Genomic DNA, 115,343 nt, shown 5'->3' with positions numbered 1-115,343 from the left:
CTCAGCCCCAATCCCCTCTAATTCGGGATCAAGCGATTCACTAAACTGTTTGGCTGTTTCTTTATCCATATACGTGGAATAAGGGTCCTTCAGCGTAGACAGCATACCTTGTATTGCACCTTCAACTAACTTTTCATCTTTCACGTCTTCCACATAACGTGAATCAATTAGTGCATACGCCTCATTAATTTTTGCCAAATTCCCTTGCGCAGTGCTAGCATTCCCACTCGAAATTGTTTGCGTTACTTCTGATGGGTTAACCCCAAATACAGACATGCCTGCAAACATTCCGCCAGCACCAATTAAAAATGCAACAACCATTCCAATAATTGCAACTCTCCGTTTCAATGCGGAATTCCCCTTTCCAAAACACACAGGTGGTGTAGCAAAAGGCATCACACAGTGTGTGATGCCTTTACCTATTTCTACTATATGATAAGCTTGTACGAATTATGTTTGCAACTTTTTATACTTTTAAGAAGCGACGAATTGACATTACACTTCCCCACATACCGATTAAAGCACCGATTAACACTAGTAAACCAGCTAATTGGAATACGAACGGACTGTATGGTAGAAGCTCGAAAATTGTTCCGCCAAGTTTTTCATTAAACACACCTTGCAACGAATTATACGTAATTAGAATTAGGCCAATTGGAATAATTGATCCTAATACTCCTAAGAATAATCCCTCTAGCAAGAATGGCCAACGAATAAACCAGTTTGTTGCACCAACAAGTTTCATAATTTCAATTTCTGTACTACGAGCATAAATTGTAATTTTAATTGTATTAGAGATTAAGAACATCGCTGTGAATAAAAGACCAGCAATTAACGCAATCCCAATGTTACGACCAGTTTTTACAGTATCAAATAATCGTTCAACTTGCCCTTTTCCGTACTGAACATTACTAACAAACTGCATTTTTTCAACCTTCTTCGCGATTGTCGCTGTATCGGTTGGTTCTTTTGCTTTTACAACGAATACGTTTTTAAGTGGGTTATCTTGTTCAAATAACTCAAACGTTTTTCCACTATCACCTAAGCTTTTAATTAAACGTTTTAACTCTTCTTCTTTAGAAGAATATTTAATAGAATCTACTTTTGCAATCTTACTCATATCTTCTTCTAATTTCTTTTGATCCGCTTCTTTTGCAGCTGGATCAATGTGTACACGAATCTCTACATCTTGCTCTACTTTAGTCGCAAAATGGTTCATATTCATAATCGCTGTTAAAAAGACACCTACAAGTAATAATGTAACTGTTACTGCACTAACAGAAGCAAATGTCATCCATCCGTTACGTGATAGATTCTTTACACCTTCTCGCAAATGTCGACTAAGGGTCTTAGCCTTCATATCCGTATCCTCCCTCAATCTCATCTCGAACAATTTTTCCGCCTTCAATCGCGATTACACGATGACGGATTGTATTTACGATATCTGCATTATGCGTCGCCATAACGATCGTTGTGCCGCGCTCATTAATGCGAGTAAAAATATTCATAATATCAAGAGCTGTTTCAATATCTAAGTTACCTGTTGGCTCATCGGCAATTACAACCTTTGGTCTATTTACAATTGCTCTTGCAATAGCCACACGTTGTTGCTCCCCGCCCGAAAGCTCACTTGGAAGTGCGTCTGCACGATCTTCAAGGCCTACAAGACCTAACACTTCTGTTACACGCTCACGAATTGCATCTGGTTCTTCTTCAATTACTTCTAAAGCAAACGAAACATTCTCATATACCGTTAATTTAGGTAGCAATTTGAAATCTTGGAAAATTACGCCTAATTGGCGACGGAAATACGGAACGTCTCTTTCTGCCAATGTTTCGATAGTAAGTCCATTTACATTAATAGATCCTGTAGATGGTTTCTCTTCACGATACATCATTTTAATAAATGTAGATTTCCCGGCTCCACTCGGTCCAACTACGTATACGAATTCACCTTGTTTAATGTTAACTGTAAGACCAGCAATGGCTTTCATACCATTCGGGTACTCCTTATAAACATTCGTCATTTTTATCATTATTTATCACCCAATACTTAATGATTTTTTTCGAAATACTTTTCTGTACATCTGAAAATAAAAGACATCCTTCATTTTCATTTAGTCATCCTTGTTGAAGGTAGTTTACTTATGCTTTCTCATAAGCAATACCACTCTATGTAATATATTTCAGCAAAATTCTACAAACCCCATTGTAACATCAAACGGTTTCCAATTTGGATACATTTTTGTTACAGTTATGTTACATACCAGAAAAAAGGAAAACGAGCTGACTATATTATCAACTCGCCCATTTCACCTTTTTATTTATGTTCAGCTAACCATTCAGATACTTTTTTCGCATCTTCACCTTGAATAAGTCCTGGTGACATTGAACCACGGCCTTTTTTAATAATCTCTTCGATATCTGCAGCGTCGTACTTACCGCCTACTTTTCTTAAATCAGGTCCAGTTGCCCCTGATAAATCTGTTGCGTGACATCCCGCACAACTTCTTTGGAAAATTTGTTCTGCGCTGTCTGTGCTTGCAGACTGTTTCGAAGACTTACTCTCTTCTTTATTTCCGCATGCTCCTAAAGCAAAAACAACCGATGTCCCTAGCGCAATAGCCAACAATTTCTTTTTCACTTCTATCGCTCCCCATTGTTGATATTCTTTTTATTCCTAACACACTCATTTTCATTATAAGCATTATCTTTATATAGAAAAACTAAGGTGTATTTCATATTCCTCAAAAATACAGTGAGAACCTTGATAAAATAAAGCTTTCATAAGTTGTTTCAATTCTGTGAACAACTTAAAAAACTTCTATAAAGTATCCTTTTTAAAAGGAAAATTAGAAAAGTTCTATATAAATCTTTACCCTATTACCGCCTATTTTACTATTCTCTACTTTTTACAAAACAATATACAGCATTGTAATCTACATATAATCCCATCAAAAAGAGAAGTTGTCGTTTCCAACTTCTCTTCCTCTTTACTTCATCTATAAAAATAGAATCAAATTCTTTATATCCTCTATTGTCCTCAGCATGCGCCAACAATTTCGTTGGCTTTTTTTCGCTTATTAGATGCGAGAACGTAAGTAAGCATCAATAAATGGATCAATCTCTCCATCCATAACAGCTTGTACGTTACCAACCTCCGTATTTGTACGATGGTCTTTTACAAGAGAATACGGGTGGAATACGTAAGAACGGATTTGGCTACCCCATCCGATTTCTTTTTGCTCTCCGCGAATTTCATCTAATTCTGCTTGTTGCTCTTCTAGTTTCTTTTGATATAATTTCGCTTTTAACATTTTCATCGCATGCTCACGGTTTTTAATTTGAGAACGCTCCGACTGACATGTTACAACCGTATTTGTCGGTGTATGTGTAATACGAACTGCTGAATCTGTCGTATTTACGTGCTGCCCACCAGCTCCACTTGCTCGGTACGTATCAATTTTTAAGTCTTCTGTACGTACTTCGATTTCAACTTCATCATTGAACTCTGGTACAACTTCACAAGATACGAACGATGTATGACGGCGCCCTGAAGAATCGAATGGTGAAATACGTACAAGACGATGTACACCTTTCTCTGCTTTTAAGTAACCGTAAGCGTTATGACCTTTAATTAATAAAGTTACACTCTTAATACCAGCTTCATCACCTGGTAAATAATCAACCGTTTCTACTTTGAATCCGCGTTTTTCAGCCCAGCGTGTGTACATACGTAATAACATAGAACCCCAGTCTTGTGACTCAGTTCCACCTGCACCTGGATGTAATTCTAAAATCGCATTATTTTTATCATAAGGATCACTTAATAGTAACTGAAGCTCATACTCATTCATTTCTTGAATTAAGCCTTTTACTTCTGATTCTAATTCCTCATGTAAATCTTCATCATACTCTTCTTTTAAAAGCTCATGCGTGATTTCTAAATTTTCGAACGTCTCATCTAACTGACGGAACTTTCCAACCATATCTTTTAACGCATTCGCTTCATTAATTACAGCTTGTGCGCCTTGTTGGTCATCCCAAAATCCTGCGCCCATCATTTTCTCTTCTAATTCTGCAATTTGTTTCTCCTTAGTAGGGAGGTCAAAGAGACCCCCTAAAAGCCGCTAATCGCTTAGCCATTTTCTCTAATTCCTGTCTAATTTCTACTAATTCCATTTCCTTCACCTCTATGTAATTGCTGTTACTTTCGTATGAAAACAAGGGAAACTCTCTCCACTTATTACGGAGAGAGTTTAATCCTTCTTAATTATACATTTTTGATATAAAAGTTTGCAAAACAGCCAAAGCTACCGTCCTATATTACTGAACGATACCACAGCAGTTTTTATATTTTTTACCGCTACCACATTTACATAAATCGTTGCGGCCCACTTGGTCACCTTTTACAACTGGCTTTTTCTTTGCTTCTTCGCCATCGCTAGAAGGATGAACAGCTTCACCTTGAACAACTTCTTGACGTTCTAAGTTTTGTTCAATTTCAGCTTTCATAATGTAACGAGAAATTTCCTCTTCAATAGAAGCAACCATTGACTCGAACATCGCGAACCCTTCCATTTGGTACTCACGAAGTGGATCGATTTGACCGTAAGCACGTAAATGAATACCTTCACGAAGGTGATCCATCGCATCAATATGCTCTGTCCATTTCGTATCTACAACGCGGAATACAACAACTTTCTCAAACTCACGCATTTGCTCTTCTGGCATAAGCTTTTCTTTGTCATTGTAACGCTCTATTAATTTCGCCATAATCGGTTCGCTCATTTCCTCAGGAGCAAGGCGACGTAATTCTTCTTCTTTTACATCTCCGTCTTGAAGAAGGTTTGTATTTAAGTAGTCAACAAGACCTTTAATGTTCCAATCTTCTTCAATTTCCTCTTGTGTATGAAGCGCAACAGCACGTTCTACTGTAGATTTCATCATACCTTCAATAATACCACGTAAGTTTTCCGATTCCATAACCTCTTGACGTTGCTTATAAATAACTTCACGTTGCTGACGAAGTACATCATCGTATTGTAATAACTGCTTACGTGCATCATAGTTATTTCCTTCAACACGTTTTTGTGCAGATTCTACCGCACGAGAAACCATTTTACTTTCAATCGGCTGTGAATCATCCATACCAAGGCGGTCCATCATTGCTTTCATATTATCTGAACCAAATCTGCGCATTAATTCATCTTCCATTGATAAGTAGAACTGCGTCACACCAGGGTCCCCTTGACGACCGGCACGACCACGTAACTGATTATCAATACGACGGCTTTCATGTCGTTCTGTACCGATAACTGCTAGACCGAAGATTTTTACATCATCTCCAAGCTTAATATCTGTACCACGACCAGCCATATTCGTTGCAATCGTTACAGCACCTTTCATACCTGCTTCCGCAATAATATCAGCTTCACGTGCATGGTTTTTCGCATTTAAGATGTTATGACGTACACCTTTACGCGTTAACATTTTTGAAATAAGCTCTGAAGTTTCAATTGCAACTGTACCTACAAGAACAGGTTGCCCTTGTTTATGACGATTTACAATATCCTCAACAACAGCATTGAATTTACCTTCCATTGATTTAAAGATTAAATCGGCACGATCATCACGAATAATCGGTTTGTTTGTCGGAATTACAATAACGTTCATATTGTAAATGTTACGGAATTCCTCTTCCTCTGTTTTCGCTGTACCAGTCATACCAGATAATTTTTCATACATACGGAAGTAGTTCTGGAATGTAATTGTTGCAAGCGTCATGCTTTCATTTTGAATTTCTACACCTTCTTTTGCTTCAATCGCTTGGTGTAATCCTTCGCTATAACGACGACCTTTCATAAGACGACCAGTGAATTGGTCTACAATTACGATTTCGCCTTCTTGTACAACATAATCTGTATCACGATGCATAACAACGTGTGCACGAAGCCCCTGATTAATATGGTGAAGAAGTGCTACATGTTTTAAATCGAATAAGTTTTCAATATGGAAAGCTTTCTCTGCTTTCGTAATACCATCTTCTGTTAGCATTACATTTTTCGTTTTCACATCAAATGAATAATCTTTTTCATTTTCTAACGTACGAACAAATGCATTTGCAAACATGTATAGCTCTGTTGATTTTTGAGCTTGTCCTGAAATAATAAGCGGCGTACGTGCTTCATCGACTAAAATAGAATCGACTTCATCGATAATAGCAAAGTGAAGTGGACGTTGAACGCACTGCTCTTTATATAAAACCATGTTATCACGTAAGTAATCGAATCCAAGCTCATTATTTGTGCTATACGTAATATCAGCAGCATAAGCCTCTTGTTTCTCTTCGCGTGACATACTATTTAAGTTAATTCCTACTGTTAAGCCTAGGAACTCATGAAGTTGTCCCATTTCATTCGCATCACGTTGTGCTAAGTATTCATTGACTGTAACAACGTGAACACCTTTTCCTGTTAAAGCATTTAAATATACAGGTAATGTAGACGTTAACGTTTTACCTTCACCCGTTTTCATCTCAGAAATATTCCCTTCATGTAAGGCAATACCACCCATTAACTGTACGCCATATGGACGCATTCCAAGAACACGAGTTGCCGCTTCGCGAACAACCGCGAAAGCTTCAGGTAGTAGATCATCTACTGTTTCACCTTTTGTTAGACGTTCTTTAAATTCAAGCGTCTTTCCTTTTAATTGTTCATCAGTTAGTGGCTTAATAGATGACTCTAATGCATCAATTTGCTCAACTGTTTTCTGCATACGTTTAATTTGGCGTTGATTTACATCAAACACCTTTTTTAAAATACCGATCATAGGAAATACGCTCCTCTTTTTATTAAAATAAAACTTCCGATTGTTTTCTTTTTCTCTATTACAATCAGTCGTTATAACAATCAAATGTATGTTATGCCAATTTTTCTCCTAATTAAAAAAACTAAAATGTATATACCTAATGATAATTGTAACACTTGTCTTATAACTATGACAACAATCGGCCGAATGTCTCGTTCTAAATTAAGAAAAGTTTTTTAAAAATCTATTTTCAGCAAAAAAAGCGCAGCCATTTCGGCTGCGCTTTCGAATTATTATTTAGTTTCGATTAAACCGTATTTCCCATCTTTACGGCCATATACAACATTAGTTTCGTTTGTATCAGCATTTGTGAAGACGAAGAAATTATGTCCTAGCATATCCATTTGTAGGATTGCCTCTTCAACGTCCATCGGTTTTAAATCGAATCGTTTTGTACGTACAAGTTCTAATTCATCTTCTTCTACCTCATCCAAAACAGCTACTGCTTCTGGAAGGATAAAGTTCGTTTTTATAGAACCTTTCTCACGTAACTTACGATTTACTTTTGTTTTATGTTTACGAATTTGTCGCTCAATTTTATCAACTACTAAATCGATAGCAGCGTACATATCGCTATTAGTTTCTTCTGCACGAAGTAATAAATCAGTAAATGGGATTGTTACCTCGACACGTTGCTTGTCAGAGTATACTTTTAAATTAACTTTAATCTCTGGGAATGTATCAAAATAACGCTCTAACTTACTTAGTTTTTTCTCTACATATTCCTTTAATGCTGGAGTTACTTCAATATTTTCACCACGAATGTTGAATTTCATAGATGAATTCCTCCTTTCAAGCCTATGTACTATAATTTCGACATTGGCTTAAAAACTCCTTCTAACTTTTTTAAAAAAATTAGTGGAATTGCGATTTTTTTATCGTTTTTTGTTGAAATGAAAAGATGCATCGTTTCTATCTTTATTTTATCCTATTAACATCGTGAATAACGAATATTTCTGTGGACAATTCGTTACAGAAAAGAAACAACTTTTTGACAACTTACCCTATAACAAAAACCCCTTGCGAAAAACAAGAGGTTCTACTACATATATATAACGTTGCCACACGCAGCTTTCTCTTCCAAAAACAATATCCCCTACAGTTTCACAACATTAGCTGCTTGTGGTCCACGTGCTCCATCTACAATGTCAAACTCTACTTGTTGCCCTTCTTCTAATGACTTAAACCCATCTTGTTGAATAGCAGAAAAATGGACAAATACATCGTCACCATCTTCACGCTCAATAAACCCAAATCCCTTTTCTGCATTGAACCATTTCACTCTTCCTTGCATGTTCATTCCATTCCCTTCACTCTAAAAATCAGGGCATTCGCCCCATATTTTGACTATAACGAATGACAACATATGAAGTCAAAGAAGACTTATCGCCTTTTTATTATCCCTTTCGACACTGCCATATTAACTTCTACAAAGTGTCAAACTAGATACTTCCCTTGCCCCTCTCTCATATAACAAACTTCCGATTTGCCTAACTGTAATTCCTGTCGTATACACGTCATCAACGAGTAAAATATGTTGTCCAGAAAACATCTCTTCTCCCTGAAAATAAAAAGGATTGCTTCCTGACACCCTTTCTTTACGTGTCTTCTTACTTTGCTTTTCTGTTTCCCTTCTTCTTAATGATGGATAAGAAATTTTGACAGGCAAACAAGTTGCTAATAACTCAGCTTGATTAAAACCACGTTCAACTTCCCTTTCCTTACTAAGCGGAACAGCTATAACGGTTGAAACATTGGCAAAATAATTTTGAAATAAATTTCGAAACGGGCGATAAAAAATGCGAACTAACTCTGCATCCCCCCGAAACTTAAACTGCGCTACTATTTCTTTCATCCCATCATCATACATGTATAACGAACGGTTTTTAAAAGAACGATACTTCTCCTCTTTCATCCACCTTATACAATCTATACAAATACCGTCTTCTTGAAATGAGGTAGAAACAAATTCTAAAGGTCGCCCACATTCCATGCAAATTTCTCCTATAATATAGGAAAGTTTCTGTTCACATCTATCACATATATATTTTCTATGACACTTTACAAAAAAATTGTACCAACTAACCTTTTCTACAAAACACTCATCACAAAGTAAACAATGCATTAATCAATCAATCCTTGTTCTTCCGCATTTTTATTCATACCTTGAATATGTTTTTTCGCGCGCACCATCGCTTCTGTCTTACCATAGTGAAAATAAATAACCTCTCCATACGGCGCTTCAGAGCTCCGCCCTGCTCGACCCGCAATTTGTACGAGTGCACTTTCTGAGAATATTTCTTCTTCCGCCCCTAAAACTGCGACTTGCAAATTTTTCACCGTTACGCCTCGCTCTAAAATTGTCGTTGTAACTAATAATGGGATTTCTCCGTTTCTGAAAGCCGCTATTTTTTCTTTTCTCCCCGGATCTTCTGCATGTACACCTTCAATTCGATTGTTTAATGGTTTTAACAACAAGCTTATTTCTTCTATATATCGCACATGGGGGACGAATAAAAAAATAGGGAATTTTTTATTTAAGTATGTTTGTAACCACTGTAGTAAAACTCGAGGAATTCTTTTATGAATGAGGTTTTTTTTCCAATTCCCGCACCAACAAAATAAAGGAACTGGCAAGGGATGACGGTGATATCGTCCAGAAACAATAACACCTTTTTGTTTACCTTTTCTAAGTTTTCGCTTCCACGTTTCATCTGGAGTCGCAGTTAAATAAATACGCGCCGCTCTTTCTTTCATCGCTTGTTTTACCGCGTACTGTAACATTTGATCTACACAATATGGAAAAGCATCTATTTCATCTACAACCATGACATGGAATGCCCTATAATAACGTAATAACTGATGCGTAGTCGCAACCACTAGTACTGCATCTTTTTCTTTATCCACACTCCCTCCATATAAAGCCGCTACCTTTATATATGGAAATACTTCTTGCAATCTCGGTGCTAATTCTAGAACAACATCCGTTCTCGGCGTTGCGATACAAACTCTTTCCCCTTTTTGAAGCGCTTCGTTAATTCCGTAAAACAACATCTCTGTTTTCCCAGCCCCGCATACAGCCCAAATAAAGAAAGATTCTTTCTGCTTAATAGCTTCTATAACACCTTGCGCCACCAACTCCTGACCGGTAGACAAAACCCCTTTCCACTGCAACTGATTTAACTCTCTTTCTTCCTTTCTTTCCTGAATCCCACGAACGAGTACAGTACATTCACTAACTCTCCCCATCGTGATGCACTTCCGGCAATACGTGCATCTTTTACTGCACCTTTTACATAAAAATGATGCAAATAATCGCTGCTCTATATTTCCGCAGCGCTGACATATATATTTAGAAGCCTTCTTTGTTATGCCTTGTACACATGCGACTTCTCCCTTCTTTTTCAAATCACTTAATTCTTTCCGTAAATCTGAAGAGAGTTCTTCTAATAGCAACTGTTTTCCAGCAAGCATTCATACCACCTCCAGCACTACTATAAACCTTTCTCATCATCTCGTAAAAACTCAAAAAAGCCGATAACCTACTTATAGAATAGTAAGCTATCGACTTTATACACATGTTTTATTCTTTTATAAATCCTAGAATCGACCGTATCCTAAGAAATGTTTTTTGTTATACGAACTGTTAATATCACCGTACGCAATTCCTTTATCGCTAGCATGGATCATTTGGCCATTACCAACGTAAATACCGATGTGAGATGGGCCTGCTTTGTAAGTACCTTGGAAGAATACTAAGTCTCCTGGTTGTGGGCTACTTACTTTAGAAACTGAGTTCCAGTAACCATTAACGTCTTGACGACCTACACCAAAAATGTAAGAAATGAATCCACTACAGTCAAAACCACCGTTTGATGGAGATGCACTACCCCAAACATATGGTAAACCTAAGTAGCTTTGCGCTTTACCAATTACGCCACCCACATTTGAAGCTGGCTTTTTCTCTTCTTGTTTAGGTGCTTCTTTCTTAGGCTCTTCTTTTTTTGGTTCCTCTTTTTTAGGCTCTTCTTTTTTAGCTTGTCCACCATTGTTTGCTGGTGCAGCTTGCTCTGCAGGTGCTTGTGCTGGCTGAGCTTGCGCAGCTTTAGCAGCTTGCTCTGCTTGTTTTTGAGCAGCAGCTTCTTGTGCAGCTTTTGCTTGTGCTTCTTCTTCTGCAATGCGTTGTAATTGTAACGCTTGTTTCTCAAGCTCTTTCAATTGACCTTCCGTACTTGTCATTGAAGTTACAACTGTATCCATTTTACTGCTTAAATCGTTTACCGCTGTTGCTTTTTTCTCTTTTTCAGCGTCAAGTTCTTTCTTAGCAGTTTCAATTTGAGCTTGTGCTTCTTTTAATTCTTTTTGTTTCTCTTTTACCGTTGCAACATCTTTTTTCACACTAGCTTGATCTTCTTGTTGTGTTTTCATGATATCTTCATCAGACTCAAGAATTTTAGAAACAGAAGTTAAACGATCAACTAAATCTGCAACGTTTTTAGAGTTTACAAGAACTTCTGTTACAACGTTCGTATTTGGTTGTTCTTGAAGTGCAACTAAACGCTTTCTTAATAGCTCTTCACGTTTTGCAATCTTTGTTTGTAATTCTGCAATATCTTTATTTTTCTTTTCAATTAATTGCTCAGTATCAGAAACTTTTTTCGTTGTTTCATCAAGCTTTGCAGCATTCTCTTGAACAGATTTATCTAAACCTTGAATTGTTTTGTTTAAGTCATTCATTTGTTTTTGTAATTCATCACGTTCTTGTTGTTGTTTATGTAAAGTGTCATTTTGTGTATTAATTTGTGATTTCACGTCAGAAATTTTATCTTCTGCAAATACATTTGGTGTTAGCCCTGAAAACATTAACCCTGCAACTAATGCGCAAGATGTCATTTTTAGCTTTTTCATTTTATTTTTTACACCGCTTTCTTTTTTCTTTTTCCGTATATAACCTATAAAATTTATACCATAATTCGGGATTTTTTTTGCTAATGTTACGTTTTTGTAAAACAAATGTAATATTATATGTGACTATAGTGCAAAATTCGTATATTTTTGTATGTGTGTGTAGAAATTTATATACTTTTCTTACTTCTATAAACAAAGAAAAAACGTAAGGAATCCCTTACGTTTTATTAAATATACGAATAGAAATGAAATGCTACTTCATCCATTTCTCAGCCCAATTTTGGACCTCATCCATAACACTTTCTAACGCTTTTCCCTTGTCAGTTAAGCCATACTCGATTCGAACTGGTACTTCTGGATAGACATTACGAACTACAATGCCCTCGCTTTCCAATTCCTTCAAACGCTCTGACAACATACGATCGCTCATATTTGGGATAATATCTGCGATTTCTCTAAAACGTTTCGACTCTTCAAGCAAAGATTTAATAATTAAGCCAGTCCACTTCTTACTAAGCAGAGTAAAAGCTGACTCAAACTTTGGACATAAACAAGAATTATGCTCCATATGTTTCACCTCTCTTCCATTATAATATAGTTTCTTGTAAAAAGTAAGTTATAAAACTTTCCTCATTATTTTATTTTACGTACATTTTACCATTTCCAAATATTAACTTGTCAACTAAACGTAACATACCCGTAAAAAAACCCTCTTAAAAAGAGAGCTTTTTATATCTTTATTACTTCGTATACCATCCAAGACCTAATGCACCTTCACCTAAGTGCGTACCAATTACAGCTCCAAAATAACCTGTACGAATTGTGACGTGAGGATATTTTGCTTCTAATTCTTTCTTCCATTCATTCGCTTCTTCTTCACGTTGTGCATGAATGATAACTGCTTCCATAGGTACACCTTTACTTGCTTGCTCATCAAAAATTTCAATGATACGTTTTAATGCTTTTTTACGTGTACGAATCTTTTCAAACGGAATAATGATTTTATCTCTAAAATATAAAACTGGCTTCACTTGTAACAGACTGCCGATGAAAGCTTGTGCGCTATTCAATCGACCACCACGCTGTAAATGATGTAAATCATCAACTACAAAATAGGCGTCCATTGTTTTCTTCATTTCATCAAAACGAGCGATAATCTCTTTTGGATTCTTTCCTTCACTTGCTAACTTTGCACCTTCACGCACATAAAATCCTTGTACTTCACAACTAATTTCAGAGTCATACGTGTACACATCAATACCCTCTACCATCTGTCCAGCTGTCGTTGATGTTTGATATGTACCACTAATTCCACTTGATAGGTGAATACTAATAACTGCATCATAATCTTTAGCTAGTTCTTCATATAGCTCAACAAACTTTCCGATTGCTGGTTGAGAAGTTTTTGGAAGTTCCTCTTGTTCACGTACTTTCACATAAAAATCATCTGCTGAAATTTCAGCTTCTTCTTGATAAGATTCTGTTCCAAACACAACGTTTAATGGAATCATATATATATTGAGTTCATCACGAATTTGCTTCGGTATATATGCCGTACTATCAGTAACAATAGCTATTTTCATTTTCGTACCTGCCTTATAAAAAGTTTTATTTCCTAATTTTACACGAAAACTACAAATGGTGCATCCATACATGAAAATGCCGGTTGAAATTATACCTACCATCTCGACAAATTACAACAAAAAGATAAAATACTCACCAAAAACTTCAGCATATTTAGAAAAAATGTTTGAATATAAAAAGGCTCGCTTTTAAAATGGAAAGTACTAGTCATTTTGATAGATAGGGGCGTACACAAGTGCTATTACAATATTTTACAATCAAAGACTACGGCGAACACGAAATCGTCATTCAAAAATCAAGATTTATTTGTTATATTAGCCGAGCAACGACTGAGGAAGAGGCTCAAGCATTTATACAAAAAATAAAAAAACAACATTGGAATGCAACACACAATTGTTCCGCTTATTTAATTGGCGAACAAGACCATATTCAAAAAGCAAATGATGACGGCGAGCCTAGCGGTACAGCTGGCGTACCAATGTTAGAGGTACTTAAAAAACGTGGACTAAAAGATACCGTTGTTGTCGTAACACGCTATTTTGGTGGCATTAAACTTGGCGCAGGTGGATTAATTCGTGCATATGGAAAGTGTACAAGCGAGGGCATTAATCATGTCGGTGTTGTCCAGCGAAAACTAATGCGTGTGATGCAAACCGAGATTGATTACACATTACTTGGCAAAGTGGAAAATGAATTACGTAATTCAAAATATGCCATTAAAGATATACATTATCTAGAAAATGTCACATTTGATACGTATGTAGAAGAAGACGGCAAACAAGCATTTACAGATTGGATGATTGAATTAACAAACGGGAAATGTACAATTATAGAAGGAGATATGCTGTACTTAGAACAAGATGTTATCTAAGCATAACCTATTTATCACATTCAAAGATTAATGTAGTGAATTACTTCCCTACAAATGAACTAACGAACTAAGGAGATTATATATGGAAGAACGTTATTATCATCTCCAAAATAGCAGAATAAAAAAGAAGCGAAGAAGGAAACTTTTCTTCTTCCTTATTTTCGCATTTTTATTTGGCAGTATAGGAGTTTATGTGTTAAATTCTTACTCTTCTCTTATGGGGATGTATAGTGGTTTTACTCGTGAAAAATCGGATTTAAGAAATAAAGATGTAGAAATTACAAAGGAACCTTTTACAATTCTCATTATGGGTATAGAAGATTATGCGACAGACGGTCAAAATGGTCGTACAGACTCATTAATGTTTGCAACAGTCAATCCAAAAACACAAAAGATTTCACTTATGAGTATTCCTCGTGATTCTCGAGTTAAAATTGTTGGCAAAAATAAAGAAGACAAAATTAACGCTGCCCATGCTTACGGCGGAGAAGAAATGGCAATCAAAACTGTCGAAGGCTTTCTAAAAGTTCCTGTAGACCATTATCTTAAAATTGATTTCCAAGGCTTTAAAGGTATCGTTGATGCTGTTGGCGGCGTTACCGTTGACGTACCCTTCGATTTCTGGGAGCGATCTGACGTCGATTACTACAAAAAAATCCAATTTAAGCAAGGACAGCAAAACTTAAACGGTGAAGAAGCACTTGCTTATGTACGTATGCGAAAGCAAGATCCAAATGGCGATTATGGTCGAGCTGCTAGACAAAGACAATTACTAGCCGCTGTTGCTCATAAACTAAACTCCACTTCTACTGTATTTAAAATTAAAGATTTAACAGCTGTCGTTGGAAAATATATAAAAACCGACATTCCTATTTCAGACGGACTTGCTCTTTACAATAAACTTTCTGGATTTGATCCTTCTACAATGCAAACGTTAAAGCTTGAAGGTGAAGACAAAAAAATAGGCGGTATTTATTACTTCCTTCCAGATCCAATCAGTATAGAAACGGTGCGTAACGAAATTGAAAAAGAATTAGGAGAAAAAGCAAAAAATCCAACTACAAAAAACAACTCAAATCCTGATTCAAATTCAAGTTCAAGTTCAAATTCTAACGAACAAACAAAAAAAGAAACAAACCAAAATAAAACACCAACTGATCCGCCACCTTCTACAAATGCTCATGCGGAGTGGATTATGCGCAATCAGCCGTAGCAAAAAGGCCCAATCTATCCGATTGGGCCTTTTTTATTTACTTATTAAAGTGTTGTAAAATTGCTTCTACAATACGCTCTGATGCACGACCATCACCGTAAGGGTTAGATGCTTTCGCCATCTTATCATGAGCTTCTTTATCTGATAACAACTCATCAGCAAGACCAAAGATTGTCTCTTCGTCTGTTCCTGCTAATTTCAGCGTACCTGCTTCAATACCTTCAGGGCGCTCTGTTGTATCACGAAGAACAAGAACTGGTACACCAAGTGATGGAGCTTCTTCTTGTACACCACCAGAATCCGTTAACATTAAGTATGAACGAGCTGCAACATTGTGGAAATCAATTACATCTAGCGGCTCAATTAAATGAATACGGTTATGTTCACCTAAAATTTCATTTGCTATTTCACGAACGACAGGGTTCATATGAACAGGGTATACAACTTGTACATCTTCATGCTTATCAACAAGACGCTTAATTGCACGGAACATGTTACGCATCGGTTCACCTAAGTTTTCACGACGATGAGCTGTCATAAGTACAAGACGATCATTTCCAAGTTTCTCTAGTACAGGATGACTATATGTTTCTTTTACAGTCGTTTGCAGCGCATCAATCGCTGTATTTCCTGTGATGAAAATACGTGATTCATCTTTATTTTCCTTCTGTAAGTTCGTTGCTGATTTTGCTGTCGGTGAGAAATGAAGATCCGCCATTACACCTGTTAATTGACGATTCATCTCTTCTGGGTATGGAGAATACTTATCCCACGTACGAAGGCCCGCCTCAACATGACCTACTGGAATTTGATTATAAAAAGCAGCTAAGCTTGCAATAAATGTTGTTGTTGTATCACCATGTACAAGTACAATATCCGGCTTCGCTTCTTTCATTACTTTATCCAAACCTTCTAAGCCACGCGTTGTAACATCAATTAAAGTTTGGCGATCTTTCATGATATTTAAATCGAAATCTGGCGTAATTCCAAAGATACTTAATACTTGGTCTAACATTTGGCGATGTTGTGCTGTTACAGTCACAATCGATTCAATTTTTTCTGGGTGTTTTTGCAACTCTAATACAAGAGGTGCCATTTTAATTGCTTCTGGACGTGTCCCGAAAATTGTCATTACTTTTAAACGTTCAGTCATGTGATTGCCTCTTTTCTTTCACTAATTACAGCTTCTATTATGACATATAAAAATAGGCATGAGTATATCCCTTTTTAACGTATAACAGAAACTTTTCTATTACAAATACTTTTTCTTCCCACCGAGTAATAATCTATCTTTTGTTTCTTAACATCTTCATCAGTATAACAATTTCTCCCATCAAATAAAATAGGCTCCCTCATAAGTTGTACGTACTTTTCTAACGGATAAGTTTGAATATCTTCCCATTCTGTTACGATAAAAACCGCACTCGCATCTCTAATCGATTCATCTATACAATTGCTATATTGTATAGCATCTCCAAATATATTTTTCACATATTGAATTGCTTTTGGGTCGTAAAGAACAATATCTGCACCTATATTAATTAGTGCTTCTATTATAATAAGAGATGGTGCCTCTCTAATATCATCCGTATTTGGTTTAAAGGATGCGCCAAGAACTGCAATCCGCTTTTTATTCATGTTCATGACTTTTTTCGCTTTTTCAATCAATAGCAGTTGTTGCTTATTATTTACTTCAATAACCGCTTTTAACAAACGAAAATCATGAGCAACATTTCCCGCAATTTGCACCAGCGCTTTCGTATCTTTTGGAAAACATGATCCCCCGTATCCAATACCCGCATTTAAAAAAGATGCACCAATTCTCTTATCCATTCCCATCCCTTTAGCAACATCCAGTACATTTGCGCCTACCTTCTCACATATATTTGAAATTTCATTAATGAAACTAATCTTTGTAGCTAAAAAGGCATTCGACGCGTATTTAATCATCTCTGCACTTTTAATATCTGTAACATACGTTTCTAAGCGTAATTCGCTATACAAACTCTCTACTCTTCTTGCTACTTCCTCACTATCTGCTCCAATTACAATACGATCTCCATGAAAGAAATCATAAATACCTGAACCTTCACGCAAAAACTCTGGATTCGATACGATATGTAATGTATATCTCCCCTTTAACTCCTCCTCAATCCATCCTTTCATTACATCATTTGTACCTACTGGAACTGTACTTTTCGTAACAACAATAATATCGTTCGTCGCATATACTCCAATATCATTACAAGCACTCTGAATATACGTTAAATCCGCCGTCCCATCTAATAAAGGTGGTGTTCCAACTGCAATAAATATAAACTCTACATCCTCAAACGCCTCTTCTTTATTTGATGTGAAAGTTAAAGCATTATTCTCATATGCATGATTTATTAATTCATGTAATCTAACCTCATAAATAGGTAAATCCCCTTGTTTTATCCGTTCAATTTTCTCATCATCTATATCAAAACATGTAACTGAATGCCCCAACTTTGCCAATCCTACTCCTGTAATCAATCCAACATATCCAGTACCTACTATCGTAATTTTCATTTCCTTTTCGCACAGGAATATACAATAGAAAAGATATGAAATATAGAATTCTCCCTGTGCTTCCCCCTCTCACATTAAAAATGAGAAAACTCTTTTCCTTTTTCATTATATGAATTACTTCCCTCATTCTTTTTAAAGTTTTTGTAAAATTAAATGCACTATAATATAAAGTGCAACTTAATCATTGGGAAGCCAGCTACCAGCTCACTCCAGATAAATTCCCACATTTTAACACGAGACTTACTCATTTCTACGTGTAACACTTATAATACTGAAATAAAAGTATTCACTATTGAAGAAAAAGAGGAAATGTCATATTCCAAAGTCCAGTACGATTAACCTTCTTATATGATTCAACATTCTATATACAATTGTCATATATTCTATCCGCTTCCATTAAGCGTAAAAAGAAAAAAAGATTGAATTCTAATCTTTTTGTGATACCATATGTTATGAGCCTGTAAATAAACATCATAATTTTCAGATAAATATATTTTCAAAAAAAAAAATTACGTTAGACTATAAAGGGTGGGGTATTAATGGACTCACAAGTGATTTATGCCATTTTGGCATCTTTCATCACTGTACTCGTCGTTACTCCTTTAGTTATTAAATTAGCTTTTAAAATAGGAGCGACAGATAAGCCAAACGCACGTAAAGTGCACCAAAAGATTATGCCTCGTCTTGGCGGGTTAGCAATCTTTATCGGTGTAGCTGTAGGATTTGTTGTTGGCGGCTTATATGAGCAAAGAATGTTATCGATAACGCTAGGTGCGATTATCATTGTAATCATCGGAATTTTAGATGATATGTACGAGTTATCTGCGAGAGTAAAATTCGGTGGACAACTGTTAGTTGCCATTATGATTGTAAAAAGTGGATTATTAGTGCAAGTATTATATATCCCATTCCTTGGGGATACTGAACTTGGATGGCTTGCTTATCCAATTACAGTATTTTGGCTTGTAGGTATTACGAATGCAATCAACTTAATTGACGGCTTAGATGGATTATCTGCGGGGATTTCATCTATCGTACTTGCAACGCTAGCATATATGGCCTTCACTAGTCCATGGGGTACTGGAACAGCTATTATATTGCCACTTGCATTAATTATATTAGCAAGTACAATTGGATTTTTATTCTACAACTTCCATCCAGCAAAAATTTTCATGGGAGATACAGGAGCACTATTTTTAGGATACTGTATTTCTGTTATATCGTTACTTGGATTATACAAAAGTGTAACGTTATTCAGTTTTATCGTTCCAATTATCATTTTAGGTGTACCTATATTTGATACGATATTTGCAATCATCCGTCGTATCGTAAATAAAAAACCTATTTCAGCACCAGATAAATCGCATTTACATCACCGCTTACTTGCAATGGGATTCTCTCATCGCAAAACGGTACTAATTATATACGCATTCGGTATTTTCTTTAGTGTAAATGCCATTATTTTCACTAGTGCAACATTATGGTTATCCATTATTCTTCTTTTCGCTTTGATTTTCTTCACAGAAATCATTGCTGAAATAATCGGGCTTGTACATGAACGCTACAAACCAATTATTTCCTTTTATAAAAAAGTGAAAAAACGCGAAGACTAATTGTAGTATAGCCTTTACCATTATGAAATATTCAAATAGCATCCTCTTTCTTATAAGAGGATGCTATTTTTTATTCCTTATTTTATATTTCCAAAATATAGATTGTTTGAGAGTTCCTCTATTGGAGAAAGATATACATAATAAGAAACGTATCAAGTTTTCTTTTTACATCTTGATTGTCAAACTGAGGGTGAATGTTATGATCAAGCGAGTATTGCAATGTATTATTTTATTTTTGACCATTACTATGTACGCATCATCTAATACTGAAGCAACAACTGTTATTCCTGCTGAATATCATCCAAATACTGAAACGACCTCTCCTACACAAAAAATTGCGTACTTAACATTTGATGACGGGCCAAACAAATATACTACACAAATTTTAAACATCTTAAAAGAAAAGAACGGAAAAGCAACTTTCTTTGTTATTGGCGGAAAAGTGCCACATTACACAAAAACGATGCAAAGATTAATTAAAGAAGGACATTATATCGGTCTCCACAGCATGTCACATGATGTAAAACGCCTTTACACTGGTGACCCTTCCACTTTAATTGCAGAAATGGAGCAAACACAAAGCATTGTCCAGCAAGTTACGAAATTAAATACACATCTCGTTCGCGTTCCATATGGTAGTATGCCTTACTTAAAAAAGAATTACCGTGACGCACTTGTATCGGCCCAGTATAAAATGTGGGATTGGACAATCGATACATACGACTGGAAAAGCTATGACAATCCTTCTGCCATACTCGAAAGAGTACGTAATCAAAGTGATGAACAAGTAGAAGTCATTTTAATGCATGATTCGAGTGTAACCGTACAAATACTGCCAAAAGTAATTGATTATTTACAGTCACAAGGATACAAACTTCTTCCCTATAATCCTTCTTCTCATCTCAAGGTAAATTTTTGGAAAGACACAAGATTGTAACAGCTTTAGTGCCTATGTGCTAAAGCTGTTTTATTTTTCTCTTCCCACCCTTCCCGTTTTTGTGTAAAATTTTAAATAGTGATGAAGTTTCGAGGTGAATAGAAATGAAACGAATAGATCTCATTTTTAACGCAATACAAAAAGGCAATTATACAGAAGGTGTAACCGCATCAGAACTCGCTACCTTTCTGCAACTAGATCGCGCCAATGTAAGTAGCGACTTAAACAAACTTGTAAAAGATAAACGTTTATTAAAAACAAATACGCGTCCCGTTCGTTTTTATATAGAAACGAACGCTTTGTTGGAAACGCATTCAAAAGAAGTGACTTCATTAGATACATTTGCAATTGAAAATACAAGCCTTAAAATCGCAATTGAAAAAGCGAAAGCTTCTATGCTCTATCCTCCAAACGGTATGCATACTTTACTGCTCGGAGAAACAGGAGTCGGAAAGTCTATGTTTGCTTCTTTAATGCACGAATATGCAATTGAAGTTGAACAACTTCCTAAAAATGCACCATTTATCGTCTTTAACTGCGCTGATTATGCAAATAATCCACAGCTACTACTTGGACAGTTATTTGGAATTAAAAAAGGAGCTTACACAGGTGCAAGTGATCAAAAAGGGTTAATTGAAAAAGCTCATGAAGGGATTCTCTTCTTAGATGAAGTACATCGCCTGCCTCCAGAAGGCCAAGAAATGCTTTTCACCTTTATTGACCGCGGAGTATATCGCCGCCTTGGAGAAACAGAAAACGAGCGTAAAGCACAAGTATTAATCATTACTGCAACAACAGAAGAACCAAATTCATTTTTATTAAAAACATTTACAAGACGTATACCGATGACTATCACGCTGCCACCACTTCGTGAGCGTACACATAAAGAGCGCTTTGCTTTACTACAACTATTTTTTACAAATGAAGCAATTCGTCTGCGAAAAGAAATTCACGTTAGTCCGAATGCAATGCGTGCTTTCGTCTTTTACAATTGTCCCAATAACATCGGTCAATTAAAAACGGATGTACAGATCGCCTGTGCGAAAGCCTATTCTGAATTCGTAACAAAGAAACGTGATTCTGTCTATGTTTCAAGTACAGACTTACCTTGGTATATGAAAGAGGGGCTGTTCATCGAAAGAAAGAGCCGTCACTTATACCAAATACCAAATGAAACGTTTGTATTTACAGGTGATGAAGGTTGGAGTAATCATAAAACAGAAGATGAAAAACGCTCTTCTATTTACGATTATATTGATTATAAATACGAAGAACTTCAAGCACGCGGTATTGAAGAGGAAGAATTAGAATTACTAATAGAAAATGATGTTCAAAGCTTTTTCGTACAATATTTTAACCAAATATCAAAAAAAACAAGCCATGAAAATGTTTTTAAAATTGTGGATCGTAATATCGTTTCCGTATGTGAAAAAATAGCGGAACTTGCGGAAAAGCACTTATCTAAGACGTTTGATGAAAAAGTATTTCTCGCTTTAAGTTTACATGTACAGACAACTCTACAACGTTTACAAAGCGGCAAACAAATACATCACCCACAATTAAATCAAATTCGTACGAAATATAAAAAAGCCTTTTCCGTAGCTATGCAAGGCATTCAACTACTGGAAGAAGAGTTACAAATAACAATGCCTATTGATGAAGCTGGCTTTTTAACAATGTTCTTCGTTGTTGATCCAATTCCTGCCTCACAAACAGAAGTAAAAGTATTAATATTAGCACACGGTAATGGCATCGCAACTGAAATGGCAAACGTTGCAAACGAACTTCTCGGCATTGAGGAAGTAACCGGTATTGATATGCCGTTACATGAATCACCGAAAGATTTCTTGGAACGTGTGAAAGTATATATGAAAACACTACAAAATGTAAATGGGCTTCTCTTACTTGTCGATATGGGGTCACTTGCTTATATCGGTGACATATTAGAAACGGAGTTCAAAATCCCTGTACGTGTTCTCTCGATGACGAGCACACCACATGCACTGGAAGCAGCTCGAAAAGCTCAGCTCGGTTATTCATTAGATGCGCTATATGAAACAGTAAAAAATTTAACACCGTTTTACTTAAACGTACAAGAAGAAAAGAAAAAACCTCTCTCTCCAATGAAATCTGTTATTTTAACAGCTTGTTTAACTGGTGAAGGAAGTGCTTTAGCTATTCAAAAAATGTTAGAGAATTATTTACGATTTGATAAAGACTTAATTGAAATTATTCCGATTAGTATCGTCCATGAAAAAGATTTAACGAAAATGATCGAGAACATAAAAAAAGAGCGTAACATCATTTGTATTGTCACGAATTTCGATGTGCAAGTGCCATGCTTAACATATCATTTCCAAGACATCGTAAACTACACAGCAATTCAGCCCATTCAAGAATTAATTACGTATGAAGAAACATATGCAAAAATGGCGGATATTCTTGAACAACAAATGCAGCGTAACGATGGAGCATTACTTATCAAAACAATTCGTTACGCATTAAATACAATTCAAGAATTAATTTCCTTACAGCTAACTCCTGATAGCTTAATGGGTGTTATTCTGCATATGAGCTGTATGGTTGACCGTCTTCAAAAAGGAGAAAACCTTCTTCCTCACCCTGATAAAGAGAAAAGAAGACAAGATGAATACTGGATGTATATGAAAGTAAAAAAAGCATTGCAACCAATTGAAAATACATTTGAAATACAAATACCTGATGACGAAGTGTTTTACGTTATGGACTTCTTTATTAAAAATCAGCCTGCGAAAAATTAATCGAGGCAGTTTTTAAAAATATCGACCGTAACGCGAGTTATATCAGCGATTTTCAAAATATATCGCTTTACCGACAATAATCACTAAAACTAGCACCTTATATTAAGAAGAAAAGGCTGTTCCAACATATGGACAGCCTTTTCCTCTATTTCTTTACTTTTCTAACTCGCCCTCTTATTTCTCCTCTTTTTTGTGATTTCGTATGAACATTAACATATACATTTGCTTGAATAATTTCTTGAAGTAAATGTACAAATGATTTCCCTTGTAAAGGTCCCTCAAAATCCTCCACATTCACTACACCAGTAATGCTTCCCTCGTTCAAGCTAATCCCTTGCTCTAGTGGACCATACAAATATAAAACAACAGGACCAATTTGAGTAGACTTCCCTAAATGAATTTGACACGATGTAACCTTTTCTATATTTTTTAGTATTACTCTGTAATGCAATTTCGTTAAATCATCACTAAAAATAAACTCTGCTACCCCAAAAGCTTCTGTATTTACAGGAGGCACTTCCCTCTTACCTGTTAACCTGGCAAAGAAATGTGTTGTCATAAGGCATTCTCCTTATATAAATTTCCCAGCACTACTTCTACTACTTTATGGTTTAGACATAATCATTTATGACTTTTTCAATTTTAATTACAAAGAAAAGATTCACAAAATCTTTACATTGTAATTGTTCCTGTAGATTGAAAGTCTCTTGTATAATGCACATAGAAAAACATTATAGGAGGTTCCATTGAAAACTAACAAATACACTTTTCATACATTATTAGAGATTTTTCTCGTCTCATTTAAATTAGGACTTACTTCATTCGGCGGTCCTGTCGCTCATCTCGGCTATTTCCACCACGAGTACGTGCAAAAAAGAAAATGGATGAATGAACGAAGCTATGGAGATTTAGTAGCACTATGTCAATTCCTTCCCGGTCCTGCCAGCAGTCAAGTCGGTATGGGGGTTGGATTATTACGGGGCGGGCTATTAGGAGCTATTATTTCATGGATTGGATTCACTTTACCGTCTGTGCTTGTTTTGGTTTTCTTCGCCTCATTCCTTAATCAGTTCGATCTTGGAAGTGCTGGCTGGATTCATGGACTAAAACTTGTAGCAGTCGCTATTGTCGCTCATGCCATATGGGGAATGGCGCGGAAGTTAACTCCAGATCGAAATCGTGCAACGATTGCGATTGTAACTGCCGCAATCGCCTTATTATGGCCAAGTAGTTGGACACAAGTCACCCTCATCATAATATGTGGCTTTATCGGCTGGTTGTTATATCGCAACCAACCAATTAGCCAATCTCAACATATAAAAGTACCTATTTCAAAAAAGATAGCAGTTTCTTGTCTCGTCTTATTCTTTGGACTATTACTACTGCTACCAATATTAAGACCGTTCTCTTATTACATCGCTTTATTTGATAGTTTCTATCGCTCTGGCGCACTTGTATTTGGAGGAGGACATGTCGTGCTGCCTCTTCTTGAAGGTGAGTTCGTACAAAACGGAATGATGACGAAAGAACAGTTCCTAGCTGGATACGGATTAACACAAGCAGTACCAGGACCACTGTTTACATTCGCCTCTTATATAGGAGCAGTGTTAAACGGGACGCTTGGGGCATTACTCGCAACAATTGCAATTTTCTTCCCTGCTTTCTTACTCGTTATTGGTGTTTTACCATTTTGGAACAGCGTGAGAAAAATATCATTCATACAAGGCGCACTACTTGGAGTCAATGCAGCTGTTGTCGGTATTTTACTAGCAGCTTTTTATGATCCTATTTGGACAAGCACAATTATGAACGCTGTAGATTTTGTTTTTGCATCTCTTCTATTTTGCTTGCTCGCTTTTTGGAAAACACCACCTTGGGTTATCGTTATACTCGGGGCATTTGGCGGATATGCTCTATCCATTTTATAAATAAAAAACGACGGCATGATGTAGCCGTCGTTTTTCTATTAAAACTTCACAAGCTCTATTCCTTCTGGTAATTCGCTCTCTGTTAAAATACGCAATTCCTTCACACGATCCATTACGTAAGAAGAACGCTTCACAAGCTCTGGATCAATATAAGCTGGATGAACCATAATTTCTACCGTTTGTTCACCTTGTACTCTTTCTTTTAACTTCACAAAGTAATCTTCCGTCACACCATCCGCATAAAAGTCACTGTAAAACACATCAGAAAATGGGCGCACCGCTCTATCTTCCTCACAACGACGAATCGGAACATTATATGTAGCCGCTAATCTCTCAAGAACATCATGTAAAATCGGTAAACCATGCACATGATGATGACTATCTAAATGAGTTGGTGTTAATCCGTAAGATAGGAATTTCTCAATTTGAGCAGTCCACTCTCTCTCAACTTCTTCTGGATTTATATTTCCTTCCCTTACGACACCTTGTTTATGAAACAATCCATCGCTACTTACAAGTGATGGTACGTCTCCAAGAAGTGGTTCTCCTGCCGTTAATACAAGATGTACTCCTACTCCTAGCGTTTCATACTCTTTGGCTAAGCGTACCGCATGCTCTGTTCCTGGCATATTCATCATCATCGTCGTTGAATTTACAAGTCCGTTTATATGCCCATCAATAATGCCGTAATTTGTACCTTCTGTAAGACCAAAATCATCTGCGTTTACAATTAACTTAATCATCGTAATACCTCCTAATAAAGTGAAACTTTAATCAGTGGGGGGTTTTCTCCCCCCCCACTGATTATTAGTTGAACCAATCGGACTTTTATGGGCAGTTGATCCCCCACCTAATTTCTTTGTTTTCGCTGGATTTTGAGGTAGTGGTCTTACTGCCCATTAAAGTGGGATAGAATAAAAAAAGCGGGCTAAATAGCGCCGCTTTTACTTCTCTACCTTTTTGAAGAACTGCGGAAGATATTCTTTATGTGCTTCCAACATTTCATCTAAAATTTGTTTTGCAACTGTATCTGATGGTACAAGTGGATTGATTGTCATAGCGAGCAGCGCTTTATGATAATCACCTGTAACAGCAGCTTCAATTGTTGTGCGCTCAAATGATTTAATTTGCTGTACTAAACCGCGAACTGGTACTGGAAGATCTCCGACCGCAATTGGTTTTGGACCTTCTTTCGTAATAATACAGTTCACTTCAACAGCAGAATCATCTGGTAAGCTTGCAATTGTTCCGTTGTTTCGTGTATTAACAGGCTGGATATCACCTTTATTGTTGTAAATAGACGTAATTAAGCTACATGCTGCGTCACTATAATAAGCGCCGCCACGTTTTTCTAATTGTGGTGGTTTAATATCTAATTTCGGGTCTTTATATAACTCAAATAAATCATTTTCTAATTGTTTTACTACTTCTGCACGTGTACCTTTTTCAACAGAAGCTTCTTTTTCTTCTTCTAACATTTCACGTGTTTTGTAGTAATAACGATGATATGGACATGGAATTGCACGAAGGCCGCGAATAAAGTCTGGTTCCCAGTTAAGCGCTGCGATATTTTCCATCGTAATTTGCTTTTCCGGATCTGTTACAAGCTCTAACACACGATCCATTACACTTACGCCATCTAAGTATACATCTAGTCCGTATACCATATGATTTAAACCTGCAAAATCAACGTGGACACGACTTGCATCTACTTCAAGTAATCTTGCAAGACCCATGCGGATTCCGATTGGAACGTTACATAGACCAACTACTCTTTGAATATTTGTATAACGAAGGACAGCTTCTGTTACCATACCAGCTGGGTTCGCAAAGTTAATTAGCCATGCATTCGGACAAAGCTCCTCCATATCTTTACAAATATCTAAAATAACAGGAATCGTTCTCAGTGCTTTGAATAAACCACCAGGACCATTCGTTTCCTGACCGATTACATCATATTTTAATGGGATTGCTTCATCTTTTGCACGTGCTTCTAATAAACCAACGCGAAGTTGTGTTGTTACGAAGTCTGCATCTTTTAATGCCTCACGGCGATCAAGTGTTAAATGTACCTCGATTGGTAAACCAGATTTTTTCACCATACGTTTCGCTAAGTTACCAACAATTTCTAACTTTTCTTTTCCTGCCTCAATATCTACTAACCAAATTTCACGAACAGGAAGCTCATCATAACGTTTAATAAATCCTTCAATTAACTCTGGTGTATAACTAGATCCACCGCCGATTGTAGCAATTTTAATTCCAGTCATGCTTTATTCCCCTTTCGCTTCAAGCTTTTTATAAAGATCGATAAACTCTGCTGCTAATTCTTTCACTGTAATCGCATTCATTAAATGATCTTGTGCGTGAATTAAAAGAACACTAACCTCTGTTTTTTCTCCTCTTGCTTCTGATTGTATGAGCTCTGTTTGGAAATGATGCGCTTCATTAATCGCTTCTTTCGCCTTTACCATCGCTTCATCTGCTTCTACCATTTTCCCCTGTTTGGCAAATTGAAGTGCCTCCATCGCAAAGCTTCGTGCGTTACCACTATTTAAAATCAATTGGAATGGAATTTGTTCTGCTGTAGTCATCATAATTACCGCCCTCTCTATAAGGTTCAACCGATTTAAATACCCCTTCAGTTTGAACATGTCTATTAAAGTATGAATTTGTTAATGATAGTTTAGTGTTCATATAGATGTTTTTCATCTTTTTGAACATGATATAAAGGTAATTGTTCTCACAGGTATCGTTGTCTATGAGAACAATTACTATGTTACATAGGTAAAGAATTACTATTACCTTGTGCTGCTTCTTTTTCAGTACGAACAACTGAACGGTCACATAATACAACGAATGGATAATAGATTACCATCGCAATTACAAAGTTGAATAACTGTAGAATTGCACCTGAAAGATGTCCACCTGTTATAAGATAACCACTAATAATTGGTGGTGTTGCCCATGGAATTATCCCAACTGTTTTTGGTACCCAGCCAATAGATATAGCTGTATAAGAAGTAATTACTAATACAATTGGTGTTATGATAAACGGTAAGAATAAAACTGGGTTTAAAATAATTGGTGTACCAAAGATTACTGGTTCGTTAATGTTAAATGCACCAGGACCAATTGATAAACGAGATACACCGCGTAATTGTGCACTTTTCGCTACAAGTAACACAACTACTAAGAACGCTAATGTTGCACCAGAACCACCAAGATATACGAAAGTATCAAAGAATGGTTTTGTAACAATGTTTGGAACATCAAATGCAGATGTACCACCTTTGAATAACTTCATGTTTTCCTCTAATGCCGGTAAGTATAATGGCTCAATAATACCACCAACGATATTTGGACCATGTAAACCGAGGAACCAAAGAAGATGAACAAGGATTACAATGATAATTGCACTTGGTAATGTCCCTGCTAAACTTTGTAGTGGTGATTGAATCGTATTAAAGATAAATTCATGAACACTTGTACCAGCTAATTTCACTGCTAATTGAATACCTGCAACTACTGTTAAGATAACAAATGCTGGAACTATAGCTGCGAAAGATCTTAAAACTGCTGGTGGTACTCCATCAGGCATTTTAAAAGTAATGTTTCTTTGTACAAAGAAACGGAATACTTCAGTAACAAGGAGTGCCACAATAATTGCTACGAATAGCCCTTGTGCGCCTGTCCAAGCTAAGTTCAATCCGCCTTCTTTCGGTGTTGTTGGCGTAAGAATAATTAACGCACCAAATGAAATAATACCTGCTGACAAACCATCAACGCCGTAAGATTTTGCTAAGTTATAACTTGTTGTAAATGCTATGATTAGTGCTAGAATCGCGAAAGAACCAGTCCACATTCCACCGCCAACTTGTTTCCACGTTTCACCAAACAAACCTTTCATGAAATCTTGGAAAGCTTCAGATGGAAAACCATTAATTAGTGATGCCAATGCACCAACTAAAATAAGTGGCATAACTGCAATAAATCCGTCACGGATCGCAGCTAAGTGACGTTGCGATCCGATTTTACCAGCGACAGGAACGATATATTTCTCCATGAATGCAATAAACTTTTGCATTTCGCTTCCCCCCTAATTATTTTTTTAGTGTTAATGCGTGATCTAAAACTGCTTCTCCATTCATCATGCCGTAGTGCATTGGATTAATAACGTCGATTCCAACATTTTTCTCGTCGGCAAGCGTTTTCATTGAAGAGAGCATGTAACGAACTTGTGGTCCTAGTAATAACACATCTGCTTGGTCGATATTGTTTTTTACTGCATCCCCAGATACAGCCCAAATCTTTCCTTCTAAACCGCGAGCTTTTGCAGCCGCTTCCATTTTTGTAACTAGTAAACTTGTAGACATCCCTGCTGAGCAACATAATAAAATATTCATTTGAAAATCCCCCTTGTGTAGTATAAAAAATTTATGTTTTATTTATTTTTCTTTACGCTATTTATTAATGCAATTAGCGTGCCAACTTTTTAAAAGCACTAAAATCAGTGCTTTTTCGAGCATTTTCTTTGTGTGTTAACGCTTTCAATTAGTGTGTCGTCTAAAAAACACACAGTGTGTTATAAAACAACACGCTTTTAACACATAACTGTATGAAAATAGATTAGTGTTTAGTTGTCTAGTTGTGTTTAAAACAAAAAAACACTAAAAAAATTTTTTTAGCGTGAAAATCTATTAAAAAAACTCCTCTATCTATTGTCCAAGCAAACTCTACTAAATTACATAGAATAGAATAAAATAACAGAATTCGAAAGGGGATTCCTATGCCAAAACATAGAAAACAAAGCAAAATAAAGATTTATAGAATAACAAGCTATAAAAAAGACAAGCGTTCTGAATTAGACTCTAACAAATTTGAACTAGAACAGCAGGAGGTAGAAAATAAGCAGGACAAACAAGATAATCAAGTACAATCGGAAAATGTAGTCATAGTACCCACAGATTCACACAACTTAGATATATGGGATGAAATTTCTCTAAAGGAAATACAAGCTGGTGAACATACAAATTTATTTGCGGAACAAAGTAATTATCAAAATATTAATTTGTTGCAAGTTAGCGATATCCGTTTATATTTGGACAAGCAACTACAATTCAGTTCCGTCGATGAGCAAATTTATCATGAAGCACTTGTGCATCCAATTATGTCAAAAGTAATTGATCCAAAACGTGTTCTCATATTAGGCGGTGGCGATGGTCTTGCCCTGCGAGAAGTTTTAAAATATGAAACTGTACTACATGTAGACCTTGTTGACTTAGATGGATCGATGATTGATATGGCTCGTAATGTTCCTGAATTAGTTTCTTTAAACAAAAGTGCATTTTTTGATAATCGTGTAAATACACACGTATGTGATGCAAAAGAATTTTTAAGCTCTCCTTCCTCTTTATACGATGTAATCATTATTGATTTCCCAGACCCAGCGACAGAGTTGTTAAGTACTTTATATACAAGCGAACTTTTTGCTCGTATAGCTACATTCTTAACAGAAGACGGCGCGTTCGTCTGCCAATCTAATTCACCCGCTGATGCACCACTAGTATATTGGAGTATTGGTAAAACAATTGAACATGCGGGATTAACTGTGAAAAGTTATCATACAATCGTTCCTTCTTTCGGAACTGACTGGGGATTTCATATTGCCGCTAATTCTGCCTATGTACTCGATCAAATTGAGCAATTATACGTAGTACCAACTCCTCGAACATTGCCTTCTCTTCTTTTTCCTTTATTTCAATTTAAAGAAGAACATCTAGAACAACGTAACCTCGCTCTTTTAAATTCAGAATCAAATCTTATCTTACACCAATGTTACAAAAAGGAAATGGAGTTTTGACGATATCACAGGAAGGAGTGCTACCTTATGGAATATTCTACTTTCGGTAAGCATATAATAGTAGATTTGTGGGGAGTGGATTTTTCCCTATTAGATGATATGTACTTTTTAGAACATCATTTAGTTAACGCTGCCGATCTCTCTGGTGCCCATGTTTTAAACGTAAGTACAAAAGAATTTGATCCGCATGGTGTTACTGTTTTAGTTTTACTATCAGAAAGCCACCTTTCTATTCACACTTATCCAGAAAAAAACTTTGCCGCGATTGATTGTTATACGTGCGGTACGACCGTTGAACCGCAAATAGCGATTGATTATATCGTAAGTATATTAAAACCAAATGAGATGCATATAAAAAAACTAATTCGTGGTATAGGAGAGATTGTAAATACTGATTAAATACCGCTCTTATTCATTTGTAAAAAGGAGGAGTGTAAATACCATCAGTGGAACGAACATTCCACTGATGGTACAGACACATACATAAAGTGAAACTTTAATTAGTGGGGGTTTTGTTCATCTCCCACTAATTATTAGTTGAACCAATCGGGCCTTTACGGACAGTTAAGCTCCCTCCTAACTTCCTTGCTCCAGCCACATTTTCAGGTGGGAGTTTTACTGCCCGTTAATGCGGGATAAAAAAACCTTGCATACGCAAGGTTCATTCAGTCACTGACATCTTCCTATATAATTCTACAAATTCACTCGCTAATTCCTTCACCGTAATCGCATTCATTAAATGATCTTGCGCATGCACCATCAGAAGGGTAACTTCCGTCTTTTCACCACCAGCTTCTTTCTGTATGAGCTCCGTTTGTACACGGTGCGCCTCTTTTAATTCCTCTAGTGCTTCTTGTAATTTAGCTTCAGCTTCTGTAAACTCCCCACGCTTCGCACAATCAATTGCTTCCATTGAACAACTTCTCGCGTTTCCCCCATGCAAGATTAAATGAAAAGCTTTCGTCTCTATCGTATCCATTGTAGTTCTTTACTCCCCCTTTTCTTCCGCCAGTTTTTGTTTATCCCATATTTTTAAGAACGGTAAATAAATGAAGAATGCTAGCGCAAAGTTAACAAGTTGTAAAATAACACCTGAAATTTTCCCGCCCGATCCTAAATATCCACTAAAAAGAATAGGTGTCGTCCAAGGTACAGCGGCCCCACTTGGACGTGCAACCCATCCCCATTCCATTGCAAAGTAAGAAACAATTGTTAACACAACTGGAACTAATATAAATGGAATTAGTAAAAGTGGGTTCATTACAATCGGCATACCAAAAGTTACCATCTCATTAATATTAAATATACCAGGTGCAATTGACAATCTCCCTAAACTTTTTAATTGTTGACTTCGTGCAAATAGTAACATTCCGACAACTAGAGCAAGCGTTGCACCAGAACCGCCCATATAAATCCATAAATCAAAAAACTGTGCCGTAATCGTATTTGGTACATCTTGCCCAGCTTGAAAAGCCACTCGGTTTTGATCCATTAACGATAACCAAACGGGGCTCATTACACCACCAACAATAGTAGCACCATGAATTCCACACGACCAAAGAACATGAACGAGAATAACTGCTATTATTGCGCCCCAAAGACTAGCACCAAGTACACTAAGTGGCTCCTGTAAAATTTGTCCTACAATATTATGGATACTGCCAAAAGAAGTATTTTCTATAATTAAGCGTAAAATCCAAATAACTGTTACAACAATAAATCCTGGAACAAGTGCCGCAAATGAACGCGTGACAGCTGGTGGAACTGTCTCTGGCATCTTTATAATTATCTTTTTTTGTACAATAAATCGATAAAGTTCAGTAGATATAAGTGCAATAATCATTGCTACAAATAACCCTTGGCTTCCCATTAATACAGCTGGGATAGCGCCTTCTACAAGTACACTCTCTTTTGTACTTGGTATAATATATGCAACTTGGAATGGAGTCGCAAGTAAAAACGTCACAAGCGACAATGCCCCGGATGCTAAAGCATCCACTTTATAATACTCTCCAAGCCTGTAAGCGATTCCAAAAACAGCTATTAAAGCCATTATATTAAAAGTTGCACTAACTGGATAGCCTAAAGCTCTCTGCCAATTCTCCCCAAACAAACCTGCCATAAACTCGTTATATCCCGGTATCGGTAGCGCACTAATAATAAGGAAAAATGATCCAATAATTAAGAACGGCATCGTTAAAATAATTCCATCTCGAATCGCTTGTAAATGCCTCTGCTCTGCAACCTTCCCCGCTATCGGCATCACATACTTCTCTAAAAACCGTATCATCTATCCCACTCTCCTCATGGTTTCATTGACAAAGCTGCTTGCAAGATAGCTTCTCCATTACAAAGTCCGTAATGAACGGATTGAATGACATCAACAGGTATCCCTTTATCCTTACATAATTCTTTCATCTTCGGTAATAAATAACGTACTTGTGGTCCAAGTAAAAGTACATCGGCTTTATCAATATGGCTATTTACTTCAGAACCTGATACAGCCCAAATCTTTACCTCTATTCCTCTTGCCTCTGCTGCTTTCTCCATCTTTGTAACAATCAAACTGGAAGACATTCCCGCTGCACAGCAAAGCAAAATATTCATTCCGCTTCCCTCCCCCTTTTATTAAGCCTAAGTTATGGTGCATCCCTTGCCACCACTAGTTTACAAATATATATGTCTAGATTTCCTGCTGTATGCCGAGCTTAAAAACAAAAATTTCTTGGTTTTCACGCTATTCCATTTATCCGTATTCTCCTAGTAAAGAGGACTCTAACTCGCTATAATGATTCAGTATGAATTTTTTTAATTGATAGGAGGATATATTTATGAAGGCATATCGCTTTCCACTTATTTTATTATCTTCTATCCTAATTGGTGGTTTCATTGGTTATTTCATGGGTGCCGATGCAGTTGCTTTAAAGCCGCTTGGTGATATTTTCTTAAACTTAATGTTTACGATTGTTGTACCTTTAGTGTTCTTTAGCATCGCATCGTCTATTGCTAATATGGATGGATTAAAACGTTTCGGTAAAATTATGTCTAGTATGGCTGGGACTTTCTTATTTACAAGTATTTTAGCTGCTATTTTTATGATTATTGTCGTGAAAGTATTCCCGCCAGCACAAGGTGTTGTACTAGAACTAACACAACCTGACAAAGCTGGTAAAGCTGTTAGTGTTGCAGATCAAATCGTCGGTATTTTAACAGTATCTGACTTCTCTAAGTTACTATCTCGTGAAAATATGTTAGCTCTTATTTTCTTCTCTATTTTAATGGGGATTGCAACTTCAGCAGTTGGCGAAAAAGGAAAGCCATTCGCTACATTCCTACAAGCTGGTGCAGAAATTTCAATGAAAGTTGTATCTTTCATTATGTATTACGCTCCAATCGGACTTGCTGCTTACTTCGCAGCATTAGTTGGTGAATTCGGACCACAACTTCTTGGAACTTACTTCCGAGCAGCAATGGTATACTATCCTGCTTCTCTAATTTATTTCTTTGTATTCTTCACATTCTATGCATACCTTGCAGGTCGCAAGCAAGGTGTACAAGTATTTTGGAAGAACATGGTCTCTCCTACAGTTACATCACTTGCAACTTGTAGTAGTGCCGCAAGTATTCCAGCAAACTTAGAAGCAACAAAGAAAATGGGTATTTCTTCAGACGTTCGTGAAACAGTTGTCCTTCTTGGTTCTACTCTTCATAAAGATGGCTCTGTTTTAGGCGGCGTATTAAAAATCGCTTTCTTATTCGGTATTTTCAACATGGAATTTGAAGGACCGAAAACATTAGCAATCGCACTTGTTGTTTCTTTATTAGTAGGAACAGTAATGGGTGCTATTCCAGGCGGCGGTATGATCGGTGAAATGTTAATCGTATCTCTATACGGTTTCCCGCCAGAAGCATTGCCAATTATTGCAGCAATTAGTACAATTATTGATCCTCCTGCAACGATGTTAAACGTAACAGCAGATAACGCTTGTGCGGTAATGACAGCTCGCCTTGTAGAAGGTAAGAATTGGATCAAAAACAAATTTGCTTAATAGATAGAAAGAGGATGCTCGTTTAGAGCATCCTCTTTTTGTCGTTATTTGTTAATAAGTTGATATCTCCTCTCGCCACAAATTTGTTACAATCTTCACAAATATTCCACATCCATTATCCATTCTCCGTACTATAATCATGTATGGAAAAGGAGATGGAAATAATGACTCAAAGCGCACCAGAATTTAAAGTTTTGCAAAGCATTGCATTTCTCGCTGTTGTTTTGCAAAGTTCCTTATTATATACAATGAATCAAGGAAATGTCTTACTTGAGCAATCTCTCATTATGGGCATGCTATTCAACCTTGCAAAATTCTCAGCACCAGCATTCATATTTATCGTTGGATTTCACTTAATTCGGCACTATACGAAGCAATTAGTATATAAAGAATATATTTCTGAAAAAGCGACACACTTACTCATTCCTTATTTCTTTTGGTCTATTCTTTACCTATTAACAACAAACGATCTTATTACGTTACAAAGTGGAATAAAAAGTTTATTACTCGGAACAGCCGCGCCCCATCTTTGGTACGTTATTATGATGTTCCAAATTCACTTATTGTTCCCTTTACTATGCACACTTTTTTATTGGTTTCAAAAACGAACAGAAAATAAAAAAGACATATATAAATATATGACCTTTTTCGCGTGCCTATATTTTCTATTAATGTGGTTCTCTTCTCACTATATTTTTAATGGAGAAAAATTAACAAGTTCAACAATTTTACATTATACAGATCGATCATTTCTATTCTACTCATTCTATTTCGTTATGGGTGGCATTGCCGCTGTAGCACTAAAAACTTGGCGTCTATTCGTCATGAAACATATCCCGCTTATAACAATATTATTTTTCATCTTATTTTTATTCATCAATTATGAGTTGTTTAGTTTTTACGGAGCAAACTCTATTCATTTAACTGTTTCTACCTATTTAAAACCATCTATGTTTTTATATATCGTATGCGAAATTATCATACTGTATGTGTTATCTATTATGATAGTACAGCGTCGTGGTTTCTTATATAAAACGTTACGTTTCATTGGAAATTACACGTATGGTGCTTATTTAGCTCACTTATTCTTCTTGCAACTATGCACAAAGTTTCTTTCTTTATTCACACTGCAAGAAAATACTATATTATATAGCCTATTACAATTTGTGTTAACGGCTATTATCTCTATTTCAACAATGGTCATTTGTAGCACAATACCATTTCATACTTGGATTACAGGTCCTTCTCCTACAACAAAGATGAAATGGACGAAGGTTGTATTCCGAAAAAATCATAAAAAACTATTCAAGCCATATATTTGATATAATGATACGCATATAAAAAGAAAGCGAGAGACACCTATGATTAATCAAGTTGGACAAATTATGCTATATGTAAATAACCAAGACGAAACAGTACAATTTTGGACAGAAAAAGTAGGGTTCCAAATCATTGCGGAAGAAAATAACGGAAACGGATTCCGCTGGATTGAAATTGCGCCGGCGAAAGAAGCAGGAACAAGCATCGTCCTTCACGATAAAGCGTTAATCGCGAAGATGCAACCTGAATTAAACTTAGGTACTCCTTCACTTATGTTCTTCTCAAATGACTTAGACCGTCTATATAAAGATCTTTCAGAGAAAAATGTCACAGTTGGACAGGTTGTAGATTTACCTACTGGTAGAGCATTCAACTTTGCTGATAATGAAAATAATTACTTTGCAGTAATGGAACGTAAATAAAAAATAAGCTATCCGAAAAAATCGGATAGCTTATTTCATTTTAAGAAACTTGTTCTGCATTCGTTTCTTTATGCTGTATATGGCTCGTGATCCAAGCAATTCCACCGGCAACAACGAGATAACATAACAATATTAAAATTTGCATTTGTAATTGCGACCAATCTCCTAAAGAGATAACATCTTGTAATCCTCTAAGAGAATGGGACATTGGGAGAAACTGTCCAATTTTGCTAAGCACAGCTATGTTTAATTCTCCTGGGAAAGTACCTCCACTCGTCGCTAATTGCAGGACAAGAAGCGTTACCGCTAAGAACTTTCCAACAAGACCAAATACTGTTACTAACATAAGAATAAATGTCATGAACGTAAAGGAAATAACAATACTTGATAAAACAAAAAGTGGCACACTGGCAACTTCTAGTTTCATAACACCTAGCACAACTACATCTACGAGTAGCGCTTGAATAAGTCCAATTAAATATACCAATCCTAATTTATTAATAAAATGTACCGTTCCGCTTACCTTCATATTTTGTCTGCGGCCAAGAGGTAAAATATTCGATGCCATAATTCCGCCAACATAAAATGCAAGTGATAAGAAATATGGTGCAATGCCTGAACCGTAGTTAGGAACGTCAGAAACTGTTGACTTCACTAACTGAACTGGCTCTGAGAACATCGTATTGCGTGCATCATCATTACGGACATCCGCTATCTTCTCTGCGCCCTCTCCCAATTTCGTAGAAAGTTCTTTCGCACCATCATCAAGTTTAACAAGTCCATTTGTTAATTTACTAGCACCGTTATTCAGCTCCGTTCCACCACTCGCAAGCTGATTTACACCTTCTTGTACTGTTGTAAATCCATTTCCCCACTTCGTAAATCCATCAGCTAAATTCGATGCACCATCTGCTACCTTTTTCGTTCCAGCAGTAGCTTCATTTAACTTAACTCCGAATGTATTCATGCCTTCTTCAATCTTATGTTGACCCTCAGTAAGCTTCTTCGCTCCTTGTGTCAATTGTTGTTGGCTATTATTTAAAGTACTTGTTGCTTTAGCTAGTCCATTAGACGTAGCAACAATTTTTTGAAAAGCGGGATCTTGCTGCACTTCTGGATGATTTTTCACGTACTCTTCTAATTGTTGTTTTACACTATTAGCTGCACCATCCGCTTTTACTTGGCCTTCAGCAAGCTTCTCACTTCCACTCACCCATTCATTTGTACCAGCACTTAATTCACTAACTCCTGATTGTAACGTTTTTTCACCTTGTGCTAATAACTCCATACCACTATGAAGTGATGTCACTCCTTGACTCAGCTCATTTGCCCCCCCGGTTAAAGCAGATTGACTGGATGCAAGCTTTTCACTTCCCTCTTTCAATTTCGATGTCCCATCACTTAAACGATCAATACCATCCGCAAGCTGATTCGCTCCATTTTTTGCATCGGTCGTTCCTTCATGTAACTTCTCAGCCCCATTACTTGCATCACTCAATCCTTGTGCCAAATCTTGAAACTTTGAAAAGACACCCTCTGTATAAGATTTCGTAATACTATTTGAGATTTTTGTTTTCATATTTTCAACAGCTGTCGTTCCAATTTGAGCTGCTACAAAGTTTTTACCTGGATTTACTTTGTACTGTAACTTTGCTGGCTCTGGTTTCTCATCCATAAGTGTACTTACCTTTTTAGAGAAATCTTCCGGAATCGTAACAACCATATAATATTTATCTTCTTTTAACCCTTCATCAGCATTTTTTTCTGATACGAAATGAAAAGCCAATTCCTTATTCTCTTTTAAATTTTTAACAAAATCGTCTCCTGCATGAATTGTTTTTTCATCCATCACAGCACCCTTATCTAAATTCACAACCGCAACAGGTAATTTATCTAATTTTCCATACGGATCCCAATATCCAGCCAAGAAGAATCCTGAATAAATTAACGGAACGATTAATAAAAAAATTAAAGCGATACGTCCATGTTTATGGTGCCACATCGCTTTCCAATCTTTAAATATAAGTTGAATTCCTTTCATGAAACATACTCCTTCTCCTAATTTCACACCATTACAATGGTTTAACAGATTTACTATACACGTCACTTTCCATACTGTATAATACATCTTTAATTATCAATTCATTCCTTTTGGTCTATAGAAAGGAGATTCGAAATGGAACTGCTCCAGTTAAAATACTTTCAGACAGTTGCACGACTAGAACATATGACAAAGGCAGCTGAAGAATTGCATATCGCGCAACCTTCACTCAGCAAAACAATCGCTAGACTCGAAAAGGATTTAGGCGTCCCTTTATTTGATCGCCAAGGCCGACAGATTACTTTAAATTCTTTCGGAAAAGTATTTTTAAAACGGGTAGAACGTATTTTTCATGAATTAAGTGAAGGGGAACGAGAAATTAAAGATTTAGCCGAATTACAACAAGGCTCTATTACAATGGCCGTTTCTATTCCAAGAATATTACCAGAACTACTAGGTTCTTTTTTACGAGAACATCCTAATGTTCGATTCCAGCAATTTCTTGCGTCTACTCCTTCTATGAAACGACAACTGGAAAATATGGAAATTGACTTTTGTCTTTCCTCTGTACCAGTTGAAGGAGAAGAAATTGTTTGGGAACCACTTATTACAGAAGAAATTTTCTTAGTCGTTCCTTCAGGCCATCGGTTATCAAACCGCGAAAGTATCCATCTGCATGAAGTAAAAGACGAACCGTTTATTAGTATGAATACTGGCTATGGATTTCGGCACTTAACGGATGAATTTTGTAAAGAAGCTGGTTTCACTCCGCATATTGCTTTTGAAGTAGATGAACCGACAGTGATTAGCGACCTCATTAAGCAAGGTCTCGGCATCGCTTTTGTTCCAAATTTAACTTTATTAAAAAACTCTACTTTAGCAGCAAACAAGTTGCGTATTATTGAACCCGCTTGTAAGCGAACCATCGGATTAAGTTGGTCAAAAAAGCGATACTTATCAAAAACAGCTCAGCAATTCCGTGAATTCGTGATTGACTACTTCTCTAATATTAGGACGCAAAATTATATCAACCAATAAAAGGTGCCACCCTCATATGGTGGCACCTTTTATTGGTCACTCTTTTTTAATTCCATTTCAGCTAAAAGTGGTAGTACATTATCAAAAATATGCGTATTATTATTTTCACCTGTTACATATCCACCATAATATCTACTAAATACGTTGTCATTTCGGAATGTGGACATATGATCATACAATTCCTTCGCAAACTTTGTATCACCTGTTTGTAGTACGTACAAAATCGTTAGTCCATACGCGGCTGGCGATTCATAATTCACAGTTTGTTTTCCCGTTTCTAAATTGTAACGACCGTATAGCTTTCCATCCTCCTGGAATCTCTTCTTTATAAATTCCAAATAAGCAGCTGATGAAAGACCACCTAAACTTCGATGATATGCAACGTATGATTGGTCAATAAGATTCACTTCTTTATCGTACTTAAATGTACCATCTTCTTTATATTCTTTTGGGAATGCCCAGCCATGCCTTGGATAATCCGCTAAAAATTGAACAATTTCCTGATATTGCTGAGCAGAAACTTTACCGTACTTCTTCATATAAGAGAATGCACGCGGATTTATGTATGATGTTGTTACAAAATTATTTTGTTTCCCTGCATCTGCATCATAATAATCAACATAATAATTATCTTTTTTATTATAACGAAGTACAGCATCACTTAATTGATCGGCAAGGTTTTTATAACGCTCTTCCTTATACATTTCATAAGCACGATATAATTGTTCTATAATACGAAGATCATCTATAAGTGCATTTGTAGCTGACTGCCTCTCTCCCTTTTCAGAGAGTTTCCATAAAACGATATGATTCTTATATACGAAATTATCTTGAATAACCTTTACTTGCTCATCAAATAACGCCTGGTCATCTTTATCAAGTGTATATTGTAACCATAATCCCGCCGATTCTGATAAAGCTTCACGTCCCTTCGCTTCACCCGTACCTGCCTTAGTATCTACTAAACGATACGTGGCAAGCGTTCCATTTTCATTCACCATATGTCTTAAAATAAAATTTTCTGTACGGTTTCCTTGTAAAGCTGACCAAAATACAATTCCACCTAAAGCGATTAAGAAGATAACTCCAATCCCTATATATAAACGTTTCCGCAATCTTTTCACCTCCCTAGTAAGGCTAACCTTAATTTTATCAGAACATACATAAATTTAAAAAAGACAATCTATTAGATTGTCTCCCCCATTTCTATCCCCCACAAACCTCTTTAGAAGGTTTATATAGCGATTGTACAAGTCGATCATATTCACGACGTGTAATTTCTTTATTATATAGCTTCAATAATAAATCTCTATGCTCTTTTGAAAATGCCATCTTTTTAATGACTTCAGGATACATAAAACACCCTCTCCATTTCACATAAACTTCTTTTCCGAAAAACAGAACTTATGTTCGCATAAAAGATTATAAAAGATTCCTGCGCAAAAAACAAACAAAATATAAGTAACTACTTATTTCTTTCTATTCAAAATATTACAACATTATATTATCATATTCACTTTTTAAATACATATATATTTTTGGTAGTTTTTTTGAATAAATCTTCCAATTCAATCAGAAAATAATGGCAAAAAAGAAGAGGAGTTTACATATGGATACGGTAACATTAGCAAGAGCATTTTTTGGTTCTTCATTAGCATTCCACATTATCTTTGCAACACTTGGCGTTGGACTTTCATTGATGATTTTTATAAGCGAAATACTCTATCACTGGAAGAAAGACTCCGACTATGCCATTATGGCGAAAAGATGGACAAAGGCGTTTGCTATTCTTCTCGGTGTAGCAATTCCAACTGGAACAATTGTCGGTGTGCAAATCTCACTTCTTTGGCCTGGTTTTGCCAAAATTGTTGGGCAAGTTATTTCTGTTCCCTTCCAAATTGAGATTTTTGCCTTCTTTTTGGAGGCTTTATTCATGTCAATTTACGTATATGCAGCCGATAAACTTCCTCCATTTATGAGATTAATCTCGCTATTTTTCGTCATGCTTGGTGCCACGGCATCCGCCGTTCTTATTACATCAGCAAATACATGGATGAATACACCAGCAGGATTTTCAATGAATCCAGATGGATCTGTTTTTAACGTTGATCCTTGGAAAGCTTTCTTTAATCCGAGTTTTGGCACAAGTGCATTCCATGTCGTTATTACGGCTTATGCAACTGGTGCGGCTGTCATTGCTTCTATCGCTGGATTTAAATTATTGAAGAAAAATTTAAGTACACGTGAAATTGCTTATCATAAAAAGGGGCTACTATTAGGGCTTGTCGTGACATTTATTACAGGCGCTACGATGTGGCTTTCAGGGCACGAATCGGCAATCGCCCTACATAAACACTCACCTGAAAAACTTGCATCTGCTGAAGCTTTATTTGAAACGACATCACACGCACCGCTATCCATTGGCGGGATTGTGGATCCTAATACGCTTGAACTAAACTATGCACTTGAAATTCCAAACATGCTTAGCTTATTAGTGGGACTAGACCCTAGCACTGTCGTAAAAGGTCTAAATGAATTCCCACAAGAAACATGGCCACCATTTTATACACATACACTGTTCAACTTAATGGTCGGCACTGCTGCGTTTACCTTTGCAGTTGCAGCAATTGCTCTCTTATATTGGTACTTCGTTTACCGAAAAAAGGGGACAGAACTACCGAAGTGGCTACTTTGGGGGGCTGCCGCATGCGGACCAATTATGATGCTCGGTATTGAATTCGGATGGATTTTCAGTTGTAGCGGTCGTCAGCCATGGACAATTTATGGTATGCAACGTACAGTCGATGCTTCTACTCGCGCTGATTTCGTCGGTCCTTTATTTGTTTTATTCATCATTTTATATATTGGACTCGCTATTTTAACAGTCTTTGTTCTACGGACATTCTTTAGAAGACATCCATTAAAGAATGATTTACAACACCAAGGAGGCGATTCTCGTGCATGAGGAAAGTATTGCAATCATCATCTTATGGGCCCTTATTTTCGTATACAGTATATTAGGATCCATCGATTTTGGAGCTGGTTTTTGGGGCATGGTATACGCAAAACATCCAACGCTCGCTGCCAAACTTGCCAATCGGTACTTATCACCAACTTGGGAAGTAACAAATACGTTTCTCGTTTTCGTCGTTGTCGCATTTCTCGGCTTCTTTCCGAAAGCGGCCTTTACTCTTGCAACCGTTATGTTCGTACCAGTTATGTTAATTTTAGTACTCGTTGCAGTACGTAGTACATTTATGGTATTTGCTTACTCCTTGCCAAAATATCAGTACCTTCTTCGGGTTATTTCAGGTATTACTGGTCTCTTAATTCCAGCACTATTAATTACCGTTTTACCCGTTACAGAGGGAGCGTATATTACAATGTCTGAAGGAAGAGAAGTACTCCTGTATGGAAAACTTCTTTCTAGCCCGGTTATCTATTGTTATATGCTCTTCGGACTAACGTCTGAACTATTTCTCTCCTCTCTCTTTCTTGCTGATTTTGCGAGAGAGCAAGGTTCAGAAGATGCATACAAACTTTATAGAAGGAATGCCATCATACTTGGCCCTGCAACACTTGTTACGGCGATTATCGCTCTCGTTGTAATGGATCCAGAAACACATTGGCTTATGCAAGGATTAATAAAGCAATTCCCATGGTTTACAGTTTCTATTGTTCTATTCGTTATCGGATACTCGTCCCTTTGGTGGACAAACAAGAAGTATAACACACTAGGATTCCCTCGCATTGCTGTTTTAGCTGTCGTCGCTCAATATGCATTTGCAAGCTATGCTTACGGGGTCGCGCATTTACCGTATATTATTTACCCTGACGTAACTGTATTTACAAGCTTTACAACGAAAGAAACGTTCTATGCACTGCTCATTCTATACGCAATTGGGATTGCAATTTTATTACCAGGATTTATTTTCTTCTGGAATTTATTCTTGAAGGATCGTACTTTTTTGAAGGAAAAATAATATAGCCTTGGAGTCTGTTCCAAAAGGTATTTTGGGATAGACTCCTCTTATTATATTTTGTCGTTAAGTCGATATATTTTAAAAATTTCCGATATAAATCTCATTTCCTACCTTACTGCCCAATCGATTTATAGGCTCCTATCACAATAGTTATTTCACTACTAGTGACACTTGTCCTTTAGCATGAAAAACACATATTCGCTTCATCTCGTTATACGTCTAGTTCTTCTTATTTTTTGCTGAATATACTACCAATATAAACTTGAGACAAGCTACATCTGTTTAAGGGAAAATAGAAAGGTAGGCAAAATATGAGCATTGAAATATGGATTACTATTATTGTATTCTTCTTAACAATGATTGTTATCTTTTGGCGGCCTCGAGGTTTAAATGAGGCGTGGCCAGCAGCGGTCGGCGCTGGTATTATCCTCTTTACAGGAATCGTATCAAAACCAGACGTCATAGATATTGTTAGTAAAATAGGAGGAGCTTCCATAACAATATTAGCGACCATTGTTATGGCAGTTATATTAGAAAGCTTCGGATTCTTCCATTGGTCCGCAGCGAAACTAGCAAATTTAGCAAAAGGGTCCGGTCACCGTTTATACTGGTATATTCAATTACTATGTTTTCTTATGACTCTTTCATTTAATAACGACGGCAGTATTTTAATTACAACTCCAATTTTAATTCTTCTTCTAAAAAACCTTCAATTAAAACCACATCAACAAATTCCTTATTTATTAAGTGGCGCTTTAATCGCTACTGCGTCTAGTGCACCAATTGGTGTAAGTAATATCGTAAACTTAATTGCATTAAATATCGTTAATATGACTCTTTATATGCATACTGCTATGATGTTTGTACCTGCAACATTAGGCTTATTATTTATGTCATGGCTCATGTATACAGTTTTGAAGAAAAAACTTCCGAAAAAATTACCTGTTTCTTCATATGATATTGAAGAAATTTTTTTCACGAAAAACTTCCATCCACTAAAAGGAAATAATTCTGTTGATACGAAACAAAAACGGACAAGATTCATGTTAAAAGTATTAGGTTTTGTCTTCCTTATGCGCTGTCTTCTATTCGTTGCATCCTTCTTATCCATACCAATTGAAATCGTTGCGGTACTCGGTTCACTCGTTCTTCTCATTTGGAGATGGTACTACTTACGAACAAATCCTGTCGACATTTTGAAAAAGACACCGTGGCACATTTTAATTTTCGCCTTCTCTATGTACGTCATTATTTACGGACTCCACAACGCAGGATTAACAGCTGCACTTGTACAATGGCTCGAGCCAGTTGTGAATCAGCATCTACTCTATGCTAGCTTTGCGATGGGCGGACTTGTATCCATCCTCTCTAACGTCTTCAATAACCATCCTGCCCTTATGATTGGTACGATCACATTAACAGAAATGGGACTAGATCCAGTCACATTAAAAACAATCTATCTCGCAAACATCATTGGTAGTGACATCGGTTCACTATTACTACCAATTGGTACGCTAGCTTCACTCATTTGGATGTATATTCTGAAACAAAACAAAATTAAAGTAAAATGGAAAGACTATTTAAGTGTATCCCTTATCGTTATCCCGCTCACAACAGTCGTCACACTATTCCTCTTATTCTACTGGGTACACCTCTTCTTTGCCTTATAAAGTGAAACTTTAATCAGTGGGGGTTTTGTTCATCCCCCACTGATTATTAGCCCTAACCAATCGGGCTTTTACGGGCAGCCCGACCCCCACCTAACTTCTTTGCTTCCGCTGAATTTTGAGGTGGGGGTCTTACTGCCCACAAATAGCGGGATAAACAACAGAATCCCCATTTGCTACCGTCTTAGCAAATGGGGATTCTTCTATAATAAAGTTAGGTACTACAGTGTGATCAATCAAGTAAAGAGGTGTAACGTGTTATTGATATAAATGACTACCAGCTTCTTTAAATTCTTCTGCTTTCTCTTTCATTCCTTTTTCAATTGCTTCTGTCGTTTCTAAATCATTTTCTTTTGCATATTCACGAATATCATGTGAAATTCTCATACTACAAAACTTCGGTCCACACATTGAACAGAAGTGAGCTGTCTTTGCCCCTTCTGCAGGCAACGTTTCATCGTGATATTCCATCGCACGTTCAGGATCTAAAGATAGATTAAATTGATCGCGCCAACGGAATTCGAAGCGTGCTTTTGAAAGTGCATCATCACGCTGATGAGCCGTTTTATGTCCTTTCGCAAGATCAGCCGCATGCGCTGCAATTTTGTACGTAATAACACCCGTGCGTACATCATCTTTATTCGGTAAACCTAAATGTTCTTTCGGCGTTACATAACAAAGCATCGCCGTTCCAAACCAACCGATCATCGCAGCTCCAATCGCCGATGTAATATGGTCATAACCTGGTGCAATATCTGTCGTTAGTGGCCCAAGTGTGTAAAACGGCGCGCCCTGACAAATATCAAGCTCTTTCTCCATATTCTCTTTAATTAAGTGCATCGGTACGTGTCCAGGTCCTTCGATCATAACTTGCACATCATGTTTCCAAGCAATTTTGGTTAATTCACCAAGTGTTTCAAGCTCAGAAAACTGTGCTTCATCATTTGCATCTGCAATAGACCCTGGACGTAATCCATCTCCAAGAGAGAACGAAACATCGTACTGTTTCATAATTTCACAAATCTCTTCAAAATGAGTATATAGGAAGTTTTCTTTATGATGGAATAAACACCACTGCGCCATAATCGAACCACCGCGTGAAACGATACCTGTCGTACGCTTTGCCGTGATTGGAATGTAACGAAGCAATACACCAGCGTGAATCGTAAAGTAATCAACGCCTTGCTCCGCCTGCTCAATTAACGTATCACGATATACTTCCCACGTTAAATCTTCTGCAATTCCGTTTACTTTTTCCAGCGCTTGATAGATCGGTACAGTCCCAACTGGTACAGGCGCGTTACGAATAATCCACTCACGCGTCGTATGAATGTTTTTACCTGTAGATAAATCCATAATCGTATCCGCACCCCAGCGCGTTGCCCACGTCATCTTCTCTACTTCTTCTGCAATAGAAGAAGATACAGCAGAGTTTCCGATATTTGCATTGACCTTCACGTGGAAGTTACGCCCAATAATCATCGGCTCTGCTTCCGGATGGTTAATATTCGCTGGTAAAATGGCACGGCCTTCCGCGATTTCCTTACGAACAAACTCCGGCTCTACACCTTCACGAATCGCAACATATTCCATCTCAGACGTAATAATGCCATTACGTGCATAGTGCATTTGCGTAACGTTTGCACCTTGCTTCGCTCTAAGCGGCTGGCGATCCATTTGCGGGAAAACAGATGTATGCTTCGAAGCCACTTTCACACCGTCATCCTCTGGTTTCACTTCGCGCCCTTCGTATGCTTCTACATCACCACGCCCCATAATCCAAGAGTGGCGCGGTGTTGGAATACCTTTTTCCAACTCGACCTTATACGCAGGATCTGTATAAGGACCGCTCGTATCATACACACGGATTGGCGGATTTGGAACGCCATTCGTTTCGCTTTGTTCAATCTCACGCATCGGCACTTTCATACCTTCTCGTGGTCCATTCACATATACTTTTTTACTCCCTGGTAAACTCGATTTCAATTCAATTTGCTCAGCTGAAACAGATTGTTTCATAAATTTTGTTGCCCCCCTGTTCGTGACAAGGACGAGATATGGCCAGCGCATGCCAAAATAAAAAGAGCCAGGTCCATAAAAAAATAAGGACCTGGCTCATAAAGACATCATTATGTAAAGCCGTTAACTTCCCTACGCTGGTACGAGCCAGATCAGGTCCAAAGGGTTAAGAAGTTCACGCGCTTCTCTCTCAGCCTACGCATACGTTAGGCACCCCTAGTTTATCACTGATTTAATTTTCAATACTTTCCCATCATACACTATAATCTGAAAAATTAAAAGTTTATTTCTTTTTCTCTTTATGGAATCATCCACGTTAAATAATATGCTTGAACATACGTCATAATACCAACAATAATTACGAAGAACACCCTATTGTAAAAATAGTTTATGACATAACATGGGAGTTTAAAAACATCTTCACCACAAAGAATGTTGAGAATCTCGACCATTGTATTAAGAAAATTAAGAATACTAATATACAAGAGTTTAAGAGCTTTACGAATGGATTAGCCCGGGATATTGAAGCTGTCAGAAATGCGGTAACTTATGAGAATAATAAAGGTCTTGCCGAAGGGAGCATAAACAAGTTAAAGCCTATTAAAAGAATCATGTATGGTCGATGCAAATTCTCCACATTGCGGACAAAGATTCTACTTTTGGAGAGAATGAGACTTTTCAACTAACTCCGGGAAGAACCATTTTTTACTTGCCAAATACATTCATCAGTCCCGTTTGACAAAGAGCCTTTGTCTCTGCTGCATTTTGCTATTTCATTTCGTTCGTTAACATACTTTGTTGTAGTCATTTATGAACTTTTCTTCTATAATCTAATTTTGAAAAATCTTGCGAAGGTAATTTTTTTGGAATTCTAAACGTGACAAATCATTTCATTTCAAGTTTCCTAATAAATGTTTCATTCTCTTCTAACCAATTATGAAAATTTTCTTCACTCAAGCCATTTTTTTCATCCCACTGAATCATGCTTTTTACTTTACCTTGTTGAAATAATAAAAATGCTGGCGTTTGATCAAAACCGTATCTTTTTTTGAACGCTAACCACCTATTTTTATCTTGATGTATATTACTTATATTTACTAAATAAAGTGAGTCTTTAAGAGGAAAAGTTTTAACTTCCTTCTCTAATATTTTTGAGAAAAAAGAACAATCGGAACACTGACTATTTCCGATATAAACAAAAATATCATCCCCGTTTTTAATTCTTTTTTCAAATGAATCTACTGTAATTGAATTGAGATAATCATAACTTCCAGTATTATCAATAACAATTTGTTTTTCTATTTCCAAAGTAGAATTATTTCTTTTTAACACTGTATTTTCTCTATAAAGAAAAAAAATACTTAACAAAAAAATAATAATAATTACTCCTAAAACTCCATATTTTTTCATATCAGAAGTCCACTTCCTTTATCGTTTGCTGAAATTCTGTGTCAGTAAAAGCAGTATTCATACGTTGAACTTCCTTTCCATTTCGATAAAATATTAATGTAGGGGTTCCCTCAATATGATATTTTTTTGATTGGCTGACATAATCTTTGTCTTTGTTTCCAATGATAGTGTATACTATCCCTTTATTTCTCTTTGCATAATCATTCACAATAGGGTCAACTAGTTTGCAAGGTGCGCAACCATCTTGCTTCACGAAAATAATCACTTTTTCATTTTCTTCTACTATATTCGGAATTTGATTAAACTTTGTATATTCATAATTAGTCTTTTCATAGGTCATTTTGTGATACATAAACATTCCAAAAAAACCTGCTAACACCAGAATTGAAATACTAATAATTATTTTTTTCATATTACCGCCTTCTTTATTATATTGTTATCTTTGACAATAAATTCTTCCAAGCATTTTTCTGTTACCTCTTTATCGTGTGTTATAAAAATTTTCAATCCTTCTAAGTTTAGCAAATAGTTAATAACAGATAATTTTACATCTTCATCTAAACCATTTGTAATTTCATCAAAAATATAAATCTTCTTTTTGATCAATGTAGAACGTAGTATTTTAACAATTTGCATTTGCCCTAAACTTAACTGTGTACCATCTACATTTTCAAAGTCTATATTTTGAAAAGCAGAATCAGCGTTGAGTTCATTTATAGTTTCTATGATATATTTGTCTTCAATATCCCGTCCTAACTTGATATTATCTAAAACATCAGACTCAAATAAACTCTCACGTCCATCTACATAAATAATATTATCTCTAATAGATTCTTCTGAAACATCTTGTAAGTTTTGTCCATTAACCTTAATACTCCCATTATCAGGAATATAAAGACGAGCGATCAATTTACCAAATGTTGACTTTCCTACCCCATTTAATCCACTAATAGCAAGATTATTACCCTTAATATCTATTGAAAGATTTCTAAATATTTTAGCTGTTGAATCATAATCAAAGGATACATTTTCAAAACTAACTTCTATATCTTCTGCGGGTATTTCAAGTACCTCATCTCCAAAAAATTTAATTCTTGATTCAATTATATTGTAGAGTTTAGCTTGTGCTACTTTTCCTTGTACCAGTGATGACTGTAAGTTAGCAAGATTAAGAATTGGATTTGTCACATAAGAAAGTAATGCATTAAATGTTAGCAGAACACCCGTTGATAATTGGTTATTAATAATTAGATACACTCCGCATGAAAATAGCAAAATGTTAAATGAAGATAAAATAAATGTTTTAAGTTGATTTTGCATAGAATCAAAATTAAACATTTTTGTTCTCGTACCAATATAGTCCGTAAGTTTATCTACTCCTCTGTTTCCAAATTCAGTTTCTAAACTAAGCTGTTTAATAATACTCATGTTGCTAAAAATATTGACTACTGTAGTATTAAATTCTTGGCCCGTTTTGACCAACGATTTACTCAATTTTTCATAACGTCCTTGTGATAAATAAAGTACAAGCAAAAGCGTAACAATTAATACAAGAACAAGACCGGATAATCTACTTTCAGATTTGAATAACAAATAAAAACTGAATCCCATAGTTATAACATTCACCGGAATCATTTGAAGATAAGTTAAAAATCTTTGTCGGATCATTAATACGTTTGAGAGGTTAGTAAGCAATTCTCCTACCTCATAAGATTCAATTGCCATATTTGGTTTAGCTAACAAGCCTTTAAAATATTTTTCAATAATTCTTTTGTCAATTTTTTTACTCATCCAGTTATACATAAAATTATTAGTAAAAGATAATACGAAATTTAAGATATTTATCACTAGATAAACACCCATTAATTCTAATACAAGTGCACTTAGCTTTTGTGGTATCAGAAAGTTGAAGTACAGAGAATAAATATTTGCAAGCACTACACCCAGGAGATAAATTACAATTGATAGGACAAATGATATAACAAGTTGCCATTTTACTAATTTCAAAATTTTCCAGATACTCACTTCTTTAGTATTTTGTTCTATTTCATACTGTATTTCAGAATTTTCTAAATCAATTTCTAATACATACGGTTGCCATATTTCTATGAACTTCTTTATTGTCATTACTTGTTGCTTATCTTTAGTAGAATCTCCAATAATTAAACTAGATTTTTTCTTTTCAAAAACTGTAACGAAATGTATTCCCTCTTCATTCTCAATTTGTGTAATAAACGGATAAGAAACTTCATCAAATACCTCTCTCTGCTTAGTTGCTTGTGAAACAGTTCCATTAATTCCTAAACGTTTTAGACCTTTTTTTAAATCAAAAAAGTTAGTCCCCAACGAAGTATTTTTAATTAATGGTCGAACTTCACAGATTGAGACTTTTTTGCAAAATAGTTCTTCATTATCATAGCCACACACGCTGCGCCACAGTCTTCCTTACCAATCTGAGGAATGACTTCATATTTCATAATTACTCTCCTTTTACTGAAAAATCAGTCATTTTTTAATGTTATTGAAAATTATATTAAGTGATTTTTTTGAATTTATTTATATATCTGATCAAGCTTTTTTAACATTTTTGAAAGATTAGAAGAAAAATTATTTAAATTGAGCTTATGAGCTATTTCATAAGCAGTTTTGTAATCTTCCAACTCAAAAAATAATAATCCTATTAAATCATCAAATGCATATCCATTTTCAAACAGTGATTCTTCTTGATTTAAAACATTGTCTCTAGTATAAATTAGCAACCTAAGTAATTCTTTTTGTTGGGATTTCAATTTTTGAATTTCTTTTATTCCTGTGAGATATATTGCTACAGAACGATCTTCCACAGTTCCCCTCTCGGCACTTTCAAAAAGCATAGTAATATACTTTTCTGCTTCATCATTTTTATTTTTACTTAAATAATAAAAGCCTAAATCCTTAGCAACCTGGTTACTATAAGAGTCATCAGGAAATTTTTTAAAAAAGTTAAGCATTCCTTGTTCATACTCTTGATCAGTCAACATCGGCTTAGCATCTCTATAGTAAAAATAATAGTACCTAGAATTATTGGGATTTTGCTTAAGAATTTTTTCTATTAAAGTTGTGTTCCTGAGTGCTTTATTCTTATTTTTTATCACGACATCTTCATACCCATCATGTTTTACCACTACTTTAGATATTTTTATAGACACTAGATTTAAGCTTTCCTCTATCACAATAGGGTATTCATGAATAACTCCTTCGAATTTAACGGTGTTATCGTTAGGCAGAATTCTACCAGCATTATAAAAAACAGAATCATCTGTATTTATTATTTTCGGTGCAAAAACAATTCTTTCTCTATTGTTAGCATGTTTCAACGTATTTTTAATAGCATCATCAAGATGATCAATACTACCTTTTACTAAAATTTCATCAGAATCTATAAAAAAGATCCAATCTTTACTGGATTTAGAAATTCCAAAATTTCTAGCTTCTGCAAAGTCATCGTTCCAATCGAAATGAAAGATTTTTATATTTTCCATTGTAGCTAAGATACTCAATGTATTATCTGTTGAACCAGTATCAACAACTATTATTTCATCATCTTCTCGTAAGTCCTCATGTATAGCTTCTATACATCTCTCTATTACTCTTTCTTCATTTTTACATATAATAACTATTGAAAATGATTGACTCATTTTATCCTCCTAAAATTAGAATAATCAGATAGTTAAATCACTTTTCTATTATTGTATTATCTTACTTTGAAAAATAGATTATTATTAACAGTATTTATGAAGATATTCTGTGTAATACTGCATTTCGCTACAACTGCTATTGTTACCCGCAATACAGCCTGCAATAGCGATAGTTAACAATTTACTATACAAGGAACAAAATTGACCTGCTCCTCCATATTATTGTATTATCTTACTTTGAAAAAATAATTATTATTAACAGTTATCATGAAGCCATTGTGTGTAATGCTGCATTTCGCTACAACTGCTACTGTTACCTGCCATACAACCTGCAATAGCGACAGGTAACAATTTACTATACAAGGAACAAATGTAACTTGCTCCTCCATTAGATAGCGACGTTTCCATTTCTTCATCTGCTAGTTTACGCAATAAATTAGTCATTACTTTCTCCTCCATTTAGTGATTTAACTATCTTTATTATTCAGAGCTAAAACTCAAAGAGAAAGCTCTTACATTTATTGTAACATTTTTTCCTTAATATGTTAATTATTTTTCCTTAATATGTTAATCTTTTTTTGTTGTCTTGTTAGTTAAAGGGGTACTTAGTACAAAAAATAACCGTAGATAGTAGCACGAACACCGTTCTTGTTATAATTAATTTTTTTCAGAACGTCTATAATCCTCTTTTAAAAAATATATGTAAATATAATAAAAAACGAATGATTAATAGAAATATTCTACACCACTCGTTTTTTATCGGACTTCTTTTTACTGTACTTTTATTTTCTTTATGAGTTATTAGAAAAATAATTGTCTATATAAGTCTTTATTTTTTCAAAATTCTTTTCCATAAATAAGATTGCTGGTACTTCAATTATTGGAAGATTATTTTCATTATCGAAAGCTGGACACGGTTTGGGAACTACCAAATAGTCAACTGAGTTTTTATCTCTAATATAATTAATTGAAACATCATAATACTTAGAAAAATATTCCTTCAAATCATCCTGATTCCTTAAAAATGGTAGAGAAAATATTGAACCATAATTTATACCAGCATCGACAATTAATACAAAGCATATTTTTTTCATGATACACCCTCCTCGTATAATAAGTTTTAAGTTAATAACTGTTCCTTGAAAATTAAATAGTTTTTATCTTCAAGAGCTACATCAAAAAAAATGATGTATGGGTAAAATTTAGTCTTGGATACCGGGGGATTTCCCCAGATAATGGAAGTACGGAAATGAACCCATCGGGAATATGCTTACTCCTCCTGTAGTTCGACCACGTTAAAAGACTGTGACCCAGACCAAAATGCACTGCATACGCACAAGCTGTATCGTTTTCCTTCACTTACCTCTCATAGTGGGGAGGGCAGCTTAGATGAAGGCAATCATTGAATACTCATACGCGAGGTTGTGGCTATGTTTTGGACTCTAGGGAGATCCCACAGTATCCAAGCTCATTCCAAATACTATTCAAAGAAAGGAGGTCCTTTCTTTGAGATTATTCGTAGCTATTGATGTAAGCTCTGAAAAACTTGATGTATGTTTTCTTGACAGTCATGACACTGTTTTGAAAGAAATTTGTCTTTCAAACGATGTGAATGGTGCCAACGCCATTAAGGAGGATGTTCTCCATTTTCATCAGTTGTACAACTATAAAAAAATTGTCATTGGTATGGAGTCTACTTCCGTCTATAGTTTCCATCCTTCCATGTTCCTAACGGAAGATAAGGATTTGAGGGCTTTAGACGTGGAAGTGGTCGTACAAAATCCAAAAGCCATCCATCGGTATAAAAAACTCTTTGAAGAAGATAAGACCGATAAAATAGATGCTTTCCGTATTGCCGATTTTTTACGAATCGGACGGTATAATAAGTTTCTTATCAAGGAGGAAAAATACGTTGCCCTTCAACGTTTAACACGATCTAGATATCAACTCGTTCACCAGCAAACAGAATGTAAGCAACACTTTCTGAAGAACCTTTACTACAAATGTAATATGTTATCGAAAGAGTTAAATACCTCTGTTTTTGGTGCGACGATGATGGAAATACTCTCAGATTCCCTTTCGTTGGATGAAATCGCAGAAATGGATCTAGAAGCACTCGCTACTCTTCTTCAGAAAAAGGGGAAAGGACGCTTTAGCGACCCGGAAGATTTAGCGAAAACCATCAAGAAAGCCATACGTGACTCCTACCGACTAGGTAAGGTCATTCAAGACTCTGTGGACGTTGTATTAGCCACTTATGCACGATTGATTCAAACATTGAAAAAACAAATCAAAGAGATAGAAAAAAGCATTACTGCTTTATTCTAAGCCATTCCAGAAGCGAGATATTTAACAAGTGTTCCAGGCATTGGAGTCGTATACGCCGCGGGAATCATTGCAGAAGTTGGACAAATTGAACGCTTTGAGAACGAAGCACAATTGGCCAAATACACCGGTCTTTACTAGAAAAAATCGCAATCTGGAAACTTTGAATCGGAACGAACACCCATGACACGAACGGGAAACCAGTATCTTCGTTATTACATGGTTGAAGCTGCCAACTCTGTACAACTTCGTGAAGCTACTTACCGTGCTTATTATTTAAAGAAATATGATGAAGTTCCGAAATACAAACATAAAAAAGCCCTTGTCTAAAGCCGTAACTAGATTCGCTAAATTGTTTTTCAAATATTGAACCAAGCACTTGACTGATTGCTTGTTGAACAACCCTATCCACTACTGTCGGTATTCCCAATTTGCGCATCTTCCATAAAAAGAGCCAGGTCCATAAAAAAATAAGGACCTGGCTCATAAAGACATCATTATGTAAAGCCGTTAACTTCCCTACGCTGGTACGAGCCAGATTAGGTCCAAAGGGGTTAAGAAGTTCACGCGCTTCTCTCTCAGCCTACGCATACGTTAGGCACCCCTAGTTTATCACTGATTTAATTTTCAATACTTTTCCATCATACACCATAATTTGGAAAATTAAAAGTTTATTTCTTTTGTTGTTTATGGAATCATCCACGTTAAATAATAAGCCTGAACATAAGTCATAATACCAACAATAATTACGAAGAACAAACTATGCTTCACTGTAAAACGGAACAAATCCGATTCTTTTCCAGCAAGTCCAACTGCTGCACAAGCAATTGCAATCGATTGCGGAGAAATCATTTTTCCTGTTACACCGCCCGTTGTATTTGCTGCAACGAGAAGCACTTCAGATACACCGACTTGCTGCGCTGTAATGGCTTGTAAATTCGAGAACAGTGCATTCGCAGACGTATCAGACCCTGTTAGGAATACGCCAATCCAGCCTAAGAATGGTGAGAAGAACGGGAATAGTCCGCCAGTTCCGGCTAATGCTAACGCTAACGTAGAAGATAGACCAGAATAGTTTGCGATAAATGCAAACCCTAGTACGAATCCGATAGATAGAATTGGCATTTTTAATTCGCTTAACGTTTCTTTAAATGTCACTACTGCATCTTTTACATTCATTTTCAAAATAAACATGGAAATGATACAAGCAATTAAAATCGCTGTTCCAGTTGCCGATAATACATCAAACTTTAGAATTGCCTCGTAAGGCGTTGGTTTATTTACAATGGGCTCTGCTTTCATTACTAAATTATGTAGACCTGGAATTTCAAACTTAAATACAAGACTTTCTAAAGCCCCTCCTGGAGCGAATAATGCCTTAAAGAAACTTTGGCTCCAAATGACTACCATAACCGTTAATACGATAAATGGAGACCATGCCTTCACCACTTTTCCAAACGTTAATTTCGGCATCGATGCTGCTGTCGTTGCTGCTACTTCACTATTTGCTTGCCCGGATTGATAAGTTTCTTTCGGCTGCCAAACTTTTAAGAACAGCGCTAAACTAATTAAACTTACAAGTGCCGATGTAATATCCGGAAGTTCCGGCCCTAAAAATGTCGCTGTAATGAACTGCGTAATCGCAAATGAACTACCCGCTACAAGTAACGCAGGCCACGTTTGTCTTATACCTTTAAATCCATCCATTAAAAATACGATAAAGAATGGAACAAATAATGATAGGAACGGTAATTGATGCCCAGCCATTTGTCCAATTTTATGTGGATCAATACCTGTTACTTGTCCAGCAACTGTAATCGGAATTCCCATCGCTCCGAACGCCACTGGTGCAGTATTTGCAATCAAACAAAGACCTGCTGCGTATAAAGGATTTAACCCAAGACCCGCAAGAAGCGCTGCTGTAATCGCTACTGGTGCCCCAAATCCTGCCGCTCCTTCTAAAAATGCTCCAAATGAAAATCCAATTAAAATAACGAGTAGACGATGATCGTTCGTAATCGATAATACCGATGCACGAATCACATCAAATTGACCTGTTTTTACAGAAATTTTATATAAAAATACGGACATAATGATAATCCAAGCAATTGGCCATAACCCGTACAAAAAACCGTACCCGGTTGCTGCCATTGCCATCTTGAACGGCATTTTATAAGCGAATAACGCTACTAAAACTGTAAGTACAACTGTAATAAATCCTGCTACATACCCCTTCATGCGGAAAACTGCTAAAGCTAAGAAAAAAAAGATAATCGGAATAAGTGCGACCGCTGCCGAAATCCAAATGTTTCCGAATGGATCATAAACTTGTGTCCATGTGTTCATTGTTCTCTCCCCCTAAAGAATCCCCTTTTAAATAGAATAACCTCATCAATAGACTATCAGGTCATCATACCTTTAAGCCTAAAATAAAAAAACGTTTAAGAAAACGTTTTCAACAACTTTCATTTATACTGTACCATAACAATTTCTATTAAAAAAGATTTTTTTGAAAATTTTATTATTTAATAGAAAATCTTACAAAATCGTCACGTTCTTGTAATGTTTATCGATAGGAAGTTTGCCAAAATTATTGCATAATAATAGTATAACAACAGAAATTATTCATGAGGTGATATATATGAACGGAAATAAAATATTAGCTGCGTTATCATACTTTAGTGTACTATTTGCCCCTATCTTATTCCCTATTATCGTTTGGATTGTGGGAGACGCTGAAACAAAACCACATGCAAAACGTGCTCTATGGACACACATCATTCCAAGTATCGCTACATTCATTGGCGTAACTATTTTAGGAATTATGGGTCTTGGATCTGATCAACCAGATGTAACACTTGGAATTGGATCAATGATTGTCTTAGCTATTTGCGGAATCATCAGCTTATACTACTTCATCTGGAACATTGTAAAAGGAATTAAAGTGCTGAAAGCTTAATTTTAAACAAATGTTTGTTTAAAAAGGGCCCCTTGCAAATTGCAAGGGGCCTTTTCCAAATTCGTTCACTTTATCTCCTGCGTTTCTTCTTTTTTCTCATCATTTTCTTTCGGCGCGTATTCACTTTATCCGCTATAATGTGGAGCGTACTTGCCACAACAATTCCCATTAAGAACGTTACAATTTCAACCTCATGTTTCTTCGCAATTTCTATTAAATTACCATCCAGTGCGATTACATTTAATAGAAATAAAAATGGAGAAAAGACGATTAACATGTACGCAATACGAATCACATCACCAAGTATAATCGTATGCGTAAAGAAAGATCGATGCGGCATTACTTTCTTATAAGGATACCAAAATATACGTAAGAAACCCCATTTGTTATAAGCATTACTGTACGTATCTAAATCTGGTGTTAAAAATGAAGTACCTACTAAAAAACCAATTGCAAAAGTTAATAAAAAATCAAAATTTGTTAATCCATACGAAAAGAGCAAAAACAAAACAACCGGAAGGGATATTAAGTTTATTTTCGTATGCGTTCTTCCTGATGGCATAATGCACTTCCTCGCTTACGTTCGTCCTGTCACCTTATGACAGGTTTCACCTATTGACCTAATTTCTGATCGATAAATGTTGTGTCTATATCCGAACCAAACCATTCTGCCAACTTCACTCGTGCCTTATTTTTCACATCTTCATTGACGTATAACGACACCTGTATTAGTGCGGCCGTTAACGCCCCCAAATCATCCGTATAGCCAATTCCAGCAATGAAATCTGGAATCGCATCAATCGGTGCAATAAAATAAGCAAGTGCTCCAATTACAATAATTTTCACTCGTTTTGGAACATCGGGTCTTTGTAAAACGTAAAACAGTAATAAACTTGCATAAATGACCGACTGCCCTGCTTGCTTTGCAACATGTTTTACTTTCTTCCAAAACGCTTCAACTGAAAATTTTTGTTTCATGTAAAAGCCTCCCTATTTTTAAAAAGAAATAAGCTAGAATATGTTATCAGTAAAAGTTCATGGAAATTACACAAAACCTATCAATGAACTTTCATTGTAACAAACAAACCAAAAAAGAACAAGTGTTCGTTAATTTTCACACGATTTCCTTCATATAATAGATTTCTAGATAACCCTTACCCATCTTCATTTCTTATTTCTCAACAAAGAAAATTTTCACTTCCACTTAACATTCTGCTCTACCTTTGTTATATTTTCTAGTTGACGGACATATAAACGAATGTTAAAGTTTTCTCTGGTAGTGACAAATCTTATACAAAAAATGTAAAATGTTATAGTGTTTCTCAGAAATGAATTTTGTTGTATAATACAGAAATGACGTTATGCTTATGAGCAACAAAAGAAACCAAAAGGGTATGCATAGTTATAGTCGTATATGGGTGAATATAGAACCTTTAATTATGGCCAAGAAAACTATGTATTTTTTATTTTAGCATTTTTCGCTCCAAAATCGACCAAGCCTGATAGAGAAAGGGTGGAAATGAATGAAAGAAACCTTGAAATCACAATTTCAAAATGTGCGTTTCACTGTATTCGTAGCTTTAGCCTTATGGCTGAAAACTTACCTTATTACACGCACAAGCTTTGATTTAAAACTTGAATCTTTCATGCAAGAATTCATTTTATTCCTTAGCCCATTAGCAGCATCATTACTGCTTGTTGGTCTTGCATTATTTGCAAAAGGGAAAAAACGTAACTATATAGCACTTGGAATTAATTTTGTCTTAACAATCGTTCTTGTTGGTAACGTAATGTTCTACGGATTCTACAATGACTTCGTTACTTTACCGGTGCTAGGACAAACATCTAACTTTGGAAGTTTAGGTTCTAGTGTAAAAGAATTATTTAACTACAAAATTATTCTTGCATTTGCAGACATTATCATATTCTTCGTTCTGTTGAAGAAAATGAAAAACTTTGCACCTACAGAGCGTGTAGCACGCCCGATGCGTTCCCTATACTTCGTATCAACAGTTGCTATTTTCTTCGCAAACTTAGGACTTGCAGAAGCTGAACGTCCAGAATTATTAACACGTTCATTCGACCGCGTTATGCTTGTTAAAAACTTAGGATTATATGTACACCAAGTATACGATCTTGGCTTACAAGCAAAATCAAGTTCACAAAAAGCATTCGCTGACGGTAGTAAATTACAAGAAACAGAAAACTACGTGAAAACAACACAAAGTAAACCAGATCCAAATATGTTCGGTACTGCAAAAGGGAAAAACGTAATTGTTGTCTCTCTTGAGTCATTACAAACATTCTTAATTGGCGCAACAGTTAACGGACAAGAAGTTACACCATTCTTAAACCAATTTACGAAAGAAAGTTATTACTTTGATAACTTCTTCCATCAAACTGGGCAAGGTAAAACATCTGATGCTGAATTCCTAGTAGATACTTCTTTATATCCACTAGACCGCGGTGCTGTATTCTTCACACACGGTAATAATGAATATACAGCAACTCCAGAAATTTTACGTCAGCAAGGGTATCACACGTCGGTATTCCACGCAAACAACGCAACATTCTGGAACCGTAACATTATGTATCCAGCACTTGGTTATGATCGTTACTACAACGAGCTTGACTACAAGATTACGCCAGAAACAAAATTAAACTGGGGATTAAAAGATATCGAATACTTCGATCAATCTATTGATATGTTAAAACAAGTGAAGCAACCATTCTATACTCGCTTCCTTACTTTAACGAATCATTACCCATTCACTTACGATGACAGTACAAAATTAATCGACGAATATAATTCTGGTGATGGAGTATTTGACCGTTACATGGTAACTGCTCGTTACTTAGACGAAGCAATGAAACACTTTATTGAGCGTCTAAAAGCAGAAGGTATTTACGACAACTCAGTAATCGTATTCTACGGTGACCACTACGGTATTTCTGAAAACCATAACCGTGCAATGGCACAGTTCTTAGGAAAAGAAGAAATCACTGCATTTGACCATATGAACTTACAAAAAACACCGATGTTTATTCACGTTCCAGGTCAAAAAGAAGGTAAAACAATTTCGAAACCAACTGGAGAAATTGATATTAAACCAACTATTCTAAACTTACTTGGTGTAGATTCTACAAATGACGTTCGATTCGGTCATGATGTATTCTCACCTGATAATAAAGGATTTGTTGTTCTTCGTGACGGTAGCTTCGTTACAGATAAATACATGTACACAAACAGTACATTCTACGATCGTGCTACTGGCGAAGTTGTACAATTACCGAAAGAAGAATCTCAACCACTAATTGATCGTGCCCAAAATGAATTGAACATGTCTGATAAAATCATTGAAGGTGACTTACTTCGCTTCTCTGAAAGTAATAAGATTAAAACTGGTGAAGTAAAAACAGTTATTAAAGAAGAAAAGAAGAGCGCTGAGTAATCTCAGCCTCTTTTTTTATTTTCTTCCATACAACTACTTATATTCATTAACTTTAAAATTACATAACCTTTACCAAATATTAACATAGCGTTAATGAAGAATCTCTATAATAAAATATGTAAACGAGGTTCTACATATTTCTTATCTTTCATCTTTCGTAAGATCCCTTAAAGAAATGTGTAAATCTTTTGTTTCTACTTTCTTATAATTGTCTTTCAACATGTTTTGTTTCCATACACAAAACATTCAACAAGACAATGTCCCTATGAAAGATAGCTACCCTCCTTGTGCAGCATTCCATAAGAATGTTGCTTTTTTTTATTTAAAAGCAGGATTCTCATTCTTATTTTCGAATTTGTATATACAAAATGCTGTAAAGTGAAACTTTAATCAGCCCTTACCAATCGGGCAGCTACGGGCAGTTATTCGCCCAATTCACTTCTTTGCTCCACCCTAATTTTTAAGTGGAAGTTTTACTGCCCGTTAATGCGGGGTAAATCATCCTTACTTCTCTATGATTTATAAATACATATACGGTCATATGTAGAGAATTGCTTACATAAAAATTACTATAGTAATTTTTATGTCGCATGAATGAAAGTTTCACATTACTTACGTACTTACGAAAGGATGGGACGGAAATTGGCATACGAAAAATTTGTACTTTGGAATGATGAAGTTATTGATACAACAAAACAACAAACGTACATAGAACTTGAAGAGAGAGGTTTGCAGTTCGGAGATGGTGTCTACGAGGTGATTCGCCTATATAAAGGGAACTTTCACTTATTAGATCCGCACATAACGAGATTATATCGCTCCATGGAAGAAATAGAATTATCGCTCCCTTTCTCAAAAGCTGAGCTCATCACTTTACTTTACAAATTAATTGAACGAAATCATTTCCATGAAGATGGCACAATTTATTTGCAAGTATCTCGTGGTGTACAAGCTCGCACACATATATTTTCATATGACAACCCTCCGACAATTTATGCCTATATTACAAAAAAAGAAAGACCAGCATTATGGATTGAATATGGTATACGTGCTATATCAGAACCCGATACTCGATGGCTACGCTGTGACATTAAATCATTAAATTTATTACCAAACGTACTAGCTGCTACGAAAGCTGAACGGAAAGGTTGTAAAGAGGCACTTCTCGTAAGGAATGGTATTGTAACGGAAGGAAGCCATTCCAACTTCTTTTTAATTAAAAACGGAACTCTTTACACACATCCAGCCAATCACCTTATTTTAAATGGCATTATTCGTCAATATGTCCTTTCTTTAGCTAATACTCTTCACATTCCTGTACAGGAAGAACTTTTCAGCGTTCGTGACGTTTATCAAGCAGATGAATGCTTTTTTACAGGCACAACGATTGAAATTTTACCAATGACCCACCTTGATGGGACCGCGATTCAAGATGGGCAAGTTGGGCCTATCACCAAAAAACTGCAAAAATCTTTTAATCAAATCTTGTTACAATCCAATATGACCTCTTCTTAAACACGAATAATTTCTGTCCTTTCATATTCAATATATGCATTTAAATGGAAATCAAGGTGTAATTTTATGCCTTGATTTTTTTCTTGTAATCTTTTTGTCATATTCAGATTCCTATATAAGTCTTGACAGTAATCGACATGCTCTTTAGAATTTTTAACAGTTGGTAAATATTTCTTCACTACATTACAGACAGAAAGGAATCGACAAATTATGAAAAAGTATCTTGCCGGTCTTGCGGCAGTGTCTGTAGCAGGAGGAGCAGCACCTACACTTGATAGTGTTCAAGCTGCACCTGAACAAAATACACAAAAAGCTGCTACAACTGTCCAAGCTTCTGCATCAAACAGCTCATCTTATAAGGTAAACGCGAGCGTATTACATGTTCGTGCAGGATCAAGCACTTCTCACGACATCATCTCACGCGTTTATAACGGTCAATCATTAAACGTGATTGGCGAAGAAAATGGTTGGTTCAAAATTAACATTAATGGACAAACAGGCTTTGTTAGTGGCGAATTTGTATCAAAAAGTGGAGCAGCAAACAACAATGTAAGTACAGGTGGAAACAATAAAGTTACCGCTGATGTATTACGTGTACGTACAGCTCCTAACACATCTAGTTCTGTTTCTGGACGTGTATATGAAGGACAAACATTAAACGTAATTGGACAAGAAAATGGTTGGGTGAAAATTAACCATAATGGACAAGTAGGTTATGTAAGTGGCGAATTCGTATCTGGCGTTTCTTCTAATGCGGGTTCTTCAAACAACAATACGAATAATAACAACCAAGAAGTAAAACCAGCAAGCGGAAACTATACAGTAAATGTATCTTCCCTTCGCGTTCGTACAGGTCCTAGCACTTCTCACACAACTGTAGGTTCTGTTACAAAAGGACAAGTAGTACAAGTTGTTGGAGAAGTTCAAGATTGGTTCAAAATCAATTACGCAGGACAAACTGCTTATGTAAGCAAAGACTATGTAACAAAAGGCGGTTCCAACGAAAACGTTACAGAAGGCAACAAACAAGAGCAAAACAATAATGGAACTATTCAAACTGGTGGTTCTTACGTGGTTAACGCTACATCTTTACGTGTTCGTACAGGCCCTGCCGCTTACCATAGTGTAATTGGTGGCGTTTTAAACGGTACAACATTAAACGTAGTTGGATCTGAAAACGGTTGGTTTAAAGTGAATTACCAAGGAAAAACAGGCTTTGTTAGTAGCGAATTTGTAAAATTCGTTAAAGGTGGCACTACTACTCCTGAGCAACCAAAACAACCTGAAAAACCTAACCAAGGTGCAATTGGCGACTACTACATTAATGCTTCTGCACTAAATGTACGTAGCGGCGAAGGTACAAATTATAGAATCATAGGCGCACTTCCACAAGGACAGAAGGTTCAAGTAATCTCTGAAAACTCTGGATGGAGCAAAATTAACTACAACGGTCAAACTGGTTATATCGGAACACGTTATCTGTCTAAAACACCAGTTGGAGGCGCAGTAGATAATAAGCCTAACAATAACCAAAATAACAATCAAAACAATAACAACAATAATAATACAGGCAACAATAGCGGCGACAGTTCTTCCGTACTTGCATACGCAAAATCAATGCAAGGTGTACCATACGTTTGGGGCGGAACTTCTGCTAACGGCGTAGACTGCAGTGGCTACATCTACCACGTATTTAAGAAATTTGGTCATAACATTAGCCGTCAAAGTGTTGCGGGATACTGGAGTAGCCTACCAAAAACTTCAAGTCCACAACCTGGTGACTTAATTTATTTCCAAAACACTTATAAATCTGGTCCTTCACACATGGGTATTTACCTTGGAGGCGGATCGTTTATCCAAGCTGGAGATAAAGGTGTTGCAATCGCTTCATTAAGTAACTCTTATTGGAAGAGCCACTTCTTAGGATACACGAAAGCACCTTAATTAATAGTTTCAAAGCCTTCTAATTTACTAGAAGGCTTTTTTGCTATGAGTTCAACATATTACTCCCTTTCTCCTACCTTCTCTCTACAAAAATAATGTATCCATTCTTCTATTTCATACACTTTATTCTGCAAAAACAATGCATAACGTTATCATAATGTATATATTTTCATAAAAAACATAACCTATTTCATGTCTATTTATTTTATATGTGTTTTTTTGAAGAATTTTCTTTTTATTTAAACTTTTCATTAGACGTTTGACCTCCGATGTCCATTATGATAAGTTACTAAAGATGTTATATTCGTAAACGTATAGACAACTGGTTTATACACTGTTTTTACTATGAGGAAGGAGCATACACTGCATGAATCTTTTATGGGGAATTGGCGGCGTGATTGGAGTATTAGCAATTGCTTTCTTACTATCTTCCAACCGCAAAGCTATTAATTGGCGCACAATTTTAATTGCGCTAGCATTACAAATGTCATTTTCATTTATCGTATTACGATGGGACGCTGGTAAAGCAGGTTTAAAACACGCTGCTGACGGTGTTCAAGGATTAATTAATTTTTCTTACGAGGGAATTAAGTTCGTTACTGGGGATTTAGTCAACGCAAAGGGACCTTGGGGATTTGTATTCTTTATTCAAGCACTACTTCCAATCGTATTTATTAGTTCATTAGTAGCAATCTTATATTATTTCGGTATTATGCAGAAATTTGTTAGCATCGTTGGTGGTGCATTAAGTAAACTTCTTGGAACTTCTAAAGCAGAAAGCCTAAACTCAGTAACGACTGTATTTTTAGGACAAACTGAAGCTCCAATCTTAATTAAACCTTACTTAGCACGCTTAACAAATAGTGAATTCTTCACTATTATGGTAAGCGGTATGACAGCTGTTGCTGGATCTGTTCTTGTCGGTTATGCAGCAATGGGTATTCCGTTAGAGCACTTATTAGCAGCTGCAATTATGGCGGCTCCATCGAGCTTATTAATTGCGAAACTAATCATGCCAGAGACAGAAAAAGTAGATAATAACGTTGAACTTTCTACAGAACGTGAAGACGCAAATGTTATTGATGCAGCTGCACGCGGCGCATCTGAAGGTATGCAACTTGTTATTAACGTAGCAGCAATGTTAATGGCTTTCATCGCATTAATCGCTTTATTAAATGGATTATTAGGATGGGTTGGTTCTCTGTTCGATATTAAACTTAGCCTTGATTTAATCTTTGGTTACTTATTATCACCATTCGCAATCTTAATCGGGGTTTCTCCTGGTGAAGCGATACAAGCAGCAAGCTTTATCGGTCAAAAACTTGCAATCAACGAATTCGTTGCATACGCAAACTTAGGACCACACATGGCAGAGTTCTCTGACAAAACAAATCTAATTTTAACATTCGCAATCTGTGGATTTGCAAACTTCTCTTCTATCGCAATTCAATTAGGTGTAACAGGAACACTAGCTCCTACTCGCCGTAAACAAATTGCACAATTAGGGATTAAAGCAGTTATCGCTGGTACATTAGCGAACTTCTTAAATGCAGCAGTTGCAGGTATGATGTTCCTATAAACTTATATAGAGTCTTCTCTTTCTACAAGAGGAGACTTTTTTCATGCAATCCAAACGTCTTTTATGTATCTATTAATCAATTTATCCTAAATATAAGTACATTATGATACAATAATGTTTAAGTCTTTTTATTTTTCTTATGAAAATAGAGATACTACTTGTTGTTGCCCTTCAAAAGAGTTTCACGGCATGGTCAATTTCTTAATAATTGCGCATACTACAAGTATCTATTGATGAAATAGCTTTAAGGAGGAAAGTTTTGTGAAAGATAAGTTCTATAAAATCCTCTCTATGTGGATTTTACAAATTGTATTTTATTTTACTACTGTATATGTGACGAAATATGAGCATGCGCTCATTTTTACAATAATATACGTAATCGTAAACGTACTATTCTTATTTTTAGCTGACAAAACAGCATTTGTTTTCTTCATACTAGGAACCATTATTTCCGTATTTTATTTGTTTTATCAAGCATGGCTTCATTTATGGAGTACATCAGATCAATGGCAATATATGATTATCCACTTCCTGATGGCAGCTAACTTCTTCATTGTATATATAACAACTCACCTATTGAAAAAAGTGATTCATGAAAATAAAACTTTAACTGAGCGTGTGAGAACATTGGAACAATATATTGGAGAATCCAAATTACTAACAAGACAAGAATTCGAGAGACGCCAAGCGTTATTAACGACTGCAATGAATCGTCGTAATGAAACAGGCTTTATCATTTACTTTGATTTCACTTCCTTTAGTAAATATACGAAGGAAAGTGTTATGGACCGTGTAGCTTCCTTATTAGTTGAAACGGTAAGGAATGATTTTGACCTTGCTGCTGAATATGATAATAATACGCTAGTTATTTTATTACAAAACACAAATGAAGCTGGTGCTGACATTGTAATGAACCGCCTAAAGCCAAAAATGGAGCAATGGCTTGCTGCTGAAGCAATCCGAGATATAAAAATTTCACGCGAGCAAATTGGAAACAAAGGACAGACCCTGTTATGATGACTCTCGTTATACTTCTTTTATTCCTTCTGTTTTGCGTACTCGTTTTTTGGATCAGTATCACATTTTCAATTAAATATGTACTTATTTTTACGGCTTTTCTATTCTCTGGCTTACTCGTTTACTACTCTTTCTTAACAATCGCGGGCCTAATTCACCGAAATAGTAAACGAAAAAATCGTACATTAGAACATTATCCGAGCGTCGATATTTTCATACCTGCCCATAATGAAGGCGTCGTTATTAAAGATACTTTAGAAGCAATGGCTAAGATTGAGTATCCTGGAAAGCTAACTATTTATTTATTAAATGATAACTCTCAAGACGAAACACCTGAAATCGGCGATGATTTTGACAAGGCTTATGCTCATATTCGCCACATTCGTGTTCCCCCTGGTGAACCGAAGGGTAAATCACGTGTACTAAACTATGGGCTTAGTATTTCAGATGGTGAATACTTCTGTGTGTACGATGCAGATAACCAACCTGAACCACACGCACTGCGAATGCTTGTAGAGCACGCTGAAACAACTGAAGATGCTGTTGGAGCTGTTGGACATGTTCGTACAGTAAACGAAAAGCGAAACTGGCTGACGCGAATGATTTCACTGGAATTTCAAATCTTCCAGCTCCTTATGCAATCTGGACGCTGGTTACTATTCCAAACAGGCTCACTGACAGGAACAAATATGCTTCTTCGTCGCTCCGCACTAGAAGAGCTTGGTGGCTATGATCCTTATGCAATTGCAGAAGATGCTGAATTAACATTACGAATTACACAAAAAGGTTATCTCTTACCAATCGTCCCAGAATCAGTTACTTGTGAACAAGAACCAGAGCATTTAAAAATTCTTATTAAACAACGTACACGTTGGCTCCAAGGGAATTTATATATTTTAGAAAAAATGTTCTCATCATTAAGTTTCTTTAAAGGAAAGCTGCTTGTTCATTCCTTACAACAAGTTCTAGTGTATGTTGTATTTTGGCTATTCCTAATCATTTCAAACGTTTGGTTTGTAATTGGGCTACTCGGGATATTCCAAATTCAATATAGCATTCCGCTACTATTTATGTGGTATGTCGCATATATTACATATGTTTCTCAATTATTTAGTGCCCAGAGTGTCGAACGAACCTTTACACCGACTAATATTTTTATTAGCGTTATTATGTACTTTACGTACGCACAGCTCTTTACGTACTTATTTATTCGTAGCTTAATCTTATACTTACGTGCAAAGAGCAAGAAACAAGTCATTGGCTGGGATAAGACAGTTCGATTTAAAAAAGATAAATAATAAAAATAAGCACAGAGCGCCGTATGCTCTGTGCTTATTTATTGCCGTATAAATTATATATCAGACAATACCCCTTAGCTGAAAGTAATTTCACGTCCATCCCCCAACGAACGATCGACCTTCATTTATATACGAAAAAGTGATTGCTATTTTTGTAGAACCAATTGCTTCTCTTGCTGTTCTTTGCGCGTTTCAGTCTTAGGTTCCGTGCTTTCTTGGACACTACGATGTGCCACACGTTTCAAACAAATATGCTTCCACTTTCTTTCGTAACGTTTCATTATTCTAGATGTCCCCCTTGAATGCGCTTTAAAACTATTTGAAATCGCTTACAGGAAATAATATAGCACATATATATAAAAGTGACAACACATTTCCGACAATTTTTTGTCAAAAATATGAATAGAATTTGAAAGATATCGAAAATTGTCGAAACTAATCGATTTCCCTTCGTATAAAAGGCATACTACTTATATGATAAAGTATTTTATTTCCCCTACCCGCATTTCAAATTCCTTCTATATAAAGTGAAACTTTAATTAGCCATCACCAATCGGGCTTTTACAAGTAGCTCGACTTATTTGCTTTTGCTGAATTTTGAGGTGGTGTTCTTACTGCTCGGCAAATAGAGGTATAAAAAAAGAGCTGATATGAAATCAGCTCTTTTCCTTCTATTATTAATGACGCTTCCTACGTCCTTCTTTTTGTAACTCTTTAAATAATGCTGCCATCATAAAGAAAATAACAAAGACGAACGGGAATGCTGCAATGATAGCTGCCGTTTGTAAGGCTTCTAATCCACCAACATATAATAAGATAGAAGCTAGCGCGGCTAGAACGATACCCCAAATCATTTTAATGCGATTTGGTGGGTTTAAACTACCATGTGTCGTTAACATCCCTAAAACGAATGTCGCAGAATCTGCAGATGTAATAAAGAATGTAGAAATAAGAAGAATCGCTAGAACAGATAAAGCTGATCCAAAGCTTCCCATCTGATCAAACATAGCAAACAATCCTACTTCTGTTCCCATCTCTTTAATTTTTTCAAAGATATGTGCATCACCAAACAGCTCCATATGAATACCTGTTCCGCCGAAAACAGAGAACCAAAGGGCACCAATTATTGTCGGTACGAGTAACACACCGATTACAAACTCACGAATGGTACGTCCTCGTGAAACACGAGCAATAAACGTACCTACGAACGGTGACCATGCAATCCACCATGCCCAATAGAAAATTGTCCACGATTGAATCCATTGGTTTCCACCTTCGTCTAATGGACTTAAACGGAAGCTCATGCTTGGCAATTCTTGAATGTAAGAACCGATTGTTGAAGTGAAGTAATTCATAATAAAGTTTGTTGGACCCGCAAATAATACAATAATCATAAGTGCAAACGCAAAAATAATGTTCGTATTACTTAAATATTTAATTCCTTTATCAAGACCTGTTTGCGCAGATAACATAAATAATACTGTTACGATTGCAATAATAACTAACTGAGTCGTTAATGAGTTCGGGATAGATGTTAAATAACTAACACCACCTGCAATTTGTTTCGCCCCGAGACCTAATGACGTTGCAACACCAAACACAGTTGCGAAAACAGCTAACACATCAAATGAATGAGCAATACGCCCGTGTTCCCCGCCCTTAAATAACGGACCTACTGTCGCACTAATCGTACTTGCTTTTCCTTTTCTAAAGGTAAAGTAAGCAATACATAACGCTACAAACGCATATAGTCCCCAAGGATGTAATCCCCAATGGAAAAATGAAAAACGCAGTGCAAGGCGCGCACTTTCCTCAGTTGCACCTTCTCCAAACGGAGGTGCGTATAAATGATTTAATGGTTCGGCAACGCCCCAGAAGACTAAGCCGATACCCATACCAGCACTAAATAACATAGCAAACCATGTCATATAACTATAATCAGGTTCGTCATCATCTTTACCTAAACGAATAGAACCGTATTTCGAAACAATTAAAAAGATAGACACACCTAAAATAATAGAAACGGAAATAATATAAAACCACCCGAACTTACTAACTAATGCAGTTTGAATTGCGGTTGTTACATTTCCTAAGCTACCTTTTCCAATAATAGATTCGGGAATAATCCCCCAAATTGTAAATGCAATACATAATGTTAATGAAACGATGAATGTTTTTGTCAGTTTCCTCATCAAATCCCCCTTCGTAGGTTTCGTTTTTGTAAATAACATAAATTCCGATATGTAAAATCGGATAGAAAACTATAATTTTGCGGTGATTTTCTTACTTTCACCTTCACCAATTCGAATTCTTATGGACAGCCTTACCTTTCGTATAACCTTTTCACTCTGCAAGAGCTACAAGTTAGAAATACTACTGTCAAATTGTGTGAGAAAAACGCGGATAGGAATGTATTTTCCTAAAAAAGGATGTGTTACATATGTAAAAAAGGGCAAAGTTCTTCCTTGCAACCCTTTCGTTTTGTAACAATTATGCGGTTTTTTTGCTAGTATATAGCACGTGTTTATAGCTTCACAAACAAAATGTTTATGTTTATATAACTATATTACCCATAAAACGGTAAAACACTCAAGGAATGTAATCGTTTAGTAAACATCATGTAACACCTTTGTAATATTTTTATTTACGTCGAAAAAAACATGTTGTATTAAATATTTCGAATATAACTAGAAACCTATGAGTCATATAGAATGAAAAACGCTTTCCTATATTTTTTGTTATATTACAGGATATTAACGACTGATTACGAATGGTTTGTAATTGTGTGTTTTCCCCAAATCCGAAAAAATCTGTTGCTATAATGAGGACACGAAAACAAACGCAATGGAGGCTATCATGAAAAAATTAATTGGTATAGCAACAGCAGCAGTTTTTGGTCTTGGGATTTTCACATCATCTGCTAATGCAGAAACTGTTGTAACAACAGACGTACTAAACGTACGCGAAAACCCTACTACGGAATCAAAAGTTGTCGGTAAATTACTAAACGGTAATAAAATAGATGTTCAAAATACAGAAAACGGATGGTCAAAAGTTACTTTAGACGGTAAAGACGCATTCGTAAGTGCAGAGTTCACAAAAAGCATCTACTACGTAACAGCTAACGTATTAAACGTACGTGCTGAAGCGAACACAAACTCAGAAATTCTTGGAAAGTTGAAGAAAGACGATGTAATCGAAACAACGAACCAAGTACAAAATGAGTGGTTACAATTTGAATATAACGGGAAAACAGCTTATGTTCATGTTCCTTTCTTAACAGGTACAGCACCTGTGATTGAGAAACAAGAAACAACTGCCCCTGCTAAAGCTGAAGCACCAGCTAAGGCTCAAACACCTGCAGCACAAGCAAAACCAGCTGCTAAGCCTGCTGTGAAAGCTGCTGAAACTAGCACACCATCTGGTGGTCGTGAGTTAACTGTGGTAGCTACAGCATATACAGCTCACCCGAGCGAAAACGGTGGCACATATGGCGGCCGTGTATTAACTGCAATGGGTCATGATTTAACTGCGAATCCAAACATGAAAATGATCGCTGTTGACCCGAAAGTAATCCCATTAGGATCTAAAGTATGGGTAGAAGGTTACGGAGAAGCTATCGCTGGAGATACTGGTGGTGCAATTAAAGGTAACCGTATCGACATCCTGCTTGGATCAGATAGTGCTGCTCAAAAATGGGGACGCAAAACTGTTAAAGTGAAAATTTTAAAATAACCAATGACTGCTGAAGCCAGTTCTCCTTGTTGAGAGCTGGCTTTTATTTTTTTATAATACATATAAGGAGGTTATATCCATGAATGTAGAAGCAAAAGTAGACTGGATCGGTACACCAAAACCGTATATATATAAAGATGAAGTAGCATACGACGCTACTTCCATTGACTTTTCACTCGCTGGTGATGACAATCGATATAAATTAATTATGCTCAAGTCTGAAGAAAATACACATCACAAATTTGTCCGATATGGAATCAAACCTGGCTCACAAAAGCCATTTCCTATCGACATTCCATTTGAACAAAACATGTTACCAATTATAGAGCAAATATTACATGATCCGTATGTACAAGCGATATTAAAGGAAACGCACTCATAATTGTAAAAAAAGATATCAACGGTTTGGCACGAAATATTGATTTAGCTACAAAATAAAGAGGCTGTTCAATATTGAACAGCCTCTCTCCTATTAACGAGTTGGACCAGATACATCTTCTGATTTCAACGTATTATTTGCACCAAGAGAATGATACAACATCTTTCCATTTCCATTCACAGTTACAATATGTTCGTTATTAAAACTTTTGAACTTCACAGATCCATCACCGTAACGAATATGATACTCTTCATATGTCGTTACTTTATATTTCGTAGCACTTTGACGCTCTACATTACGAACTTCCATCGTTAATAAGTCTTCTGTAATTCCTTTTTTGTGTAAATACTGTATATAATCACGGTCTTCCTTATACGATTTCCCGCTCTTATCATAATTATTTTCAATTAAACTAAAATCATTTAATGAAATTGCACGTACGTTATCATAAATATGATTTCTTACAAATTCGCCCACTGCTGAACTTGATGTTTCTTTCGGGAATTTTAAGTAATACGTGCTTTGGTCTCCAATTTTAACACTTTCAGATTTCATCACACCAAAATCAGTAGTTTTCTCTAAATGTACTTCTACTGTTTCATCTGTGGATACAGGGCCAAGCTTATAACTTCCATAATTTAATTTTCCACGTTTTTTCCCATTCACAAATACAGTTGCATCACTTTCATCAGAAGAAATACTTACATACTTGCCTTCAAGCGATAAATCCACTTTCACCTTCTCGCTCTGTTCATCCGCTAAATCTACTTCTTTCTCTGTTTCTAATTCAGTAAGTTCTGTCTTCGCCGTTGCCTTTACAACATATGTACCTGGGAAGTATGGCCCCAACTCTTTCGAAGTTTTATCACTAGAAAGCTCTGTTTCTTTTTTGTCATTCACATATATTTCTGCGTTTTTTGCAGTTGTACTAACGCTCATATAATAAGATTTCATGCTGAACTTATACTTTGGATATAAGAACCACTCTTTTCCCTCTTCTACTATTTCCCCGTCCTTAAATGAAGATTTATCTTTTGTTAACTTTTGATCTACTGTCTCTTTCTGTAAATAAGAAAGTAATTGTTTGTTGTAAGAAGGATTCTCTTTTAAATAACGCATGTACGCTTTAATATCCTCTGTCTTAATCTTTAAGCTTGAATCATTCGCTTTTACAAACTCATCAATTGCATTAATATCTTTCTTTTGGAATGCTTCAATCATTACATTTACTTGCTTTTCTTTTGAAAACTTATATGCTCCAAATTTATATGCCCCAAATAATAATGCAGCAATAATGGCAAAACCAATGATTAAAAATAAATTTTTCTTACTTTTCACTGGTTTTGTCTCGCTTTGTAATTCTGTATATGAAGCAGCAGTGTTATCAACGATTACTTCTACTTTACTCCCACACTCAGGACAAAAGTTCAAATGGTCTGCAACATTCTTTTTACATGTTCCACAAAACTTCAACGTGCTCTCCTCCTATTTTTTAGCTAATTTCATTCCAGCAAATGCCGCTACATATGTCACAATAAGACTAAACAAAGTTAAATATATAAATGAATTTTGCATAGATAGTACTGTTCCACTTGTTCCAAATAAACTTGTTACAGTTCCTGAAACATTAATTTGGAACTTAGAAATCATATTCATTACAATCATCATAATTGTGTAAGAACCACTGCATACCGCTAATGTAATATATATATTGGCAGTCGGTAATTTAGCTAACTTTCTTCCCGCTCTAAACATAAAGAACAACGGAATAATAAGCAGTAATAAACCGTAATGGAATACGTTATTCACTTTATCAAATTCTGCAAGGCTTTCCTCATTTGCTCCTTTTGAAATCAATATCTCTCTAAGCTCTACGCCATTTACAGAGACGCCTGATATAAATGAAAACGATAGTGTGCTCTCATATGTATTTGATTTCTTACCAATTCTAGTAAATTCCTTACTAAGTGCTGGACTTGATACTTCTAACGGCGCAAAATGAGCCATACTCCATAATTGAGGTGTTAACTCTAATGCTAATAATGTACTTTCAGATTTTAAAGTTGTTATTTCTTTTAATGGTTCAATACCATCTTCCTTACTTACTAACGCCATAATACAAACCGCTACTGCTGTTACTAAAAGTCCTTTTATCATAGCTGAAACACCGTAATAAACAGACGCTCCATATGGCATTAACTCTTGAAATGCTGCTGCCATATTGTTTTTGCTTGTATGAGCAATAAATCCTAATAAGGTAAATAATGTCCCACATACAAAACCACTCAATAAACTCTTAATCGCTGAATAGCCAACCGTAATCTTACCTGCTTCTGAGAATGGAATTGCAAAAGATTGTGATGCTATAAAACTTATAATGAATAAAAAGACTCCATAAATAATACCAACTGTTGCTGCCATAAAGATTTGATCTTTAATCGTTTTCGCAACATGCTGTTTCCCTAACCAAATTCCTGTACCAGCAAAAATAATAAATGGAATGATTAATAATAATGTAAATGGAGTATGCCAAGATAAAGAAAATATCAATCCACTATCATCGTTAGCTGTAAAACCAAGTAAATGATAACTTAACATCGTAGAAGTTGCACTCGAATAAAAACTTGGCAACATTTCTAATTCTTTCGCAAATTTGCTAAACATCTCACTTAACATAGAGGCAAATAATAAACTACCAATCCAACCAGCAATTAACATGAGAATACTTGCAACAGCCCCACCAATCAAACCTTTTTGTAAAACGGCTTTATCTGCTTTAAATTCAACTTTAGGAGCACCATCCATTGTAGGCAATTTTACAGATTGTTCTTTTTTCTTCACAACAGATAAAGAATACCCACACTTTTTACAATATAAATTTTTTTGGGCATTTTCACTGCCACAACCTTTGCAGTATTTTGCAGTATCTTTTTCTAATGTTACTGCATCTATAGCTCCTGCAATCTCCATACTACCTTCATTTGGGCAATAATTTACTTCTTCACCATGTTGTTTTCCACATGTGCGACAATACATTTAATTCACTCCCCACTTTGCTTAATTCCACAAACTGGACAGTAAGTAGAGTTTTTATCGATATGCTCATTACATGAAATACAATTTACCGTTTCACCTTCATTTTCTACTGCTAACATCGGGTTAGGCTTTCCACATGAACCACAAAACTTATCATTTATTGATAAAGGTCCACCACATTCACATGTAGCTTTTTCACCTTGTTGTTTTTGCAATTCAACAATGCGCTTTCTTGCTTGATAAATAGCTACATCAAATTCTTGAACTGGAGCAATCATTTCTTTTAAGCTCGCTTCATTTACTCCACTTCCTCTTAATTGAACATACACTTGCTGTCCAACCTCTAATAGAACCTCTGCTTTTTTCTGCATTTGCACTTGCATTCCCTTTTTCAATTGAGCAATTTCTTGTGCAACTTGCAACTTCATTTTCCCTTGTTCTATTCCTTCTTGTAACTTATTCATTCCACTACCTAACTTCGTCTGTAAATCTGACAAATTACTTCTCCTCCTATACGTATATATTCATATACGAAATTAACATTTTATATATTACCATGATTTTCAAGTTATGTAATCCAAATTTCATTTTTTCTGTTTTGAGCATTTTTTGTTTATAATGGTAAAGGAAAGAAATATGTGTACGGAGGAATATTATGCTGCAACACTCAATTACGAAAGATGAAATTATGATGATTGCGAATGAGTTCGTTCAAGGACTAGATCCACAGCAAACAGCTGATCAGGAACATGTCGCTACAGCTCGGCACCTATATCGTAGTGGTGTTGTCTACAACGTTGACTTTGATGGTTATACACTGTCAGGAACTGTAGATGCGGAAGGCAACGTATATAGCGTTCATATTCCGATTCGTAATGTCGCTGAAAGTTATTGTGATTGCTTCGCACCAACACAATGTGAGCATATGCTCGCTGTATTGCTATCTGCAGCGTCTAGTTTCGGGCAAGTAGGAGATGTATTAACTTTATTTAAAAATAATACGAAACCTTCCCTTCCTCCTATTAGAACTGCAAGACAAGTATTGCAATCATCAGCTTTTGAAGAAACGGATTATAAAAGTTGGGAATCATATTTTGAAAAAGAATATGAATCATTTAAAAAAGAACAAGCTCGCCTTACTTATAAACAAATGTATTTTCTTATGAGTATCTTTACAGATTTCTATACGAAGCTTGAGCGGAAAGCTCCGCGCGTCATCGCCATACATGAATTATTCAGGTTACATGCAGCAATTTACTGCTTTCAAAAATTATTAGAAGAAATTCAGGCATTCGAAGCAAACAAAACGTATTCTTATCACCAACCTGTTAATGTCATTCGCCTATTTGTAGATAAAGTGGAATCCATCGTTCGGGACTTACAATCAGAAGCGATTCCTTCAGAGTCTGAAATAATTTTGCAAGAAACAGCTCGTCTCGTTCATGAAGTATTCTTCTCTACCGACGCTTATACGCAAGAGCGATTTTTCATTTATCGTCACATATGGAGTGAACTTTTAAACAATAAAGAGAACATACAAGAGGAAGAAAAACGAATCGATACGAAAATCAATCCACTATCCAAAGCATTAGCGTCTTCTCATCTTCTCTTTTTAAATGATGAAGATTTACTAGCGATGGACTTACTAAAGAAACAACCTGCTTCTGTTGTGAGTCTATACTTCTATTGGTTAGAAGAACTATTAAGTGCCATGCAATGGGATCGTGCAAAAAACTGGCTTTCCTTTACGTATAAACAAGTAAAGAAAACGATCCAAGATCACGAAAATACGATTTTCATAAAAGATATCGTTCGGCTATTTGTAATCATGTATGAAACATATGCAACACATACAAATGAACAAGCTGGTTTTGAAATGATTTTACAAGAACTATTGCCGTATAGTTTCACAAACTACGAACAGTACGTACTCGCGAAAAAACAGTATCGCACATGGGCAGAGCTTCATCTCTTATATGGATTTGAGGCAATTGAACTGTTGAAAGAGCCACTGAAAGATATTGAAAAAGAAGCGCCAGAAGTGGCACTTCCTCTTTACCATCTTGCTGCTGTAGAGGCGATTGAAGAACGAAATCGTAAATCATATAAACGTGCAGTTCGTTACTTAAAGAAATTACGTACATTATATAAACGATTAAAACGCACCGATGAATGGGATGCTTTCATTATTCACATCGCCAATCTCCATTCACGTCTGCGTGCACTACAAGAGGAATTACGGAAAGGAAAATTAATCGATGATCAATCAAACTGAAGTAACAATTAGGCTCCAGCATGTTAGTCAAGGTTGGTTCCTTTGGGGAGAAGATGACAGCGGTACTCCATTATCCGTAACAAGTTGGAAACGAAATGCATTCACATGGCACTCCACTTCTTTCTACGGTACGTTTCTAAAAGAAGCAACCTTCGAAGGAAAACAAGGTGTGCTGCTAACAAATGCACAAGCCTTTGAATACATTGCAAACAAACCGATGAATTCCTTTGCACATATTCAAATAAACGGCACGATTACAGCACTTACGAAAGATGCAAATGAACTATGGGATGCCTTTACGAGTGGTAGTTTCGTACCAGATATGAATCATTGGCCTAAACAACCATCTTGGAAAGTTCAAAATACACCAATTGAAGATGACACATTAGCATCGCTTTTCTCAGCAGCAGTAAATGAAAGCATATTACAAGATAATCGCTCAAATGACGGCTGGGAAGATGCTAAAAGACTATATGAACATTATGACTTTACGAAAAGACAATTGGAAACAGCACTACATGAAGAAGATTGGCTTCGGAAAATTGGTTATATTGAAGATGATCTTCCGTTTACAATCGGACTAAGACTACAAGAACCACAAGAAGAATTTGAAATGTGGAAACTTGAAACAATTGTGACACCAAAGCGCGGGGCGCATCGCATATATGTATATGAAAACATCGATTCCTTACCGAAAAGATGGCACGATTACGAAGAACGGATTACAGAAACACAAGAAGGTTTTAGTAAACTCATACCGTGGTTAAAAGAAGGAGATACGTTCCGAAATGAACTCTTTGAAACAGAAGCGTGGAACTTCTTAACAGAAGCAAGCGACGAGTTACTTGCAGCCGGTATTACAATTTTACTACCATCATGGTGGCAAAATTTAAAAGCAACAAAACCGAAATTACGTGTCCAGCTGAAGCAAAATACAGCACAAACACAATCGTTCTTCGGTATGAATACGCTCGTTAATTTTGATTGGCGCATTTCGACGAACGGCATTGATTTATCAGAAAGCGAATTTTTCGAACTCGTTGAACAAAATAAACGTCTATTCAATATAAACGGTCAATGGATGCGACTAGATCCAGCCTTTATCGAAGAAGTAAGGAAACTCATGAACCGTGCCGATAAATACGGACTAGAGATGAAAGATGTCCTGCAGCAACATTTATCAAATACGGCTGAAACAGAAATTGTAGAAGATGATAGTCCGTTTACTGATATTGAAATCGAACTAGATGGATATTATGAGGAACTATTCCAAAAGCTGCTTCATATTGGAGATATTCCAAAAGTAGATGTCCCTACTTCACTAAACGCAACACTTCGTCCGTATCAACAACACGGCATTGAATGGTTGTTATATTTACGAAAGCTTGGATTTGGAGCATTGCTAGCTGACGATATGGGACTCGGGAAAAGTATTCAAACAATCTCTTACTTACTATATATAAAAGAAAACAATCTCAAAACAGGCCCTGCATTAATCGTAGCGCCGACATCTGTTCTTGGAAATTGGCAAAAAGAATTTGAGCGTTTCGCACCGAATTTACGTGTTCAATTACATTACGGAAGTAATAGAGATAAGGGCAATTCTTTTGAAGATTTCCTTCAATCAGCAGATGTTGTATTAACATCTTATGCATTGGCTCAACTCGATGAGGAAGAACTAACTTCATTATGCTGGGATGCTGTTATTTTGGATGAAGCACAAAATATTAAGAACCCACATACGAAACAGTCGAAAGCAGTACGAAACTTGCAAGCAAATCACAAAATCGCTTTAACTGGTACACCGATGGAAAATCGCCTCGCTGAACTTTGGTCCATTTTCGACTTTATTAATCATGGATATCTCGGAAGCTTAGGGCAATTCCAACGCCGCTTCGTCACACCAATTGAAAAGGATCGTGATGAAGGAAAAATCCAGCAAGTTCAACGGTTTATCTCACCATTTTTACTGCGCCGAACGAAGAAAGATCAAACAGTCGCATTAAATTTACCAGATAAACAAGAACAAAAAGCTTACTGTCCTCTTACTGGTGAACAAGCTTCCTTATATGAACAACTTGTTCAAGATACACTGCAAAATGTCGAAGGATTAAGTGGAATTGAAAGACGCGGCTTTATATTACTTATGTTGAACAAGCTAAAACAAATTTGTAATCATCCTGCTCTTTATTTAAAAGAAGAAGAACCACAAAATGTCGTTGAACGCTCTATGAAAACAAAAACGTTAATGGAGCTCATCGAAAATATAAAAGATCAAAATGAAAGTTGCCTCATCTTCACTCAGTACATCGGCATGGGAAACATGCTAAAACGTGTGCTAGAAGAACAATTTGGCCAGCGTGTTCTCTTCTTAAACGGTAGTGTACCGAAAAAAGATCGCGACAAGATGATTGAGGAGTTCCAAAACGGAACGTATGACATTTTTATCTTATCCTTAAAAGCTGGCGGAACAGGATTAAACTTAACCGCTGCCAACCATGTCATTCACTACGATCGTTGGTGGAACCCAGCTGTGGAAAATCAAGCAACAGACCGCGCATATCGTATTGGTCAAAAACGATTTGTTCATGTTCACAAACTTATTACAACAGGAACATTAGAAGAAAAAATTGATGAAATGCTAGAAAGAAAACAATCTCTAAACAATGCAGTCATCACAAGCGATAGTTGGATGACTGAACTATCAACAGACGAACTAAAAGAATTACTTGGTGTATAAAGTGAAACTTTAATTAGGCTAATTACGTAGAGTTTTACTACCCGCAAAAAAAGCGCTAATCTCGAAATGAGATTAGCGCTTTTTTCTATTCCAAAACCAATTACTTATTATAATCCCCGTTAACCCGCCGCACGTATCAAGCAATGAATCTTGCCACATTGGTGTACGGTCTCCCGTATACCATTGGTGAATTTCATCAAATGTTGCATAACCCGAAACGAAAAGAAGGGCATATATAAAACATCTTTTCCTCGAATAACCTGATCGATGAAAAGCGTAATAAATCAATGAACCTAGCATAAAGAACACCATAAAATGAGCACCTTTACGAAGGAAAAACTCAATAAATCCGCCTACACCTTTATTCGCAATACTAACCGGGGTTCCTCCACCATAATCGATAGATACCCATGAAAAATGCTCTTTCACAAATTCAACATTTACATATTGTTCAATATCTGAACGCATATCCTGCTTTTTATATGGTTGTGCCGAAGAATAGAAAATCAGCCCCATCCATAGTAATACAGGAATCCAAAATAACCATTTACGATTCATTATCCAGAATTCTCCTCTCTTAATCTTTTAAGGGTACCAAAAAAAAGAAAAAATTTCACGCCAAAACATGACATTTGCATCCTATTTATAAAGTGAAAGGAGGTGATACACATGGCAATTGAAACAATCGTAATGGATTTAACTTTACGTCTTGTCTTAAACAACGGATTAGATAAGAACGGCAAAACAGTTTTCAAGAGCAAACAATTTAAACGTGTTAAAACAAATGCGAGCTTAGATCAAGTACACAATGTAGCTCATGCTCTAGCTTCCTTACAAGCATCACCACTTCACGCTGTACAACTTGTAAGCACATCAGATCTTTCTAAACTATAAAGTAAAACTCGGATCAGTGGGGATTTTATTCATCCCCGCTGATTATTAGCCCACAATTTAACCGGCAGACCCAAATCTCGTAAATAGCGGGATAAATACAAAGGAGGGAATAACACATGCAAGTACTAGAGTTGATTTTCGCGAAAGAAGATGGAAAAACAGTCGTTTTTTCTATCGATACGCCCATCACACCAATCGATGCACAAGTCGTAAATCAAGTAATGGATACAATCCTTGCCTCATCTGTATTTTCATCCATTGATGAAAATACAAGAAAAAAGGGAGCTCGCCTTGTAGAAAAAAATGTATCTGAAGTTCCCATTACTCTATAAAATGAAAAAGACGAATCTGCATCATTTTGCAGATTCGTCTTTTTTCTTCGGCATTTCAATCGGAATAAAAATCTTTGAGAAACCGACGCATACGTACTTATAATGTTCTTCACCTATATCAAACTCAGTCGTATATGTTGAGAAGAATATATAATCATTTCGCTTCGTATAATGATCAATTAATAACCCAACTTGTGGCTCAACATACTTTTTAGCTAACTTTTTACCGGCCGATGCCAAGTCGCCAAGGAGACCCTCTTCATTCTCTTTTTGAACTTCATCTAGCTTCTTACTCACATCATTACGCTTCATAAACTGCTTCGCTGCCCATTCTGTATATTCTCCCTTACTCGGATTACTGTTTGCTAAATATACTAGGAGAACGACAACTAAAGCCATAATAATATACTTTTTCTTCATACTATATCACCGCCTACTCTTTTCTATTTTCATATATATGTACAAGCGATGCAAATTAGAAAGACTATCACCTATTGATTGTAAACGAATAGCCAAAATTTACAATATGAAATAGAATATTAACAATCAATTTACTTAATTTATATATAATTATATTCAGAATGAAAATTATAAGGGAGGATATAGAATTATGGATAATGAAAACAACATTTTTATTTCTAGTTCTACAATGATGCTTGAACCATGTAAACACCCTTATTACCGTACAAAAATTATCGACAGTAGCGGAAACCATCTTTACTCCTGTCAAACTGCTCTCCAACTTATACAGAAATCTTGTCTAACAAATATTCATTCTACTTATCAAGGGAGACGTAATGCCGTAAAAACAAAATTTAAATTTAAACAAAACGTTCCAATTCCGATCAATCATAGAGAATATATTTGTGCTTTCCCAACAGAATCTCCTGCTTCTCCAAATTGTATTTGGCTTTTCTTCAAACATGTTCATACAATAGAGTTTTTCAAAAAAGCTAAACAAGCTAAAATTCATTTTTCAAACGGAACTACCGTAACGATACAAATTAGTTCCCATAAGTTAAGTCAGCAATTATGGAAAGCTGGATATGTATTATCCCAAATGAACATGCAAGATTCATCACCTTAATAACAAGTAGAATGGAAGGTAGTATCTCCTTACCTTCCATTCTATTTGCTGTTTTTATCCTCTTACACTATCGCGCATTTTCTCGATTGCTTGCCGATACATCCATCTTACTTGATAATATGTCATTTCCGTCTCTAAAGCGATTTCCCCCATCGTCTTCCCTACAAAAAAGCGTTCAAAAATAATATACTTCTCCTTCTCATCTAACACGCTCATAAAATCCTTCACTCTTATTTCAACATCCTCAAAATGAAAGATATCCTCATACTCTCCTACACATACACATCTCTCCTGCACTGCGAACTCTTTCTTCAATCTCTCTAATATATAACCTCGCACCGTTACAACTGCATATGCAGGGAAACATCCCTTCTTTGCATCAAATCTTTCATACGCATGCCAAAGACCAATTAAACCACATTGATAATACTCTTCATAATCTTTACGAATACCTAATTTCTTTATTTGATTTACAATCATCCCTTCATACAAAACAACTGCCTCTTTAAAAGTCGCTGGCTTCACACAGTACCCGTTTCTAAAAGGTATACCTTTCTAGTATTCCGCGGTACCTTCACAATATAAAAATAAAGAAAAGATTTCACTGTGAGTAATTTCAAATACTACCGACAGAATTTGAAATTACACTATGTAGTATTTGAAATTTTGTTGGTGGTATTTGAAGTAAGGGTAAAAATAATAAAGGTGACTCCTTTGAAGAGTCACCTTTTTCTAAAAGAATAAATTATGCACCAAATTTTGGAGCTAGACCACTTAAACTAGTAAATCCAACTGAAAGAATAAAGAAAATAACAATTAAAATCGTTGCTTGTTTTTTACTTAGTCCAGCCGTAATATGTAATCCTAATCCCATTACAACTAATGCCCAAATATTGAAAACTTCGAATGATGAAGCAGCACCATGAGCAACTGTACCTGGCTCAAATAAAGTTGCTAAACTTGTATAAGAAGTTTCAATATCTCCACCAAGAATCATTCTAATAATAAAGTTCACAATTGCACCTAAAATTGAAATCGTATATGTGTAGACATAAATAGATAATAATTTCATGTATGAAGTATCATTACTCATAAACATCATAATCACTTTATAAATAGCTGCCGCAATGAAGAACCAAATCGCAGTACCAAATAGTCCACCAACAATACCTGCTCCTATTCCGAAGTAACCAACAACTTTAGCCGCTTCGGCATCAGGTACCTCACTCATTACATCAGGATGATTCATTACTTGATACATGCTAATCCCTGCAATTACAGCTGTTAATATAATGAAAAGGAAAAATGCCCCCCAAACCGGACTTTTCGTCTTCATTCTCTCAAACTGCTCACCTGGAGAAGTAATCATTCCTAATAATGATGGCTTCTTCGCACCTACATCTTGCGTATTAATATTTGCTTCCATTATAACGCCTCCTTCTATTTATATAACCCGTTCTAACGGGCGGTTCACTTCCTCACGCAAGAGGCTACGAACCGCCCATTAGAACGGTAATGTGTAGTTCTACTACACTATTAATTACTCATAACGCAATGCTTCAATTGGATCTAATTTCGCAGCTTTATTTGCTGGAATTAATCCGAAAATAATACCGAGTGTCATCGAGAACAGTACGCCTCCAACGACAACTTCCCATGAAACGAGCGGTGGCCATTTTGCGAATGTAGAAACGATATATGCTCCGCCATACCCAAGACCAATTCCGATCAAACCACCTAGAAGTGTTAACATAACAGCTTCAATTAAAAACTGTAATAAAATTTTACTACGCGTTGCTCCAAGTGCTTTACGTACACCAATTTCACGTGTACGCTCCGTTACAGATACAAGCATGATGTTCATAACACCAATTCCACCAACGACTAATGAAATACCAGCGATACCACCGATGATCATTGTCATAATACCGGTCATCTTCGAAATACCTTCTTGAATTTCTTTTAAATTCATAACTTCATATTTACCAGTTGCATCAGTCGGTTTACGACTATTTAAAACATCTGCAGCTTTTTTACCTGCTTTTTCTAGATTATCTACATTTTTCGCTTGAACAGAAATATTTTGAATTTCATCTTTCCCATACAATGTCGGCCATAATGAAATTGGAACTAGTGCTTCTGATGGTCCCATTCCCATAAACTCATTATCTGATTTGTAAACACCAATAATTTGCATCGGTTGACCTTTCATTTCAATAATTTTACCGACTGGATTGGCATCCTTAAACACCTTTTCTTCCATTTGTTTACTAATCATAACAACGTTATTACCTTGATCCACATCTGATTCTTGTAAAGAACGTCCCTTTAACAACTTTACTTTATTTACTGCAAAATACTCGCTATCTAATCCAGTAATACTCACCATTTCTTTTTTATCTTCAATATCAAGTGGTTCCATGCTGGAATTTGTTGTTACCACATGTGAAATTTCTGGAATTTTTTTAATTTCAAAAATGTCTTCTTCAGTTATCTTCGGTGCTTCTACCATTCCCATACCGAAAGGATCGTTTATATCTGCACTATAATGAATCGGAACCGTTTGATTACCTGCCCCAACGAACTGCGATTTCAATGCAGCTTCCCCGCCTTGCCCAATCGCAACGACAGTAATAATTGAACCTACCCCGATAATAATACCGAGCATCGTAAGAGCTGAACGCAATTTATGAGCTAAAATAGAAGAGAGGGCAATTTTTATACTATCTAGTAAACTCATACCGCACACCTTCTATCTTCTGTAACTTTCCCGTCCCGCAGTACAATGCGGCGGGAAGAATACGCTGCTACTTCCTCTTCATGCGTAACCATAACAATCGTCGTGCCTTCTGCATTAAGCTTCGTGAAAATATCCATAACTTGTTCACCAGACTTCGTATCAAGTGCACCAGTCGGTTCATCGGCCATAATGAACGTTGGATTATTTGCAATCGCTCTTGCAATCGCTACACGCTGCTTCTGTCCACCTGATAACTCATTTGGTAAATGATGCACGCGATCTGCCAATCCAACTTTACCTAGCGCCTCCAAAGCACGCTTGCGACGCTCTGCTTTCTTCACGCCACCATATACGAGCGGAAGCTCAACATTTTCCACTGCTGAAAGACGAGGTAGTAAATTAAAATGCTGGAATACAAAGCCAATGTATTCATTACGAATTAAAGCAAGCTTTGACTCGTCTGCTGTTAAGATATTCACGTCATTCAGCATATATTCACCTTCTGTTGGACGATCTAAACAACCGATAATATTCATAAGCGTCGACTTACCAGAACCAGACGGTCCCATAATCGAAACGAACTCACCGCTCTGAATTGTTAAACTAATACCATGCAAAATCGGCACCGCCAATTTTCCTTGATAATACGTTTTAGCAATATTATTTAACGTAATCATTTCTCTTTCACTTCCATTCCGTCATACACATCGTCGGAAGGATTTTTAACCACCTTTTGCCCCACTGTTACGCCTTCTACAACCTCTGTCCAGTCTCCATCAGTAGAACCTTTTTTCACATTTTGTTTACGAAGCTTTCCTTTTTCCTCAACATAAACAAATGCATCATCGCCTTTTTCTACAATGCTTTTACTTGGAACAGCAATCATCGTCTTATTCTCTAAGTTTACTTGCAGAGAAACGTGGTAACCTGGAGATAAACCATCTTGACTATCAAGGCTAGCTTTATATGTATATTGGGACATATTTTGAGTTGCTTCACCCATGCCGCCAGCTTGCGCCATCTCTGCACTTGTTGGGAACTCACTTACCTCTGTAATCTTACCTGTCCACTTCTTCTTATTATTTGCTTTTGCAGTTACAGTGAATGTTTGATCCTTTTGAATTTGTGACTTTTGAAGCTCAGTTAACGTACCTTGAACTTGGAATGGATCTTTAGAAGCTACTTGTAAAAACGCTTTTCCTTGACCACCTAACGCTTGAGGTGAACTTTGTGCCGCATCTTTATCTAACTTTTGAACAACACCAGCAAAATTACTATAAATCGTAAGTTCTTTCTGCTTCTTACTTAACTCTTCTTTCTGCAACTTCCCTTTTTCTTTCTCAAGATCAGTTGTCTTTTGAGCTATCTCTAACTCGTTTACTTGCTCGTCCATCGGATCCGTTACTTCTTTCCCAGCTCCGCTATCTTTCGCCTTCTTAATTTCTTTCTTCAATGAATCAATCTTCTTTTTCCCTTGATCATAACGCATATCCGCCATCTTCTGATCAAGCTCAGCTTGCTTCATTTGAAGATTAATCTCTTCATTGTCATAAGAGAATAATTTTGTACCTTTTTCTACCTCTTGCCCTTCTTTTACCTCAATATCTTTCACTTTCCCTTTGGTCGGATCTGCATAGAAGCTTTCAATATTACCAGGCTTCACCTGACCAGAAATTAACTTCGTATTATTCAGCTTACGCTCTGTCACTTTCTCAAAACTTACAGCATCAGCATTTGTTGATGCACCCTTCTTCTTACCTTGCATAACAAAAATATTAATTGCCGCTACAATAACAATTAGTGCAATAACCCCAATAATAATCCATTTCTTCTTCTTGTTTGGAGTACGAACCGTATTTGGTAACATAGTCTCTCTCCCTTTTATAACTTGATAGTTTAATATAAAAATTGTATAAAACTTTCTGAAAATAGATTACATATTATTTCAATGTTTTTACAAAGTTTTACACATCCATTTATATTGTAACAAAAATTCCAATGATTAGAAATATGACATTATATCTTTTAAGATAGATTTAAGGAAAGATTATATTATATAGAAAAAGCCATCCAAAATAATAATTGGATAGCTTTTTCAAACAAAATATTACGCTACTTTAGGATCTTTTCTCTCATGTCCACGTTGAACAATAAATAAGAAGATTGTTGATAAAACCGCTCCTGTTAATAGTAAGATGAAACAACCATCCCAGCCAGAACTATCAACAATAACACCAATTGCTGCGTTAGCTACAAGACTTCCGCCTACATAACCGAATAGACCACACATACCAACTGTCGTACCAACTGCAAATTTCGGTACTAATTCCATCGCACTTAAACCGATTAAGAACTGTGGTACATAAATTAAACAACCGATAATAGAAACTGCAATACTTACAACAAGTACGCTAGTTGCTTGCCAATATATAAACGTACCAATAACAACTCCAACCATACTAATAATACATAATGGCATACGTTTTCCTTTAAATAATTTATCACTTAAAAAACCAACGATTAATGAACTTGGAATTGCCATACCTTCAAAGATTGCATATGCCGCATGCGCTTCTGCTTTTGAAAATCCTTTAACTGTCGTTAAATAAAGTGGAACCCAGTTAATAACACCGAAACGAATTAAATAAACAAAAGCATTCGCAATACATAAGAACCATACAAATTTATTTTTCACTACATACTTCATTAAAATTTCTTTTGGTGACATCTTGTTAGCATTATCTGCTTTTTCAAGATTTTCATAGTCATTACGATACTCATCAATTGGAGGAAGACCTTCAGATTCTGGTGTATCCTTCGCATTGATCCAAACAAGAACTGCAATTACCATTGCGATAATCGCAGGGAAAATAAACACGCCGCCTTGCCAATGATTTTCACCGAAAATACCTACACCAATTCCGACAAGTGGTGGCACAAGCATTCCACCAACGTTATGTGAAATATTCCAAAGGCCTGTTTTCGTACCGCGTTCTTTCTTCGAGAACCATTTCGTCATAACAATACTACAAGGTGGTGCTCCCATACCTTGTACAATACCGTTAACAACAAGTAATGTAACAATCATCCCAAATGATGATGCAAAGCCGAAACAAATATTTACAAGCCCTGATAAGAATAAACCGACTGCGATAAAGCGCTGGGCGAAAGCTTTATCTGATAAATTACCCATAAAGAACTTACTAAATCCATAAACAATTGCCATTACTGAGCCTAGTAGACCAATTTCAGCTGTACTAAAACCATATTCTTGTACTAAATACGTACTTGATAACGTAAAGTTACTACGAACTAAATAATAAGCAGCATATCCAACTGAAATCCCGATTAACACACGAATACGTAGTAATCGATATACACGGTCGATCATATCCGCTGGCAATCTTTCAATTGCAGGTGCTGGCTTGAGCCATTTAAACATATATTTTCGTCTCCTTTTCTCACTTCAGAGAGAGACGCTGTCTATTCCATATCTCGATTATTCCGCTATTTGATATATTTTGGTTCGTCCTTCTAACCGGCTGTCCTTCTATTTCTTTCTCATTCTTCGCAAACATCGTTGGTACGCCAAACGACACTTTTTCTAAAATGTGACCCGCTTCTTCTGATAAACAATAATCAATAAATAAATCCGCAATAATACCACTCGGTGCACGTTTTAGTTTAGAAATCGCATTAACGGATAACCCTGTTTGCTCAGGTTCGTTACTTAAAATAGGAAAGCCTTGTTTTTGAAGCATTCTCTGATCTCCCATAAAGTTGATGCCTATCATATATTCACCGCTCGCAACAAGTTCTGCTGGGATGTAACCATTCACTGTTACTTCTCCAACTTGTTCTGCCAGATTCTTCACATATTCCTTCGCTTCCTCTTCACCTAACGTATCAATAAGTGATTGAAAAAACGTATATGCTGTACCTGAAACATTTGGATCGGGCATGACAATCTTTCCTTTATATACTGGATTCAATAAATCTTTCCATCTTAACGGATACGAGAGACCGAGCGGCGCTATTTCCTCGTTCCACTGCTCTTTATTAATCGCAATTGCCAGCTTCTCCACTTCATAACCGTACCAATAACCATCTTTATCTTTAACAGTCTTTGAAATACGATTTGCATGTTGGCTTATCACAGGAATAGAAAGATTTTTTTGCTTCATCATTTGATGCGCATCTACTGTACCGCCAATAATAATATCCGCCTTCGGATTTCCAGCTTCTTCTTCCACTCTACGAAGAAGTTCTTCTGTTGAAAGACGAATAAATTCATACGTACATCCGCGCGGTTTACAAAATGATGACAGTAACGCTTCACCAACTTCCTCACGAGCCGCTACATACGCAACAATATGACGATCATCTAAAATAGGGAGACCATTTTTACTATATTTAATAGAGGTTGTATCTCGAGAGCAACTAGACATCGCTCCTCCAATTACTAGCAAAAAGAAGAAAAAGGCTATCTTTCTCATGACGCATTCTCCTTTACGAATAACTCTGCTAGAGAGCCTTTCATATACATGACATTTCCGTTATTATCACCGAGATATTGCACAACAAAGTACGATGGATACACAGAAATCGTAAGAATATCTTCATGATCATTCTTTACACGCTTACCTGTTTTATAAGCTGTAATATAAGCAATCGGTTCATTCTGTGATTGTAATAACTTCTGAATTTCTCCGTAATCTGTAATTTGCTTTGCGTATCGAATAGAATCAAGTATGTGCGTAAGATTGATAGTACGTACCACATCACCTTGACGTACTACGACATCCTTTGCTGAAGCAAAGAAATCACTAATACGCTCTGGCGTGTAATACAGGCTTAATAAATACGTTTGAAGTGCTGAAATCATCGGATCCATGCCATTCTTTCCATATACATTTTCCCCATACTGGAACAAGTCACCTACTGCAAAAGTACGCTTATGTCCATTCAAGTACGTTACTTCTCCAGTAAATACTTGTTCTTGGCTCTTAACGTCCCCAGGCTCTATTCGAATTCGGTCAAAGAATGAAATAATCGTATGCAAACGAACTTCATCCGTTACAACGATTTCTCCCCACTTTTCATGTCTTACTTTCACTTCAATTGGAAGAGATTCATTCACCCTTTGTAAAACGGCTTGTTTATCATTTACAATGTTGATTCGATTATATATTTGCTTCTCCATAACATAAAACAAAACAAGAGAAACAATCATACAAATGACAAACATAAGAATTTGAAATGATAGCCTTTTCATTTCTGCCTACCTCCAAGATAAAAAAACGTTGTTTCGAAAATACCGCATAATTGTTTCATAAATGTATCATTTAACCGCTTTCAAGTTTTTTATGTCTTCCATCCTTCTCGGAAGCAAAAATGTAATGAATATTGTAGTACCTATTTCTTCACTACTCTCAATCCGCATGCTTCCGCCCTGCTTACTCATAATCTCCTGACAAATATACAAACCATAACCATTCCCGTAACTAGAAGGAAGTGCCTTTCCTTTCGGAGACTCATTCCACTCTGCAAGCACCACTTCATCTATACCGATGCCATCATCATGAACAAAGACCTTCGCCTCATGCTCATTTATAATTACATTCATACGAATGTGCGAAGCATCACTATACTTAATTGCATTATCAAGCACATTTAAGAAAATTTGCTTCGTCTTATCAAAATCCGCAACAACATGTACATCCGTTAACTCATTTATCACTGCAATTTCAAACTGATTTAGACGAGGCTTCACAATTGAAACTGCTTCTTCTGCCAATTCCTTTATGTTCACAACTGTAGGAGACACTTCAAACGTACTCGTCCCATATTTCGAAGACTTAAGCAATTCCTCTACAAGTGATAATAAACGCTCACTTTCCACAGCCACATAACGAAGACTTTCCTGTACATCTTCTTTCGATTGTAACTTCGGAATTAAATCAACATAACCGATAATTGCCGTTAGCGGTGTTTTTAGCTCATGCGTAATGCGGTCTAGGAAATCTTTCTGCTTCTCTTTCTCCTCCTGCAATTGCTTAATATGCAGTTCAATTCCATCGGCCATCGCGTTAAAAGATGCTGAAAGCTGAGCGATTTCCACGTACTCATTTAACTCAATCTTACTCTTATAATCACCATTCGCGAGCCGCTGTGCCATTTGTCTCAACTGATCAATTGGTTTATGAAGAGACTTCGCCAAACGAATCGCAAAGAAAATACCGGTAGCTACTAAACAAAGAGACGTCATTAAGAAAGTCCAGCTCACATTTGTTAAAACTTCCTTCTCACCCGTTAACTCATTTATAAAACGAATACTTCCAATGACATCGTTTCCATAATAAACCGGGCTTGAAAACAAAAGAATAGGAGCTGGATCCGCCTCCTCAAAAACATAAGACTTCTTTCCCTTCAAGGAACTCTCAATATCGATGTTACGGTGAAGCAATGCTCCTTTTTGTGTATCTGCAACAACATCGCCATTCTTCCCAATCATCTGCACACGGACATCCATACGCTTCGCTAAATACGACGCAATTAAAAGTGAATTAGGACCAAGCGTATCCACTTCTGCTTCCTTCTCTAAATAATTCATCGTATAAATTTGTGCTTCTACACTTAACTTTTCTAAAGAATCTGCTGCGTTATGATACATATTCTTTTCTAACGTAATATAAACAACTGCATATAAAAGAACAAAAATCGGAATTAACAGCCCAACTATTCCGAACACCATATTTCGCTTTAAAGACATACCATCACCACTTAACAATCCAGTTTATAGCCAACGCCATAAATTGTCTTAATATATTCCCCGCTCGTCCCAAGCTTCTTTCGAAGTCTCTGCACCATAATATCAACTGCTCTCGTATTTCCGATATACTCAAATCCCCATACTTTCTCAAGCAACTCATCCCTCATAAACACACGCTGCGGATTTGAAACAAATAACTGACATAAATTAAACTCTCGGTAAGTTAACTGAATCTCTTGTCCACTCACATGTACCTTTCTTTCCTTAGGACAAATCACTATCTCTCCAGCCTCAATTACTTCATGACTTACAGCCGCCTCCGTCTTCTTTACACGCCGCGCCATATTCTTAACCCGAAGAATAAGCTCCGCATAATTAAACGGCTTCGTCACATAATCATCAGCACCAAGCTGCAAGCCAAGCAACTTATCATTCATCTGACTCTTTGCCGTTAACATAAGCACCGGAATATCCCTATCCCTCTCACGGAACAAACGAAGCAACTCATACCCATCCGTATCCGGAAGCATAACATCCAAAATCAATACATCCGGCCCTTCATTCCATCGCTCCAAAGCTTCTCTCCCATCAGCCGCTGCCAATACTTCATAACCTTCCATCTCCAACTGCATCCGAATCAAATTACGAATACTCGATTCATCATCAACCACAAGTATTTTCATCATTCTCCTCCTTCCACCACGTATTATAGTACAGTTTAGTATAGCAAAAATCCTATAAAAAAAGAGAGGGTATTGTCGAACATATTTTGTCGACGATACCCTCTCCCCTTTTATTATTTAGCTACAAAATAATCCGTTACATATTGTGCCCAAACTTCATGACCTTTAGCAGTTGGGAAACCGAATTCTTCTTTTAAATATGGTAAGATAGCCTTTGTCGATGCATCCGGCCATGCTCCCCAATGATCAATATATGTATAATTATTTTGCGTTGCAAATTGTTTTAATGCTTCAATTGCTTTCGGGTAATTTTTCGCACCATACACTGGATTTGATGGTTGAATCATAATTGTAGCACTCTTTGCACTAGTAGAAAGTGCTTGAACGAACTTCTGTGTATTTGCGACAGAGTTTCCATTACCAGTTTTACCGTTATCAGTAATAAATGGTGGCTCAAATAAAATTACATCTGGATTGTCTTTCGCAATCTCTTTATCACGCTTATTTGCAATTAACTCTTCTGTGCTTTCACCCTTATATTCCTTTACAGTCACATTCCATAAACCTTTTCCGTAAGCAGTTTCTAAATTAGACGTTAACTTAGCTGCCCAAGCACCTTTTTCAGATGAAGAACCTTCATCACCAACGATAACAAGATTTACTGCTTTTTTATCCTCAGCAGCTTTCTTTAACTTCTCTTTCACTGCATCTGGCAAGTTCTTCGCATATGCTTCATTAAAAGATGACTTTGTATCTTGTTTTTTCTCTTCCTTTTTCTCTTCTTTCTTCGCTCCGCTATCTTTCACTTCATCCTTTGTTTTCGTTACTTCACTCGTTTGTCCTGTTGCATTCGCAATCTTCTTATTCCAGTACAATTTACCGCTCACAATCGAAGCAACAAACAATACAAAAATAACAAGGACAAGTACTGCTTTCTTATTCATCGATTCACCTCATCTATTAATCTCACAATATATAATACTAATATAAATCCACGCAAAAATAAACCCAACTCCTTCCAAAGGAGTTGGGTTATTACATACTACTTAGTCACTTCAAGATGTGCTCTTAATTTATTCGTTAAATCTTGTTTTGCAGCATCTGGAACATAGTAGTACCAAATACCATCAGCAGCTTTGTGGCCGTCACCTGGGATTTGGATATCCTCACTATTTTTCAAACAATCTTTATAGTTCTTTTGCATATCAAACATTTGATCTTGCGTTAAGTTTGTTTTTACGTTCTTTTGGATTGCTGTTAACACATCACCATAACTTGATAAAGAAGAGAAACTTGCGCCTTTCTTAATAACAGCTTGCATTACTTGGCGTTGACGCATTTGACGACCGAAGTCACCACGCGGGTCTTCTTTACGCATACGTGTGAATGCTAGAGCTTGATCACCTGTTAAATGCACATTACCTTTAGCAAAGTGGTGACCATTTTGTGTAAACTCTAAATCATTATTTACATCTACTCCACCTACTGCATCGACAATATCTTTAAACCCTTCCATATTCACTTCAATATAGTAATTGATAGGAATATTTAAGAATTTTTCTACTGTGGCTACAGACATATCTACACCACCAAATGCGTAAGCATGGTTGATTTTATCACTTTTGCCTTTTCCAACAATCTCTGTATATGTATCACGAGGGATACTTACTGTTTTCATTGAATTATTCTTAGGGTTTAATGTGATGACCATTAAAGAATCTGAACGTCCTTTGTCTTCACCACGTTCATCGGCCCCTAATAATAGGATTGAAACTGGTGCTGATTTACTGATTTTTTCTTCCTGTTTATTACCTTCATCACGCTTTAATGGTTTATGAACTTCATCTAATGTTTTTGAGACTTTTGAGTACACATTATAGGCATATACTCCACCACCTATAATCATTACCCCTATAATCCCTAATATCCATAATAGGATTTTCTTTTTCATTGCTATAGACCTCTTCTTTCATTTATTCTGAATAAACGCTCAGATAATACTAAAACTAATTTAGTCTATTATACTAAGAATGGAATTCTATAACTAGTATATTCTCTACTCAGTAACCAAGCCTTTAATCATGTTACTTTATAATAATCTACATACCAATTAGCAAACTCTTGTAATCCTTTTTGGATAGATGTCTCAGGTTTAAAGTCAACAGCTTTTTGCAATAAATCTGTTGATGCATAAGTAGCTGGTACATCTCCTGGTTTAATAGGTTCAAATACTTTTTCAAATACAACTTCTCTTCCTAAAGCCTTCCCTAAAGCTTTCTCTAATGTTTCGATAAATATCATTAATTTTTCAGGATTGTTATTCCCAATATTAAATACTTTATGCTCCACATCACCTTTAGGCGGATTACTTAAAAGACGTTGGATTCCTTCAACAATATCATCTATATAAGTAAAATCACGATATAAGTCATTTTCAAAATCACCATTATTAAATATATTAATTGGTTCCCCAGCAAAATATTTATCAGCAAATCCAAAGTACGCCATGTCTGGACGTCCCATAGGACCGTATACCGTAAAGAAGCGAAGTCCGGTAGCTGGAATCTTATACAAGTGACTATATGTATGAGCCATAAGTTCATTTGATTTCTTAGTAGATGCATAAAGTGACACTGGATTGTCTACAAAATCCGTTTCCTCAAATGGAACCTTTTTATTGGCACCATAAACAGAACTTGATGACGCATATACAAGATGATCTACTGGATAATGTCTACACGCTTCTAGGATATTATAAAAACCGATAACATTACTTTGAATATATACATCTGGATTTTCAATAGAATACCTTACACCTGCTTGCGCAGCTAAGTTTACAACAATATTCGGCTTATACTCTTCAAAGACCTGAATAATCATATCCTTATCAGAAATATCACCTTTAATAAAAGTAAATTTCTCATACGGTTTTAGTTGCTCTAAACGAGCATATTTAAGATTCACATCATAATAATCATTTATATTATCAACACCTATTACTTGGCAACCTTGTTCTAGCAATCTTTTAGATAAAAAGTATCCTACAAAACCAGCTGCTCCAGTGACAAGGTATTTTTTTTCATTATTTAGAGGTTTGTAATTCAATATTAGACAGCTCCTTTATACGGTCTCTACTTGTTGATTTTCTACCAATAGAATGATATTCTATACCCGCTTCTTGCATAGACTGAATATCATATATATTTCTTCCGTCATAAATTAGAGGTGTCCTCATTAATTTTTTATACATTTCTGGATTTAACGCCTTAACTTCTCCCCATTCTGTAAAGATAAAGCAAACATTTGCCCCTTCTAAAGCTTGTTCAATATTTGTTACGTATGTGATATTTCCATGTTTATTGCTTCCTTCTGGATACACTTTCGCAAAATTATTTGCACCGACTGGATCAAATGCATAAATATCAGCACCTTGCTCTAATAATAGAGGAATATTTTCAAGGGATGCAGCTTCTCTTAAATCATCTGTACCAGGTTTAAATGTTAAACCTAACACGGCTACTTTAAGACCATTAAAAGTAATTAACCGATGACTCGCCTTTTTGTATAATAAAGTCTTTTGATCTTTATTCACATCAATTGCAGCCTTTACTGTTCTTAACTCGTAACCATTTTGTCTTGCTAAATATTCTAATGCTTTCGTATCTTTAGGGAAGCATGAACCTCCAAACCCAATACCTGCATTTAAAAACTTACTTCCAATACGCTCATCAAAACTCATACCTTTTGCAACGTCTTGGATATCTGCTCCAACTAGCTCACAAAGATTTGCAATATCATTCATATAAGAAATTTTAAGGGCTAAGAAATCATTAGAGGCATATTTAATCATTTCAGCTGAACGTCTGTTTACTGAAACGATAGGTAAATGGAATGGTTTATAAAGATTCGTTAATACTTCTTCTGCCCATTTACTTTCTGTACCGATAACAATTCTTTCTGCATATAACGTATCATGAACAGCGGAACCTTGAGCTAAAAATTCTGGGTTTGATGCCACTTCAACTTTCACATTATTAACTAAAAAGTCTTGAATAAACTGCTCTACTTTATCATTTGTTCCAATTGGAACAGTCGATTTTACAACAACAAGGCAATCTTTTTCTACACTTTCGGCAATTTGTTTTGCCACAGTTGCAATATATGAAAGGTTTGCAGAACCATCAGCTTGTTCTGGGGTTCCTACACCAATAAAGATAGCATCTGCGTCTTTATACGCCGACTTGTAATCTATTGTATACTTAATTCTACCAGCGGCATAATTCTTCTGCATTAACTCCTCTAAATCAGCTTCATAAATTGGTGAAACACCAGATTTCATTAATTCAACTTTTTCTGCATCAATATCAACACAAGTTACTTGGTGCCCAACCTCAGCAAAACATACACCTGCTACTAGACCAACATATCCTGTTCCTGCTACTGCTATTTTATACATGGATAAACCTTCCTCTTCGATTTTCTATATTACCATCGCTTAACTATAGATAATAAAAACTATTCTTGTCCATTGGATAAAACCAGCCTAACTACAATCAAATTCAATTCTTTTGTCTTCTCAACTTTTTTAACGGGACAAGAATTAACTCTTTCTCATATTTATTCAAACCTAAAGCCCACATCACTAAAATGTAAGTAACTACATACAACATTAATTTAATTAAAAATGATAATATCTGCGAGTTAAAATTAATTTCATTTATAAATATTCCCAAAATACACGTAATGACTAACGGAATGCTTATTTTTATCATTTCTTTCCAAAATTTGATTATATTTAACTTTACTTTCTTATAATAATATATATTCATTATCAACCCATTTCCTATAAGATACGACGTACTTGTCGCCACAGCTGTCCCAATTCCTCCATAATAAATTGCTAAAGGAATTGAAAACACTATATTTAATAACGACATTACAAAAAATACAGATGCCCTAAATGAGTAGAGATTTTTTGCTTGAAGTATAGTTAATCCAATATTTTGAATCAAATCTATTGTAAAAGGAACCATGATTATTAGTGTAATATAATACGCCTCACTAAAACTATCACCTACCCAAATATCAATAAATTCTTTTCCAAACATAATAAAGCCAGTTAATACTGCCCCTAAGATGATATACTGCAACCTTCCTAATTTTATAAAAATATCCGTCAACTCATCATTAGAAACATTTTCCGTAACTTTTTTAGTTATGCTGGGTAGAAAAACTCCCGACATCGCAGTTGACAAGGTCATATAATTCATTATTATTTGTGAGCCAATAGAATAAACAGCTACTGAAGATGTACCCACAATTATTCCTAATATGACCTGATCAGATCTCCAAAAAATTTGGTCCATTAAAGCCGTAATAAATATAAAGAAAGAATACCGGAACATTTCTTTTAACAATGGAATATCCCAATAATGAAGTTTTATTTTCACCTCAAGTTTTTTTAATGAATAATATATTTTCAACGCTATTCCCAAAACATTAATAAGCGCTTGAATTATCACAACAATTAAAGCACTAGCTTCAATAGAAAACACAGCAAAGACAATAATAGGACGCATAATGGTTTGTATAATAGATAAACCTTTTAAAAACATAAATTGCTCATTAGCAGTAATAACCGAATTAAATACTGATGTTGATATTGTTATTACAGTTGTTATTAAAATTATGATATAAATCTTTTCCGCGGAAGCAATTTCAGAAGGTGTTAAGGCATTATCGAAAATTTTATCCAAATAAAAGTACAAAATAATTCCAACAACAACCAGAATCATTGTTAATAGAATATAAATAACTGTAGATATAGCAAGCACATTCTCTTTAGCTTTTTCATCCTTTAAAGCGATATACTTCGAATAATATCTTGTTACAGTATTAGATAATCCAAAATCAAATAAACCTAAATACACTAAAAAAGAACCCATTAATTGGTATAAACCATACTCGCCTTTCCCTAAAAAATAGAGTAAAATTGGGATATATATAAAACCTACTAATGCGTTCGTCCCAGTTAGTGCATACGATAATAATACTCCTGCTTTTCTTTGATTAATTTTCAAAATACATTACCTCTACTTTAAGTATTATTATAATTGATATAAAGAATAGTACTTATGATCACTCCCTATTTTTTATCAAAGTATGAACGTAAAACAAATATACACAATGATAATATGACAGAAAAATAAATCAATATTCACACTTGTATATTTTAGATTACCTTATTATCTTATAAAAATGAATTTAGTTCTTCCCAAAAGTCTCTCCTAGAAAATAATTAAAAAACATTTCTTAAAAGGCAACTTAATCCCTTACATAACAAATCTCTATACTTTTAAATAACAATAATCAGACTATAAATTTTCTACCTAACTAACCCCATTAATAAACGCTCAAAACCTTCAAATGCATTTATTTTTCAGCGACATGATTTCTCTCGAAATTCATAAAAATAAATACAATTAAAGAGAAAGACGTCGCATCCTATACAACGTCCCTCTTCATTCATACATAAAAAATATTCACTTTTATAAATTTTTTATGTTTTAATTTTGATTTGAACAAATTTATTTTTGGTAGATATTAAAATAAAATACAATATATAATAGAAATTTGCACTATATATAAATGCATCTATTGAGCTAATTAATACTAGTATTATAATGAATATATATCCCTCTTTATTACTATTTAAAAAAGACCAAATAATATATATTAAATAGGTCGTCAATCCAATAATTCCAAAATTAATTAACACCAAAATAAACGCGTTACTATAATTCGTTAAATTATATCCTTTAAAATAGTTTGAAAGTTGACCAAATCCCACACCAATTATTTGATTAAATGTTGGTAAAAGGTCAAAATAGCCAATATACCCTACGAATCTTATTTGACTCCTATCATTAATATTCATTGATTTATTCACATTAAATTCTAATAACCAATCTAAATTTAAATATTTAACACATATAATGGCTATTATGAGTAGTGCAGTGATTAAAAAGAAAATCATCTTCAATCGCTTATTCCAAACACCATATATAAAAAGAATAATTAAACCACCGGCAATACCAAGGGTAGAAGTAGAAAGTACTAATGCACTAATACATAGAATTGCAATTATATATTTCTTATTAGCCAACATACATCCTAAAATAGGAAGTATATAAATTGCAAAATATGATGGTTCTGAAAAAAAGGAATTTGGTCTCATATATGAAGTAGACCACTTCCCTTCTGCAACCAGGTCCTTAAACAGCATACCATTATGTGGAATATTCCCAACGGAAATTAGGAATAATTGGTAGAACAAAAATACCGATACAACTATTGACATAGTGGTTAAAACTTTGATAAATATTTTTTTTTCATAGAATGGAACAAGCTGCATAATTAATAGACTGTTAATTATTGCCATTGATATATTCCAAATAATCATCTCTGTCCCAGTTACTTCAACTAATTGAAAATAAGCTATTATAGACAGTAATGAATGAGTTCCTAATAAAATTATAAAAGGAATATTAACAACTATTCTACCACCTATAATTAAACAAAAAGTGGCACCAATTAAAAGAATAATTGTTCCAATTGAAATTGGCCCAGCTACTTCATAAGGTGAGAATATAGGAAAAAGACAGACAGTAATAGCTGAGATATAACTTATAAGTTTTCCTAAAGAGTAATGTTGATTTGTCATTTAATCAGCCCTTATTTTTTCTATAAAATGTATAAAAAAACCAAAGGAAATAAGCATTTGTATGTTTTAATAAAAATACTTTAAAACTGGTTTTCCTATTTACTCCAATGTTACTATAGAGATTTAGTATATTTTTTGTATGATTATTTTCTTTTACTTCCCTTAATCTTGTTAACTTTATTGAGAATGCTTCTTCTGACATAACTATATTAGTAACTGAACTTAAAATGTTTTGAAGATAATATTTCATAAGAAATTCTTTCAATTTGTCAAATAGTCCAGCTGATTCTAATAATACTTGTATTCTCTGATTTAATAATAAGATTTCCCTAAATCGGTTAGCATTATAACACCTTGTAGCAGAACCTGCCCTTTCTTCTACCCTATAGAATTCTTTAGATAAAACTCCGATTTTTTCATTTGTTAACAGCAGTGATTTAATTGTAAATAAAAAATCTTCACCGTAGGGCATATCTGTATCAAAAATAACATCGTTTTCCTTAATCAACTTTAAAGAAAATAATATTCCACACGCTGTTCTAGGCATTTCTCCATCAATCATATTTTCAATACACTTCTCTGATGTTTCATAATGAACTGTTTCAATTCTCTTTACTTTTTGTTGATTACTTAAGTTACAAAAAATTAGATTACTCCGTTCTTCTTCAGCCATTCGATACATCTCTTCAAGCATAGTTTCTTCTATATAATCATCACCATCAACAAAAGTTACATATTCTCCAGTGGCAATATTTATCCCTTGATTCCGTGCTGCACTAACCCCTAAATTTTTTTGATTTACACATATAACCCTACTATCTAAATCCCTATAGCTATCCACTATCTCTAAAGATCTATCGGTTGAACCATCATTTACTACTATTACTTCAATTTCTTTAAGTGTCTGATTACATATAGATTCTATGCATCGCCCTACATAATTTTCAACATTATAAACTGGAATTATTATACTAATCTTTACATTACTACTCATCAATTTGACATCGCTTCTACTTTTGATAACAAATCTTTCACAATAAAGGCAGGGGAAAGCTCATCTACTACTCTCATCATTTCTTTAGGGTAATCATTATTTCTAATTTTATTTATTGCTTTAATAATATCTTCTTTATTATTTTCACAGAAAACATATCTATTGTATTTAGAATAAAACTCCTTTATTTTTGCTGAATCCCCGTCTAATATAAATAATATTGGCTTTGTCGTACCTGAATAATAGTATACTTTTGCAGGAATCTGAGTACCAGTTAAATTACAAAGATGTACAAATACATCAGTATTTTTCTCAATTTCATTAAGCTCTTTAATTGGTATCCTACTGCCTATATTAATTTTATTAATGGATTTCGCAGGATTATCTGAATTTCCACGAACCACCATATTTACTCCTGTCTCTAATGCTGCATCATACAAAGGATCTAAATTTCTCACCTCTGAGTGATAATCTCCAAAATATCCAAAGGTCATTTTATTCCTTTCTATATTATTAGATAAGTGATTATCAATAGAGAAATATGGTATTAAGATATAATCAATTTTATTTTTTTGTTGAGGAAATAGTTCCTTTTGCTTCTCCGCAGTGAAGGGAGATACATATATAATTTTATCTGCAGAGCTTATTAAATTTTCCTCTTCTTTATATAATCTATGATTTAATAAATTTCTTTTTCTTGTTATATCAAGGTACATTGGATCTCCCCACAGTTGCACCCATTTCCCATATCTAACTTTCTCTTTTTCAATTAAATATTTAGCGAACAAATGAGAATGTTTCGGATCCGAGGATGAAATTATTAGATCATAATACTCTTCATCAGAAAAACGCTCAACGTTGTTTACCCAAGCTTTTTGAGTTCCGTATATAGAGAAATTATTATATATTTTTCTTAATAAATTTTTTACACTTTTAAATTTATGATTCTTAGCTTTTTTATTACTCAACGCATCAAAAGTTGGACTAATACTGTACTCTTCAATCTCTACTTCCTTAGGTAACTCAAAACCATTATCTTGAGCTATATGATTCTCGGGTAATTTAGAAGTAATCACCTTAACATAATTACCTAATTCTACTAATCCTTGTATATAAGCTACATTCATCATGGTAACCGATGAATTTGATTTAATAGCTTGGCCAGCTATAAATAATATTTTCATTTAATTAAACCTCACTTAGAAAAATCTTATATATTGTTACTGCACTGAAATAACATATTTACTTACTTTATTTATCCTGCACAAGCAGAAAGCTATGATACAATTTTCACATTAAAATATACTTCAATGTAAAAATTGTATCTAACCGTTAATTAACTATTAATAAGTAATCTAAATTAATTATAAGCAATGAATACATAATCATTTGATATTCTCAATGTTATATTCAATTTTTGTTCGATATATAGTCCCTATTATAGTTGGGAAGAAAAGTAACTTACTAACTATAAATTTTTTAAAATCAAAAAAACATATACAGACTATTAAAGACAGAATTTGAAAAAAAATGCACACTAAAACAAGGTGAGCATTTAATAACGAAAGGATCATAAATATAACCGAGAAAAAATCAAACGTAATCGGTACTAAAACTTGAGCTATTGGTTTATGCCCATACGTGTACTTTAAGTTACCTTCTTCTATACTAGATTGTATAGCCTGTCCTAGTCCAAATCCCCTTTTTGAGAATAATATTGATTTTAGCTTTCCTATTTTCCCCACTGGTTTATCAAAATGATCAATCATTTTTTCCGGAACCTCATAAATTTTATATCCCTTACTCTTTAATCTTACATATAATTCTGGTTCCTCAAATGCATTAATATAATTTCTATATCCACCAACTTCGTCAAAAGCATCTTTTTTTATTAATAATGCTCCTCCAAAGTGCTGCGCTACCTTTAATGTTTTTATGTTATATTTATTCTTTATTACTTGGCTGGTTTTCAATTTTTCATTTAAAATAAGGTCATCCCTTATGCCAATTAAACCTGCACATGCTTTTTCATTAAGTTCCTTTAGACCTGTTTCTAAAAAATCCTTATAGAGTTTCATATCCCCATCTAAAAATAACAAATACTTCCCTACTGCTCTTTTACTTCCTATATTTCTGCCTAATGCTGCGTTATATATAGTCGATTCAGATATTTTTATGATCTTTAAATTATTTATTTCCAAGTCACTCGCTATTTTTATAGTACAATCACTTGATTTTGAATCAACTAAGATTATTTCATTTGAATAATTTAACTCACTAAATACACCTGCTATAGATTTTAAACATCTTTCTATATTTTTCTCTTCATTTTTTGCAATTACTATAACAGAAAATACAGGACTTAATTTTTCTGATTGTTCTATCATAAATATAAAAGCTCCTCAAAAATAGTATCTTTTTATAATATAGTCTTAATTTTTTGTAATTCATTAAAATATGCATCTATTACTATTTGCCTGTCAAATTCCTTTTCTACTTTCTTTCTTCCTTCCAATCCCATTTTCTTTTTCTTTTCATAATCCAGCGCTATAAATTTTTCTATCTTTTCAATAAGATCTTTACTATCTTGTTGCTTCACAACATAACCATTTATTTCATCATCGACTATTTCACGACATCCACTTCTATTAGTAGTAATAATAGGTCTACCAGAAGCAGCACTCTCAAGTAAAACGTTTGACATTCCCTCAGGGTAATATGTAGGATGAATTGTACAATGTGAAATTTTATGAAATTTCCTAATATCATTTTGCATCCCATGATACTGAATAATACCTCTACCTTGTAATTCTTTCAATTTGCTATCATAAGCGTCTTCACAAAAACCTAATATATGAAAAACTGTTTTAGGATACTTCCCTCTAATATATTCAGCTGCATCTAAATATTGATCAATACCTTTTTCCTTCATTACTCTTGCAATAAATACAAAATTAATCAGATCGTCTGACGGATAGTCTAATACAGAATAATAATCTAAATTAACACCAGATCCCGGTATTAACCTATACTCCCCATTAATCAATCCTTCATTCCTAAATAACTCTTTATTCTCTTCATTCTGAAAAAAAACACAATTAACTTTCTTCAAAGCAGTCCGATATAAAAATAAAGTGATTTTTTGTAATAATCCTCTATTTTCTACCGCAGTACCTAGCCCCGTAATATTAGACAAATAAGGAGTTTTACTTAATCTACACGCTAATCCACCATAAATATTAGGTTTTATTGTATATGTTAAAACTACTTGGGGTTTTATCTCTTTAATAATTTTTTTATAGCTCATTAATAATTTAAAATCAGTTATTGGATTAGTTCCCCTTCTACTAATTGGTGTATCAATAAATTTACATCCTAACTCCATAAGTTTTGGAACAAATTTACCATAAGGTAACGATATATATACTTCATTATCCTTCACCATCTGTGCTATAAGCTCTTTTCTAAATTTATATAGACCAACATCATTATTGGCAAGTATTAATATCTTTTTCATTTTATTCTCCCTAACACAATGTAATCTATGATAAGCTAAAATTACTTAAATTAAATATTTTGATTTATAATTATATCTATTGTTTTACTATCGCATCTAACTCATCTAAACTATATATCGAATGATTTTCTTTAATATTACTTAAATATTCTCTGTTTCCATAAACCCCATTGCGATATATCCTTACTGTTTGTATAGGATGAATATTACTAATATAAAAATCTTTTTCTGGGTTATCACCGATGTAAAGCATCTCATCAAATTTAGCATCCAATTTCTCTTTCATTATTTCAAATGCCTTACTATGTGGCTTCCAATATTGTCTGCCTAACTCATCAGTAACAATAATTTCATCAAAGTAATTAAATGCTTTTAATGCTTTTAATTTTTGTCGCTGTCCATTAGCATAACCATCTGTAATAATCCCTACATTTATTCCTTTTGACCTTAAGTTTTTTAAACACGGTAATACATCCTCAAAAAACTGTATTATTGGTGTATGATTACGATACTCTTCCACTAGCTCCATTATCTCATTTTGGGTATAACTAATCCCAAATGTATCAAACACTCTATTAAATACGTTTCTAGTGTTTTCATTGAATAAATCCATTAATAATTGATATAGTTTTTGTTCATCCTTTTGAAGCTTTTCACTTAGTAATTTTGAAATATGTTTATAACCGCTTTCAATATATCTTCTCTCGGAAATAAGGGTATCATCTAAATCAAATATAACTGCTTTAATCATTTTACTAGCTCCATATTTTCATCTAAACATATACTACTATCAAATCTAATAAATGTAAGATTTTCCCGATAATCTTCACTATAATTTAATTTTTCACCCATTAATAAGCGTAGAAGATTTCCGCATGAATCAGCACCACTTTGAATACTCATTGGAGCTCCCCCACCGAATCTTGGATTGATTTCAATGTACTCAATCCCCTTCTTTGTCTTCATAAGTTGGACAGTTATATGTCCAATTGGTTTGAGCGTCTTCATTAATTTAGTCACATCATTAATAATCTCTCTATCTTTCACGATTTTACCTTTTGAAATTTCACCACTACGTGTAGCCATCCTTAATCTTGGGACTACTGTAATTACATTCCCTTGAAAATCTAAAAATACATCAACCGTAAATTCTTCTCCTTCCATAAAATCTTGAATCAGAGGATCATTAATAAAGCTTTTATATGTCTTTAATTCAGCTAAATTATTTACTTTAAATGTATTAACACTTGAACTCCCAGACTTAGGTTTAATAAATAAAGGAAACTGTATATTCTCCCCACTAATCAATTCCTCATCTGTATACATTTTTGGAATTCCAAAACCTTCTTCTTCTAAGAATCTTTGTGTATTAATTTTATCCCGACAAATTTTAATAACATTAGAATCAGATATCAATACCTTGGCTTGCGCTTTTTCCTCAATAAATTCCTTGTTTTCTGCAAGTAACAATAAATCTGTATCAATCGTCGGAACAATTAACGAAATATTTTCTCGATTACAGATATCTATAATTGCTTTAATATAATTTGGTTCACTAATTCGTGGTAATTTACAAGTTCTATCTGCAAAATATAAGGCTGGTGCCGTATTAGAACAGTCACCTGCTACAACATTACCTTTAACATTTAAATCTTTTATTGCTTTTTGAAAATGTTGCACTAATTCTACACGTCTTCCCGCACTTAAAATTAAAATATTAATTTCTCTCATCATTTTCCCTCACTTTACTACCTTCAAAATATTCCATTGTAGCAGCTGTTTCTGAATTAATTCCTTCTCTTATAAAAACTTTTTTAATCGTTAAAATAATTATTTTCCAATCTGTAATGAAACTTACGTTCTCAACATACTCTACATCATAATTAAACTTTTCTTCCCAACTAATAGCATTCCGACCATTAACCTGGGCTAACCCTGATAATCCTGGTCGAACTTCATGACGTCTTTTTTGGTGCTCATTATATAAAGGTAAATATTGAACTAATAAAGGCCTTGGTCCTATAATTGACATATCACCTTTAAAAATGTTAAAAAGCCCTGGTAATTCATCAAGTGATGTCGAACGTAAAAATTTACCGAACTTAGTAAGCCTTACGCTATCAGGTAGTAACTCACCGTTTTCATTTTTTTCATCTGTCATTGTTCTAAATTTATACATTTTAAAAATAGTTCCATTTAATCCTGGTCTCTCTTGTTTAAATAATACCGGACTACCCAATCTTGTTTTCACAAGAAAAGCCACTATAAGGAACACTGGACTAAGCATTATAATAGCAATTAAAGACAGTATAAAATCCATCGGCCTTTTTATAAACCTACCATAGATGCCAACTTTAGAACTCCTCATTATGCTGTCCACAACCCTTTAATAATTTTTACAACTTTTTCTAAATCTGCTTCTGTCATCTTCGTATCGCTTGGTAAACATATACCATTCTCAAAAAGTTTTTCTGATACATTTGTACCAACAAAATCATATTTCTCAAAGAACGGCTGCATATGCATTGGCTTCCAAACTGGTCTAGATTCAATATTTTCTTTTTCAAGAGCTTCCATCACATCTATTGGACGAATCTTACCGTTTAGTGTCATAGAACTTAGCCAATAGTTTGGTTCATTCCACTCATTACTAGGCATAAATTCAATTCCTTCAAGATTTCCTAATTCTCTCTTATAAAAATCAAATATGTATCTTTTCTTTTGAACCCTTTGATCTAATACTTTAAGTTGCCCTCTACCAATTCCAGCAACTACATTACTCATACGATAGTTAAATCCTAATTCACTGTGTTGATAATGTCTTGCCTGGTCTCTACTTTGAGTAGCCCAAAACCTTACCTTTGAAACTCTTTCTTCATCATTAGAAACAAGCATACCGCCACCAGAAGTAGTAATGATTTTATTACCATTAAAAGAAAAAATACCATACTCTCCAAAACTACCTGTATGTTTACCTTTATAATAAGTTCCCAAAGATTCAGCAGCATCTTCAATTAAAGTAACATCATGTTTTTTACAAAGCTCAATAATCTTATCCATATCTGCTGAAAGACCATAAAGATGAACTACTATAACTGCCTTTACATTTGGATACTTTTTAAAAGCCTCTTCTAATGCTTTAGGACACATATTCCAAGTTACATAATCACTATCTATGAAAACAGGAGTAGCATTTTGATAAATGATTGGATTTGCTGTAGCTGAGAATGTAAGTGTTTGACAAAAAACAACATCACCTTCTCCTACTCCAGCTGCTTTTAATGCCATATGAATTGCAGCTGTTCCAGAAGATAGTGCTGCCGCTGCATTAGATCCTACTTTCATAGCTAATTCTCTTTCAAATCCATTTACATTTTCCCCAAGTGGTGCAATCCAATTTGTATCGAAGGCTTCCTTCACATAATGCATTTCATAACCTTCGTCACTCATATGTGGCGATGAAAGAAATATTCTGTCTCCCATATTTAAAACTTCCTTCCCTTGAATTAATTTTCAATATTTACTTTATTATTTGCAATATCTAATAGTCGTTCTCTTATTTCTTCTTTACTAATTCCTTCAAAGTCATTCATAAACTGCCTTAAAATCCCTTGATCAATTAAAACAGCCTTTCCTATATGAATTTTAGGGAAAATTTGCTCTGGATGAATTTCACCTTCATTTAGTAACTCTTCATACATTTTTTCACCTGGTCTTAATCCAGTAAATTCAATTCCAATTTCTTCAATAGAGTAACCTGAAAGAGTAATTAAATTTTTAGCTAAATCCACAATCTTTACCGGGGCCCCCATATCTAGCACGAACAATTCTCCGCCCCTAGCCAGTGTCCCCGCCTGAATAACTAATCTTGAAGCCTCTGGTATTGTCATAAAGTAACGAATCATATCAGGGTGAGTAACTGTTACAGGTCCACCTTTTTGAATTTGTTTCTTAAACAGAGGAATTACACTTCCCCTACTTCCAAGAACATTACCAAATCTAACCGCAACAAAACGTGTACCAGTACTAACCGATGCCATATGCTGCACAATCATTTCTGCAAATCGTTTTGTAGCTCCCATTACATTTGTCGGATTTACAGCTTTATCTGTAGAAACCATAACAAACGTATTCACTTTAAACGTATCTGCAGCTTCAGCTACATTTTTTGTACCAAAAATATTGTTTTTCACAGCTTCTTCTGGATTACGCTCCATTAAAGGAACATGCTTATGTGCAGCTGCATGATATACGATATACGGTTGATGCTTTTTCATTATTTCAAAGATTTTATGACGATCTTGAATATCAGCGATTTCTGTTGTAATTTCAACTGTATCTTTATATGTAACTCTCATTTCCATTTCGATATTATAAATGCTGTTTTCACCATGTCCTAAAAGAACAATTTTAGCTGGTTTATATTTCATCACTTGACGACATATTTCTGATCCAATTGATCCACCAGCACCTGTTACTAAAATTGTTTTACCTGTAATCTTCTCTCCAATTCCTGCATCATCTAGCTTTATTGGTTCTCTACCTAATAAATCTTCCACTTGTACATCACGGAATTCATTAACAGAGAGTTTTCCATCTAAAAGATCTTCAAGCATCGGTACAATTTGTGTTTTCGCCTTCGTTTTTCTACACTTCTCAAAAATCTCGTTTATTTGACCTCTATTTAATGAAGGAATTGCGATAATAATATGTTCTATGTCATTATCTTCTACAATTTCTTGAATGTGATCTGTTGTACCAACAACCGGCACATTATAAATCTCCAATTTTTGCTTATTTCTATCATCATCAACAAACGCAATTGGATATAAATCTGCTTCTTTATTATGCTGTAATTGACGTACTACCATTGTTCCTGCTGAACCAGCACCAATAATCAATGTTCGCTTTTTATCAGTAGCTTTAGCAATATACGTATCACGGAACATACGCCATACAAAGCGAGAACCACCTATTAATAATAAATGTAACATCCATGCGATAGCCAAAATTCGAACATAAATATCATGATTTATAATTTGTTGAACAATTGCTGTTACGATAATAGAAAGTGTAATTGCTTTAAATATTTGCTTTAATTCTCCAATGCTTGCATATTCCCATGCCTTGTTATAAAGCTTATAAATAGCAGCAAAAATATGATGACTACACAATAATGTAATAGAACTAATAATTACTGTTGCAGGAATTTTACTTAATACATTTGGATGTATGAACCAATAACTTAAGTACACGGCAGTTAATACGATAAATGAATCTAATAAAATTAATAATGAGAGCCGTTTTCGATAACTCAATATATCTGTTCCCTTCTTTATATAATTCTTATCTTACTCATAATAAAAAAGGACATTCTCTTATGAATGTACCTTTTCTTTTTTTACAAGTTCTTTCATATATTCCATTAAATCAACTTTTAATTCTTCATTTTGAAGTGCCATTTCAATCGTCGTCTTAATAAATCCAAACTTCTCCCCAACATCGTAACGTGTACCTTCAAAGTCATAAGCAAATACACGTTGAACTTCATTTAATCGTTGAATTGCATCTGTCAATTGGATTTCTCCACCCGCACCTGTTTGCTGGTTTTCAAGGAACATAAAGATTTCTGGGGTTAATACGTAACGTCCCATAATCGCTAAATTAGATGGTGCTGTTCCTTGTGCTGGCTTCTCCACAAATTGACGTACTTGATAACGACGATTATTTTGTTCAACTGGATCAATAATACCGTAACGATGTGTTTCGTTTTCTGGTACTGTTTGTACACCAATAACGGATGATTGTGTACCTTCATATTGATCCATTAATTGACGTAAACATGGTGTATCAGCTTGTACAATATCATCACCAAGTAATACTGCAAATGGTTCATTTCCAATAAACTTACGTGCACACCATACTGCATGCCCTAGACCTTTTGGTTCTTTTTGTCTTATGTAATGAATATTAATTTTTGAAGAAGCTTGCACTTTTTCTAACATCTCATGCTTCCCTTTTTCTAGTAAGCTTTGCTCTAATTCAAAGGAATGATCAAAATGATCTTCAATGGCACGTTTACCTTTTCCAGTAACAATAATAATATCTTCAATTCCTGATTCTATCGCTTCTTCTACTATGTATTGAATTGTTGGTTTATCAACAATTGGTAACATTTCTTTAGGCATTGCCTTTGTTACCGGTAAAAATCTTGTCCCCAGTCCCGCAGCTGGAATAATTGCTTTTCTTACTTTTTTCAAATCTAGTACCCCCAAACATATTATTATATCCATATGTAACAATAACAAAAACCCTACTTATAGGGTCGTCTTTACAACTCCATAAGTAGAGTTTCTAACATAAATAAATTATGGGCATCTAACCCATCCTCACGTCATACTCCCGACGACAAGCGTCTAAGGTAGGTTCGAAATAAAAATTTCTACCCACAGCACGACCGAGTGCCCCCGTTGATAACGGTTAGGAGACATCACCAATTATTATTTAAAAAATACCGAACAATTTTTTACGTCGAATTTGTTCTGGATCTTCTTTATAAATTGCTTTACCGCTAATTAATAAGTACGGATTCTCTTTTAAATCACTCATAACACTCGTTCCAAATTCTTTCTCAATTAGTTCATAGCTTTCCGCTAAATGAAATCCTCTTGACGTTGTATTATGTGCATCTGAAGCGACCATATGTGTTAAATTATGTTCTAAAAGTTGAAGTGAAAACTTTTTAATTTTTTTACCGAATTTCCCTAATAAACTACCTGCCGTTACTTGCGTTAATGTTCCTTTATTTACAAGGTTATATAACTTATCTGGCCGCTCGATTAACTCGGCATTACGTTCTGGATGAACGATAATTGGAATCATTCCCTTTACACGTAATTCGTATAATAATTGTTCAGCATAACGAGGTACGTGATTTGATGGGAATTCAATGAATATGTATTTATTTGTTTCGTTTAAAGTAACAATTTTACCAGCTTCATAGTCTTCTAATAAATCACCATATAACCTGACTTCTTGTCCCGGTAAAATAGTAAGTGGGATATTATGTTGTTGTAGTTCATCATTTAGTTGTTTTACGTGATGAATAATTGAGGTACGTTCATTTACATATTTGCCATTTTGATGGTGCGGCGTTGCGACAATTGTATGTATTCCTTCTGCTACAGCTTTTTGCGCCATTGCTAAACTATTTGTTACTGTCTGCGCACCGTCATCGATACCAGGTAAAATGTGACAATGTAAATCTATCATTTGTTTCATCCTCCCTCTCTCATATAAAGATCTTTTTTCCCTTGAATATGAGATATCGCTCATATTTAAGGGAAAAAAGGAGATATGTTTTTACCATATCTCACTTTAAAACTAGTTTGCACCGTAATAATAATATAAGCCGTTTTCACGTTCACGGTCGTTTAGAACAACACCTAACAATTTACCTTTTGCAGAATCCAATAATCCTTTTGCTTTTACTGCTGTTTCTTTCTCTGTTGATTCACTACGAACAACAAGAATAGAAGCATCACATATATTTGCCATAATTTGCGCATCGGTTACAGCTAAAATTGGCGGCATATCAAAAATAACTAGATCGTACATACTGTATGCTTGTCCAAGAAGCTCTTTCATTGATCTCGAACCTAACAATTCGGCCGGGTTTGGTGGGATTGGACCACAAGCTAAAAAATGTAGATTATCAACTAATGTTGTTTGCACACATTTTTCTAAACGTTCACTCTGTGTTAGTACGTTCGTGAGTCCAAAAATGTTATCTACTTGGAACATTTGATGCATTGCTGGTTTACGCATATCTGCATCGATTAATAATACCTTTTTTCCTTGTTGAGCAAAAACAACTGCCATATTCGCTGTCGTTGTCGTTTTTCCTTCACTTGGGTTTGCAGATGTGACCATTAATGAATGTAAATTCGTATCAACAGCTGCAAATTCAATATTCGTTCGAATATTACGATATTGTTCTGAAATTGGTGATTTCGGTTGTTGATGAGCAATTAATTGACGGCGTTGACGATGATTTTTTTTCTTTTTAAATAAATTAAGAGCCAATTGTTTGTCCCCTCACTTTTCTTGATGATGGAGCGTGTGATTTCACGTTCATTGTTTCTTCATCCATACGAGCTACAATTCCTAATACTGGTAATCCAAGTAAGTTTTCTACATCTTCTTCTTTTTTCACCGTGTTATCTAAGTATTCTAGTAAGAATGCAAGACCAACTGACGCCATTAAACCAACAATGAAAGCAATTGCTACATTAAGCATAGGTGCTGGTTTAATCGGAGATTGATTTTCAGCTACTTCTGCTTTAGATATTACAGTGACGTTATCAACGTTCATAATTTTTGCAACTTCACCTTTAAATACATCTGCAGTTGCATTCGCAATATCACGAGCTATTTTAGGGTCTTTATCCTCAGCTGTTACAGCAATTACTTGTGACTCCTTTTCATTCGTAACATTAACTTTTTTTGTTAACTCTTGCGCTGTCATATTTAGATTTAATTTTTCATTCACTTGTTCTAAGATTACTGGACTTTTAATAATAACCTTATATGTATTCGTTAATTGAATATTCGTTTGAATTTCACCAGCTTGGAACATTGCCCCTTCTTGCTTCTTCTGATTAACAAGAATTTGCGTCGAAGATTGATAGATTGGTGTCATGAAGAAAAAGCTACTGATAGCACTTACAATAGCTGCACCAAATGCGATTACGAGGATCATTGCTAAACGTTTTTTTAAGATATGAAATAACTCTTTTAGATTAATTGTTTCTTCCATAGGTTCCTCCAACTTTCTAAAATTTACACATAGGAAAAATTATAACATATAAATCTTACATTTTTTATTTTTAATAATTCAGTTCTATATTTGTTCACAGGAAACAAGTTTAATCTTACAAAATAATCTTAAATATGACAACACATTCCAATCATTTCCCCAAAATTTTATCATATCATGCTTTTTACAATGTATAACTTGATAAATAATTTTCAGAAAACAAAAAAGCCAACAAAAATTTGAAGTGAACCCGAATAGTGGTACATGAAAAAAACACCTCCTGAATTCGCATACTTAGTATGCGAATTCAGGAGGTGTTTTTCGTTTGAAGACAAGAGTTCATTACCCAGAAGAAGTAAAGTGGAAAGTGATTGAAATGAAAAAGGATGGATATTCCAATCGGACAATTATGGAGAAGCTTGGAATTAAAAATGTTTCCCAAATTAAGACGTGGATGAAGTGGTATCGTACCGATCAAACGTACCGTTTTCAACAACCTTTAGGAAAACAATATTCTTATGGAAAAGGACCAAAAGAGCTCAGTGAATTAGAACAGCTACGTTTAGAAAATAAACATCTAAAAACAAAATTACTTGTATGGGGAAAGTATCTGGAAATCGAAAGGGACTGAAACCAGAAACTGTAGTTGCTTTATGGGAAAATGTAAAAACAAAAATAACGGTAAAAGAATTGTGTAACGTATTAGAATTACCCCGTTCCACATTTTATCGTTGGTTACAACGAACGGAAGATTTGAAAGATGGTATAGAAGAGAAAGTA

106 protein-coding genes, 3 pseudogenes and 2 riboswitches (2 of these 111 running past the window's edge) are annotated in these 115,343 nt (G+C 35.3%); of the genes and pseudogenes, 33 read left to right on the top strand and 76 right to left on the bottom strand.

Going from position 1 to position 115,343, the window contains the following annotated elements; translation table 11 throughout:
- The 13 genes from ACTFRH_RS19935 to ACTFRH_RS19875 all read right to left on the bottom strand — a co-directional run.
- Positions 1–348, bottom strand: partial view of a S41 family peptidase gene (locus ACTFRH_RS19935; RefSeq protein ID WP_000830313.1) — the beginning only. It extends 1,089 nt beyond the left edge of the window; 348 of the gene's 1,437 nt are visible here — the first part of the coding sequence; the start codon lies at positions 346–348; its stop codon lies beyond the left edge, outside the window.
- Positions 349–466: 118 nt separating this feature from the next.
- Positions 467–1,360: a permease-like cell division protein FtsX gene (ftsX, locus tag ACTFRH_RS19930; RefSeq protein ID WP_000645027.1), complete on the bottom strand. Its 894-nt coding sequence runs from the start codon at positions 1,358–1,360 to the stop codon at positions 467–469.
- Positions 1,350–2,036 (bottom strand): cell division ATP-binding protein FtsE, encoded by a 687-nt coding sequence (gene ftsE, locus ACTFRH_RS19925; protein ID WP_000594321.1) that lies wholly within the window; start codon positions 2,034–2,036, stop codon positions 1,350–1,352. Before ftsE ends, ftsX begins: the two co-directional genes overlap by 11 nt.
- 284 nt (positions 2,037–2,320) lie before the next feature.
- Positions 2,321–2,644: a cytochrome c551 gene (gene cccB / locus ACTFRH_RS19920; protein WP_000727971.1), complete on the bottom strand. Its 324-nt coding sequence runs from the start codon at positions 2,642–2,644 to the stop codon at positions 2,321–2,323.
- 439 nt (positions 2,645–3,083) lie between these two features.
- Positions 3,084–4,182 (bottom strand): peptide chain release factor 2 gene (gene prfB / locus ACTFRH_RS19915; protein WP_096001716.1). Its coding sequence is split into 2 segments (ribosomal slippage): positions 3,084–4,109 and positions 4,111–4,182, totalling 1,098 coding nucleotides; the frame shifts between segments, so codons are not numbered across the junction.
- Positions 4,183–4,326: 144 nt separating this feature from the next.
- Positions 4,327–6,834 (bottom strand): preprotein translocase subunit SecA, encoded by a 2,508-nt coding sequence (secA, locus tag ACTFRH_RS19910; RefSeq protein ID WP_000579370.1) that lies wholly within the window; start codon positions 6,832–6,834, stop codon positions 4,327–4,329.
- A 272-nt stretch (positions 6,835–7,106) separates the two neighbouring features.
- Positions 7,107–7,649: a ribosome hibernation-promoting factor, HPF/YfiA family gene (gene hpf / locus ACTFRH_RS19905; RefSeq protein ID WP_000671185.1), complete on the bottom strand. Its 543-nt coding sequence runs from the start codon at positions 7,647–7,649 to the stop codon at positions 7,107–7,109.
- 320 nt (positions 7,650–7,969) lie between these two features.
- A complete protein-coding gene (gene cspC, locus ACTFRH_RS19900) occupies positions 7,970–8,167 on the bottom strand; it encodes a cold shock protein CspC (RefSeq protein WP_003303412.1) in 198 nt (65 codons plus the stop codon).
- 126 nt (positions 8,168–8,293) lie between these two features.
- Positions 8,294–8,998, bottom strand: coding sequence for a ComF family protein (locus tag ACTFRH_RS19895; protein ID WP_033690030.1), 705 nt, complete (start codon positions 8,996–8,998; stop codon positions 8,294–8,296).
- Complete coding sequence (gene comFA, locus ACTFRH_RS19890) at positions 8,998–10,347, bottom strand: ATP-dependent helicase ComFA (RefSeq protein ID WP_000879435.1); 1,350 nt, start codon at positions 10,345–10,347, stop codon at positions 8,998–9,000. The genes ACTFRH_RS19895 and comFA overlap by 1 nt, the downstream gene beginning before the upstream one ends.
- 126 nt (positions 10,348–10,473) lie before the next feature.
- Positions 10,474–11,886: a C40 family peptidase gene (locus tag ACTFRH_RS19885; protein ID WP_003303410.1), complete on the bottom strand. Its 1,413-nt coding sequence runs from the start codon at positions 11,884–11,886 to the stop codon at positions 10,474–10,476.
- Positions 11,887–12,034: 148 nt separating this feature from the next.
- Positions 12,035–12,349 (bottom strand): winged helix-turn-helix transcriptional regulator, encoded by a 315-nt coding sequence (locus ACTFRH_RS19880; RefSeq protein ID WP_000400857.1) that lies wholly within the window; start codon positions 12,347–12,349, stop codon positions 12,035–12,037.
- A gap of 172 nt (positions 12,350–12,521) precedes the next feature.
- Positions 12,522–13,364 carry a DegV family protein gene (locus tag ACTFRH_RS19875; RefSeq protein WP_000684725.1) on the bottom strand — a complete coding sequence of 281 codons (843 nt, stop codon included), beginning with the start codon at positions 13,362–13,364 and terminating at the stop codon, positions 12,522–12,524.
- 236 nt (positions 13,365–13,600) lie between these two features.
- Here ACTFRH_RS19875 and ACTFRH_RS19870 point away from each other — a divergent pair, with 236 nt between their 5' ends.
- On the top strand, positions 13,601–14,236 hold the full coding sequence (locus ACTFRH_RS19870) for a YigZ family protein (protein ID WP_000926663.1): 636 nt from the start codon (positions 13,601–13,603) through the stop codon (positions 14,234–14,236).
- A gap of 82 nt (positions 14,237–14,318) precedes the next feature.
- The gene (locus ACTFRH_RS19865) at positions 14,319–15,449 is read left to right on the top strand and encodes an LCP family protein (protein WP_000392790.1); all 1,131 of its coding nucleotides are present in this window, start codon (positions 14,319–14,321) and stop codon (positions 15,447–15,449) included.
- Between the two features lie 37 nt (positions 15,450–15,486).
- Here ACTFRH_RS19865 and wecB read toward each other — a convergent pair whose 3' ends face one another.
- Both wecB and ACTFRH_RS19855 read right to left on the bottom strand, forming a co-directional pair.
- On the bottom strand, positions 15,487–16,602 hold the full coding sequence (gene wecB / locus ACTFRH_RS19860) for a non-hydrolyzing UDP-N-acetylglucosamine 2-epimerase (protein ID WP_000140145.1): 1,116 nt from the start codon (positions 16,600–16,602) through the stop codon (positions 15,487–15,489).
- Between the two features lie 74 nt (positions 16,603–16,676).
- Entirely contained in the window at positions 16,677–18,002 is a 1,326-nt protein-coding gene (locus ACTFRH_RS19855; protein ID WP_000704922.1) for a UDP-glucose dehydrogenase family protein, read from the bottom strand.
- A 539-nt stretch (positions 18,003–18,541) separates the two neighbouring features.
- Here ACTFRH_RS19855 and ACTFRH_RS19850 point away from each other — a divergent pair.
- The 3 genes from ACTFRH_RS19850 to ACTFRH_RS19840 all read left to right on the top strand — a co-directional run bounded on the left by ACTFRH_RS19850 (position 18,542) and on the right by ACTFRH_RS19840 (position 23,332).
- Positions 18,542–19,615, top strand: a complete 1,074-nt coding sequence (locus ACTFRH_RS19850) for a glycosyltransferase family 4 protein (RefSeq protein WP_000378319.1) — start codon at positions 18,542–18,544, stop codon at positions 19,613–19,615.
- Between the two features lie 199 nt (positions 19,616–19,814).
- Entirely contained in the window at positions 19,815–20,552 is a 738-nt protein-coding gene (locus ACTFRH_RS19845; protein WP_000597185.1) for a polysaccharide deacetylase family protein, read from the top strand.
- A 104-nt stretch (positions 20,553–20,656) separates the two neighbouring features.
- Positions 20,657–23,332, top strand: a complete 2,676-nt coding sequence (locus ACTFRH_RS19840; protein WP_000820959.1) for a PRD domain-containing protein — start codon at positions 20,657–20,659, stop codon at positions 23,330–23,332.
- 145 nt (positions 23,333–23,477) lie between these two features.
- Here the strand turns inward: ACTFRH_RS19840 and exsM are convergent, their stop codons facing one another.
- On the bottom strand, positions 23,478–23,891 hold the full coding sequence (gene exsM / locus ACTFRH_RS19835) for an exosporium regulatory protein ExsM (protein WP_000207046.1): 414 nt from the start codon (positions 23,889–23,891) through the stop codon (positions 23,478–23,480).
- Between the two features lie 187 nt (positions 23,892–24,078).
- Here exsM and ACTFRH_RS19830 point away from each other — a divergent pair, with 187 nt between their 5' ends.
- Complete coding sequence (locus tag ACTFRH_RS19830; protein WP_000856218.1) at positions 24,079–25,260, top strand: chromate transporter; 1,182 nt, start codon at positions 24,079–24,081, stop codon at positions 25,258–25,260.
- Between the two features lie 38 nt (positions 25,261–25,298).
- On the opposite strand, the gene chbG is transcribed toward ACTFRH_RS19830, so the two are convergent.
- The 5 genes from chbG to ACTFRH_RS19805 form a co-directional block, all read right to left on the bottom strand.
- Positions 25,299–26,003 carry a chitin disaccharide deacetylase gene (gene chbG, locus ACTFRH_RS19825; RefSeq protein ID WP_000593462.1) on the bottom strand — a complete coding sequence of 235 codons (705 nt, stop codon included), beginning with the start codon at positions 26,001–26,003 and terminating at the stop codon, positions 25,299–25,301.
- 201 nt (positions 26,004–26,204) lie between these two features.
- Entirely contained in the window at positions 26,205–27,530 is a 1,326-nt protein-coding gene (gene celF / locus ACTFRH_RS19820; RefSeq protein WP_000145759.1) for a 6-phospho-beta-glucosidase, read from the bottom strand.
- 3 nt (positions 27,531–27,533) lie between these two features.
- Positions 27,534–27,857: a PTS lactose/cellobiose transporter subunit IIA gene (locus tag ACTFRH_RS19815; RefSeq protein ID WP_000989059.1), complete on the bottom strand. Its 324-nt coding sequence runs from the start codon at positions 27,855–27,857 to the stop codon at positions 27,534–27,536.
- A 182-nt stretch (positions 27,858–28,039) separates the two neighbouring features.
- Positions 28,040–29,347: a PTS cellobiose transporter subunit IIC gene (gene celB / locus ACTFRH_RS19810; RefSeq protein WP_001168819.1), complete on the bottom strand. Its 1,308-nt coding sequence runs from the start codon at positions 29,345–29,347 to the stop codon at positions 28,040–28,042.
- A gap of 16 nt (positions 29,348–29,363) precedes the next feature.
- Positions 29,364–29,666 carry a PTS sugar transporter subunit IIB gene (locus ACTFRH_RS19805; protein ID WP_001023563.1) on the bottom strand — a complete coding sequence of 101 codons (303 nt, stop codon included), beginning with the start codon at positions 29,664–29,666 and terminating at the stop codon, positions 29,364–29,366.
- Between the two features lie 383 nt (positions 29,667–30,049).
- Here ACTFRH_RS19805 and ACTFRH_RS19800 point away from each other — a divergent pair, with 383 nt between their 5' ends.
- Positions 30,050–31,123 (top strand): polyamine aminopropyltransferase, encoded by a 1,074-nt coding sequence (locus tag ACTFRH_RS19800; protein WP_001123980.1) that lies wholly within the window; start codon positions 30,050–30,052, stop codon positions 31,121–31,123.
- A gap of 27 nt (positions 31,124–31,150) precedes the next feature.
- On the top strand, positions 31,151–31,522 hold the full coding sequence (gene speD / locus ACTFRH_RS19795; RefSeq protein WP_000456835.1) for an adenosylmethionine decarboxylase: 372 nt from the start codon (positions 31,151–31,153) through the stop codon (positions 31,520–31,522).
- A 262-nt stretch (positions 31,523–31,784) separates the two neighbouring features.
- On the opposite strand, the gene ACTFRH_RS19790 is transcribed toward speD, so the two are convergent.
- Genes ACTFRH_RS19790 through ACTFRH_RS19780 form a run of 3 tightly spaced genes read right to left on the bottom strand, consistent with a single transcriptional unit; the run spans position 31,785 to position 33,730 of the window.
- Entirely contained in the window at positions 31,785–32,102 is a 318-nt protein-coding gene (locus tag ACTFRH_RS19790; RefSeq protein WP_000379647.1) for a PTS lactose/cellobiose transporter subunit IIA, read from the bottom strand.
- Positions 32,103–32,111: 9 nt separating this feature from the next.
- Entirely contained in the window at positions 32,112–33,413 is a 1,302-nt protein-coding gene (gene celB / locus ACTFRH_RS19785) for a PTS cellobiose transporter subunit IIC (RefSeq protein WP_000617768.1), read from the bottom strand.
- Between the two features lie 14 nt (positions 33,414–33,427).
- Positions 33,428–33,730, bottom strand: coding sequence for a PTS sugar transporter subunit IIB (locus tag ACTFRH_RS19780; RefSeq protein ID WP_001023543.1), 303 nt, complete (start codon positions 33,728–33,730; stop codon positions 33,428–33,430).
- A 224-nt stretch (positions 33,731–33,954) separates the two neighbouring features.
- On the opposite strand from ACTFRH_RS19780, the gene ACTFRH_RS19775 reads away from it, so the two are divergent.
- From ACTFRH_RS19775 to ACTFRH_RS19765, 3 genes are all read left to right on the top strand, one after another.
- Positions 33,955–35,172 (top strand): dicarboxylate/amino acid:cation symporter, encoded by a 1,218-nt coding sequence (locus tag ACTFRH_RS19775; RefSeq protein WP_000649376.1) that lies wholly within the window; start codon positions 33,955–33,957, stop codon positions 35,170–35,172.
- A gap of 164 nt (positions 35,173–35,336) precedes the next feature.
- Positions 35,337–36,494: an acyltransferase gene (locus ACTFRH_RS19770; RefSeq protein ID WP_000194341.1), complete on the top strand. Its 1,158-nt coding sequence runs from the start codon at positions 35,337–35,339 to the stop codon at positions 36,492–36,494.
- Positions 36,495–36,533: 39 nt separating this feature from the next.
- Entirely contained in the window at positions 36,534–36,914 is a 381-nt protein-coding gene (locus ACTFRH_RS19765; protein ID WP_000610157.1) for a VOC family protein, read from the top strand.
- Between the two features lie 40 nt (positions 36,915–36,954).
- Here ACTFRH_RS19765 and ACTFRH_RS19760 read toward each other — a convergent pair whose 3' ends face one another.
- Positions 36,955–38,955: a YhgE/Pip domain-containing protein gene (locus ACTFRH_RS19760; RefSeq protein ID WP_000676319.1), complete on the bottom strand. Its 2,001-nt coding sequence runs from the start codon at positions 38,953–38,955 to the stop codon at positions 36,955–36,957.
- Positions 38,956–39,090: 135 nt separating this feature from the next.
- Here ACTFRH_RS19760 and ACTFRH_RS19755 point away from each other — a divergent pair, with 135 nt between their 5' ends.
- A complete protein-coding gene (locus ACTFRH_RS19755) occupies positions 39,091–39,993 on the top strand; it encodes a LysR family transcriptional regulator (RefSeq protein ID WP_000421919.1) in 903 nt (300 codons plus the stop codon).
- Positions 39,994–40,022: 29 nt separating this feature from the next.
- On the opposite strand, the gene ACTFRH_RS19750 is transcribed toward ACTFRH_RS19755, so the two are convergent.
- On the bottom strand, positions 40,023–41,108 hold the full coding sequence (locus ACTFRH_RS19750) for a hypothetical protein (RefSeq protein WP_001231674.1): 1,086 nt from the start codon (positions 41,106–41,108) through the stop codon (positions 40,023–40,025).
- A 91-nt stretch (positions 41,109–41,199) separates the two neighbouring features.
- Positions 41,200–41,349, bottom strand: coding sequence for a hypothetical protein (locus ACTFRH_RS19745; RefSeq protein ID WP_000283180.1), 150 nt, complete (start codon positions 41,347–41,349; stop codon positions 41,200–41,202).
- A 253-nt stretch (positions 41,350–41,602) separates the two neighbouring features.
- Here ACTFRH_RS19745 and cydA point away from each other — a divergent pair, with 253 nt between their 5' ends.
- The 3 genes from cydA to ACTFRH_RS19730 all read left to right on the top strand — a co-directional run bounded on the left by cydA (position 41,603) and on the right by ACTFRH_RS19730 (position 45,646).
- Positions 41,603–42,958: a cytochrome ubiquinol oxidase subunit I gene (cydA, locus tag ACTFRH_RS19740; RefSeq protein ID WP_000381974.1), complete on the top strand. Its 1,356-nt coding sequence runs from the start codon at positions 41,603–41,605 to the stop codon at positions 42,956–42,958.
- The gene (locus tag ACTFRH_RS19735; protein ID WP_000544189.1) at positions 42,951–43,976 is read left to right on the top strand and encodes a cytochrome d ubiquinol oxidase subunit II; all 1,026 of its coding nucleotides are present in this window, start codon (positions 42,951–42,953) and stop codon (positions 43,974–43,976) included. Before cydA ends, ACTFRH_RS19735 begins: the two co-directional genes overlap by 8 nt.
- Before the next feature lie 311 nt (positions 43,977–44,287).
- Complete coding sequence (locus tag ACTFRH_RS19730) at positions 44,288–45,646, top strand: arsenic transporter (protein WP_000021146.1); 1,359 nt, start codon at positions 44,288–44,290, stop codon at positions 45,644–45,646.
- Positions 45,647–45,901: 255 nt separating this feature from the next.
- Here ACTFRH_RS19730 and thiC read toward each other — a convergent pair whose 3' ends face one another.
- Both thiC and ACTFRH_RS19720 read right to left on the bottom strand, forming a co-directional pair.
- Positions 45,902–47,662: a phosphomethylpyrimidine synthase ThiC gene (thiC, locus tag ACTFRH_RS19725; RefSeq protein WP_000814492.1), complete on the bottom strand. Its 1,761-nt coding sequence runs from the start codon at positions 47,660–47,662 to the stop codon at positions 45,902–45,904.
- A gap of 112 nt (positions 47,663–47,774) precedes the next feature.
- Positions 47,775–47,890: riboswitch (TPP riboswitch) on the bottom strand.
- Positions 47,891–47,961: 71 nt separating this feature from the next.
- Positions 47,962–48,033 (bottom strand): annotated as a pseudogene (locus ACTFRH_RS19720) (L-lactate permease); the annotation flags it as partial.
- Between the two features lie 3 nt (positions 48,034–48,036).
- Here ACTFRH_RS19720 and ACTFRH_RS19715 point away from each other — a divergent pair.
- The gene (locus ACTFRH_RS19715; protein WP_420042255.1) at positions 48,037–48,348 is read left to right on the top strand and encodes a transposase; all 312 of its coding nucleotides are present in this window, start codon (positions 48,037–48,039) and stop codon (positions 48,346–48,348) included.
- Between the two features lie 199 nt (positions 48,349–48,547).
- Here the strand turns inward: ACTFRH_RS19715 and ACTFRH_RS19710 are convergent, their stop codons facing one another.
- The 7 genes from ACTFRH_RS19710 to ACTFRH_RS19680 all read right to left on the bottom strand — a co-directional run bounded on the left by ACTFRH_RS19710 (position 48,548) and on the right by ACTFRH_RS19680 (position 53,843).
- The gene (locus ACTFRH_RS19710) at positions 48,548–49,072 is read right to left on the bottom strand and encodes a thioredoxin family protein (RefSeq protein ID WP_000759842.1); all 525 of its coding nucleotides are present in this window, start codon (positions 49,070–49,072) and stop codon (positions 48,548–48,550) included.
- A 1-nt stretch (position 49,073) separates the two neighbouring features.
- Complete coding sequence (locus ACTFRH_RS19705; protein ID WP_000720262.1) at positions 49,074–49,484, bottom strand: thioredoxin family protein; 411 nt, start codon at positions 49,482–49,484, stop codon at positions 49,074–49,076.
- Positions 49,481–51,454, bottom strand: a complete 1,974-nt coding sequence (locus ACTFRH_RS19700; RefSeq protein WP_374221644.1) for an ABC transporter transmembrane domain-containing protein — start codon at positions 51,452–51,454, stop codon at positions 49,481–49,483. The genes ACTFRH_RS19705 and ACTFRH_RS19700 overlap by 4 nt, the downstream gene beginning before the upstream one ends.
- A complete protein-coding gene (locus ACTFRH_RS19695) occupies positions 51,433–51,549 on the bottom strand; it encodes a cysteine peptidase family C39 domain-containing protein (RefSeq protein WP_080545911.1) in 117 nt (38 codons plus the stop codon). Before ACTFRH_RS19695 ends, ACTFRH_RS19700 begins: the two co-directional genes overlap by 22 nt.
- 75 nt (positions 51,550–51,624) lie before the next feature.
- A complete protein-coding gene (locus tag ACTFRH_RS19690; protein WP_000083335.1) occupies positions 51,625–52,749 on the bottom strand; it encodes a glycosyltransferase family 2 protein in 1,125 nt (374 codons plus the stop codon).
- Between the two features lie 255 nt (positions 52,750–53,004).
- Positions 53,005–53,193 carry a hypothetical protein gene (locus tag ACTFRH_RS19685; RefSeq protein ID WP_000183241.1) on the bottom strand — a complete coding sequence of 63 codons (189 nt, stop codon included), beginning with the start codon at positions 53,191–53,193 and terminating at the stop codon, positions 53,005–53,007.
- A gap of 347 nt (positions 53,194–53,540) precedes the next feature.
- A complete protein-coding gene (locus ACTFRH_RS19680; protein ID WP_000717611.1) occupies positions 53,541–53,843 on the bottom strand; it encodes a hypothetical protein in 303 nt (100 codons plus the stop codon).
- A 412-nt stretch (positions 53,844–54,255) separates the two neighbouring features.
- On the opposite strand from ACTFRH_RS19680, the gene ACTFRH_RS19675 reads away from it, so the two are divergent.
- Positions 54,256–55,077, top strand: coding sequence for an IS110 family transposase (locus ACTFRH_RS19675; protein ID WP_001236332.1), 822 nt, complete (start codon positions 54,256–54,258; stop codon positions 55,075–55,077).
- A gap of 3 nt (positions 55,078–55,080) precedes the next feature.
- A pseudogene (locus tag ACTFRH_RS19670) lies at positions 55,081–55,404 on the top strand (transposase).
- On the opposite strand, the pseudogene ACTFRH_RS19665 reads toward ACTFRH_RS19670, so the two are convergent.
- Both ACTFRH_RS19665 and lldP read right to left on the bottom strand, forming a co-directional pair.
- Positions 55,400–55,516 (bottom strand): annotated as a pseudogene (locus ACTFRH_RS19665) (Retron-type RNA-directed DNA polymerase); the annotation flags it as partial. The pseudogenes ACTFRH_RS19670 and ACTFRH_RS19665 sit on opposite strands and share 5 nt — an antisense overlap.
- A 57-nt stretch (positions 55,517–55,573) precedes the next feature.
- Positions 55,574–55,690, bottom strand: a riboswitch (TPP riboswitch).
- A 71-nt stretch (positions 55,691–55,761) separates the two neighbouring features.
- A complete protein-coding gene (gene lldP / locus ACTFRH_RS19660) occupies positions 55,762–57,420 on the bottom strand; it encodes an L-lactate permease (protein ID WP_001099332.1) in 1,659 nt (552 codons plus the stop codon).
- Between the two features lie 295 nt (positions 57,421–57,715).
- On the opposite strand from lldP, the gene ACTFRH_RS19655 reads away from it, so the two are divergent.
- Positions 57,716–58,033, top strand: coding sequence for a DUF4870 domain-containing protein (locus ACTFRH_RS19655; protein ID WP_001014099.1), 318 nt, complete (start codon positions 57,716–57,718; stop codon positions 58,031–58,033).
- A gap of 70 nt (positions 58,034–58,103) precedes the next feature.
- Here ACTFRH_RS19655 and ACTFRH_RS19650 read toward each other — a convergent pair whose 3' ends face one another.
- Positions 58,104–58,595, bottom strand: coding sequence for a metal-binding protein (locus ACTFRH_RS19650; protein WP_001139059.1), 492 nt, complete (start codon positions 58,593–58,595; stop codon positions 58,104–58,106).
- A 50-nt stretch (positions 58,596–58,645) separates the two neighbouring features.
- Positions 58,646–59,011, bottom strand: a complete 366-nt coding sequence (locus ACTFRH_RS19645; RefSeq protein WP_000810373.1) for a YkvA family protein — start codon at positions 59,009–59,011, stop codon at positions 58,646–58,648.
- A gap of 545 nt (positions 59,012–59,556) precedes the next feature.
- Here ACTFRH_RS19645 and ACTFRH_RS19640 point away from each other — a divergent pair.
- The 6 genes from ACTFRH_RS19640 to ACTFRH_RS19615 all read left to right on the top strand — a co-directional run bounded on the left by ACTFRH_RS19640 (position 59,557) and on the right by ACTFRH_RS19615 (position 68,838).
- Positions 59,557–61,485, top strand: coding sequence for an LTA synthase family protein (locus ACTFRH_RS19640; RefSeq protein WP_000665350.1), 1,929 nt, complete (start codon positions 59,557–59,559; stop codon positions 61,483–61,485).
- Between the two features lie 630 nt (positions 61,486–62,115).
- Complete coding sequence (locus tag ACTFRH_RS19635; RefSeq protein WP_080029564.1) at positions 62,116–63,000, top strand: D-amino-acid transaminase; 885 nt, start codon at positions 62,116–62,118, stop codon at positions 62,998–63,000.
- A gap of 210 nt (positions 63,001–63,210) precedes the next feature.
- Positions 63,211–64,944 carry a C40 family peptidase gene (locus ACTFRH_RS19630; RefSeq protein ID WP_000760294.1) on the top strand — a complete coding sequence of 578 codons (1,734 nt, stop codon included), beginning with the start codon at positions 63,211–63,213 and terminating at the stop codon, positions 64,942–64,944.
- A gap of 367 nt (positions 64,945–65,311) precedes the next feature.
- Positions 65,312–66,523: a NupC/NupG family nucleoside CNT transporter gene (locus tag ACTFRH_RS19625; RefSeq protein WP_001051029.1), complete on the top strand. Its 1,212-nt coding sequence runs from the start codon at positions 65,312–65,314 to the stop codon at positions 66,521–66,523.
- 261 nt (positions 66,524–66,784) lie between these two features.
- A complete protein-coding gene (locus tag ACTFRH_RS19620) occupies positions 66,785–67,540 on the top strand; it encodes a diguanylate cyclase (protein ID WP_000653233.1) in 756 nt (251 codons plus the stop codon).
- Positions 67,537–68,838 carry a glycosyltransferase family 2 protein gene (locus ACTFRH_RS19615; protein WP_440048778.1) on the top strand — a complete coding sequence of 434 codons (1,302 nt, stop codon included), beginning with the start codon at positions 67,537–67,539 and terminating at the stop codon, positions 68,836–68,838. Before ACTFRH_RS19620 ends, ACTFRH_RS19615 begins: the two co-directional genes overlap by 4 nt.
- A gap of 146 nt (positions 68,839–68,984) precedes the next feature.
- Here ACTFRH_RS19615 and ACTFRH_RS19610 read toward each other — a convergent pair whose 3' ends face one another.
- Both ACTFRH_RS19610 and opuD read right to left on the bottom strand, forming a co-directional pair.
- A complete protein-coding gene (locus tag ACTFRH_RS19610) occupies positions 68,985–69,119 on the bottom strand; it encodes a hypothetical protein (RefSeq protein ID WP_000833067.1) in 135 nt (44 codons plus the stop codon).
- A 396-nt stretch (positions 69,120–69,515) separates the two neighbouring features.
- On the bottom strand, positions 69,516–71,030 hold the full coding sequence (opuD, locus tag ACTFRH_RS19605) for a glycine betaine transporter OpuD (protein WP_001230114.1): 1,515 nt from the start codon (positions 71,028–71,030) through the stop codon (positions 69,516–69,518).
- 664 nt (positions 71,031–71,694) lie between these two features.
- Between opuD and ACTFRH_RS19600 the strand changes: the two genes are divergently transcribed.
- Both ACTFRH_RS19600 and ACTFRH_RS19595 read left to right on the top strand, forming a co-directional pair.
- A complete protein-coding gene (locus tag ACTFRH_RS19600) occupies positions 71,695–72,573 on the top strand; it encodes a cell wall-binding protein EntA (RefSeq protein WP_000733340.1) in 879 nt (292 codons plus the stop codon).
- Positions 72,574–72,652: 79 nt separating this feature from the next.
- Positions 72,653–72,955 carry a DUF3910 family protein gene (locus tag ACTFRH_RS19595; protein WP_001100117.1) on the top strand — a complete coding sequence of 101 codons (303 nt, stop codon included), beginning with the start codon at positions 72,653–72,655 and terminating at the stop codon, positions 72,953–72,955.
- 90 nt (positions 72,956–73,045) lie between these two features.
- Here ACTFRH_RS19595 and ACTFRH_RS19590 read toward each other — a convergent pair whose 3' ends face one another.
- Genes ACTFRH_RS19590 through ACTFRH_RS19580 form a run of 3 tightly spaced genes read right to left on the bottom strand, consistent with a single transcriptional unit; the run spans position 73,046 to position 76,485 of the window.
- The gene (locus ACTFRH_RS19590) at positions 73,046–74,425 is read right to left on the bottom strand and encodes a zinc ribbon domain-containing protein (protein ID WP_000666886.1); all 1,380 of its coding nucleotides are present in this window, start codon (positions 74,423–74,425) and stop codon (positions 73,046–73,048) included.
- 12 nt (positions 74,426–74,437) lie between these two features.
- Complete coding sequence (locus ACTFRH_RS19585; protein WP_000271638.1) at positions 74,438–75,988, bottom strand: zinc ribbon domain-containing protein; 1,551 nt, start codon at positions 75,986–75,988, stop codon at positions 74,438–74,440.
- A 5-nt stretch (positions 75,989–75,993) separates the two neighbouring features.
- Positions 75,994–76,485, bottom strand: a complete 492-nt coding sequence (locus tag ACTFRH_RS19580) for a zinc ribbon domain-containing protein (protein WP_001281753.1) — start codon at positions 76,483–76,485, stop codon at positions 75,994–75,996.
- 158 nt (positions 76,486–76,643) lie between these two features.
- Between ACTFRH_RS19580 and ACTFRH_RS19575 the strand changes: the two genes are divergently transcribed.
- Positions 76,644–78,263 (top strand): SWIM zinc finger family protein, encoded by a 1,620-nt coding sequence (locus ACTFRH_RS19575; protein ID WP_000939133.1) that lies wholly within the window; start codon positions 76,644–76,646, stop codon positions 78,261–78,263.
- Complete coding sequence (locus tag ACTFRH_RS19570) at positions 78,247–81,003, top strand: DEAD/DEAH box helicase (RefSeq protein ID WP_440048779.1); 2,757 nt, start codon at positions 78,247–78,249, stop codon at positions 81,001–81,003. The genes ACTFRH_RS19575 and ACTFRH_RS19570 overlap by 17 nt, the downstream gene beginning before the upstream one ends.
- Before the next feature lie 72 nt (positions 81,004–81,075).
- On the opposite strand, the gene ACTFRH_RS19565 is transcribed toward ACTFRH_RS19570, so the two are convergent.
- A complete protein-coding gene (locus tag ACTFRH_RS19565) occupies positions 81,076–81,561 on the bottom strand; it encodes a VanZ family protein (protein ID WP_202822367.1) in 486 nt (161 codons plus the stop codon).
- Between the two features lie 111 nt (positions 81,562–81,672).
- On the opposite strand from ACTFRH_RS19565, the gene ACTFRH_RS19560 reads away from it, so the two are divergent.
- Both ACTFRH_RS19560 and ACTFRH_RS19555 read left to right on the top strand, forming a co-directional pair.
- The gene (locus tag ACTFRH_RS19560; RefSeq protein ID WP_000963861.1) at positions 81,673–81,897 is read left to right on the top strand and encodes a DUF1659 domain-containing protein; all 225 of its coding nucleotides are present in this window, start codon (positions 81,673–81,675) and stop codon (positions 81,895–81,897) included.
- A gap of 116 nt (positions 81,898–82,013) precedes the next feature.
- The gene (locus ACTFRH_RS19555; protein WP_001197593.1) at positions 82,014–82,229 is read left to right on the top strand and encodes a DUF2922 domain-containing protein; all 216 of its coding nucleotides are present in this window, start codon (positions 82,014–82,016) and stop codon (positions 82,227–82,229) included.
- A 21-nt stretch (positions 82,230–82,250) separates the two neighbouring features.
- On the opposite strand, the gene ACTFRH_RS19550 is transcribed toward ACTFRH_RS19555, so the two are convergent.
- Positions 82,251–82,649, bottom strand: a complete 399-nt coding sequence (locus tag ACTFRH_RS19550; protein WP_000731405.1) for a DUF4359 domain-containing protein — start codon at positions 82,647–82,649, stop codon at positions 82,251–82,253.
- 190 nt (positions 82,650–82,839) lie between these two features.
- On the opposite strand from ACTFRH_RS19550, the gene ACTFRH_RS19545 reads away from it, so the two are divergent.
- Positions 82,840–83,316 carry a competence protein ComK gene (locus ACTFRH_RS19545; protein WP_000368311.1) on the top strand — a complete coding sequence of 159 codons (477 nt, stop codon included), beginning with the start codon at positions 82,840–82,842 and terminating at the stop codon, positions 83,314–83,316.
- A 54-nt stretch (positions 83,317–83,370) separates the two neighbouring features.
- On the opposite strand, the gene ACTFRH_RS19540 is transcribed toward ACTFRH_RS19545, so the two are convergent.
- From ACTFRH_RS19540 to ACTFRH_RS19400, 29 genes are all read right to left on the bottom strand, one after another.
- Positions 83,371–83,841, bottom strand: a complete 471-nt coding sequence (locus ACTFRH_RS19540; RefSeq protein ID WP_033690027.1) for a sigma-70 family RNA polymerase sigma factor — start codon at positions 83,839–83,841, stop codon at positions 83,371–83,373.
- Positions 83,842–84,061: 220 nt separating this feature from the next.
- Entirely contained in the window at positions 84,062–84,742 is a 681-nt protein-coding gene (locus ACTFRH_RS19535) for a Yip1 family protein (protein ID WP_000387920.1), read from the bottom strand.
- A gap of 114 nt (positions 84,743–84,856) precedes the next feature.
- Positions 84,857–86,056 carry an ABC transporter permease gene (locus ACTFRH_RS19530; protein ID WP_000054349.1) on the bottom strand — a complete coding sequence of 400 codons (1,200 nt, stop codon included), beginning with the start codon at positions 86,054–86,056 and terminating at the stop codon, positions 84,857–84,859.
- Complete coding sequence (locus tag ACTFRH_RS19525) at positions 86,053–86,733, bottom strand: ABC transporter ATP-binding protein (protein WP_000631624.1); 681 nt, start codon at positions 86,731–86,733, stop codon at positions 86,053–86,055. Before ACTFRH_RS19525 ends, ACTFRH_RS19530 begins: the two co-directional genes overlap by 4 nt.
- The gene (locus ACTFRH_RS19520; RefSeq protein ID WP_000937328.1) at positions 86,730–87,923 is read right to left on the bottom strand and encodes an efflux RND transporter periplasmic adaptor subunit; all 1,194 of its coding nucleotides are present in this window, start codon (positions 87,921–87,923) and stop codon (positions 86,730–86,732) included. Before ACTFRH_RS19520 ends, ACTFRH_RS19525 begins: the two co-directional genes overlap by 4 nt.
- A 240-nt stretch (positions 87,924–88,163) precedes the next feature.
- Positions 88,164–89,498, bottom strand: a complete 1,335-nt coding sequence (locus tag ACTFRH_RS19515; RefSeq protein ID WP_000477602.1) for an MFS transporter — start codon at positions 89,496–89,498, stop codon at positions 88,164–88,166.
- 19 nt (positions 89,499–89,517) lie between these two features.
- Positions 89,518–90,552, bottom strand: a complete 1,035-nt coding sequence (locus tag ACTFRH_RS19510; protein WP_202822368.1) for an ABC transporter substrate-binding protein — start codon at positions 90,550–90,552, stop codon at positions 89,518–89,520.
- Complete coding sequence (locus ACTFRH_RS19505; protein ID WP_000826612.1) at positions 90,549–91,331, bottom strand: DUF3919 family protein; 783 nt, start codon at positions 91,329–91,331, stop codon at positions 90,549–90,551. Before ACTFRH_RS19505 ends, ACTFRH_RS19510 begins: the two co-directional genes overlap by 4 nt.
- Positions 91,332–91,397: 66 nt before the next feature.
- The gene (locus tag ACTFRH_RS19500) at positions 91,398–92,828 is read right to left on the bottom strand and encodes a HAMP domain-containing sensor histidine kinase (RefSeq protein WP_000054017.1); all 1,431 of its coding nucleotides are present in this window, start codon (positions 92,826–92,828) and stop codon (positions 91,398–91,400) included.
- An 11-nt stretch (positions 92,829–92,839) separates the two neighbouring features.
- Complete coding sequence (locus tag ACTFRH_RS19495; protein WP_000699553.1) at positions 92,840–93,511, bottom strand: response regulator transcription factor; 672 nt, start codon at positions 93,509–93,511, stop codon at positions 92,840–92,842.
- 113 nt (positions 93,512–93,624) lie between these two features.
- Positions 93,625–94,455: an SGNH/GDSL hydrolase family protein gene (locus ACTFRH_RS19490; protein WP_202822369.1), complete on the bottom strand. Its 831-nt coding sequence runs from the start codon at positions 94,453–94,455 to the stop codon at positions 93,625–93,627.
- A gap of 98 nt (positions 94,456–94,553) precedes the next feature.
- Positions 94,554–95,462 (bottom strand): polyisoprenyl-teichoic acid--peptidoglycan teichoic acid transferase TagU, encoded by a 909-nt coding sequence (tagU, locus tag ACTFRH_RS19485; protein ID WP_202822370.1) that lies wholly within the window; start codon positions 95,460–95,462, stop codon positions 94,554–94,556.
- Between the two features lie 128 nt (positions 95,463–95,590).
- Positions 95,591–96,616 carry an NAD-dependent epimerase/dehydratase family protein gene (locus ACTFRH_RS19480; RefSeq protein WP_202822371.1) on the bottom strand — a complete coding sequence of 342 codons (1,026 nt, stop codon included), beginning with the start codon at positions 96,614–96,616 and terminating at the stop codon, positions 95,591–95,593.
- Positions 96,594–97,967, bottom strand: a complete 1,374-nt coding sequence (locus tag ACTFRH_RS19475; protein ID WP_202822372.1) for a UDP-glucose dehydrogenase family protein — start codon at positions 97,965–97,967, stop codon at positions 96,594–96,596. The genes ACTFRH_RS19480 and ACTFRH_RS19475 overlap by 23 nt, the downstream gene beginning before the upstream one ends.
- Positions 97,968–98,070: 103 nt before the next feature.
- Entirely contained in the window at positions 98,071–99,591 is a 1,521-nt protein-coding gene (locus ACTFRH_RS19470; protein ID WP_440048780.1) for an oligosaccharide flippase family protein, read from the bottom strand.
- A gap of 479 nt (positions 99,592–100,070) precedes the next feature.
- Positions 100,071–101,234 carry a hypothetical protein gene (locus ACTFRH_RS19465; protein WP_202822374.1) on the bottom strand — a complete coding sequence of 388 codons (1,164 nt, stop codon included), beginning with the start codon at positions 101,232–101,234 and terminating at the stop codon, positions 100,071–100,073.
- Between the two features lie 4 nt (positions 101,235–101,238).
- On the bottom strand, positions 101,239–102,228 hold the full coding sequence (locus ACTFRH_RS19460) for a glycosyltransferase family 2 protein (RefSeq protein WP_202822375.1): 990 nt from the start codon (positions 102,226–102,228) through the stop codon (positions 101,239–101,241).
- A complete protein-coding gene (locus tag ACTFRH_RS19455; RefSeq protein ID WP_043935861.1) occupies positions 102,228–103,412 on the bottom strand; it encodes a hypothetical protein in 1,185 nt (394 codons plus the stop codon). The genes ACTFRH_RS19460 and ACTFRH_RS19455 overlap by 1 nt, the downstream gene beginning before the upstream one ends.
- A gap of 201 nt (positions 103,413–103,613) precedes the next feature.
- The gene (locus ACTFRH_RS19450) at positions 103,614–104,615 is read right to left on the bottom strand and encodes a glycosyltransferase family 2 protein (protein ID WP_202822376.1); all 1,002 of its coding nucleotides are present in this window, start codon (positions 104,613–104,615) and stop codon (positions 103,614–103,616) included.
- 32 nt (positions 104,616–104,647) lie between these two features.
- Positions 104,648–105,745 carry a glycosyltransferase family 4 protein gene (locus ACTFRH_RS19445; RefSeq protein ID WP_202822377.1) on the bottom strand — a complete coding sequence of 366 codons (1,098 nt, stop codon included), beginning with the start codon at positions 105,743–105,745 and terminating at the stop codon, positions 104,648–104,650.
- Between the two features lie 76 nt (positions 105,746–105,821).
- A complete protein-coding gene (locus tag ACTFRH_RS19440) occupies positions 105,822–106,496 on the bottom strand; it encodes an HAD family hydrolase (protein ID WP_202822378.1) in 675 nt (224 codons plus the stop codon).
- Entirely contained in the window at positions 106,493–107,476 is a 984-nt protein-coding gene (locus tag ACTFRH_RS19435) for an ATP-grasp domain-containing protein (protein WP_202822379.1), read from the bottom strand. The genes ACTFRH_RS19440 and ACTFRH_RS19435 overlap by 4 nt, the downstream gene beginning before the upstream one ends.
- Positions 107,463–108,113 carry a sugar transferase gene (locus ACTFRH_RS19430; RefSeq protein ID WP_277680424.1) on the bottom strand — a complete coding sequence of 217 codons (651 nt, stop codon included), beginning with the start codon at positions 108,111–108,113 and terminating at the stop codon, positions 107,463–107,465. The genes ACTFRH_RS19435 and ACTFRH_RS19430 overlap by 14 nt, the downstream gene beginning before the upstream one ends.
- Positions 108,113–109,228, bottom strand: a complete 1,116-nt coding sequence (locus ACTFRH_RS19425; protein ID WP_202822380.1) for a DegT/DnrJ/EryC1/StrS family aminotransferase — start codon at positions 109,226–109,228, stop codon at positions 108,113–108,115. The genes ACTFRH_RS19430 and ACTFRH_RS19425 overlap by 1 nt, the downstream gene beginning before the upstream one ends.
- 23 nt (positions 109,229–109,251) lie before the next feature.
- A complete protein-coding gene (locus ACTFRH_RS19420; RefSeq protein ID WP_202822381.1) occupies positions 109,252–111,063 on the bottom strand; it encodes a polysaccharide biosynthesis protein in 1,812 nt (603 codons plus the stop codon).
- A 60-nt stretch (positions 111,064–111,123) separates the two neighbouring features.
- Positions 111,124–112,005 carry a UTP--glucose-1-phosphate uridylyltransferase BpsC gene (gene bpsC / locus ACTFRH_RS19415; protein ID WP_202822382.1) on the bottom strand — a complete coding sequence of 294 codons (882 nt, stop codon included), beginning with the start codon at positions 112,003–112,005 and terminating at the stop codon, positions 111,124–111,126.
- Positions 112,006–112,249: 244 nt separating this feature from the next.
- Positions 112,250–113,017: a tyrosine-protein phosphatase gene (locus ACTFRH_RS19410; protein WP_202822383.1), complete on the bottom strand. Its 768-nt coding sequence runs from the start codon at positions 113,015–113,017 to the stop codon at positions 112,250–112,252.
- Between the two features lie 111 nt (positions 113,018–113,128).
- Positions 113,129–113,830, bottom strand: coding sequence for a CpsD/CapB family tyrosine-protein kinase (locus ACTFRH_RS19405; RefSeq protein WP_043935869.1), 702 nt, complete (start codon positions 113,828–113,830; stop codon positions 113,129–113,131).
- Entirely contained in the window at positions 113,820–114,563 is a 744-nt protein-coding gene (locus ACTFRH_RS19400; protein ID WP_202822384.1) for a YveK family protein, read from the bottom strand. The genes ACTFRH_RS19405 and ACTFRH_RS19400 overlap by 11 nt, the downstream gene beginning before the upstream one ends.
- Before the next feature lie 325 nt (positions 114,564–114,888).
- On the opposite strand from ACTFRH_RS19400, the gene ACTFRH_RS19395 reads away from it, so the two are divergent.
- A protein-coding gene (locus tag ACTFRH_RS19395) for an IS3 family transposase (protein ID WP_202822385.1) occupies positions 114,889–115,343 on the top strand; the annotation gives its coding sequence in 2 pieces (ribosomal slippage) (positions 114,889–115,141 and positions 115,141–115,343; 1,158 coding nt in all); it runs 702 nt beyond the window's last position.

This window comes from Bacillus cereus group sp. MYBK216-1 (assembly GCF_051916495.1).
GTDB lineage: Bacteria > Bacillota > Bacilli > Bacillales > Bacillaceae_G > Bacillus_A > Bacillus_A thuringiensis_K.
The sequence above is the reverse complement of the archived record's forward strand: the minus strand, read 5'-3'. Positions and strand labels throughout refer to the sequence as shown.

What these genes read in the sequence shown, in the direction of transcription:
- celB (WP_001168819.1), bottom strand. Translation starts at nt 29,347, where the DNA reads ATGCAAAAGTTTATTGCATTCATGGAGAAATATATCGTTCCTGTCGCT.
- ACTFRH_RS19840 (WP_000820959.1), top strand. Translation starts at nt 20,657, where the DNA reads ATGAAACGAATAGATCTCATTTTTAACGCAATACAAAAAGGCAATTAT.
- ACTFRH_RS19690 (WP_000083335.1), bottom strand. Translation starts at nt 52,749, where the DNA reads ATGAGTCAATCATTTTCAATAGTTATTATATGTAAAAATGAAGAAAGA.
- ACTFRH_RS19765 (WP_000610157.1), top strand. Translation starts at nt 36,534, where the DNA reads ATGATTAATCAAGTTGGACAAATTATGCTATATGTAAATAACCAAGAC.
- ACTFRH_RS19705 (WP_000720262.1), bottom strand. Translation starts at nt 49,484, where the DNA reads ATGAAAAAAATAATTATTAGTATTTCAATTCTGGTGTTAGCAGGTTTT.
- speD (WP_000456835.1), top strand. Translation starts at nt 31,151, where the DNA reads ATGGAATATTCTACTTTCGGTAAGCATATAATAGTAGATTTGTGGGGA.
- ACTFRH_RS19600 (WP_000733340.1), top strand. Translation starts at nt 71,695, where the DNA reads ATGAAAAAATTAATTGGTATAGCAACAGCAGCAGTTTTTGGTCTTGGG.
- ACTFRH_RS19555 (WP_001197593.1), top strand. Translation starts at nt 82,014, where the DNA reads ATGCAAGTACTAGAGTTGATTTTCGCGAAAGAAGATGGAAAAACAGTC.
- ACTFRH_RS19465 (WP_202822374.1), bottom strand. Translation starts at nt 101,234, where the DNA reads ATGACAAATCAACATTACTCTTTAGGAAAACTTATAAGTTATATCTCA.
- ACTFRH_RS19640 (WP_000665350.1), top strand. Translation starts at nt 59,557, where the DNA reads ATGAAAGAAACCTTGAAATCACAATTTCAAAATGTGCGTTTCACTGTA.
- ACTFRH_RS19500 (WP_000054017.1), bottom strand. Translation starts at nt 92,828, where the DNA reads ATGTCTTTAAAGCGAAATATGGTGTTCGGAATAGTTGGGCTGTTAATT.
- ACTFRH_RS19495 (WP_000699553.1), bottom strand. Translation starts at nt 93,511, where the DNA reads ATGAAAATACTTGTGGTTGATGATGAATCGAGTATTCGTAATTTGATT.
- hpf (WP_000671185.1), bottom strand. Translation starts at nt 7,649, where the DNA reads ATGAAATTCAACATTCGTGGTGAAAATATTGAAGTAACTCCAGCATTA.
- ACTFRH_RS19645 (WP_000810373.1), bottom strand. Translation starts at nt 59,011, where the DNA reads ATGAAACAAAAATTTTCAGTTGAAGCGTTTTGGAAGAAAGTAAAACAT.
- ACTFRH_RS19745 (WP_000283180.1), bottom strand. Translation starts at nt 41,349, where the DNA reads ATGTATCCTGAAGTCATTAAAAAGATGGCATTTTCAAAAGAGCATAGA.
- ACTFRH_RS19615 (WP_440048778.1), top strand. Translation starts at nt 67,537, where the DNA reads ATGATGACTCTCGTTATACTTCTTTTATTCCTTCTGTTTTGCGTACTC.
- ACTFRH_RS19800 (WP_001123980.1), top strand. Translation starts at nt 30,050, where the DNA reads ATGCCAAAACATAGAAAACAAAGCAAAATAAAGATTTATAGAATAACA.
- ACTFRH_RS19520 (WP_000937328.1), bottom strand. Translation starts at nt 87,923, where the DNA reads ATGTTACCAAATACGGTTCGTACTCCAAACAAGAAGAAGAAATGGATT.
- ACTFRH_RS19450 (WP_202822376.1), bottom strand. Translation starts at nt 104,615, where the DNA reads ATGATAGAACAATCAGAAAAATTAAGTCCTGTATTTTCTGTTATAGTA.
- celF (WP_000145759.1), bottom strand. Translation starts at nt 27,530, where the DNA reads ATGACTGGAATTAAAATTGCTACAATCGGCGGTGGATCTAGTTATACA.
- ACTFRH_RS19510 (WP_202822368.1), bottom strand. Translation starts at nt 90,552, where the DNA reads ATGAGAAAGATAGCCTTTTTCTTCTTTTTGCTAGTAATTGGAGGAGCG.
- ACTFRH_RS19655 (WP_001014099.1), top strand. Translation starts at nt 57,716, where the DNA reads ATGAACGGAAATAAAATATTAGCTGCGTTATCATACTTTAGTGTACTA.
- wecB (WP_000140145.1), bottom strand. Translation starts at nt 16,602, where the DNA reads ATGACTGAACGTTTAAAAGTAATGACAATTTTCGGGACACGTCCAGAA.
- ACTFRH_RS19525 (WP_000631624.1), bottom strand. Translation starts at nt 86,733, where the DNA reads ATGATTACGTTAAATAATATTGCTAAAACGTATTATCAAGGAAAATTG.
- ACTFRH_RS19455 (WP_043935861.1), bottom strand. Translation starts at nt 103,412, where the DNA reads ATGAAAATATTATTTATAGCTGGCCAAGCTATTAAATCAAATTCATCG.
- ACTFRH_RS19775 (WP_000649376.1), top strand. Translation starts at nt 33,955, where the DNA reads ATGAAGGCATATCGCTTTCCACTTATTTTATTATCTTCTATCCTAATT.
- ftsX (WP_000645027.1), bottom strand. Translation starts at nt 1,360, where the DNA reads ATGAAGGCTAAGACCCTTAGTCGACATTTGCGAGAAGGTGTAAAGAAT.
- ACTFRH_RS19435 (WP_202822379.1), bottom strand. Translation starts at nt 107,476, where the DNA reads ATGAGAGAAATTAATATTTTAATTTTAAGTGCGGGAAGACGTGTAGAA.
- ACTFRH_RS19505 (WP_000826612.1), bottom strand. Translation starts at nt 91,331, where the DNA reads ATGAAAAGGCTATCATTTCAAATTCTTATGTTTGTCATTTGTATGATT.
- ACTFRH_RS19595 (WP_001100117.1), top strand. Translation starts at nt 72,653, where the DNA reads ATGAATGTAGAAGCAAAAGTAGACTGGATCGGTACACCAAAACCGTAT.
- ACTFRH_RS19410 (WP_202822383.1), bottom strand. Translation starts at nt 113,017, where the DNA reads ATGATAGATTTACATTGTCACATTTTACCTGGTATCGATGACGGTGCG.
- celB (WP_000617768.1), bottom strand. Translation starts at nt 33,413, where the DNA reads ATGATACGGTTTTTAGAGAAGTATGTGATGCCGATAGCGGGGAAGGTT.
- ACTFRH_RS19855 (WP_000704922.1), bottom strand. Translation starts at nt 18,002, where the DNA reads ATGAAAATTACGATAGTAGGTACTGGATATGTTGGATTGATTACAGGA.
- ACTFRH_RS19460 (WP_202822375.1), bottom strand. Translation starts at nt 102,228, where the DNA reads ATGAGTAGTAATGTAAAGATTAGTATAATAATTCCAGTTTATAATGTT.
- ACTFRH_RS19440 (WP_202822378.1), bottom strand. Translation starts at nt 106,496, where the DNA reads ATGATTAAAGCAGTTATATTTGATTTAGATGATACCCTTATTTCCGAG.
- ACTFRH_RS19530 (WP_000054349.1), bottom strand. Translation starts at nt 86,056, where the DNA reads ATGAGTTTACTAGATAGTATAAAAATTGCCCTCTCTTCTATTTTAGCT.
- opuD (WP_001230114.1), bottom strand. Translation starts at nt 71,030, where the DNA reads ATGAGGAAACTGACAAAAACATTCATCGTTTCATTAACATTATGTATT.
- ACTFRH_RS19565 (WP_202822367.1), bottom strand. Translation starts at nt 81,561, where the DNA reads ATGAATCGTAAATGGTTATTTTGGATTCCTGTATTACTATGGATGGGG.
- ACTFRH_RS19610 (WP_000833067.1), bottom strand. Translation starts at nt 69,119, where the DNA reads ATGAAACGTTACGAAAGAAAGTGGAAGCATATTTGTTTGAAACGTGTG.
- secA (WP_000579370.1), bottom strand. Translation starts at nt 6,834, where the DNA reads ATGATCGGTATTTTAAAAAAGGTGTTTGATGTAAATCAACGCCAAATT.
- cydA (WP_000381974.1), top strand. Translation starts at nt 41,603, where the DNA reads ATGGATACGGTAACATTAGCAAGAGCATTTTTTGGTTCTTCATTAGCA.
- ftsE (WP_000594321.1), bottom strand. Translation starts at nt 2,036, where the DNA reads ATGATAAAAATGACGAATGTTTATAAGGAGTACCCGAATGGTATGAAA.
- ACTFRH_RS19560 (WP_000963861.1), top strand. Translation starts at nt 81,673, where the DNA reads ATGGCAATTGAAACAATCGTAATGGATTTAACTTTACGTCTTGTCTTA.
- ACTFRH_RS19490 (WP_202822369.1), bottom strand. Translation starts at nt 94,455, where the DNA reads ATGAATAAGAAAGCAGTACTTGTCCTTGTTATTTTTGTATTGTTTGTT.
- ACTFRH_RS19650 (WP_001139059.1), bottom strand. Translation starts at nt 58,595, where the DNA reads ATGCCATCAGGAAGAACGCATACGAAAATAAACTTAATATCCCTTCCG.
- ACTFRH_RS19880 (WP_000400857.1), bottom strand. Translation starts at nt 12,349, where the DNA reads ATGGAGCATAATTCTTGTTTATGTCCAAAGTTTGAGTCAGCTTTTACT.
- ACTFRH_RS19585 (WP_000271638.1), bottom strand. Translation starts at nt 75,988, where the DNA reads ATGTATTGTCGCACATGTGGAAAACAACATGGTGAAGAAGTAAATTAT.
- ACTFRH_RS19635 (WP_080029564.1), top strand. Translation starts at nt 62,116, where the DNA reads ATGGGACGGAAATTGGCATACGAAAAATTTGTACTTTGGAATGATGAA.
- cspC (WP_003303412.1), bottom strand. Translation starts at nt 8,167, where the DNA reads ATGCAAGGAAGAGTGAAATGGTTCAATGCAGAAAAGGGATTTGGGTTT.
- exsM (WP_000207046.1), bottom strand. Translation starts at nt 23,891, where the DNA reads ATGACAACACATTTCTTTGCCAGGTTAACAGGTAAGAGGGAAGTGCCT.
- ACTFRH_RS19570 (WP_440048779.1), top strand. Translation starts at nt 78,247, where the DNA reads ATGATCAATCAAACTGAAGTAACAATTAGGCTCCAGCATGTTAGTCAA.
- ACTFRH_RS19865 (WP_000392790.1), top strand. Translation starts at nt 14,319, where the DNA reads ATGGAAGAACGTTATTATCATCTCCAAAATAGCAGAATAAAAAAGAAG.
- ACTFRH_RS19400 (WP_202822384.1), bottom strand. Translation starts at nt 114,563, where the DNA reads ATGGAAGAAACAATTAATCTAAAAGAGTTATTTCATATCTTAAAAAAA.
- ACTFRH_RS19550 (WP_000731405.1), bottom strand. Translation starts at nt 82,649, where the DNA reads ATGAAGAAAAAGTATATTATTATGGCTTTAGTTGTCGTTCTCCTAGTA.
- ACTFRH_RS19430 (WP_277680424.1), bottom strand. Translation starts at nt 108,113, where the DNA reads ATGAGGAGTTCTAAAGTTGGCATCTATGGTAGGTTTATAAAAAGGCCG.
- ACTFRH_RS19630 (WP_000760294.1), top strand. Translation starts at nt 63,211, where the DNA reads ATGAAAAAGTATCTTGCCGGTCTTGCGGCAGTGTCTGTAGCAGGAGGA.
- ACTFRH_RS19535 (WP_000387920.1), bottom strand. Translation starts at nt 84,742, where the DNA reads ATGGAAGCAAATATTAATACGCAAGATGTAGGTGCGAAGAAGCCATCA.
- tagU (WP_202822370.1), bottom strand. Translation starts at nt 95,462, where the DNA reads ATGAAAAAGAAAATCCTATTATGGATATTAGGGATTATAGGGGTAATG.
- thiC (WP_000814492.1), bottom strand. Translation starts at nt 47,662, where the DNA reads ATGAAACAATCTGTTTCAGCTGAGCAAATTGAATTGAAATCGAGTTTA.
- ACTFRH_RS19695 (WP_080545911.1), bottom strand. Translation starts at nt 51,549, where the DNA reads ATGAAATATGAAGTCATTCCTCAGATTGGTAAGGAAGACTGTGGCGCA.
- ACTFRH_RS19895 (WP_033690030.1), bottom strand. Translation starts at nt 8,998, where the DNA reads ATGCATTGTTTACTTTGTGATGAGTGTTTTGTAGAAAAGGTTAGTTGG.
- ACTFRH_RS19790 (WP_000379647.1), bottom strand. Translation starts at nt 32,102, where the DNA reads ATGGATACGATAGAGACGAAAGCTTTTCATTTAATCTTGCATGGGGGA.
- chbG (WP_000593462.1), bottom strand. Translation starts at nt 26,003, where the DNA reads ATGATTAAGTTAATTGTAAACGCAGATGATTTTGGTCTTACAGAAGGT.
- ACTFRH_RS19710 (WP_000759842.1), bottom strand. Translation starts at nt 49,072, where the DNA reads ATGAAAAAATATGGAGTTTTAGGAGTAATTATTATTATTTTTTTGTTA.
- ACTFRH_RS19445 (WP_202822377.1), bottom strand. Translation starts at nt 105,745, where the DNA reads ATGAAAAAGATATTAATACTTGCCAATAATGATGTTGGTCTATATAAA.
- ACTFRH_RS19850 (WP_000378319.1), top strand. Translation starts at nt 18,542, where the DNA reads ATGGACTCACAAGTGATTTATGCCATTTTGGCATCTTTCATCACTGTA.
- comFA (WP_000879435.1), bottom strand. Translation starts at nt 10,347, where the DNA reads ATGCTTGCTGGAAAACAGTTGCTATTAGAAGAACTCTCTTCAGATTTA.
- ACTFRH_RS19805 (WP_001023563.1), bottom strand. Translation starts at nt 29,666, where the DNA reads ATGAATATTTTATTATGTTGCTCAGCAGGGATGTCTACAAGTTTACTA.
- ACTFRH_RS19730 (WP_000021146.1), top strand. Translation starts at nt 44,288, where the DNA reads ATGAGCATTGAAATATGGATTACTATTATTGTATTCTTCTTAACAATG.
- ACTFRH_RS19685 (WP_000183241.1), bottom strand. Translation starts at nt 53,193, where the DNA reads ATGACTAATTTATTGCGTAAACTAGCAGATGAAGAAATGGAAACGTCG.
- ACTFRH_RS19770 (WP_000194341.1), top strand. Translation starts at nt 35,337, where the DNA reads ATGACTCAAAGCGCACCAGAATTTAAAGTTTTGCAAAGCATTGCATTT.
- ACTFRH_RS19680 (WP_000717611.1), bottom strand. Translation starts at nt 53,843, where the DNA reads ATGAAAAAAATATGCTTTGTATTAATTGTCGATGCTGGTATAAATTAT.
- ACTFRH_RS19475 (WP_202822372.1), bottom strand. Translation starts at nt 97,967, where the DNA reads ATGTATAAAATAGCAGTAGCAGGAACAGGATATGTTGGTCTAGTAGCA.
- ACTFRH_RS19625 (WP_001051029.1), top strand. Translation starts at nt 65,312, where the DNA reads ATGAATCTTTTATGGGGAATTGGCGGCGTGATTGGAGTATTAGCAATT.
- ACTFRH_RS19845 (WP_000597185.1), top strand. Translation starts at nt 19,815, where the DNA reads ATGATCAAGCGAGTATTGCAATGTATTATTTTATTTTTGACCATTACT.
- lldP (WP_001099332.1), bottom strand. Translation starts at nt 57,420, where the DNA reads ATGAACACATGGACACAAGTTTATGATCCATTCGGAAACATTTGGATT.
- ACTFRH_RS19875 (WP_000684725.1), bottom strand. Translation starts at nt 13,364, where the DNA reads ATGAAAATAGCTATTGTTACTGATAGTACGGCATATATACCGAAGCAA.
- ACTFRH_RS19815 (WP_000989059.1), bottom strand. Translation starts at nt 27,857, where the DNA reads ATGATGACTACAGCAGAACAAATTCCATTCCAATTGATTTTAAATAGT.
- ACTFRH_RS19545 (WP_000368311.1), top strand. Translation starts at nt 82,840, where the DNA reads ATGGATAATGAAAACAACATTTTTATTTCTAGTTCTACAATGATGCTT.
- ACTFRH_RS19575 (WP_000939133.1), top strand. Translation starts at nt 76,644, where the DNA reads ATGCTGCAACACTCAATTACGAAAGATGAAATTATGATGATTGCGAAT.
- ACTFRH_RS19515 (WP_000477602.1), bottom strand. Translation starts at nt 89,498, where the DNA reads ATGTTTAAATGGCTCAAGCCAGCACCTGCAATTGAAAGATTGCCAGCG.
- ACTFRH_RS19755 (WP_000421919.1), top strand. Translation starts at nt 39,091, where the DNA reads ATGGAACTGCTCCAGTTAAAATACTTTCAGACAGTTGCACGACTAGAA.
- ACTFRH_RS19760 (WP_000676319.1), bottom strand. Translation starts at nt 38,955, where the DNA reads ATGAAAGGAATTCAACTTATATTTAAAGATTGGAAAGCGATGTGGCAC.
- ACTFRH_RS19425 (WP_202822380.1), bottom strand. Translation starts at nt 109,228, where the DNA reads ATGGGAGACAGAATATTTCTTTCATCGCCACATATGAGTGACGAAGGT.
- ACTFRH_RS19780 (WP_001023543.1), bottom strand. Translation starts at nt 33,730, where the DNA reads ATGAATATTTTGCTTTGCTGTGCAGCGGGAATGTCTTCCAGTTTGATT.